The organism is Cryobacterium sp. SO1, assembly GCF_004210215.2.
Lineage (GTDB): Bacteria > Actinomycetota > Actinomycetes > Actinomycetales > Microbacteriaceae > Cryobacterium.
This window is the reverse complement of record NZ_CP067394.1, coordinates 1,137,940-1,251,855: the sequence shown is the minus strand read 5'-3', so window position 1 is coordinate 1,251,855 and position 113,916 is coordinate 1,137,940. Positions and strand designations below refer to the sequence as shown.

Below are 113,916 nucleotides of genomic sequence, written 5' to 3'. Positions count from 1 at the left end.
CACCCGTTGCAGGCCGCTGGCCACGGACGGCGGCGATTCGACCTGCACCACCAGGTCGACCTCGCCCATGTCGATGCCGAGCTCAAGACTCGAGGTGGCCACCACGCAGCGCAGCCTCCCGGACTTGAGGTCGTCCTCGATCATGGCCCGCTGTTCCTTGCTCACCGAGCCGTGGTGGGCGCGGGCGAGCAGCGCTTCGGCGCCCTCGCTCTGGCCGCTGCCGCCCAGCAGTTCCGCGGGCGGCCGCGGCGGTGGCGTGACGGCAGCCCGGGCAGAGGATGCGCCGGCGCCGCCTGCCGCGCCGGGTCCGGCGCCAGCCGTGCCGCCGGCATCCGTTGCGCTGCCGCTTGGGCCACCCGCGAGCACCAGCTCGGCCTCGTCCGCGGCGGCGAGCCGATCGGAATAGATCTCGTTGAGCCGGGCGGTGAGCCGCTCGGCCAGCCGCCGGGAATTGGCAAAGACTATCGACGAGGAGTGCGCGAGAACGGCATCCACGATGGCGTCTTCGACGTGCGGCCAGATCGACCCGGTCTGCGGGGCGGCGGCGGAGGTGGCGCCCTCCGGGGCGGACACGGCGCCGAGCTGGGTCATGTCGTCGACGGGCACGACCACGCGCAGGTCGAATCGCTTCTCGTTCTTCGGCGCCACGATCTCGACCGGCTCGAGGCCGCCGAGGAACCGGGCGACCTCCGACGCCGGCCGGACCGTGGCGGACAGGCCGATGCGCTGGGCCGGCTTGGCGAGCAGGGCGTCGAGGCGTTCGAGGGACACGGCGAGGTGCGCGCCGCGTTTGCTGGCCGCGACGGCGTGGATCTCGTCGATGATCACGGTGTCGACACCACGCAGCGACTCGCGGGCGGCGGAGGTGAGCATCAGGAAGAGTGATTCCGGGGTGGTGATGAGGATCTCGGGTGGCGTCTTCACGAGCGCGCGGCGGTCCGCGGCGGGGGTGTCGCCGCTCCGCACGCCGACGGTCACCCGCACCGGTGCCAGGCCGAGCCGTTCGGCGGCCTGGCCGATGCCCACCAGTGGCGCGCGAAGGTTGCGTTCCACGTCCACGCCGAGGGCCTTCAGCGGCGAGATGTAGAGCACCCGGGTGCCGGTGGGCGCGGCGGTGGCAGCTGGGGAGGACGTAGGCGCGGCGGCGGCAGCTGGGGAGGACGCAGGCATGGCGGCGGCAGCTGAGGAAGACGCAGGCATGGCGGCGGTATCAGTGGCGGCGGCATCCGTCACCGTCGGCGTGCCTGCGGAGGCCGAGTAGAGCCGGTCGAGCGCCCAGAGAAACGCGGCCAGGGTCTTGCCCGACCCGGTGGGGGCGACGACGAGGGTATGCGAGCCGCGGGAGATGGCGTCCCAAGCGCCGAGCTGAGCCTCGGTGGGAGCGTCGAACGCGCCGGAGAACCAGGTTCGGGTGGCCGGCGACAGTCGCTGCAGAATCTCCGTCATCCTCCCATCCTCCCCGATCCCACCGACATCGGCCCGGATGCCGCCCCCACTGTTCCCGATGCGGACAATTGTGCCCGGCACACCGGGTGCAATTGTCCGGAGTGGTAATAGTTAGTGCTGCCGGGGCGGATGCCGCGCGCGGGACGGGCGGATGCGGCGGGACGGGTCAGGCGGAGGCGACGAGCTGCACGCGCAGGGAATCGACGCCGGTGGCGATGACGTCGTCGGCGGCCCAGCGGGCGGCCAGGCGGGCCAGGGTGGCGTCGAGGTCCGCGCGGCTGAGCCCGTCGACGAGCTCAAGGCGCACGATCAGCTCGGGTCCGGCCAGCCGGGCCTCGGGGTCTCCGGCGGTGAGGCGAACCGACAGTGCGGCGAGTTCGGTCGTGATGGACTCCTCGAACGCGGCGGCGACCTGACGGCTGGCGTAGCTCGGGGTCCACGGCGCGGACTGCGCGATGGCCCAGAGCGCCGGCCGGCGCACGACGAATTCGGTCTCGGCGGTGGGGTCGAGCACCACCAGGTCGGTGTTCTCCTGCGCGGCCGCCAGGGCCACCCGGGCCGCGTCGGCGGGCACCGGCCTGGCCTCGGTGTTCCATTGGCGCATCGTGGCGGAAGACGAGAACACCGGCAGCACCGCCCGGCCGTCCGGCCCGGCGACGGTGATGATGGACAGTTCCTGGGTCTTGTCGACCCGCAGGCCGTGCGGGCTATGTTCGGCGGACCCGGTGGCGCCGTCACCGCCGTCCGCATCCGCGCCGAGCGCGGCAACCAGCGGGATCAGCAGACGCGCCGAGCGGAGGGCGTCGATCACGCCCTCCTCGCCCAGCTCTCTGGCACGGAAACGGCCGAGCGCGGCGATCAGCGCCGGCGGCGCCAGGCCGTCATCGTCGGCGAACGCGGTGTCGTCCAGGGACCGGCCCGCCCAGGGCTGGCCGGCGGAGTCGGCGCCCGGGTCCGGCCGGCCGGTGGAGCCGAGGTTATGCGCCGGAGACATCCAGCGCCTCGGCGAGGGTGAACGCGCCGGCGTACAGCGCCTTGCCCACGATCGCGCCCTCAAGGCCCAGCGGCACGAGCTCGCGCAGCGCCGCGATGTCGTCGAGGCTGGCGATGCCACCGGAGGCGATCACCGGGCGGTGGGTGCGCTCCATGACCTCGCGCAGCAGTTCGAGGTTCGGGCCCTTGAGGGTGCCGTCCTTGGTGACGTCGGTGACGACGTACCGGGTGCAGCCGGCTTCTTCGAGACGTTCGAGCACCTGCCACAGGTCGCCGCCGTCCTTGGTCCAGCCTCGGGCGGCGAGGGTGGTGCCGCGCACGTCCAGGCCCACCGCGATGGCGTCGCCGTACTGCGCGATCACACTCGCGGCCCACTCCGGGTTCTCCAGTGCGGCGGTACCGAGGTTGATCCGCTTCACGCCGGTGTTCAGTGCCGCTTCCAGCGATGCGTCGTCGCGGATGCCGCCGGAGAGCTCGACGTTGACGCCGCGGAGCTGCTTGATGACCTTCTTGAGCACGCTGGTGTTGTTGCCACGGCCGAACGCCGCGTCGAGGTCGACGAGGTGGATCCACTCGGCGCCCTGGTTCGCCCAGTCGAGGGCGGCATCCATCGGGTCGCCGTAGTTGGTCTCGGTGCCGGCTTCACCCTGGGTGAGGCGCACGGCCTTGCCGTCGGCGACGTCGACGGCGGGCAGGAGGACCAGCTTCGGGGTCTTGTTGAACTCGCTCATGATGTGCTGTGGTGACCTTTTCGTGTTCGTGCGGCAGCGTGTGAGCGGCCGACTGGGGATGTCTAGTCGCGGAGCGTGCCGAGCCAGTTCTTCAGCAGGCGGATGCCCGCGTCCCCGCTCTTCTCCGGGTGGAACTGGGTGGCCGTCAACGGGCCGTTCTCGACCGCGGCCAGGAACGGTGCTCCGTGTTCGGCCCAGGTGAGCCGGGGAACCGGGAACGGCGGCATGACGTCGAGGGTCCATTCCTGGGCGGCGTAAGAGTGCACGAAGTAGAACCGCTCCTCCTCCAGCCCGCGGAACAGCACCGACTCGGGGTCGGCGGTGACGGTGTTCCAGCCCATGTGCGGCAGCACCGGTGCCGGCAGCGCGGTGACGGTACCCGGCCACTCGCCGAGGCCCTCGGTGTCGACGCCGCGTTCGACGCCGTGTTCGAACATGACCTGCATGCCCACGCAGATCCCCATCACCGGGCGCCCGCCGGAGAGGCGTTTGTCGATGATGTCCCCACCGTGGGCGTCGTTCAGTGCCGCCATCACGGCGCTGAACGCGCCGACGCCGGGAACGAGGAGGCCGTCGGCTTCGAGGGCGAGCTTGCGGTCACCGGTGAGGGTGACGTCGGCGCCGGCCAGCTCGAGCGCCTTGACGGCCGAGTGCACGTTGCCGGTGCCGTAGTCCAGGACGACGACCGAGGTCACAGGGCACCCTTGGTGGACGGGATCCCGGACACGAGCGCGTCGTAGGTCTTGGCCTGGCGGAAGGCGCGGGCGAAGGCCTTGAACTCGGCCTCCGCGATGTGGTGCGGGTCGCGGCCGCCGACCACGGTGACGTGCACCGTGAGCGCGGCGTTGAAGGCGATGGCTTCGAAGACGTGCCGCACCATGGAGCCGGTGAAGTGGCCGCCGATGAGGTGGAATTCGAACCCGGCCGGCTCCCCGGTGTGCACCAGGTAGGGCCGCCCGGAGATGTCCACCACGGCCTGCACCAGGGCTTCGTCCAACGGCACCAGCGCGTCGCCGTAGCGGGAGATGCCGGACTTGTCGCCCAGGGCCTGCTTGATGGCCTGACCCAGGACGATGCCGATGTCTTCGACGGTGTGGTGCACGTCGATCTCGATGTCGCCCTTGGCGTGCACGGTGAGGTCGGTCAGCGAGTGCTTCGCGAAGGCCGTGAGCAGGTGGTCGTAGAACGGCACACTGGTGTGGATGTCGCTCACCCCGGTGCCGTCGAGGTCGATCGACAGGTCGATGCTCGATTCGCTCGTTTCGCGCTGCAGGTGGGCACGGCGAGGCGAGGGCGTGACATTGCTCATGGCGTTAGTTTATTCGGCTATCGGAGCGAGCCGTGCGATGGCGTCCAGGAACGCGGTCGTCTCGGCGGCGGTGCCGGCCGAGACCCGCAGGTGGCCGGGGATTCCGACGTCGCGGATCAGGATGCCGTCGAGAAGGAGCGCCTCGAAGGTGGCGCGCGGGTCGGCGACCCCGCCGAAGAGCACAAAGTTGCTGCTGCTGCGGAGTGGGCTGAAGCCTAGAGCCCTCAGCTCGGTGACCAGCCGGTCGCGTTGCACCCGGATGTCGTCGACCATGGCGAGCATCTCGCCGGTGTGGGCCAGCGCCGCGACGGCGGCCGCCTGGGTGAGCGCGGACAGGTGATAAGGCAGCCGCACCAAGCGCAGCGCATCCGTGACCGCCGGGTCGGCGGCGAGGTAGCCGAGCCGTACGCCGGCGAACGCGAACGCCTTGCTCATGGTGCGCGACACCAGTAGGCGTTCCCGGCCCGGCAACAGGGTCAGGGCGGTGTCGGTGCCGTCGGGTGCGAACTCGGCGTAGGCCTCGTCGACCACGACGATGCCCGGGGTGGCGTTGTAGACGGCTGCGATAGTCGCCAGGGACAGCGGTGTGCCGGTGGGGTTGTTCGGCGAGCAGAGGAAGACGATGTCCGGCGCGCTCTCCCGCACCCACCGGGCGGCGGTCTCCGGCGAGAGCTCGTAGTCGGCGTCGCGGTCGCCGGGGATCCAGCGGGTATCGGTGCCGGACGCGAGAATGGAGTACATCGAGTAGGTCGGGGCGAAGCCGAGCAGGGACCGGCCCGGGCCGCCGAAGGCCTGCAGCACCTGCTGCAGAACCTCGTTGGAGCCGTTGGCCGCCCACATGTTGTCGCGGGTGAGACCGTGGCCGAGGTAGCCGGCGAGATCGTCCCGCAGCTGGCTGAATTCCCGGTCGGGGTACCGGTTGACGGTAAGGATGGCGTCGGCCAGGGCGGCCGCGATGTCGGAGGCGACGGCGGGCGGGATCGGGTGGGTGTTCTCGTTGACGTTCAACGCCACCGGCACGTGCAGCTGGGGTGCACCGTACGGGATTTGTCCACGGAGGTTGGCACGCAGGGGCAGGTCGTCGAGGCTGGTCACCCGAACAAGCTTAGTTGCGCCGCGCCGGGCCTCATTCAACGGGCCTGTGCGGTGGCCGGATCACGCGGGCGCCGGATCATGCGGCGGCCGGATCAGTTGTCGGCCGGATCAGTTGTCGGCCGGATCAGTAGTCGGCCGGATCAGTAGTCGGCGGGTAGCGCGAGGCGCTGGCCGGGCTGCACGGCCTCGGAGGCGAGCTGGTTGAGGTTGACGATGTCGGCGATCACGTCGCGCGGGTCCTGCGACGGGGCAATCGTCTCGGCCAGCTGCCAGAGGGACTGGCCGGCTTCGATGGTGACGTAGTCGAAAGCGGCCGCGCCGATGCCTGCGGTGCCCTCGGCCGCGGCCATGCCGCCGTTGAGGGCGACGCCGATGGCGCCGAGCACCAGGGGCACCGCGGCGAGGGTGGTGAACACGGCGCGCCCGCGACGGGTCAGTCGCAGGTGCGTGGTGGGCGTGCTGGCCTGGGCGGGGCTGATTCGGGTGTGGCTGGCCGCGGCGTGGGTGATGGAGCCGGGCTTCACTGCGTATGCGCTCATGTCAAACCTCCTGGTAACGCATCTGGCCCTCGGCCGGGAGGGCCAGATGCGAATCTATGTTCCGAATATATCTTCGAGTGTTCGAACAATCAACCCTGTTTCCGGATATTGTGGAGAGATATTCCGCAACACACTCGAATGCATGTCTACGACATCGTCGCTCGGTGGCTACAGTTTTGATCGGGTAGCAGTACTCAAACAGACACCACCGACATTGCCGCCGACGGTTCTCAGACGCACTTCGGTGGCACCATGTGCCGGCACGGTCCGTGCCGCACAGCTAGCAACACCAGCCCCAGACCGAGCACCAGCCCAACCGACTAACCAGAGGAGCGACACCGTGGCACAACAGAGCACACCTCGGGACAAGGGCGGCACGCGACGCCGCAAGAGCCTGAGCGATAAACAGCGCGCCGTGATGGACGTCATCCAGCGTTCGGTCCGCGACCGCGGCTATCCGCCGAGCATGCGCGAGATCGGTGACGCGGTGGGCCTGTCCTCGCTGTCAAGCGTGACCCACCAGCTGCACCAGCTCGAGTTGAGCGGGTACCTGCGTCGCGACCCGCACCGGCCACGCGCGCTGGAGGTGCTCATCGAGCTGCCCCAGTCCTCCGAGGAGGTCACGCCAGGCGCCGCAGACGACTACCAGTCCGGCATCCAGGTGGGCGACGCGGCGATGGTGCCGCTCGTCGGACGCATCGCCGCCGGTATCCCGATCATGGCCGACCAGCAGATCGACGAGATCTTCCCGCTCCCCCGCCAGTTGGTCGGCAAGGGCGAGCTGTTCATGCTCAAGGTTGTCGGTGAGTCGATGATCGACGCCGCCATCTGCGACGGTGACTGGGTGGTCATCCGTCAGCAGAAGACCGCGGAGAACGGTGAGATCGTCGCCGCCATGCTCGACGGCGAGGCCACCGTGAAGGTGCTGCGGCAGCGTGACGGCCACACCTGGCTGCTGCCACGCAACACCAACTTCGAGCCGATCCTGGGCGACTACGCCGAGGTCCTCGGCAAGGTCGTCGCGGTGTTGCGTTCGGTCTAGCCCCGGTTCCCACGAAACAGGCCCGACCCCGCGTGGGGTCGGGCCTGTTCTGTTACCGGCGGAACTCAAGAAAACGGATCAGACCAGGGTCGCCCGCACGGCGCGCGTCGCGTCGACGATGTTGCGCAGCGACTCCACGGTCTCCGCGTAGCCGCGGGTCTTCAGCCCGCAGTCCGGGTTGACCCAGACCTGGCGGGCGGGGATCGATTCAAGCGCCCGCTCGAGCAGCTCGGTGATCTCCGCCACCCCGGGCACGCGGGGCGAGTGGATGTCGTAGACGCCCGGGCCGATACCGTGGTCGAAGCCGCTGGCCTGCAGATCGGCCACGACCTCCATCTTCGACCTGGCGGCCTCGATGCTGGTGACGTCGGCGTCGAGGTTGCGGATCGCGTCGATGACGACCCCGAACTCGGAGTAACAGAGGTGCGTGTGGATCTGGGTCGCATCGGCCACGCCGGCGGTGGCCAGTCTGAACGATCCGACGGACCAGTCGAGGTAGTCCGCGTGGTCCTTCTTCTTCAGCGGCAGCAGCTCCCGCAGCGCCGGCTCGTCGACCTGCACGACCTGGATGCCCGCAACCTCGAGGTCTCGGATCTCGTCGCGGAGGGCGAGCGCGACCTGACGGGCGGTCTCGCCCAGCGGCTGGTCGTCACGCACGAACGACCAGGCCAGGATGGTGACCGGTCCGGTGAGCATGCCCTTGACCGGCTTCTCGGTGCGGCTCTGGGTGTAGCTGGACCATTCCACTGTGATCGGCGCCGGCCGGGACACATCACCCCAGAGGATGGACGGTCGGGTGCACCGGCTGCCGTAGGACTGCACCCAGCCGTTCTCGGTCACGGTGAAGCCGTCCAGGTTCTCGGCGAAGTACTGCACCATGTCGTTGCGTTCGGGTTCGCCGTGCACCAGCACGTCCAGGCCCAGGTCTTCCTGGAGTTGCACGACCCGGTCGATCTCGGCGCGCATGAGGTCCTGGTAGGCGGCGGGGTCCAGCTCGCCGGAGACCAAGCGGGCACGGGCGCGGCGGATGTCGCCGGTCTGCGGGAAGGAGCCGATGGTGGTGGTCGGCAACGGCGGCAGGTTGAGCACGGCCGTCTGCGCGGCGAGCCGTGTCTCGTAGTCGCCGCGGCTGAAGTCCGCCGGGCTGAGCCTGTCGAGCCGGGCGCGCACGGCACCGTCGCGCACGCCGGGTGCGACCCGGCGCTCGGCGAGGGATGCTGTGGCCGCAGCGAGCTCGGCCTGGATGGCGTCCCGGCCCGCGGTCAGACCGCGAGAGAGGGTGGCGACCTGCCCGATCTTCTGATCGGCGAAGGCCAGCCAGCCGGTGAGGTCCGCACCGAGCTTGGTCTCGTCGGTGACGTCGTGCGGCAGGTGCAACAGGGAGGTGGAGGTGGACACCGTGACCCGGTCGGTCAGGGCGCGCAGCCGGCCGATTGTGTCGAATGCCGCCGCGAGGTCCCCCCGCCAGATGTTGTGGCCGTCGATGACACCGGCAACGAGGGTCGTGTCGTCCAGCCCGGGGATGCCGGCCGGCACCGTGCCGCGCACCAGGTCCAGGCCGATCGCCTCGACCGGGGTGCCGGCCAGCACGGGAAGGGCGTCGTCGAGGCTGCCGTAGGGGGCTGCGACGAACAGGGCCGGGCGGGAGTCGAGCCCGCCGAGGGTCTTGTAGGCCTGGGCGAGGGCGGCCAGGGCGCGATCTCGCGGGATGCCGATGCTCTCGCTCACGAGACCGGGTTCGTCCAGCTGCACCCACTCGGCGCCGGCCGCGGCGAGGCGTTCGATCAGGGTCGCGTAGACGGGCAGCAGGTCGTCGAGGCGGTCGAGGGGGTGGAAGCCGGCCGGGGCCACTTCGCTCGGCTTGGCCAGCAGCAGGAAGGTGACCGGGCCGACGATGACCGGCCGGGTGAGGAAACCGTCGGCGACGGCTTCCTCGAATTCCCGCACGATGCGGTCGCTGGCGAGGTGGAACCGGGTCTCGGGGCCGATCTCCGGCACCAGGTAGTGGTAGTTGGAGTCGAACCACTTGGTCATCTCGAGGGGCAGGTTCTGGCCCGCGCCCCGAGCAAGGGTGAAGTAGCCGGCCAGGTCGAGGCGACCGTCGGCGTCAACGAGGTCCGCGAACCTGTCGGGCACGGCGCCCACCGTGACGGCGGCATCCAGCACCTGGTCGTAGAACGAGAAGCTCTCGGGGATCGACGAGTCGGCGCGGCCGAGGCCGAGTCCGGCGAGGCGCTCCCTGGTGGTGCGACGCAGCGCCCACGCGACCGCCTCCAGCTCGGCGGTGTCGATGCGGCCGGCCCAGAAGGCTTCGACGGCCTTTTTCAGTTCGCGCCGGCGTCCGATTCTGGGGTAGCCGAGGATCGTTCCGGTGGGGAATGCGGGGACGGTGGTGGTCATCAATAGTCCTTCGTGGAGTTAATGCCGGTGTGGACGCCGAGAGAGGCGCTGGGCGAGGTCGGGGGTGCGGGTTGGGACCGGCCGGGCGCCAGAGCACCGGCGCGGTCGAGGACGGTGAGGACGGTCTCGTGCTGGTTGAAGGCGTAGAGGTGCAGGCCGGGCGCGCCGCCGGCGATGAGCTTTCGCGCCAGGGTCACGGCATGGTCGATGCCGATCTCGCGCTGACCTTCGGCGGTGGGCTCGACCTCCAGCTGGATCGCCAGCTCGGAGGGCAGGTCCTCACCGGAGAGCTCGAGGATGCGCCGCAACCGGCCGGGGCTGGTGACGGGCATGATCCCCGGGAGGATCGGGAACTCCACCCCGGCCTCCCTGGCCCGCTGGATGAAGCTCAGGTAGTGGTCGGCGTGGAAGAAGAGTTGGGTGATGGCAAGGTTGGCTCCGGCGGCCTGCTTGGCCAGCAGGGTGTCGATGTCCTGCGCCGTGGACCGGGAGCGCGGGTGCCCGTTCGGGAACCCGGCCACCGCGATGCGCACGTGTTCGTGTTCGGTCTTGACGGCGCGGGCACGGGGCAGTCCGGGGATCGGCGTCTCCCGGTACGGCACCCGTTCGGCCTGTACCCGGTGGATCAGTTGCACGAGTTCACCGGCGCTCTGCAGGTCGCCCAGAAAGGTGTCGCCTTCCGCGAGCCCCTCGGGCGGGTCTCCGCGCAGGGCCAGGAAGCTCCGCACTCCGGCGTCGAGGAACTCGCGGATCAGGCTGCTCGCCTCGGCGTGCGAGGAGCCGACGCAGGTCAGGTGTGCCATCGGGTCGACCCGGGTGGCCTGGAGGATGTAGCGAAGCACGTCCAGGGACGAGGTGCGGGAGGAGCCGCTGGCCCCGTAGGTCACCGAGATGAAGTCGGGTGCGGCCGCGGCGAGGGCGTCGATGGTGGTGTGCAGTGCGGTTGCGGCGGCATCCGATTTGGGCGGGTACAGCTCGAACGAGAATGGCGTGGTGGGCGGACAGGCCGGGTCCGTTGATGCTGATTCTGGGCTCGCGGTCATGGTTCCTCATTCGGCATGGTGGGTTCAGATCGGTGGGCCTGGCGGCCGCGGACCGCCGGGCAAACCGGCAGGTGCTCGCGGGCGGGTGCCGGGCTCGGCTGTCGCTCCATGCCGGGCAGGATATCCCTGCCGGCAACGAATGAGATGACTCTAACAATGCGCGTTCGGGCCGCGCTGGTGCATGGCCGAATGTTACGTGCCGCATTCACACGGCTTAACGAGCCGAAGGCGGCACTCGCTCCTGGTTCAGGATGAGGGTGCCGCCTTCGGGCGGGATGCGTCTTAGCCGGCGATGGCCGGGATCACCACGTACGGGGTGAACTGGGCCTCGATACCGGGCGAGACCAGTGCGGTGACCTGGGTGCCGGTCTCCGAGTAGTCCAGTGCCAGCACCTTGCCCTGCTCGTGCAGGATCGGAATGAGGTCGCCTCGGTCGTACGGAATCAGCAGGTCCAACCGGATCTCCGGTCGGGGCAGCATGGTTTCCAGGACCTGCAGCACCTCCTGGATGCCTTCACCGGTGCGTGCCGACACGAAGATCGCCTTGGGGGCCAGTCCGCGCAGCACCAGACGGTCGTCGTCGCCGACCAGGTCGCTCTTGTTGAACAGCACCAGCTCGTGGATGTCGCTGGCGCCGACCTCGCCGATCACCTCACGCACCGTGGCCAGCTGGCTGGCTGGGTCGGGGTGGGATGCGTCGACGACGTGGATGATGACGTCGGAGTCCGCGACCTCTTCGAGGGTGGACCTGAACGCTTCGACCAACTGGTGCGGCAGGTTGCGCACAAAACCGACGGTGTCGGTGAAGGTGTACAGCCGGCCGTCGGCCGTCGTGGACTTGCGCACGGTGGCGTCGAGGGTGGCGAAGAGAGAGTTCTCCACGAGCACCCCGGCCTTGGTGATGCGGTTGAGCAGGCTGGACTTGCCGGCGTTGGTGTAGCCGACGATGGCGACGGAGGGCACCGCGTTGCGCTTGCGATTGGCGCGCTTGGCCTCGCGGGCCGGCTTCATCTCGATCATCTGCTTCCGCAGCCGCGACATGCGGGTGTGGATGCGGCGGCGGTCGAGTTCGATCTTCGTCTCACCGGGTCCACGCGAGCCCATGCCGGCCCCGGCGCCACCCACCTGGCCACCGGCCTGGCGGGACATCGAGTCACCCCAACCGCGCAGGCGGGGAAGCAGGTAGGCGAGCTGGGCGAGTTCGACCTGCGCCTTGCCCTCCCGGCTCTTGGCGTGCTGGCTGAAGATGTCCAGGATCACGGCGGTGCGGTCGATGACCTTCACCTTGACCACGTCCTCCAGGGCACGCCGCTGGCTGGGCGCCAGTTCGGAGTCGGCGATCACGGTGTCGGCGCCAAGCGCCGCCACGATAGACGCGAGTTCAAGGGCCTTGCCCTTGCCGAGATACGTGCTCGGGTCCGGCGTGGCCCGGCGCTGCAGCAGACCGTCGAGCACGGTGGCGCCGGCGGTTTCGGCCAGGGCGGCGAGCTCGCGCATGGAGTTCTCGGCGTCGAGCAGGCTACGGGCGGAGTACACGCCGATCAGCACGACGTTCTCCAGGCGCAGCTGGCGGTATTCGACCTCGGTGACGTCCTGCAGTTCGGTGGAGAGCCCACCGACGCGGCGCAGGGCATTGCGGTCTTCACGCTCGGTCTGTTCACCGTCGTGATCGCCGCCGTCGAATCCGCCGTCGGCAGGTCGGGCCTGCAGGGCCTGTGCGGACCCGCTAGCGAATAAGGAGTAGCCGGACGAACGGCTCTCGGCGCTCGCCAGCACGCGCGCAACTACATCGTCATCGTCGTGTGGAGCGGTTGATTCATCCATTGCTTTAACTGTAGTTCCTCTTCTTTCGATAAGTTCGTTGTATGGCATCCGAACACTATTTCTCGTCGGCTCCGGGCAGCGACCTGAAATTGCGGCAGATCACCGTGAAGATCGCCGGCGCGATCCGCGAGGTCACCACCGCGAACGCGATTTTCTCTCCCGAGCACATCGACACCGGCACCAAGGTTCTGATGCGTGAGGCTCCGCTGCCCTCCGGCGGCGGGGATGTGCTGGACCTCGGCTGCGGCTGGGGACCGATCAGCCTGCACCTGGCTCTGGCCGATCCGTCCGCCACGGTTTGGGCCGTCGACGTCAACGAGCGAGCCCTCGAGCTGGTGCGGATGAACGCCGCCAACCTCGGACTCACCAACATCAACGCGGTTCTGCCGGCGGATGTTCCCGAAACCCTGTCTTTCGCGGGCATCTGGTCGAACCCGCCCATCCGCGTGGGCAAGGCCGAGCTGCACTCGATGCTCGAGCACTGGTTGCCGTGGCTGACGCCCGGCACGGATGCCTGGCTCGTTGTGCAGCGCAACCTCGGGTCCGATTCGCTGCAGCGCTGGCTGGCCGAGGAGTTCCCGGACCAGCCCGGTGCCCTGGCGGTCTCCCGGTACGCCACCGACAAGGGCTTCCGCATCCTGCGCACCCACCGCCTCCCCTAGACCCAGCCCCTTTCCCTGCCGCGAACTGTGAGTTAAGCACCCAAAAACGCGCGAACTTGGGGCTTAACTCGCAGTTCGCGGAATGGGACGGGCGGCTCAGGCGACGGTGAGGGTTCCGGTGAAGACCAGGGTCGCGGGACCGGAGAGCGAAACGTGCTCGCCGTCTTCGGTGGGGAACATCCGCACGCCCAGCACACCGCCGGGGACCTCGACGCGCCACTGGTTGGGCGCGCCCTGGCCGGCCCAGTGCCGAGTGGCCAGCGCGGCCGCGACAGCGCCGGTGCCGCAGGAGAGGGTTTCGCCGCTGCCGCGCTCGTGCACGCGCATCCGGATACGGCCGACGCCGTCGACCACCAGCGGGTCGTGCGGCAGCACGAATTCCACATTGGCTCCCTCGGCCGGCTCCGGTTCGAGCTGCGGGATGAAGGTGAGGTCGGCGCTGTCGAGCTCGCCCTCGTCGGCGAGGGCGACGACGACGTGCGGGTTGCCCACATTGATGCCGAGGCCCGGGCGGGCCACAGCGAGGTTCTTGGCGCGCACGAGGGTCTCCCCCGGCTCCAGACGCCAGCGGCCCAGGTCCACCTGGTAGCCGGTGGCGTTCCGCTGCACGTCGCGCACCCCGCTGCGGGTGCCGATGGCCAGGGTCTCGCCAGGGCCGAGCTCGACCAGCCCTTGCTCGAGCAGGAACCGGGTGTAGACGCGGATGCCATTGCCGCACATCTCCGACACCGTGCCGTCGGCGTTCCAGTAGTCCATGAACCACTCAGCACCGTCGTCTTCGGCGAGGGCGGCCGCGCCGGCGTCGAGGTGGGCGGAGCGCACGGCGCGGATGATGCCGTCGGCTCCGACGCCGAACTGGCGGTCGCAGATGTCCTGAATCTGCTCGGGCGTGAGCGTCAGCAGACCGTCGGGGTCGGCGAAGAGCACGAAGTCGTTGCCGGTGCCGTGGCCTTTGGAGAAGTGCAGATCGATGCCCATGTGCCCAGTTTAGGGACTCGGGCCCGCGTGCTTCTCGCGTCAGGGCAGCTGAGCGGCCGCCTGCTCGACACGGTCGGGGGCGTCGGCGTCGATCCAGTGTGTGTGCGGGTCGCGTTTGAACCAGCTCACCTGGCGGCGGGCATAACGCCGGGTGAGTTGCTGGGTCGCTTCGACGGCGTCGGCCTGTGCGAGGGTGCCGCGCACCTGGCCGAGGGCCTGCGCGTAGCCGATCGCCCGGCTGGCGGTCACGCCGCCCTCCAGCCCCGCGGGGAGCAGCCCGCGCACCTCCTCGACGAGTCCGGCCGCCCACATCCGGTCCACCCGGGCATCCAGCCGCGGGGTGAGAACCTCGCGGGGCAGGCGCAGACCGAGTGTCACGGCGGGCATCCAGTAGACCGGATCTCCCGGTAGCACTGCGGTGTGCGGGGCGCCGGTGAGCTCGACGACCTCGAGGGCACGCACAATCCGGCGACCGTTGCTGGCGCCGATGCGCACGGCGGAGTCCGGGTCGACGGTCTTCAGTCGTTCATAGAGCAGGCCGGGACCCTGCTCGACCAGTTCGGCCTCGAGCCGGGCGCGCAGCACGGGGTCGGTGCCGGGAAACTGGAAGTCGTAGACCACCGAGGAGACGTACAGGCCGGACCCACCGACCAGGATCGGCACGGCGCCACGCTCGAGGATGCCGGTGATGGCGGTACGAGCCTCGACCTGGTAGCGGGCGACGGTGGCCTCGTCGGTCACGTCGAGCACGTCCAGCAGGTGGTGCGGCACTCCGCGGCGTTCGGCCACCGGCAGTTTGGCGGTGCCGATGTTCATGCCGCGGTACAGCTGCATGGCGTCGGCGTTCACGATCTCGGCCGGGCGGCCGGCCGTGATCAACCGTTCGGCGAGGTCCAGCGACAGCTCGGATTTGCCGGTACCGGTCGGCCCGACGATGACAACGAGCACCGCGGTCTAGCGTTCTTGGTCGTCGACGGGGTAGATCGGGATGGTCGTGGCGCCGCCGTGCTGGTTGAGGTTCGTGAGGTTCAGCGCGGCCGGGCCGCCCACCCGCAGGGTCGGTAGGCCCAGCGAGACGGCGCTGCTGGTGCCGGCCGGGGTGGGCACTCCGCAGGACTCGGCCTGCTCCCGGTCCCAGGCGTCGCCGGCGATGGTGCGGCGGATGCGCAAGGGCGCGCCGTCGAGGGAATCGGCGATGAGGTGGAACGGCGCGGCCTGGGTGACCGTGACGGTGACCATGTCGCCGGGGCGGGGCAGGTCGGAACCGGCCGGCACGTCGAAGTGCACCAGGCGGCTGTCGGGTGCGCGGCCGCTGAGCCGGTGGGTCGCCCCGTCCTTGCGGCCTTCGCCGTTGGCGACGAGCAGTTCGACCTCACGATTGACGACCTTGCTGTTCTCTTCCCAAGAGATCCGTTCCTGCAGGGCGATGAGCCGCTCGTAGCGGTCCTGCACGATGGCCTTGGGCACCTGGTCGGCCATGGTGGCGGCGGGAGTGCCCGGCCGGATCGAGTACTGGAAGGTGAAGGCCGTGGCGAACCGGGACTCCTCGACGACCCGTATGGTCTCGAGGAAGTCCTCCTCGGTCTCGCCGGGGAAGCCGACGATGATGTCGGTGCTGATCGCCGCGTCGGGCATCTGCGCGCGCACCCGCTCGAGGATGCCGAGGAACTTGGTGGAACGGTAGGAGCGGCGCATGGCCTTGAGCACACGGTCGGATCCGGACTGCAGCGGCATGTGCAGCTGCGGCATCACGGCGGGGGTCTCGGCCATGGCGTCGATGACGTCGTCGGTGAAGGCGGCGGGGTGCGGGCTGGTGAAGCGGATGCGTTCGAGCCCCTCGATCTGGCCGGCCGCGCGCAGCAGCTTACCGAACGCGAGCCGGTCGCCGAATTCCACGCCGTAGGAGTTCACGTTCTGGCCGAGCAGGGTCACCTCGATCGCTCCGTCGTCGACGAGGGCCTGGATCTCGGCGAGGATCTCACCGGGACGACGGTCCTTCTCCTTGCCGCGGAGCGCCGGCACGATGCAGAACGTGCAGGTGTTGTTGCAGCCGACCGAGATCGACACCCAGCCGCTGTAACTGGAGTCGCGCTTGGTGGGCAGGGTGGAGGGGAACGTCTCGAGGGACTCGAGGATCTCGAGCTGGGCCTCGCCGTTGTGCCGGGCACGTTCGAGCAGGCTGGGCAGGGAGCCCATGTTGTGGGTGCCGAACACCACGTCCACCCAGGGGGCCTTGGCGAGGATGGTGGCCTTGTCCTTCTGGGCGAGGCAGCCGCCCACGGCGATCTGCATGCCGGCGTGCTTGCGCTTGACCGAGGCCAAGTAGCCGAGGTTGCCGTAGAGCTTGTTGTCGGCGTTCTCGCGCACCGCGCAGGTGTTGATCACGACGATGTCGGCCTCGGCGCCCGCGGCCGACACGTAGCCGGCGGCCTCGAGCGAGCCGCTGAGCCGTTCGGAGTCGTGCACGTTCATCTGGCAGCCGAAGGTGCGCACCTCGTAGGTGCGGGGCCGACCCTCGTCGTCTCGCGCCGCCGACGACGGGGCGATCACGGTCGTCGTGTGCGACGGGTCGACGGACGGCGGGGTGGCGAGGGGTGGTGCGGTGACGCTGCTCATAGTTCCCTCAGCTTACGCGTGCGCGGGCCCGCTGTTCCCAGCGAGCCCGCGAAGCGGTCAACGGACCGTTCTAGCGGAACGGACCGTTCTAGCGGAACCGGACCGTGGAGACCCGGCCGGAGCCCCGCCGGGACGCCAGGGCCGCCTTGACGGCGTCACGCACCACCGCGGAGGCGTAGCCCTTGCGCATCAGGAACCCGGTGAGCCGGCGGTCGATGGTGGCATCGTCGAACCGGTCCAGCTGCTGCACGCGCTTGAGCGCCAGTTCGGTGGCACGCTCAGCCTCGTCGTCGGGCATCTCGTCGATTTTCTCGGCGATCAGTTCGGCATCCAGCCCGCGCTGGCGCATTTCGGCGGCGACACCGCTGCGGCCCAGGCCCTTGCGCTCGTGGTGGCTGTGCATGATCTGGTCGGCGAGTTTCTCTTCGTCCAGATAGTGCAGTTCGGCGAAGCGTTCGAGGATCTCCTGCACCGCCTCCTCGTCGATGTCGGTGGAGCGCAGCAGCTTCTGGGCTTCGATGACCGAGAGGGAACGGCAGCGCAGGCGCTGCAGGAGCATCTTCTCTGCCTGTTCGCGTTCTTCGGCCGCGTCCTCCACGGCGTCGTCCGCCTGTTCGGCGGGACTCGCTCCCGGCAGGTAGGTCACCGGGGCGAGACCGGCGCCGTCCGCCGCCGAACCGGCAGTACCCTTACCCGGCGAGGGTTCGAAGTGCACCATGACCGCTAGGCGCCCTTGCGTGCGGCGGCCTTGGCCGCGATCGATGGCACCTTGGCGCCGTCGGTGCCGGTGGCCGCGCCCGTTGCCGCGGCCTCGGCGGCGGCCGCTGCGGTGGCGGCGTCATCCGTGGCCTTCTTCGCGGCCTTGCCCTCTGCGCCCACGCCGAGTTTGCCCAGGATCTTGGTCTCGATCTCGTTGGCCATGTCGGGGTTGCGCAGCAGGAAGTTCCTCGAGTTCTCCTTGCCCTGGCCGAGCTGATCGCCGTCGTAGGTGTACCAGGCGCCGGACTTCTTGACGATGCCCTGGTCGACGCCGAAGTCGATCAGGCTGCCCTCGCGGGAGATGCCCACGCCGTAGATGATGTCGAACTCGGCCTGCTTGAAGGGCGGCGCCATCTTGTTCTTGACGACCTTGACCCTGGTGCGGTTACCGACGGCTTCGGTGCCGTCCTTGAGGGTTTCGATGCGGCGGATGTCCAGCCGCACCGAGGCGTAGAACTTGAGCGCCTTACCGCCGGCGGTGGTCTCCGGGCTGCCGAACATGACGCCGATCTTTTCGCGCAGCTGGTTGATGAAGATCATGGTGGTGTTGGTCTGGCTGAGGCCACCGGTGAGCTTGCGCAGCGCCTGGGACATCAGGCGGGCCTGCAGGCCCACGTGGGAGTCACCCATCTCGCCTTCGATTTCGGCGCGCGGCACGAGAGCGGCGACGGAGTCGATGACAATCAGGTCGATCGAGCCGCTTCGCACCAGCATGTCGGCGATTTCGAGCGCCTGCTCACCGGTGTCAGGCTGGGAGACCAGGAGGGCGTCGATGTCGACGCCGAGCTTCTTGGCGTATTCGGGATCTAGGGCGTGCTCCGCGTCGATGAACGCGGCGATGCCGCCGTTCTTTTGCGCGTTCGCGATGGCGTGCAGGGTGAGGGTGGTCTTACCCGAGGACTCCGGGCCGTAGATCTCCACGATCCGGCCGCGGGGCAGTCCGCCTATACCGAGGGCGACGTCCAACGCGATCGACCCGGTGGAGATGGTCTCAACGGGGGCGCGGTCGTCGCTGCCGAGGCGCATGACCGAGCCCTTGCCGAACTGGCGGTCAATCTGGGCGAGGGCGGTGTCGAGTGCCTTCTCGCGGTCTGCTGCTGATGCCATGGTGTGCTCCTTCTGGTCGTGCGCGTGGCGCCTATAGGCTGTCGTTTCGATCGGCGGGAGGACCCCGGTGACCGCCCTCGACAAGGCAAGTGCGCGGTTGTCGTTGACGAATCCGACTGTACGCAGCCCCACCGACACTGGCCGGTGGACATTGCAACGGTGGACAATCCGTCTTCGACTTCTACTGTGGAGGAGCCTACCAAGAACCGAACACGCATTCGACACTGCTTCGGTGTGTCGGAAACTTCTCCCGAAACGACCAACGGCCCGGCTGGAGGGCCGGGCCGTTGCTGGGTCATGATGCGCTGTCGTCTGTGTGGCTGCCGGACGGGTGGCTGCCGGCGTGCCGGTCAGCCTCGGGCCGGCGGAAGCCCGGCCCCGTGTCGGCGCCCGTGCGGGACATCAGTCTCGGCGCACAGCGCCAGCCAGACGTCGCGGGCGGGCACCCCGCCCGCGAGAGCCTGATCGGCGGTGCGCCCGAGCGGTCCGAGAACGAGGTCCCGGGTGAGCACCCGACCGTAGCTTTCGCCGAACTCGTCTTTCAGAGCCTGACGGAACTCGCTCAGTCGCATGCGGTGCTCACTCGGCTTTCGTTCATTCGGCTGTCGTTCATTCGTGCAGTGCGAGTGCTGTGGGGATGGCCGATCAGCGCATCATCATGCTGGCGTCGAACTTGGCAACCAGCTCGTCGGGCACGGTGTCGGGGAAACGATCGATTCCCTCGATGACGGCCAGACGATCGCCGACCTCGCGCATGATCACCGAGATGGGTGTGTCAAGCGCGTCCGCGACCGAGGCAAGAATCTCGGATGAGGCTTCTTTCTGGCCGCGTTCCACTTCAGACAGGTAGCCGAGGGCCACACTTGCCTTGCTCGCAACCTGACGCAGGGTGCGACCCTTCTGCAGGCGGAAGTCCCTGAGCACATCGCCGATTTCCTGACGAACAAGAATCATCGGAACCTCCTTCTTCGTGCTGTCTTGACTGCTGGGGCCCACTCAACCGGTCAGTTTCGTGTAGCGGATGGCCAACAGTACTCTATCCATCCGACACCTCGAGATTACCGAGGATGACTGGACTTTTCTTGTGAATATGTGTTCTGTAACCCACCGGTAATACGAACTATTCCGTGATCTCCAGCTTTGTGGATTCCATCAGCGCACTCACAGCTTCAATCGCGTGCGCAACGGTCTGCGCCCGGATCTCGGCCCGGTCTCCCGCGAGGGAGATCGGTATGGCGCGCACTTTATCCTCGAATGCGAGTCCCAGGTAGACCGTGCCGACGCTTTGGCCGTCTTGTTCGTCTGGGCCGGCCACTCCGGTGGTCGAGATGCCGATGTCGGCCGGGCGTCCGTCCACCGCCAGGGCGGTGCACACCCCGGCGGCCATCTGCCTGGCGACCTCGGGGTGCACGGCCCCGTGCTCGGCCAGCAGGGTCTCGTCCACACCCAGCAGCGTGTGCTTGAGCGGCGTCTGGTAGGCCACCACTCCCCCGGCCACCACGACGGATGCGCCGGGGATGCGGACGAGTTCGGCCACGAGCAATCCGCCGGTCAGGGACTCCGCCACGGCGATGGTGAGGTGCCGGGCGGTGAGGACGGCGACCAGGGCGGCGGCGGCATCCGGGTGGGCCGTCATGTCAGGACGGGGTCGGTTTGGCGTGCTGGTTCTCCCGGCGGGCGGCGACGAGGTATTCGATGCCGGTGTACACCGTCAGCAGCAGGGCGATGGTCATCGTGATGGTGTTGACCCAGTTGATCCAGTCGCCCAGGACCAGCCAGAGCGGCAGCAGGGCCAGCGAGATCGCCACGGACTGGGCAAGGGTCTTGAGCTTGCCGCCGCGGGACGCCGGGATGACCCGGTCGCGCAGCATGGCGAACCGGAAGACCGTGATGCCGACCTCCCGGACCAGGATCACGATGGTGACCCACCACGGCAGCTCCAACAGGATGGACAGGCCGATCAGCGCGGCGCCGGTGAGGATCTTGTCGGCGATCGGGTCCAGCAGCTTGCCCAGGTCGGTGACCAGGTTGTAGCGCCGGGCGATGGCCCCGTCGACGCCGTCGGTGGCGATGGCCACGATGAAGAGCACGGCGGCCCACCAGCGGAGGGCGCCGTCGGCGCCGTTGTCGGCCAGCAGCATCCAGAAGAACACCGGTGCGAGCAGGATCCGCACGATGGTGATGATGTTCGGCAGGTTCCAGTTGGACGGCTTGGCCGGGGTGCTCGGTGTAACCATGGGGTCATTCCCTGTCGGTGAGTTGCCAGGCGTCTTCGTCCGAGTCGCCGTCTTCCTCAGCGTACCCTTCGCTCATCTTCGCCACCGGGTCGTCGGCGTAGCGAGGATCGGGCGCGGTCTGCTCGTGCGCCTGCTGCCGCTGGGACTCTTCGAACTGCGTGCGGGCGGTGGCGGCGTGGTGCTCGGCGTCGGAGCCGCGCAGCTTGGCCAGGACGCTGGGCAGCTGCTCGGCGGTCACCAGCACGTCGCGGGCCTTGGAGCCCTCGGACGGGCCGACGATCTCCCGGGATTCAAGCAGGTCCATCATGCGGCCGGCCTTGGCGAAGCCCACTCGGAGCTTGCGCTGCAGCATCGAGGTGGAGCCGAACTGGGTGGACACGACGAGTTCGGCGGCGGCGAGCAGAACCTCGAGATCGTCGCCGATATCGGAGTCGATCTCCTTGCGCGGCGCCTCGGCGGACACGTCGGGCCGGTAGTCGGGCCTGGCCTGCTGGGTGACGTGCTTGACGACCTTCTCGATCTCGGCCTCGTTGACCCAGGCGCCCTGCACGCGCAGGGCTTTGGAGGCGCCCATCGGCAGGAACAGGGCGTCGCCCTGGCCGATCAGCTTGTCGGCGCCGGGCTGGTCGAGGATGACCCTGGAGTCGGTGACACTGGTGACGGCGAAGGCCAGGCGGGACGGCACATTGGCCTTGATCAGGCCGGTGACCACGTCGACGCTGGGGCGCTGGGTGGCCAGCACCAGGTGAATTCCCGAGGCTCGGGCGAGCTGGGTGATCCGCACGATCGAGTCTTCGACGTCACGCGGGGCGACCATCATGAGGTCGGCGAGCTCGTCCACCACCACGAGCAGGTAGGGGTAGGGCTTGAGCTTGCGGGCGCTGCCTGCCGGCAGCACGATCTCGTTGTTGACCACGGCCTTGTTGAAGTCGTCGATGTGGCGGAAGCCGAAGCTGGCCAGGTCGTCGTAGCGCATGTCCATCTCCTTCACGACCCACTGCAGCGCTTCGGCGGCCTTCTTGGGGTTCGTGATGATGGGAGTGATCAGGTGCGGAACTCCGGCGTACGCGGCCAACTCGACCCGCTTCGGGTCGATCAACACCATGCGCACGTCGCTGGGCTTGGCCCGCATGAGCAGGCTCGTGATCATCGAGTTGACGAAGCTGGACTTTCCGGAGCCGGTGGACCCGGCCACGAGCAGGTGGGGCATCTTGGCGAGGTTGGCGATGACGAATCCGCCGCCGACGTCCTTGCCCACACCGATGGTCATCGGGTGGGTGCTGTTGGTGGCGGTCGTGGACCGCAGCACGTCACCGAGGGTGACGATCTCGCGGTCGGTGTTGGGGATCTCGATGCCGATGGCGCTCTTGCCGGGGATGGGCGAGAGGATGCGCACTTCATTGGAGGCGACAGCATAGGACAGGTTCTTGCTCAGCGCGGTGACGCGCTCCACCTTGACGCCCGGACCGAGTTCGATCTCGTACTGGGTGACCGTGGGGCCGCGGGAGAAGCCGGTGACCCTGGCGTCCACCGAGAACTGGCTGAGCACCTCGGTGATGGACTTGACGATCTCGTCGTTGGCGGCCGACCGGGCCTTGGCCGGCGGGCCGGCGGTGAGGGTCGTGGCGGAGGGCAGCACGTAGGGCAGGTTCGGCTTCTCGCCGAACTCGTATCCGGCCACTCCGCGGTCGACCGAGGCGGCGGCCTGATCGAGTTCGTCCAGAGCCGGGATTGCCTCGGTGAGTCCTTCTGGATCGTCTGAGGACAGTCCCGTGACGTGTGGCAGCGCATCCACTTCACCCGTGTAGCGCTTGATGGCTTCTTCGGCCTTGAGCAGGTCTTCGAGCACCTCGGTGCCGTAGTGGTCGTTGTGCACGGGGGGAACGTGGGCCTGGGCCGACTCCAGGGCCGTGTCGAAGCCGCCCTTGGCCGCATCCGCGCTGTGGTTGAGCAGTGTGCTGAGCGGGTCCGCGGCGGGCGGCTGGGCCTCGTCGGACTCGCTCGACATGGCGCTGCTGAAGTCGGGGTCCTCTTCGCGCTTGCTGGTGTTGCGCCGCCACCAGGGCAGGGCGCCCTCGTCGGTGTCGTCGTCGTTGCCGGCCTCGAGTCCGTCGAGTTCGATCTGCTTGGTCTTGAGCGCCTGGATGCGTTCCTGGCGGATCTCCTTGGCGGCCGCGCGCTCCTCAGGGGCGGGCAACGGGGCGCCGAAGAGCCAGGCGTAGAGTTCCCGGCTGCGTTCGCCGATCTTGTTCGGCGGGGTCTTCGTGATGATGAAGAGGCTGAGGATCAGCAGCAGGATCACGACGATGGCCGCGCCCACGGTGGTGATCAGGAAGATCAGCGGGGTCGCGATCATCCAACCGAGCACACCGCCGGAGAGGGCGAGCACCTCCACGCCCTGCTCGGGGTCCGGCTGCCCGCCGAAGATGTGGCAGAGGCCGGAGACCGTGACCAGAAGCAGGGAGAGGCCGATGCCGATGCGACCGTTGTCGTGCACGGAGCTCGGATTGCGGAACAGCCAGATCGCGAAGAGCATGATGATCACCGGCAGGGCGAAGGCGACCCGGCCGAAGAGACCACCGAAGGTCCAGGCATCCAGGGTCTGGGCCACCGGGTCGTTGATCAGGAACCACTCGATCACGGCGCCGGCGACGGCCAGCAGCACCAGGAAGAAGGGCAGTCCATCGCGGCGCTCCTCCTTGGAGAGCTGTTCGGGGCCGAGTGCGCGGGCCGCGCCGCCGGCGACGTGGGCCAGGCCCATCCAGATGCGCACGGCGATGCCCGGCTTGGACTCGGCCGCGGGGAATTTGACGGTCTTCTGGGTCGCGGTGCTGCCGGCCTTGGTGCGCGCGGTCGTTCCGGTGCCGCGCGCAGGCGTGCTGCGGGCACGCCCGGTCGACTTAGTGCTCGTAGCCATGTGTTCCACGGTACCGCCGACACCCGACATCGGCGCGATCCCACGCCCAATTGCCCGGGCGAGACCCGTCCCCGAGCTCACGAAAGCGGCCGTGTGGCTGCTCCGGCAGTGCCGTGGCGACCACACGGCCGCTTTCGCGAGTGATCAATATCGGATGGCGTCGATGACCTTGACCCGCACCGCCACCAGGGCGGGCAGCAGACCGGCGAGGGCGCCGACGACGGTGGCGCAGACGAGGCCGAGAATGGCCGCGTCCACCGGGAACGGCGGGAAATCGGCGACAGTGCCCTGGCTGATGAAACCCTGCAGCAGGGGGTTGGTCACGATGAGCACGGCGCCGATCACGCCGACCACACCGGCCACCAGGGTGGCGACGATGCTCTCCATCATCACCGAGAAGAACACCCTCCCCGCCGTGGCGCCGAAGCTGCGTCGCACCCCGATCTCGCGGATGCGTTGTTTGAGGGTCACCAGGGCGATGTTGACCAGGCCGAGGGCGCCGAGCAGCAGCACCAGGACGGCCACTCCCCCGACGAGCAGCTTGATCGATCCGAACGGGTCCTCGTTGTACGCGGCGTAGTCCTGCCGGTTCACCGACACGTCGGTTCCCGATCCGATCGCCGCGGTGAAGTCCCGCTGAATGGCGGTCGTCAGGTCCTCGCTGACCGCGGTCGGCACCCACATCTCGTAGTTGGGCACCACACCGTTCGCCGCCTGCTGTTCCGGCGAGCTCAGAGCCGTGAGGGTGTCGGCCAGCATGTACATCGCGGGCTCGGTCTCGTAGACGCTCACCGGGTAGACCCCGGTGATGACGGCGGTCGTCCTCTTGTCGCCGAGCAGGGTGGTGGTGGGATGCGTCGCCAGGTCAGGCTGGCCGAGCCTGTCGTAGTAGACCTGGTTCACCAGTACGTTGGGGGCGAGACGTTCGGCGTCGTCGGCGCTGAACCAGATGCCCTCGGTGAGCTTCACGCGGTGCATCGTGCCGTAGGCCTGGTCGACGGCCATGACACTCACCGGCACCGCGCCATCCGCGAACTGCACGGTCTGGCTGGAGTTCATGATCCGGCTAGCGTAGTCGATGCCGTACCGGTCGAGCGTGGTGGTCCAGAGCTCCTGCATGAGCTCGGTCTCCACCGGCGTGCCGTCGTTCTTCGACACGTACACGGAAAGGGTCGCCGCTCGGCCGCCCTGTCGTTCGTTCTGCTCCAGCAGGGCCTGCTCCGCCACGGCGCCGAGTCCCACGACGGTGGTGATCGCGCAGACCGCGACGGCCACGCCGATCAGCGAGAGCATCACCCGGGTCTTGTGGATGCGCAGTTCCTGCCAGGCCTCGACGAAGGAGCCGACGACGTTGCTGAGCAGGCGGTTCATGCGGGCACCGCCGCCAGGTCGTCGTCGCGCAGGTCGTCGGGCAGGCCGTCGTGCACGGCGCCGTCGGGCAGGGCCGGGTCGTCGGGAGCGCCGACGACGGTGAGCACGCCGTGGTCCAGGCGCAGGTGCCGGGTGGCCAGCGCCGCGATGGCCGGGTCGTGGGTGATGGTGATGAGGGCGGCGCCGGAGGCGGTGGCGACCTCGTCGAGCAGCGCCATCACGTCGGCGCCGGTTTCGAGGTCGAGGGCCCCGGTGGGTTCGTCGGCCAGGATCAGCCGCGGGCCGCGCACCAGCGACCTGGCGATGGCCACGCGCTGCTGTTCACCGCCGGAGAGCTTGTCGGGCATCGCGCCCAACCGGTGGCCGAGGCCGACACGGTCGAGCATCTCGGTGGCGATGCGCGCGCGCTTCCAGAACTGTTTACCCTGGGCGTAGAGCAGCGGGGTCATCACATTCTCGAGCGCCGTGCGGCCCTGCAGCAGGTTGAACTGCTGGAAGATGAAGCCCACATCGCGTCCGCGCACCCGGTCACGCTCGGCCGAGGAGAACGATTTCACCGGCCGACCGTCGAACTCGAGGTCACCCGTGGTGGGGTTGTCGAGCAGGCCCAGCAGGTTGAGCAGGGTGGACTTGCCCGAACCGCTGCGGCCCACGATGGATACCCGGTCCCCCACCGCCACGTCGAGGTCGACGCCGGAGAGGATCGTCAGCGGCGGAGCGTCAATGAGCTGGACGGTGCGGGTGACACCGGCCAGGTGCAGGAGCGTCACCGGAGCGTCATCCCGGGTTCGGAGCAGACCTCGCTGCCGTCGGGCGCGGTGATGCAGCCGTCGGCCGGTACCGCGACGGCACCGGGCACGAACTGGTTGATCAGGTCGCCCTCGGCCAGGCCCTCGATCACCTGCACGGAGGTGCCGTCATTCATTCCGAGCGTGACCGGGCGTTCTTCGGTGCTGCCGTCGGGCAGAACGAACCAGACGACGCCGGTCTCGGCGGAGCCCTTCACGGCCGTGGTGGGCACGACGAGCACGTTCTCCACCTTGCCGCCGGCGAGGGTGATCTGGGCGGCAAGGCCCGGGAACACCGTGACCCCGGCGGGGATGGCGCAGCTGACGGTGGTGCCGGAGGCGCCGCCGGTGCCGCCGGTGTCGATGCCCGACGTCGGGTCGCTGCCGGCGCCGCCGGCATCCGCCCCGGCCAGCGGGGTGGTGATGCGCAGGCCCGTGCAGGTGAACGGGGCCGGGCCGTTGGTGATGGCGATAGAGGCCTCGGTGGGCTGGGTGACCAGCCGGTACTGCTGTTCGGGGCTGAGCGATCCGCTCACGGAGTGGCTGGGCGGGGCGACCTGGCCGGTGGTGTCGCCGATGGTGACAGCCTGGCCGTGGATGACGGTGAGCGCGCTGAGTACGCCGTCCGCCGGGGCGAAGACCTTCTCAAACGTGATCGCCGGCTTCGGCTGGCTGATCGAGACCATCCCGGTGGCCGGGTCGGTTGTCTCGACGGGGTCGACAACGGTCTCTACCTTGATGTCGTAGATCTTGTCGCCCGCCACGACGGTCTGGCCGGCGGTGAAGAAGATCTCATCGACGGTTCCGGCGGCCACGGCCTTGACGGGCACTGCGGCATCCGCCGACACGGTACCGGGCAGCGTGACGTCGTTGGTGATCGTGCCCAGGGCCACGGGCACCTGCGGTTCGACGATCTGGCCGGTCGGCTGGGCCGGGTCCTGTGCCTCTGCGGTGTCGGCGAAGAAGGCCAGTTTCACCAGGGCCACGGCGATCGCCGCAATCACCAGCAGCCGGAGGATCGGAAAGACCCATTTGCGCATCACATTCACTGATTCCCCCATACTCGCACCGCACCCCCACGGTGTCGGCTGGCTCGAGCCTACGGCCAGCCCCGAGCCGTCAGGGCGACTTTCGGGCAAAGTCCTCCTGAAGGATGACGTCCTGGTCGGGCTGGAAAAAAGACGACAACCCCCGGCGCCGAGGGGCGGCCAGGGGTTGTCGGATGCTGCGGGTAGAGCGGGTGCCTACGCCTCGATGATCATCGGAACGATCATCGGGCGGCGGCGGAACGACGCCTGCACCCAGCGGCCGACGGTACGGCGCACGACCTGCGTGAGCGCGTAGGTGTCGTGGCTTCCGCTCTGGGCGGCCTCGGCCAGGGCGGCCTCGATCTTGGGCCGCACGGAGTCGAAGACCGAGTCGTCCTCGGCGAACCCCTTGGCGTGGATCTCCGGCCCGGTGATGATCTTGCCAGTGGACTTGTCGACCACGACGATGATGGAGATGAAGCCCTCTTCGGCCAGCGTGCGCCGGTCGGTGAGGTCGGCTTCGGTGATCTCGCCGACCGTGGAACCATCCACGTACACGTAACCGAGGTCGAGCTGGCCGACCTTCTTCACGTCGCCGTTGCGCAGGTCGAGCACGGTGCCGTCCTCGGCGAGGATGGCGCGTTCGACGGGAACCCCGCTCTGCACGGCGAGCTTGGCGTTGGCCACCAGGTGGCGGTATTCGCCGTGCACGGGCAGCACGTTCTTGGGCCGGAGCACGTTGTACACGTAGAGCAGCTCTCCGGCGGCGGCGTGTCCGGAGACGTGCACCTTGGCGTTGCCCTTGTGCACGACGTTGGCGCCGAGCTTGGTGAGGCCGTCGATGATGCGGTAGACCGCGTTCTCGTTGCCGGGGATCAGGCTGGAGGCCAGGATCACGGTGTCGCCGGGGCCGACCTCGATCTGGTGTTCGCTGTTCACGATGCGGCTGAGGACGGCCATCGGCTCGCCCTGCGACCCCGTGGACATGTAGACGATCTTGTTGTCCGGGATGTTCCCGGCCTTCTTGAAGTCGATCAGCACACCATCCGGCACCTTGAGGTAGCCGAGGTCGGCGGCGATGGTCATGTTGCGCACCATCGAGCGGCCCAGCAGCGCCACGCGGCGCCCGTTGGCGTGGGCGGCGTCGAGCACCTGCTGCACGCGGTGCACGTGGCTGGAGAAACTGGCGATGACCACCCGGCGCGGGGCACGGGCGATGACGTCTTCAAGCACCGGTCCGATGGCGCGCTCGCTCGGCGTGAAGCCGGGGACGTCGGCGTTGGTGGAGTCGACCAGGAACAGGTCGATGCCCTCCTCGCCGAGGCGGGCGAAGTCCCGCAGGTCCGTGATGCGGTTGTCCAGCGGCAGCTGGTCCATCTTGAAGTCACCGGTGTGCAGCACGCTGCCACCCTCGGTCTTAATCGCGACAGCGAGGGCGTCGGGGATCGAGTGGTTCACGGCGACGAACTCGAGGTTGAACGGGCCGAGGCGTTCCTTCTGGCCCTCTTTCACCTGCAGGGTGTACGGGGTGATGCGGTGTTCTTTGAGCTTGGCTTCGATGAACGCCAGCGTCAGGCCGGAGCCGATCAGCGGGATGTCCTGGCGGAGCTTGAGCAGGTAGGGCACTGCGCCGATGTGGTCTTCATGGCCGTGCGTGAGCACGATACCGACGATGTCCTTGAGGCGGTCCTTGATCGGGGTGAAGTCCGGCAGGATCAGGTCGACACCGGGCTGGTGCTCTTCGGGGAACAGCACCCCGCAGTCGACGATCAGGATTTTGCCGTTGATCTCGAAGGTGGTCATGTTCCGGCCGATTTCGCCGAGTCCGCCGATGGGCGTGACGCGAAGGGTTCCCTTGGGAAGCGCGGGCGGTGCGTATACGTCGTTGGGCATAAGCCCTCCTATTGTGGAGTTGGTGGTACGTGAAGTTGGTGCTGCTGGAGTCTGTGGTGGTGCGGTCTAGCTTCTAGCGTGTGGTCTCTAGCGTGTGGTTCCGGCGATCTTGGGCAGCGCGCCACCTGCGGCGGCGTTGCGGTCGGGGCGGAAGTTGGTGAAGTCGACGCCGGGGATGTTGCGGACCAGGTCGATCTCGTCTTCGATCATGGCGGCCTCGGATTCCTCCGGGCCGACGAGGGGCAGGCGCACGCGGGGGCTGCCGATGCGGCCCAGCCCGTGCAGGATGTACTTGGCCGCAACGGTGCCGGGCACGTGGGTCATCACGGCGCGCACGAGCGGTTCGAGCTGCTGATGAGCCAGCGTCGCCGCCTTGAGGTCGCCCGCGTTGACGGCATCCACCATCTGGCGGTACGGGGTGGCCGCGATGTTCGCGGTGACGCCGATCAGGCCGGTGGCGCCGATCGAGAGGTGCGGCAGCACGTTGGGGTCGTCGCCGGAGAAGTAGAGCAGGTCGGTCTGGTTGAGCACCCGGCTGACCTGAGCCAGGTCGCCCTTGGCGTCCTTGACGGCGAGGATGTTCGGGTGCTTCGCGGCGCGCAGGATGGTCTCGTAGGTGATCGGGATGCCCGTGCGGCCGGGGATGTCGTAGAGGATCACCGGCAGGTCGGTGGCATCCGCGATCATACGGAAGTGCGTGAGCACGCCAGCCTGGGTGGGCTTGTTGTAGTACGGGGTGACGATCATGTTGCCGTCGGCGCCGGCCTTTTCACTCTGCTTGGCGAGCTGCATGGCGTGCGCGGTCTCGTTGGAGCCGCCACCGGTGATGATCTTGGCGCGGCCGGCCGCGACATCCTTGCCGACCTCGACGAGCCGGATCTTCTCGGGGTCGGTGAGGGTGGAGGTTTCACCGGTGGTGCCGGTGACCACGATGCCGTCGGCCCCTGCGGTGATGACGTCGTCGATGTGCTTCTCGACGTCTGCCCAGGCCACCTCACCGTCAGCGGTGAATGGTGTCACCAGGGCGACGAGGACCTGCCCGAAAGGGTTGAAAGGAGTAGACACGTTTTACAGGTTATCGTCTAGCGCGCCCTCCCGCGCCTTCGCGTGTGCTCTCGCGCGCGTCATCCGCCGTCATACGGGCCGTTCGGGGCCCGCCGCGGCGTAGCCTCTCCTGCATGAACCCAGCCGCCGCCCTGCTTGTTCTGGTGCTGTTGGTCGCGCTGACCTGCGCGCTGGGGTTTCTCTGGCGTCGCCGGCAGGGCCGGGTGTCAAGCGCGAGCGCTGATCTGGTCACGGCAGCCGAGCTCGGGCTGCCCTCGTCTGATTCCGCGCCGGTCTTCGGTGCGGAGGCGACCCTGCTGCAATTCTCCACCGAGTTCTGCTCCCGCTGCCCCGGCACCAGCACCCTGCTGCGCCAGGTGGCGGATGGGCGTTCCGGCGTGCGGCACGTGGACGTGGACATCACCTGCCGGGCGGACCTCGCCCGGCGGTTCAACGTGCTGCAGACGCCGACCACGCTTGTGCTGGACGGGGCCGGCCAGGTGCGCGCCCGGGTGGGCGGTGTGCCGAACCGGGCCGCCCTGCATGCCCACCTCGACGACCTCGCCCGTGACGTTCAGGAGTTCCGATGACCCAGCCCACTCCCGCTTCCGCCACGAAACGGCCAGGGGTCGACCCGCGCGGACCCCGGTTCGGGGCCGCCGTCACCGCCGTGCTGCTGCTGCTGGCGATCTTCCTCGCGCTGGTCGGCGCATCCGTCGCCGCGCTGACCCTGCTCGCCGCGCAGACCGCGGTGTTCGCCTGGGGCACCGTGGCCGGTGTCGCGCGGCATCCGTACGGGCTGCTCTTCAAGACCTTGGTGCGCCCGCGGCTCGGCCCGGCTGCGGCACTCGAAGACCCGGCGCCGCCCACCTTCGCCCAGGGGGTCGGCCTACTGGTCGCCCTGATCGGAGTGGTACTCGGCCTCGCCGGGGTGTCGGCGGCGGTGCCCATCGCCGCAGCGGCCGCGTTCGTGGCGGCGTTCCTGAACGCGGTCTTCGACTACTGCCTGGGCTGCCAGCTCCACCTCCTACTGGTGCGAAGCGGGATTCTCGGTCGGAGCCCGGCGGCGCCCTGACCGGAGGGAGGGCCTGGTACGAGGCGGGGCTGGGCTGGGCCGGGCCGGGCTGGGCTGGGCTGGGCCGGGCTGGGCTGGGCCGGGCCGGGCTGGGCTGGGCTGGGACGGCGGGGCCGGGCTGCGCTGCGCGGGGCTGGGCTGGGCGGGGCTGGGAACCTGCCCGTTGCCCGTGGATTGACCGTGCCTGATCCGGGGCCGGCGGATAGGCTGGTGATCCACTTCCAGGAGGTAACACCATGGCCCTGACCAGCGAAGCAACCACCGTATGGACCGGCGACCTGATGACGGGTTCCGGAACCGTCACCCTCGATTCCTCGCACGGCGGATCGTTCCCGGTGAACTGGAAGGCCCGCGCAGAGGGCACCGCCAATACGACCAACCCCGAGGAACTGCTCGGTGCCGCGCACGCATCCTGCTTCTCGATGGCGCTGGCCAACATCCTCACCTCCGCCGGGCACCCGCCGACCAGCATTCAGGCCACCGCCGCGGTGACCTTCGTCGCGGGAACCGGCGTCACCGGCAGTCACCTGCTCGTGAGCGCCAGCGTTCCCGGCGTCACCGAGGAGCAGTTCGAGGCGTTCGCGCAGGACGCGAAGGTGAACTGCCCGATTTCGCAGGCGCTGACGGGCATCCCGATCACCATTGAAGCCGAGCTGGCCTGAGCGGCCGTCGGTAACTCCCATGCGCGTACTCATCTCCGGAGCCTCCGGACTCATCGGCTCCGAATTGACCCGTCAGCTGGAGGCCGCGGGGCACACCGTGCTCCGGCTCGTGCGACGCCCCCCGCAAACCCGAGCGGAGTTCCGCTGGGACCCGGCGACGTTGACCCTTGACCCTGCCGCACTCGACGGTGTGGATGCGGTGATCAACCTGTCCGGCGCCTCGATCGGGCGGCTGCCCTGGACCAAGTCCTACCGACGCCAGATCATGGAATCCCGGGTGCAGGCCACGCGCACCCTCACCGACGCCATGCGCCGCTCCGCCACGCCGCCGTCGGCGCTACTGAACGCATCCGCCGTGGGGATCTACGGCAACCGGCCCGGTGAGGAGCTCACCGAGGACTCCCAGCCCGGCTCCGACTTTCTCGCCACGGTCGTCACAACCTGGGAGGCGGAGGCCCGCCTGGCCCCTCAGGCCACCCGGGTGGTGATGCTGCGCACCGGCCTGGTGCTCGCCAAGGGTGGCGCGTTGAAGCCGTTGATGCCGATCGTGCGGCTCGGCCTCGGCGGTCCGCTCGGCCGCGGCAGCCAGGTGTGGCCGTGGGTGAGCCTGCACGATGAGGCCGCCGCGATCGTGCACCTGCTCACCTCGGAGCTCAGTGGCCCGGTGAACCTCGCCGGCCCCACCCCGGCGACCGCCAACGACGTGATCCGGGCCGTGGCCACGGCGCTGCGCCGGCCGTTCTTTGTTCCGGTGCCCGAGGTGGTGCTCACCCTCGCCCTGCAGGACGCCGCCAGGCAACTGCTACTCGCCGACCAGCGGGTGAGCTCGGCGAAGCTGGAGGCCGACGGTTTCCGCTTCACCCACCGCACGGCCGCCGAAGCGGTCAGCTGGATGCTGCGCTAGCGGGTCCGGTGCGCGGGGTAGCCGCAGCCGGGCCCGATCTCGTTGCGCCGGCGGGCCGCAGCCGGGCCCGATCTCGTTGCGCCGGCGGGCCGCAGCCGGGCCCGATCTCGTTGTGCGGGGTAGGCGCCGCTAGGCGGGTGGCGCGCCCATAGCCCAGCGGCGCCTACCCCGCACAGCTCGAGATTCCCCTCGGGTTCACCTCATCCTCACCTTCGCGGGCTGAGCCTCGCCCTCCCCGCACGCTGCTGCGCGCGGCAGGCCGGTCCTCCACAAGCTTCCCCCACCCGGAGTTTTTAACATCCGCTGTTCGGCGGCCGTGGCCGTGGCGCCTGGCGCACAGACTCGCCCAATGACCAATCACCCAGACCAACCATCCGTCCCACCCGAGGTGATCCTGGCCGCCGAGTACCGGCGCGCCCTCGGTGCCGACCTGCGCCTGCGGCGCGCTGCCGAGCGGGGCTACCTGCACCGCATCGGCTGGGGCCAGTATTGCCCCGCCGCGGTCTGGGCAGGCCTCGACCGAGACCAACGGTATGCGCTGAAGGTCCGGGCCGCGTCGCTGGCACGCGGGAGCGCGCTGCCCCTTTCGCACCAGTCTGCGGCGGCGTTGTGGCAGCTACCGCTCCTGACACCGTGGCCCGATGAGATCCATTTCCTCGGTGAACGGTCAACCGGAGGTCGCTCGGAGTCCGGCATCCGCCGGCATACGGTGGGCTTCGACGAGCGAGATGTCACTACGCGGGATGGGGTGTTGGTCACGTCGGTCGCTCGCACGGTGATCGAACTTGCGACGGTCGTGGATCTCCGGTCGGCGGTCGCCGCGGCCGACCGGGCCCTGGCTGTGGACCGGTCTGGGCGGATTCCGCCCCTCACCGAGCGGGCGACCCTGCTCGAGACGTGGCATCGGATGCTGCCGTTCCGCGGTTCGGTGCGGGCGCGCACGGTGATCGACTTCGCCACGCCGCTCTCGGGCTCCCCCGACGAGTCGGGTAGTCGAGTGACGATCGCGCTGGCCGGCCTGCCCGAGCCAGAGTTGCAGCATCCGTTCGTGATCGAGGACCGCACGGTCTTCTCCGATTTCTTCTGGCTCTACGTGCGAGGTGTGGGCGAGAGCGACGGCCGGGTGAAGTACTTCGACCCCGTGATGCTCGCCGGGCGAACTCCGGCGGAGGTGGTGTACGAAGAGAAACTCCGTGAGGATGCCATTCGGCTGCAGGTGCGCGGCTTCGTGCGCTGGGACCACGCCACCGGAATGAGCGTGCCGCGATTGACGGCGCGACTGGCGCACCTGGGCCTCACCCGGGGTCGCCCTCGACTGGCCGAGCACTGAGGGCTGCGGCATCGAAAGGGGAAGCAGCACCTGCGGATGGGGCAACTGAGGTATGCGGGGCAGGCGCCGCTGGGCCATGGGCGCGCCACCCGCTTAGCGGCGCGGCACCCGCACAACGGCCGAGGGGTGCTCAGTGGCCGAAGACCCCGGAGTGAGATCCCGGCCCGAAGACCCCGGCGCGAAAACCCCGGCGCGAGACCGCGCAGCTATGCAGCATCCGCGTAGTGGCCGCTGGCTACCCTGCGGATGGGGCGCCTCGAGGTATGCGGGGCAGGCGCCGCTGGGCTATAGGCGCGCCACCCGCATAGCGGCGCGGCACCCGCGCAGCGCACAGTGTGGACGCTCAGCGGCCGAAGACCGCGGCCGAAGACCCCGGCGCGAGACCGCGCAGCTATGCAGCATCCGCGTAGTGGCCGCTGGCTACCCTGCGGATGGGGCGCCTCGAGGTATGCGGGGCAGGCGCCGCTGGGCTATAGGCGCGCCACCCGCATAGCGGCGCGGCACCCGCGCAGCGCCCCTCCACGGCCGCGGCCGGCAGGCGCCGACGGCGGGCGCCGACGGCGGGCGCCGACGGCGGGCGCGGACGGTGGGCGCCTACGGCGGGCGCCGACGGCGGGCGCGGACGGCGGTTCAGGCCGCGGACTTCTCCAGGCTCATCGCGGTGCGGAGGGCTGAGCGGGCGCGGCGGCGATCGCCCGACGCGTCGTAGGCCAGGCCCAGGCGGAACCAGGCTCGCCAATCCTCGGGCGCGGCATCCACCGCCTCGCGGTACTGCGGGAACTGCGCGTCGGCCGCCTCGCGGAAAGGACGGCCGCTCGGGCGACTGGGCAGGTCGTTGACGGGCAAGGCGCCCTCGGCGTCGAGCTGATTGACCAGGCGTTCGCAGCGGATGCCGAAGTTGATTTCGCGCACCAGCGCCCAGGCGCCGATGAACGGGAGCACAATGAGCGCGATACCGATGAGGATGCCGACGGGCTCGCCGCTCTGCACGAAGAGCACAGCGCGCCAGCCGACGAGCACCAAGTAGAAAACCAGAAGGACGGCCATCACGATGACGGCGATGCGACCTTTCATTCGCCGGGCTCCATCTCGGCGTCTTCCGGCCCGGCAGCCGGCCCGGCAGCCGGCCCGGCAGCCGGCCCAGCGGCCGGCCCAGCGGGCTCCGCAGCGAGCACCTCGCCGGAGAGCCCGAGGTCGATCAGCTGGTCGAGGCCGACTGTCACCCCGACGCAGTCCCCGGTGGCGGCCAACGCCACCATGATGCCGCGCTCATAGGCGTCGGCGGAAAGCGTGTTGTGGGTGATCGTGAGGGTCTCCCCCGAGCCACCGAAGATCACGTCCTGCCGGGCCAGCACTCCGGCCAGACGCAGGCTGTGCACCGGGACCGTGGCAACCAGCTGGCCGCGGGCGCGCTGGTCGACGTGCGGGGCGGCGACCGGGCCGAGGCCGGCGCGGGAGGCGGCCATCAGCTCCGCGGTGCGCACGGCGGTTCCCGACGGCGAGTCGACCTTGCCCGCCTGATGCGCCTCGACGATCTCGACGGAGTCGAAGAACCGGGCCGCGAGGGCGGCGAAGGCCGTGCCGAGCACCGAGCCGAGCGAGAAATTGGGGATGATCACGGCGCCGACATCCGTGCGGCCCTTGAGTTTGTGGCCGAGCGCGTCGATCCGGGCCTGCGACCAGCCGGAGGTGCCCACGAGCACCCGGAGGCCGTTGGACACGGCGAAGTCCACGACGCTCTGGCTGACCGCCGGTGCGGTGAGGTCGATCGCCACATCAGCGCCCAGCATCTCGCTGAGCTCGCTGGTCGAGTCCAGCCGGGCCACCAGCTCGTACTCCGCCGAATTCTCCACCAGGTCGCAGACCAGGCGCCCCATCTTGCCCGTTGCGCCGATGACGGCCACCCGTGTTGTCATGCTGCCAATCTACCAAGCGCGACGGTTGCCACCGGCGCCCGGACACGTAGCCTAGGGGCATGCCTGAATTCACTGCGGTCTCTGTCACGGATGCGGGGTCCATCGCCCTGCTCACCCAGTACTTCAGCGATCGAGCCTCAACGTTTCCGGCCGCGGGCGGATACCGCACGACCTTCCCGACCCCCGCGCAGTTCGTGGAGCCGAACGGCCAGTTCCTGCTTGTCAGCGAAGAGCCTGGGTCGCGCACGTTCGTGGGCTGCGGCGGCGTGCGGCGTATCGAAGACGGGGCGGATGGTGCGGTGCGGTTCGAGGCCAAACACCTCTGGCTGCAGCCGCAGGTGCGCGGCCGCGGCTGGGGCAGCCTGCTGCTGGCGGAACTGGAAAAGCGGGCCAGCGCATTCGGTGCCACGGAAATCGTGCTCGACACCAACTCGAGTCTTGAGGCGGCCGGGGCGCTCTACCGGCGCTCCGGCTATGTGGATGTGCCGCCGTACAACGACAACCCGAACGCCACGAACTGGTACCTCAAGGCGCTCGCCTAGTCCGCAGGTCCCGGCCCGAGCGTTAGAACAGCAGCGGGTCCGGCAGGCCGGTGCGCAGTTCCACCGGCAGGTGGCCGAGGTCGTTGTGGGTGACCAGGGACCACGGCCGGCCGGGCTTCTGCTGCAGCACGGTGAGGCCGCAGTTGGCCTGGTTGATGCTGATCCAGCGCCAGTCCGGGGCGCCGAGCACTTCACGCACAAACCAGGCGATGACAAAATTGTGGGTGATCAGCAGGTCGTGCCGGGGTCCCCGGTGCGGATGCAGGAACTCCGCGACGGCGTCCTCCATCTGGGCGCGGCCGGCCGCGATTGCTTCGTCGCTGACGGAGTTGAAGAACGGCGCGTACGACTTGGGCATCTCCGGCGCCCGGCCGGAGGGAACACAGTCGAACAACAACGGGGACGGCTCCGACGTGAGCGACGGGAGCCGGTCGGCGATGATGGCGGCCGTCTCCGCGGCGCGTTGCAACGGCGAGTGCCAGGCGCCGGTGAACGGTACCCCGCCGAGACGCTCGGCGATGAGGTGCGCCTGCCGCTTTCCGCGCGGCGACAGAGGGCCGTCCGGCAGGCCGTACTCGGCATCCTGCTGTTCGCCGTGCCGCACAAGGTAGAGGTACTGGGGCATCATCGCCCTTTCGGTTGATGTCGGTAAAGCGTCGCATCGGGTCTGGGATCCACCGCGAAGGCTGGTCAGTTGGGCGCGCCGGGCACCGTTCGGGACGACAGCACGGCGTCGAAGACGTCCTCCTCGAGGGCACCGACGGCGGCTACCGAGAACGCTCGGGACACCATCTCCGCCGCCAACTCCTGCACGTCGTCCGCGGTGACCAGCGCGAGCCTGCGCAGCGCCTCATCGAGGTCGACGAACTCGCCCAGAGTGATCTCGGAGCGGCCGAGCCTGGACATCCGGGTGTCGGAGTCTTCGAGGGCCAGGGCGGATGCGCCGGAGAGCTGCCCGGAGGCCCGCTTCATCTCGTCGGCGCTCACGCCGTGCTCGGCGAGGCGGTGCAACTCGTCGAGCATGATCTCGGCGACCTGGCCGGCCTTGGCAGGCGTGCAGCCGGCGTACATGCCGAAGATGCCGGCATCCGAGTAGCCGGGCGCGAAGGAGTAGACGGAATAGGCCAGGCCACGCTTCTCGCGTACCTCCTGGAACAACCGTGACGACATGCCGCCGCCGAAGATTGAGGTCAGCACGTTCATCGCCACCCGGCGCTCGTCGGCGGCGACGAGCCCCGGCACGCCGATGAGAAGGTTCGCCTGTTCGAGAGGGCGGTGCACCACGCTGACGGGCCGGCCCTGGTTGATCACCGCGGCGGCGCCGGAGCGGCGGCCCACCGGTGCGGCGCGCTCGCCCAGGTCCCAGCCCGCCTGCAGGAGCGACCGGGTCACCGCGGCCACGAGCACGTCATGGTCGATGGCACCGGCCACCGTGACGACGAGGTCTTGCGGCCGGTAGTTGGCCCGGTAGTGCTCCCAGACCGCATCGCGGGTCGCCGCGCGGATGGTGTCGGGGGTGCCGCCGATCGGGCGACCCAACGGATGCGCACCCATGACCGCCTGGAAGAATCTTTCGTTGGCGACGTCGGCCGGGTCGTCGTCGGCCATCGCGAGTTCCTCGAGGATGACGCCGCGTTCGGTTTCGAATTCGCCGGGGTCCAGCAGCGAGGAGGTGATCATGTCGGTGAGCACCTCAACCGCCATCTGCAGGTCGCGGTCCTGCACCTTGGCGTAGTAGCAGGTGTATTCCTTGGCCGTCATGGCGTTGTGCTCCCCGCCGACGGCGTCGAACGCGATGGCGATGTCCAACGCCGAGCGCTGGGCGGTGCCCTTGAACAGCAGGTGCTCGAGAAAGTGCGTGGAGCCGAAGTGGCCGGGGTCTTCATCGCGGGAGCCGACGGCCACCCAATAGCCGATGGTGAGGCTGCGGCTACCGGGCACCTGTTCGGTGACGATGCGCACCCCGCTGGGGAGCACGGTGCGCCTGACGAGGGACTCACCGGCGGCCCGAAACGAGAGTTCGGTCAGGTCAAGGGGAAATTCAACGGCACCGTTCATATCGGTTCAACCTTACGACACCGCACCCGCCACGACGCAGCAGGACGCCGCCGGACGCCGCCGGCGGCAGCGCCGACGAGAGTGCCAACGAGAGCGCCGACGGTCAGGTCGACACCTTGTCGAGGTCGACCATGTCCGCCCGGCCCAGCCGCACGGCGGCCGCGGCCACGAGCGCATCCACCTGGTCGGGCCGGCTGGCGCTGGCGACCGGCGCCACCACGCCGTCCCTGGCCAGCAGCCAGGCCAGTGCGATCGTCGACGGGGCCACGCCGTGGTCCTCGGCGATACGTTCGAGCACCGCGAGCACCTTGAGGCCGGTGCGGTTGAGGTAGACCGACGCGCGCCCGGCGCGGATGCTGTCGGTGAGGTCGGACTTGGCGTGGTACTTGCCGGTGAGGAAACCGTGAGCCAGGGCGAAGTAAGGCATCACGGCAATCCCCTGCGCGCGGGTGACCAGGGCCAGCGAGGATTCGAACGAGACCCGGTTCATCAGGTTGTACGGGGTCTCCAGAGCCACGAACCTGGGCAGGCCGTTGGCGGCGAGCACCCGAGCCTCCATCAGGCGCTCCGCCGTGAAGTTGGAGGCCGCCAGATAGCGCACGGTGCCGGCGGCGATGAGCATCTCCATGGCGCCGAGGCTCTCTTCCAGCGGCACGTCGAGGTCGTCGAAGTGGAAGTGCAGCAGGTCGATGTGATCGGTACCGAGCCGTTCGAGGGAGGCGTGCACCGCGCCGACGATGCTGCGCGGTGAGAGTCCGGGGTTGTCGCGGTTGCGGCCGATCTTGGTGGAGATGACCATGTCGTCCCGCAACCCGCGGGTGCGCATCCAGGACCCGATCAGCACCTCGCTGCGGCCGGCCGCGTAGCTGTCCGCGGTGTCGAGGAAGTTGCCGCCGAGTTCCCAGTGCCGGTCCAGGATCTGCATCGCGGTGTCGCCGTCGGTGGTCCAGCCGAAGACGCTGCAGCCCAGCGCCAGCGGGTGCACGGTGAGATCGGTATCGCCGATGGTCCGACGGATGCCCGGGGCGGGGTGGATCGAGCGTTCCGGCAGCCGCACCGGCGCGGTGTGCTGCACCTGCACCGGACGGGTCTGTAGGGCGAGATCATCGAGCAGGAGGGCGCTCTGAGCGGCGGTAGCCGTGTCGGGCAGGGTGTCGGGCGTCGCGGCATCCGCTCCGCTCTGGCCGGTGACCTCGTCGGTGCTGGTTGTGTCGACACGTCCGGTATCCACACGTCCCGTCACCACACGCCCGGTTGCCACGCTGCCTCTCATGCCTCCACCGCCCCTCGGACGGGTGTGTGCGGCTGCCGCACCAACCCGTATATAGCCGAGAATAACCCGATCCGCACATTCCGCTGGGGGCGCGCGGCAAGCGTTACACAAATGTGTGGCTTGACCCCCCGTTTAGCCGGAATTTTGCCCCGCCGAGCTTGTTCGAAGGGTCGGGGAGTAGTCTTTCCGGCATGTCCGAATCCTCTCTCTACGCCGTGCCGCTCACCATGATCGACGGCACCTCCACCACGTTCGGTCAGTTCGCCGGCAAGACCGTGCTTGTGGTCAACGTGGCGTCCAGGTGCGGCTTCACGCCCCAGTACGCGGGTCTCGAGGCGCTCTACCGCCGTTTCGCCGACGACGGCCTGGTGGTGCTGGGGTTGCCGTGCAACCAGTTCATGGGCGAGGAACCCGGCAGCGAAGAGGAGATCCAGCAGTTCTGCGAGGTCAACTTCGGTGTCACCTTCCCGCTCACGGCCAAGGTGGATGTGCGCGGCAAGCACCAGCATCCGCTCTACAGCCAGCTCACCGCGTTCAAGAAGGGCGTGCTGCCGGGGCTGATCAAGTGGAACTTCGAGAAGTTCCTGGTGAACGCGAACGGCGTCATCGTGGACAGGTTCGCGTCGACGGTGGAGCCCGAATCAGCCCAGCTCGTGGGGGCGATCGAGAAGGCACTGGCGCGAGCCGCCGCCTGATCCGTTCCCCGTCACACCGCCCGGCGCCCGGCCCCTGCGTCGATCAGGCGTCCCAGCTGCACACACAGAGCTCGTTGCCCTCGGGGTCGGCCAGCACCCACCAGTCCGGGGCATGCTCGTCGGTGAGCAGCACTCCGCCGACCTCGATGATGTCCGCCACCCGCTCCTCGCAGTCGGCCACCGGCACGTACACGTCCAGGTGGATGCGATTGCGCTCGGTGCGCTGGATCTCCATGTGCTGGAACCACAGCTTGGGGCCGACGCCCCGGGGATCGTGCAGTTCGATGTCGTCCGCCGGTCCCGACTCCAGGTAGCCCAGTCCCACCCGCCAGAACGGGCGCACGGCCGCGGCGTCGGAGCAGTCGATGGCGATGTCGGTGCGACTGGGCACCAGGCGGGTCGGGTGGGCGTCCTGCTCGGCGGCCAGCTCCTGGATCCGCAGCGCGAGCCGCAGGTCCCGCTCGGTGACGCCGCCGGCGTCGTGGCTGGTCAGCTCGAACTCCACCGTGCCGTAGCAGAGCTTCACGTCGGGGTGGTGGCCCTGGGCCTCGGCGTCGGTGGCGACGGCATCGACCAGGCGCACCGCGGCGGCGAAGTCCGAGGTGCGGTAGGTGGCATACAGGGTTCCCTCCAGGTGCAGGAAATCGCCCCCGGAGAGCACCGATCGGGTTTGGCTGGGAGTCAGGGTCTGACGGGGGGCATCCATCCGACCACTCTTCCGCGCGGCGCCGAGCCGGTCAACCCTGGGCGGTGCATCGCTCTGCCACCCGGTGGGGCGGCGGATTTCCCGTCGGCGCAGCCGATTTGGGTAACGGTGTGCACTGTGCCCTGTTCAGGGGTCATTGCGCATGCTACGGTTTGGCAGTATGCACCACCTGGACAAAGTCGATCTCGAGTTGCTTCGCGCGTTGTGCGCCGACCCGGACAGCACCTTTGTGGGGCTCGCCCACACCCTGGGGCTCTCCCGGAATACGGTGCAGGCCCGGATGAGCCGGCTGGAGGAGTCGCAGGCATTCCTGGCCTTCGATCGCCGCGTCAGCGCGGCCGCGCTCGGGTATCCGCTCACGGCGTTCATCGAGGTGTACATCGTGCAGAAGCGCGCCGCGGAGATCATCGCCGAGCTCAGCCGCATCCCCGAGATCGTGCAGGCGCACGGTATGAGCGGTGCGGCCGACCTGCTGGTGCGGGTGGCCTGCGCCGACGCCGAAGACCTGTTCCGGATCGACCGCACCATCCTCGCCTGCGAGGGCGTTGAACGCACCGAGACGTCCCTGGCAATGGGCGAGCTGATTCCGTACCGGGTCGTTCCGCTGCTCGAGCGCGGCGTCCAGCCCAAACCTTCCTGAACCCCGTCGGCGCTCCGATCAGCCCGCGCCGGGCGCGCGAAAAGGCCCGCCCTGCCGAAGCAGGACGGGCCTTCCGTCTGACCGGCACACCTGGCGAGAGGTGACCGGCAGAACTAGTGACTAACCCTCGGCCGGAGCTTCGGGTCCCTCGGATGCAGCGTCACGACCGTGCGTGTCGGCTTCATCGGCGAGGACCGGGGCGAGTGAAAGCTTGCCACGGTCGTCAATCTTGGTGATCTCAACGAGGACCTTCTGGCCCACGCCGAGAACGTCTTCGACGTTCTCCACGCGCTTGCCGCCGGCGAGCTTGCGCACCTCAGAGATGTGCAGCAGGCCGTCCTTGCCCGGGAGGAGCGAGACGAAGGCGCCGAAAGCGGCGATCTTCACGACAGTTCCGAGGAACTGCTCGCCAACCTCGGGGTTGGTGGGGTTCGCGACGGAGTTGACCATGATGCGCGCGGCCTCGGCCGAGGGACCATCGACAGCGCCGATGTACACGGTGCCGTCTTCCTCGATCGAGATGTCGGCGCCGGTCTCGTCCTGGATCGAGTTGATCATCTTGCCCTTCGGGCCGATGAGCTCGCCGATCTTGTCGACGGGGATCTGCACGCTGATCACGCGGGGCGCGGTCGGTGCCATCTCGTCGGGCTTGTCGATCGCGGCGTTCAGCACGGCGAGGATCGTCGTGCGAGCATCCTTCGCCTGCGTCAGCGCGCCGGCCAGGACCGACGCGGGAATGCCGTCGAGCTTGGTGTCGAGCTGGATCGCGGTGACGAATTCGCTCGTGCCGGCAACCTTGAAGTCCATGTCGCCGAGGGCGTCTTCGGCACCGAGGATGTCGGTCAGAGCCGCGTAGCGGGTCTTGCCGTCGACGGTGTCGGAGATCAGGCCCATCGCGATGCCGGCGACCGGGGCACGCAGCGGCACTCCGGCGTTCAGCAGCGACAGGGTGGAGGCGCAGACGGAACCCATCGAGGTGGAACCGTTGGAACTGAGCGCCTCGGAGACCTGACGGATGGCGTACGGGAATTCCTCACGCGTGGGCAGCACGGGAACCAGGGCACGCTCAGCGAGCGCTCCGTGGCCGATCTCGCGACGCTTGGGCGTGCCGACCCGACCGGTTTCACCGGTGGAGTAGGGCGGGAAGTTGTAGTTGTGCATGTAACGCTTCTTGGTGACCGGGCTCAGGGAGTCGATGGTCTGCTCGAGCTTGAGCATGTTCAGCGTGGTGACACCCAGGATCTGGGTCTCGCCGCGCTGGAAGATAGCGGAACCGTGCACGCGCGGGATGACCGCAACCTCGGCGTCGAGCGGGCGGATGTCGGCCAGGCCGCGTCCGTCCATACGAACACCCTCGTTGAGCACGCGCGAGCGCACCACGAGCTTGGTGACGGACTTGTAGGCCGCGCCGACCTGGTTGTTGGCGGTGGTGGGCAGTTCGCCGGCTTCGACCTTGGCCGCGATGACGGTCTTGACGGATGCCTTGAGCACGTCGTCGGCATCCTGACGCGCGATCTTGTCGGCGATGACGTAGACGTCCTTGAGGCCGTCGTACGCCAGGGCTGCGACGGCGTCGTAGACCTCGGTGGTGTACGGCGGGAACAGCGGGTAGTTGCCGGTGGGCTTGGATGCCGCGGAGGCAACCTGCTGCTGAGCGACGATGAGCTGCTTGATGAACGGCTTGGACGCCTCGATACCCTCGGCGATGACCTCTTCGTTCGGCTTGATGGCGCCGCCCTGGATCAGGGTCCAGGCGTTGTCGGTCGCTTCGGCCTCGATCATCATGATCGCGACGTCTTCGCTGCCATCGGCATCCGTCACAACGCGGCCGGCGACGACCATGCTGAACACGGCCTCTTCAACCTGCGAGTGCTTCGGGAAGGCGACCCACTGGCCGGAGCCGTTGTTGTCGGGGATGAGGGCGACGCGGACGCCACCGATCGGGCCGGAGAACGGCAATCCGGCGATCTGGGTCGACATGGACGCGGCGTTGATGGCCAGGACGTCGTAGTACTCGTCGGGCGCGATGGCCAGAACGGTCACGACAACCTGGATCTCGTTGCGCAGGCCGTCGACGAACGACGGGCGGAGCGGCCGGTCGATCAGACGGCAGGTGAGGATCGCCTCGGTCGACGGGCGACCTTCGCGGCGGAAGAAGCTGCCCGGGATGCGGCCGGCGGCGTACATGCGCTCTTCGACATCGATGGTCAGCGGGAAGAAGTCGAAGTTGTCCTTCGGCTGCTTGCTGGCGCTCGTGGCGGAGAGAAGCATGGTCTCTTCGTCGATGTAGGCGGCGGCTGAGCCCTGCGCCTGCTGGGCGAGACGCCCGGTTTCGAAACGGATGGTGCGCTTGCCGTACTTGCCGTTGTCGATAACGGTCTCGGCGAACGTGATTTCTGGACCCTCCATATGGGGGTTCTCTCCTTTGTTTAGACTCGTTTGCCCGTGTGGCGCGCGAGTGGGACATCGGAGCAGGAACAGGCAGAATTTGGCTGCCGAACATGAGTTGGGCGCCGACGTTGCTGGCCACCAGTAGAAATTCACCAACGAGGCAGCGTTGAGCACGTTGGGAAACCACCACCGAGGACCAGCGTCCTGCCGGTCTGCTCCGGGTAAAGCGTGTAGATCCGAAGAACTACCTGCACAAGCGTAGCAGAACAGGGGTTAATCGACAGGGATGCGGGCGTCGAAGACCGGTCCGTCGGCGCAGACCAGCGGGCCTTCCACGCTCGGGTCGGTCTGCACGGGAGCGGCGCAACCGTGGCAGTAGCCCAGGCCGCAGGCCATGTGCGCCTCCAGGGAGGCCTGCACGGGAACGCCCCAGTACGCGCCGAGCTCGGCGGCGAGCCGGGCGAGCACACCGGCGCCGCAGACCATGACCACCTCGGGCGGGGTTCGCTCGGCTGTGCTGCCATCGAAGTCGGCGAGCAGCCGGGTTTTGAGGGTGGCCAGGTCGCTGGAGCCGTTGTCATCGGTGGCTTCGATCACGCGCGTGCCCAGTTCGGCGCAGTCGCTGCGGCCGAGCAGCTGGTCGCGGCGTTGGCCGCTGAGCACCATGGTGGTGCGGATGCCCAGGGCCGCGGCATCCTCCGCGGCGCCCATCACGCCGCAAATGCCGACGCCCCTGCCGATGAGCAGGGCTGATCGGGTGCCGGGGGCGAGGTCGAAGCCGCGGCCGAGCGGGCCGGTGACCTGCAGCCGGCTGCCGACCGCAACCGCAGCCAGGGCGCGGGTACCGCGGCCGACCACGCCGTAGATCAGCTCGATCGTGCCCGCGGTGTGCGGGCCGGCCGGTCGGTCGCTGGTTGCCGGGCGTGCGGGAGTCGCCAGGCGGCGACGGTGGATGGCCATGGGCCGGGGCAGCAGGATCGTGTCGCCGCCGTTCGGCGGCACCGTGATCATCAGGAACTGGCCGGCCTGGGCGGTGTGCGCGATGGTGTCGCTGGCTAGGACCAGGCGTCGGTAGCGCTCCCCCACCGGCTCGTGCACGAGCACCTCGGCGTCGTCCCAGACCGGTTGCGGCCGCGGCACGGCCGAGGGCGGGCGCACCGAGATGAGTCCGGCCAGGGCCGCGGCATCCGCCTCGGCGAATGCGCGTTGCCGTGCGGCGGCGGCCCTGCGAGCCGCAGCGGCCGCCTTCCGCTGGTCGAGCTTGTCGACGCCGTGCTGAGCCTGTCGAAGTAGACCCGGTGAGCCGACCTGCGGGGACAGGTTCGGGTTCACAGTGCGGCCTCCAGCTCGAGCAGCTCGCGGATACTGCCGGTGCCGGCATCCAGGCACCGTTGCCGCAGCCCGCGCACGATCTCGACCGCGGCGAACGGCCGGCCGAAGCTCGCGGTGCCCACTTGCACGGCGGTGGCCCCGACCGAGAAGTAGTCGAGGGCGTCCTCGACAGAGCCGATTCCCCCGCAGGCGATCACGGGAATCTGCACCGCCCGCGAGGCGAGCCAGACCAGCCGCAGCACGATCGGTTTGATCGAGGGCCCCGACAGGCCGCCGATGACGTTGCCGAGAATCGGCCGGCGGGTGAGCGCATCCAACGGCATCGCCGGGATCGAGTTGGCCACGCAGACGGCGTCGGCGCCGGCCTCCTCGGCGGCGAGGGCGCAGGCGGCGATCGAGGCGACCAGCACCGGCAGTTTCACGATGATCGGCTTGTCGGTCACCAGCCGCACGGCGGCCACCACGGCGCGGATCGCGGCGGGGTCCGAGCCGATATCGGTGCCGTCGCGGTCGAGGTTGGGGCAGGACACATTCAGCTCGAAGGCGGCGCCGTGCTCGCCGAGCGCCTCGACCACCGGGGCGTATTCGCGGGTGCGGTGCCCGCCGACGCTGATGATGGTCGGCACGTCCAGCGCCGCGTAGCGCGGATGCAGCGTGGCCAGGTAGCCGGCCGGGCCGCGGCTGGGGATGCCGACGCTGTTGACCATTCCGGCCGGGATCTCGGTGAGCCGGTGCACGGGGTTGCCGCCACGGGCGGAGCCGAACACGGTCTTGGTGACGGTGGCGCCGAGTTCGGCGACCGGGATGAGCGTGCCGAGTTCCGGGCCGAAGCAGCCGGAGGCCGGCATCACCGGGGTGCGCAAGGTGAGGGTGCCGATCCGCACGGTCAGGTCGACGGTGGCGGCGCCCGGAGTGTCGGGGCGCACCGGGGCGGCGGCGAAGAACGCGGCGCGGGCATCCGGGTGGCCGGCGCGAGCATCCGGGTGGCCGGCGCGAGCATCCGGGTGGGCGGCGCGACCATCCGGGTGGGCGGCGCGAGCATCCGGGTGGGCGGCGCGGGCATCCGCGACCGCAGTGTCGTCGAGAACGGGGACCATGCGACGACCTGTCTGCGCGGTTGTCACGGCCTCCGTCTCTCGCGGAAGCACTCTCTCCGGCGCACCGCTCTCGAGTCTGCCGCCCGCAGCCGAGCTCCCAGAAGTGCCAAAAGTCCCCGACCCATCCCGCGAACCGTGAGCACAGCACCGAAAACTCGCGTTTTTTGGGGCTTAACTCACAGTTCGCGGGGAGGGGGGGCGGGGTTTAGCGGGACGGGAAGGTGCCGGCGGGGTTGAAGCCGGCGGGGAGCTCGAAGGGGTCTCGCACCCGGGCGGAGCGGTCGGAGCGGGCGACCAGCGCCGCGAGCTCCCCCGCCGCGCGCTCGATGCGGGCCGGCAGGGTGGCCACGCGGCTGTCGATCCGGCCGCCGCTGTCTCCGGTGCCCCAGTCCTCCGAGGCGGCGAACACCGAGGTGGGCACCACCACGGCGTGCAGATAGGTGAACATCGGCCGCAGTGCGTAGTCCAGGGCCAGCGAGTGCCGCGGCGTTCCTGCGGTCGCACCGATCAGCACCGGCTGGTCGGTGAGACTGCGGTTGTCGATCACGTCGAAGAAGGTTTTGAAGAGGCCGCTGTAGCTGGTGGTGAAGATCGGGGTGACGGCGATCAGGCCGTCGGCCGAGGTGACGGCCTCGATCATCTCTTCCAACCGCGGGTTGGCGAACCCGGTGAGCATGTTGTTCACGATGTCCTGCGCGTAGTCGCGCAGTTCGTAGGTCACGACCGCCGTGGTGACGCCCTCGTCAGCCAGGCGCGCCACGGTGGCCGTGGCGAGCTTGTCGGCAAGCAGCCGGGTGGAGGAGGGCTGGCTGAGCCCGGCTGAGACGACCGCCAGGGTGCGCTCGGTCATCGCTACGCTCCGGCCTGGCCGGCGCTGGCCAGGCCGAATGCGGCTCCGCTGGCGCGGCGGTGCGGTGCGATCGCGGCGGTGGTGTCGAGGTCGTCGCGGTGCGCGGATGCCACGGCAGGCGGCGCCGCGGCGGCCTCGGCCGCGCGAACCAGGGATTCGTGGGTGGGACCATCCGGCACGTCGGCCGGGCGGTTCTTCGCGAACTCCTTCCGCAGCACCGGTACGACCTCCTCGCCGAGGATGTCGAGCTGCTCGAGCACGGTCTTCAGCGGGAGGCCGGCGTGGTCCATCAGCCAGAGCTGGCGCTGGTAGTCGCCCACGTAGTCGCGGAAGCCCAGGGTACGGTCGATGACTTGCTGCGGGCTGCCCACGGTGAGCGGGGTCTGCGAGGTGAAGTCCTCCATGCTCGGGCCGTTGCCGTACACCGGTGCGTTGTCGAAGTAGGGCCGGAAGTCGCGCTTGGCGTCCTGCGAGTTCTTGCTCATGAAGACTTGGCCGCCAAGGCCCACGATCGCCTGCGCGGCGGTGCCGTGGCCGTAGTGCTCGAAACGGTTGCGGTAGTACTTGACCATTTTCGCGGTGTGCGAGGCGGGCCAGAAGATGTGGTTCGAGAAGAAGCCGTCGCCGTAATACGCCGCCTGCTCGGCAATTTCGGGGCTGCGGATGCTGCCGTGCCAGACGAACGGCGCCACACCGTCGAGCGGGCGCGGGGTGGACTGGAAGCTCTGCAGCGGGGTGCGGAACTGACCTTCCCAGTCGACGAAGTCCTCACGCCAGAGCCGGCGGAGCAGAGCGTAGTTCTCCAGGGCCAGGGGGATGCCCTGGCGGATGTCCTGGCCGAACCACGGGTACACCGGGCCGGTGTTGCCGCGGCCCAGGGTGAGGTCCACCCGGCCGTCGGCCACGTGCTGCAGCATCGCGAAGTCCTCGGCGATCTTCACCGGGTCGCTCGTGGTGATCAGCGTGGTGGCGGTGGAGAGGATGATCCGCTCGGTCTTGGCCGCGATGTAGCCGAGCATCGTGGTCGGGCTCGACGGCACGAACGGCGGGTTGTGGTGCTCGCCGGCGGCGAAGACGTCGAGGCCGACCTCTTCGACCTTCTGGGCGATGGTGAGCATGGCCTTGATGCGCTCGTGCTCGGTGGGGGTGTTCCCCGTGGTGGGGTCTGTGGTGAGGTCCCCGACAGTGAAGATTCCGAACTGCATTTCCAGCCTCCAAGACTCAATGCGTCTGCATGTATGTGGGTGTCAACGGCGGATGGTTCGATCCTATTCCCGGCTCCTGCTCGCTGGCCGCAGATCGCAGGTTTGGGTTCGGCGGGGCCGTGCCGCATGGATCAGGGTACGGGCGTGAGCCGGGCCAGAGTGCGCTGGATGGCCACGGCCGCCGGAGCCGCAGACCGGCCCGTCGGAATCGTGTGGCACGTGCCCGCCCTGTCCCTGGCGGCGATGCCCCGGTCGTCGATCCCGAGTGCGGAGCCCCCGCCGATGCCCACGGGATCACGGCGAAGGTGCATGTGCCGCGCCGGGCAGGGTCTCAGTACTCCCAGCGGCAGGAATCCCGAACATGGAGGTCGCCTCTCTTGGCCCCCGAAGCGGGCTCAGTCTCATTTTGACGTAGGCGCCCCCACCGCCGCACGGGCAGCCAGCCGGCCCCGGTGGCACCCCCGCAGTGGTGCCCCTCGGGCGCCGGACGCTAGATTGGAGCGACGTTTTATTCTGTAGCCAAACCAATTCGTCTGCTGCTGGATGGCCCGCGCCCGCCCGCGCCCGCTTCCGGCCAGGGAGGACCCACGTGACCAGTCTCGACAGCGGCACCGCCAACGATCCCGCCGCGGCCCAGCCGGACGGCACTCCCACGCCGGCCGCGGCCGCGCCGTGGTGGACCACGGCCGTGGTCTACCAGGTCTACCCGCGCAGCTTCGCGGACTCGAACGGCGACGGCATCGGCGACCTCGGCGGGGTGCGCGGCAAGCTCGACTATCTCGCCGAGCTCGGCGTCGATGCGATCTGGCTCTCGCCGGTGTACCCGTCCCCGCAGCACGACAACGGCTACGACATCCGCGACTACCAGGACATCGACCCGGTGTTCGGGAGCCTGGCCGAATTCGACCTGCTGCTGGCCGAGGCCCACGAGCGCGGCATCAAGATCGTGATGGACCTGGTGGTGAACCACACCAGCGACGAGCATCCGTGGTTCGTCGAGTCGCGCTCGTCGATCGACAACCCCAAGCGGGACTGGTACTGGTGGCGGCAGCCCGGCGCGACCGGCGCCGAGCCGAACGGCTGGGGCAGCGCGTTCAGCGGCCCCGCCTGGACCCTGGACGAGACGACGGGTGAGTACTACCTGCACCTGTTCGCCACCCAGCAGCCCGACCTCAACTGGGAGAACCCCGAGGTGCGAGGCGCCGTCTACACGATGATGAACTGGTGGCTGGACCGCGGCGTCGACGGGTTCCGGATGGATGTGATCAACTTCATCGCCAAGCAGGTCGAGCTGGTCAGCGGGCCGGCCGCGGCCACCGATGGCGGCTCCCCGATGGGCGCGCAGATCCACGATTACCTGCAGGAGATGCACGCGGCCGTGTTCGCCGGCCGCACCGGCGAGCACCTCACCGTGGGCGAGATGCCGGGCGTCAGCATCGACGACGCCGTGCTGTTCACGGATGCCGCGCGCGCCGAGGTCGACATGATCTTCCAGTTCGAGCACGTCTCCCTCGACCAGGGCACCCACAAGTTCGACCCGCTGCCGCGCAGTTTGGTACTTCTCAAGCGCAGCCTCGCGCGCTGGCAGGATGGCCTGGCCGCCACCGGCTGGAACAGCCTGTACCTGAACAACCACGACCAACCCCGGCTCGTGTCGAGGTTCGGCAACGACGCCTCGTGGCGCTACGAGTCGGCCACGCTCTGGGCGCTGGTGCTGCACCTGCACCGCGGCACGCCCTACATCTACCAGGGCGAAGAGATCGGTATGACGAACGTGACGTTCGACAGCATCGAGCACTACCGCGATATCGAGTCGCTCAACCACTACCGCGAGGCCGTGGAGCAGTTCGACCGGTCGCCGGCGAGCGTGCTGGCCGGCGTGCACGCCATGGGCAGGGACAACGCCCGCACGCCCATGCAGTGGGACGGTTCGACCAACGCCGGCTTCAGCACCGGCACCCCCTGGCTGGCGGTGAACCCGAACTATCCCGTCATCAACGCGGCGGCCGACCGGGCATCCGCGCGGAGTGTGTTCGCCTTCTACCAGCGCTTGATCGCGCTGCGGCACAGCGACGAGGTGGTGGCCCTCGGCGCGTTCGCGCTGATCGAACCCGATCACGAGCAGCTGTACGCGTTCACCCGCAGCCTGAACTCCCAGACGCTGCTGGTGCTGGCCAATGTCTCGGATGAGCCGCTGACGGTTCAGGGTGCCTGGTTGCCCGACGACATCTCCGGCGCCGAGCTGTTGCTGGGCAACTACCCCGGCGACGGTGCCGCGGCCCTCCGCCCCTGGGAGGCCCGGCTCTACCGCCTCTAGCCGGCAACTGGTCCCCGAACGGACAAATGCACCCGGTGTGCCGGGTGCATTTGTCCATTGCGTACGGGACCAGTTGTGGGGTTGCGCGGCGCTTCGGGGCTACTCGCTGCGGAGGGCGCGTTCCTCGCGTTCGATCTCCTCGCGACGGGTGGCGTCCACGATGAGCTTGGCGTTGATGCCCACCAGGGAGTGCCGGCGACCGTAGGCGAAGTACACGATGAAGCCGAGCGCCAACCAGATCGCGAACCGCGCCCAGGTGAGGGTGGTGAGGTTCAGCATCAGCCAGAAGCAGAGCACGGCCGAGAGGATCGGCAGGAACGGCGAGAGCGGCACCTTGAACGCACGCTTGAGGTCGGGGCGCTTCTTGCGCAGCACGACCACGGCGATGCTCACGAGCACGAACGCCGACAGCGTGCCGATGTTGATCATTTCTTCGAGCACGCCCACGTCGGTGAGGCCGGCGATCAGCGCGACCGTTGCACCGGTGATGATCTGGATGCGCACCGGCGTGCGGCGCTTCTCCGAGGTGACGCTGAGCCAGCGGGGCAGCAGGCCGTCCCGGCTCATGGCGAACAGCACCCGGGAGAGGCCGAGCAGCAGCACCATGATCACCGTGGTGAGGCCGGCGAGGATGCCGATGGAGATGACCTGGGCGGCCCATCCGGCGCCAACGGCGACGAACGCCGTGGCCAGCGAGGCGTCGGGGTCGTCGGCGAGCACGGTGTACGGCACCATGCCGGTGAGCACCAGGCTGACACCCACGTAGAGCACCGTCACGATGGCCAGGCCGGCGAAGATGCCGCGCGGCAGGGTCTTCTGCGGGTTCTTGACCTCTTCGGCGCTGGTGGCCACCACGTCGAAGCCGATGAAGGCGAAGAACACCAGCGAGGCACCGGCGAGCAGGCCGAAGATTCCGTACTGGGCGGGTGCGGCACCGGTCATGAAGGAGAACAGCGACTGGGTCCAGACGTCGCTGCCCACACCATCCGTGGTGGGCACGGACTCGGGGATGAAGGGCGAGTAGTTGGCCGGGTTGATGAAGAACGCGCCCACGACGATCACGAAGAGCACGATCGCCACCTTGACGATGGTGAACACGCTGGCGACCCGGGCGGAGAGCTGGGTGCCCAGCACCAACAAGGTGGTGAAGATGGCGACGATCACGAAGGCGCCCCAGCTCACGTTGAGGCCGAGCACGTTGATGGTGTCCGGGATGTCCCAGTCCCAGAGTTCGAAGACGTCGCTGAGGTAAATGCCCCAGTACTTGGCGATCACGGCCGCAGCGGTGAGCATTTCCAGGATCAGGTCCCAGCCGATGATCCAGGCCAGCAGCTCGCCCAGCGTGGCGTAGGTGAAGGTGTAGGCGGAGCCGGCGACGGGAACCGCGGAGGCGAACTCGGCGTAACACATGATCGCGAGGGCGCAGGTGACGGCGGCAAGCACAAAGGCGAGCGTCACGGATGGGCCGGCGTAGCTGCCGGCGGCCTTGGCACCCACCGAGAAGATGCCGGCGCCCACGGCGACCGCCACGCCCATGACCATCAGGTCCCAGGTTCCGAGGGTGCGTTTGAGGCTGTGCCCCTTTTCCAGGGAATCAGCTATCGACGATTCGATGCTCTTGGTGCGCCAGAGACTCATGGTGTATCCGATCGTGTAAAGCTCAAGTTTAGCCAGTCCCGTTCGCCGGCGGCACACCGAAAGTTCGTACTCGGTGTCGACCCCCGGCCTGCCTCCTGCCGGAAGGAACCTCAAAGTTTCGTGGGTATCCGCGGCTGAAGCCGCGACCGTGGCTACCGTGGAACGGAGGCGGAACATCCTGGCCGCCCGGCACCATCCGTACCGACTGACAAGAAGGAGAACCATATGACGACCACCGAACTCACCGGCAAGCGCATCGCGTTCCTGCTCACCGACGGCTACGAGGACAGCGAGCTGAGCAGCCCCTGGCAGGCCGTGACGGATGTCGGCGCCACCGCCGTGCTCGTCTCCCCCGCTACCGAGAGCGTCACCGGCAAGAAGGGGCACTCGCAGTACGTGGACCTGGCGGTGGCCGACGCCAAGGCCGCGGACTTCGACGCCCTGGTGCTGCCCGGCGGCGTGGTGAACGCCGACCACCTGCGGATGGACGTGGACGCAATCGCCTTCACCCGGGACTTCTTCGCCGCGCACAAGCCGGTCTCGGCCATTTGCCATGCCGCCTGGATCCTTATCGAGGCCGGTGTGATCGAGGGGCGCACCCTCACGTCGTATCCGAGCCTGAAGACCGATCTGCAGAACGCCGGCGCCCACTGGGTCGACGAGGAGGTCGTGGTGGACCAGGGCCTGGTCTCCAGTCGAACCCCGGCCGATCTGCCGGCCTTCAACGCCAAGGTGATCGAAGAGGTGCAGGAAGGCGCCCACGCCGGGCAGACTACCTAACCGCTTGCGGTTACCGGGCGCTGGGCAGTTCGAGCACCGCCTCGGCGGCCTGCTCGAGCGCCCGGCCGTAGGCGGCGCCGTGCCCGGCCGCGTGCACGGCGAGCGGATGCAGCTGGTGCAGCGGCGTCCGCGCCCGCCAGCCGGCCCGCAGCGGCGTCGCCGACTCGTAGCCGGCGGTGATCTCCTCGAGGTACGGGCAGCCGAACAGAGCCAGCATCGCCAGGTCGGTTTCGCGGTGGCCGCCGTGCGCGGCCGGGTCGATGAGTACCACCCCGTCGGCGGACCAGAGCACATTGCCGGTCCAGAGGTCGCCGTGCAGCCGGGCGGGCGGCGCGCCGTCGTCGAAGTCGCCCGCCTCGATGCGGCCGCAGGCCGCGTGCACGGCCTCGGCCTGCCTGGCCGTGATACCGCCAGCGTCGAGGGCGATGTCCAGGTACGGCAGCACCCGGTACCGGGCGTAGAAGGCGCCCCAGGTATCTTCGTAGGCGGAGGGCAGGCTGCGGTTACCGATGAACAGCGGGCCGCTCCAGTTGTTCGGCGGGGCACCGAACGCTGCGGCACCGGCGGAGTGGGTCACCGATAGTTCGGCGCCGAAGGCGCGGGCGGCAGCCCGGCTGGGCGGCACCTCGTCGACGGTTTCGAGCACGATGTGTCCAGGCTCGAGGTCGATCACCTGTGCCGTGCGCACTCCGCCGGTCACCGCGAGCCAGACCAGGCCGGCCGCCTCGGCCTCGAAGAACCCGGACGGTGCGCCGTGCCGCCTCTTGTCGAACCCCCGAGGGTCGCCGGCGAAGTCGTTCATCCCTCCACTCTGGTCGGTTGCCCGTCCGAGCGCTACGGGCTCCGCTCGCGAACCGTGAGTTAAGCACGCATCCGGGCCCCGGAAAGGTGCTTTACTCACGGTTCGCGAGAGGGTGGCCGGGCACACAGAACGGGCCGCCACCTCAAAGGTGACGGCCCGTTTCGAAGAAGATCGCGTTATCAGCGAACCATTCGGCTACTACCTAGCGGCGCAGGCCGAGACGCTCGATGAGCGAGCGGTAACGGTTGATGTCCACGTCGGACAGGTAGCCGAGCAGACGGCGACGCTGACCAACCAGGAGGAGCAGGCCACGACGCGAGTGGTGGTCGTGCTTGTGCTCTTTGAGGTGCTCCGTGAGGTCGAGAATGCGCTGCGTGAGCATTGCAATCTGGACTTCGGGGGAACCCGTGTCGCCTGGGTGGGTAGCGTACTTTTCGATGATCGCCTTCTTAGCATTAGCTTCGAGTGCCATAGATGGGATCCCCTTTCTCTCACTGCGCGGTGCTCGGGGCAGAATGCCTGAGCTCTCTTTATCCGCGGCCGTTGAACGGCAACCTCAAGATCCTAGCAGAGTCGAGCCGAGCCTGGCGGGTCGTGGTCTCCGCTGCCGTCGCCGATGATTGACTTAGGCACCCCGAACGAGGGGGCCCAGCAGCACCCGCACGGCACGATTGAGGAGCACCCGATGGAATCGACCGAACTGGATTCGACACTCACAGAGTCAGCCATCCGCGAATCCGGTCTCATCACGCTGTCGCTGACCGTGACGCCGGTGCTCAGCTACGCCCTGGCGCACAACCGCATCAACGTGGTCGGCCGGGTGGGCGTCGACAACCGCGGGCCCGCCGTGCGGGAGGCCGTGCTGCGGCTCGAGGTGATCAGCGCGGGCGACACCCTCGGTACCGCCCGCGATCTGCTCGTCGACCTCGCCGCCGAACGCACCGCGACGTTCACGGATGTCTCCCTCACCGTCGACCCCGCCGCCATGCTGCTCATCAACGAGCAGCGTCCGGCCGAGATCCGGGCCAGACTGCTCGTCGACGGCGCCGTCGTGGCCGCGACCGGCGAGCCCATCCTGCTGCTCGCCGCCCAGCAGTGGATCGCCCAGCCGGTGGACCTGGCACTGGAAATGCTCTCGGCGCAGGTGCTGCCCAACCACCCCGAGATCGCCGTCCTGCTGGGCGAGGCCGCCGCCGCACTGGCGGCCCGCACCGGCTCGGCGGCGATGCCCGGCTACCAGTCCGGCCCCGACCGCGTCGACCAGGTGGTCGAGGCGGTGTTCGTGGCCATGCGTGCCCGCGGCATCCGTTATGCCACCCCGCCGGCCAGCTGGGCCGACGACGGCCAGACGGTGCGCACCCCCGGCGAGGTGCTGGGCACCGCGGCGGACGGGGTCAGATCGGACGGGGTCGCCTCCGGCGGGGTCGCCTCCGGCGGGGTCGGCACCTGCCTAGACACCGTTATCGTGATGGCCGCCGCGCTTGAGCAGGCCGGCCTGCATCCGCTGCTCTGGGTGGTCGCCGGGCACGCGTTCCTCGGTTACTGGCGCGAGGAGGAGACCCTCGGCGCTCCCGCGCTCACCGACGTGGCCGAGGTGATCAACCTGATCGACCTCGACCTGATCCGGCTCGTCGAGACCACCCAGGTCACCGACCGCGGGGCCGGCACCCCGGTCACCTTCGCGCATGCCCAGCGCTCCCCCTACCTGGAGTGGCTCGCTAACCTCGAGACCGTGATCGGCGTCGTCGACGTGGTGCAGGCGCGGCGCACCCACATCCTGCCGCTGCCGGCGCGCACCGTGACCGGCGACGGCACCGTGATCGTCACCGAGTACCGGCCGGATGCCGGCACCGCGGATGCGCCGGCGGGCGTCGTTCCCGCTGCTGCCGACACCGGCGCGCATCCCGCCCCTGGCACGCACTCGCCGACCGCGGAGACCGAGAGCACCGACCCCCCGAGCACGGCCCGGGCCACCCCGCCGCGGATCAGCCAGTGGAAGAACGCCCTGCTCGATCTGAGCCTGCGCAACCGGCTGATCAACTTCACCGAGCGCGGCGCCCTGGCCCTGACCGTGCCCGACCGGCGACTGGCCGAGGTGGAGGACCTCGTCACCGGCGGCACCGGACTGACCCTGCTGCCCGCCGACCGCATGTCGACGACCGACAAGGAACGCGGCATCCGGTTCGGCCGGGACCTGCCCGTGGACCAGCTCGCGGCCGTGCTGGCCGACAAGAAGGCCGTCTACGCCGATGTGACCGACACCGCCTATGCCACCAAGTTGCGCGCCCTGGCCTACAAGGCCCGCACCGTGGTGCAGGAGACCGGCGCCAACAACCTCTACTTGGCCTTCGGCTCGCTGGTCTGGACCGTGAACGACCGGGAGCTCCGCAGCCCCCTGGTGCTGGTTCCGGTGCTGCTGGAGCCGGCCGGCCGCGGCGGCGACTACCGGGTGCGGCTCGACGAGTCCGGTGCCTCCACCCCCAACTACTGCCTTCTCGAAAAGCTGCGGCAGCAGCACGGGCTCACGATCGAGGGGCTGGCCAACCCGGCCGGCGACGCCGCGGGAGTCAACGCCGCGGGCGCCGACGCGGCCGGCATCGACCTGGCCGCCGCGTTCCGCGCCACCCGCGAGGCACTCCTGGCGGCCGGGTTGCCGTACCGGGTCGAGGAGACCCTGGACCTGTCGATCCTGCAGTTCGCGAAGTTCCGGCTCTGGAAGGACCTCGACGAGAACTGGCAGACCCTGGCCGGGAACTCCCTGGTGAACCACCTCGTGCACACCCCGACGCAACCGTTCGTGGACCCGGTGGCCCTGCCGGAGTCGGCCGACCTCGACGCGCTCGGCGCCGAGTGCCCGGTGCCCGGCGACTCCTCTCAGCTGGCCGCCGTGGCCGAGGCGATCGCCGAGCGCACCTTCGTGCTCGAGGGCCCGCCAGGCACCGGCAAGTCCCAGACCATCACCAATCTGCTCACCCGCGCCGTCTACGAGGGCAAGAAGGTGCTCTTCGTCGCGGAGAAACGCGCGGCACTGCAGGTGGTGCAGGCCCGGCTGAACGAGGTGGGCATGGGCCCGTTCGCCCTCGACCTGCACGACAAGGCCAGCAAGCCCGCCGCCGTGCGGGCGCAGATCCGGCAGGCCCTCGAACACGAGGTGTCCGTGGACGGCCAGGGCCTGAAGAACGACCTCGACGTGCTCGGCACCGCCCGGCGCGGCCTGGCCCGGTACACCGACCGGCTGCACGAACAGAACAGCGCGGGCCTGTCGTTCTACTCCGCCCGCACCGCACAACTCGCCGCCGACGACGACGTGCGCCCCCTGCCGGTGCCGGCCGGCCTGCCCGCGCGCCTCACGGCCGACGAGCTGGCCGAGCTGCGGCGGATGCTGCGGGACCTGCCCGACGTGACCGATCCGGCCCGGCCGCGGCCGCAGCATCCGTGGGCGTTCATCACCACACCGCCGGCCGCACCGCTCGACCTCGCCACGGTCACCCGCGCCGCGCTGGAGCTGGACGACGCGCTGGCCGCGCTGCCCCGCGCCGACGAGACGGCCGGACCGGACGCCGCTCCCGCACACGTCGTGGCCGCCGGGGTCGTGGCCGCGGCGGCGAGCCCCACCGAGCTCGTCACGCTGAGCAGCCTCGCCGCCGCGGACCGGGTCCCGTTGGCCACCCTCGACGGCACCCGCTCCCCCGGCTGGGTGGCGGCCGCCCTGGCGGCCGAACAGGTCACGGCCGCCTTCGCACAGGCCGAGCACCCGGCGTTGAGAGTACTCGAGCCCGGTGCGCTGCGCCTCGAGGCCGCGTCGCTGCACCGTGACGCCCAGGCGGCGGATGCCTCCGGCTTCTTCGGCCGTCGCAGCCGCCGGAAGGCGGTGCTCGCCCGCCTGGCCGCCGAGCTGCGGCCGGGGGCCAAGCTGCCGCTGGGCTCGCTCGCCACCGTCACCGGTCAGCTCGCCGACAGCCAGGCGCAGCTGCAGGCCCTGCGCGACCGGGTACGCGCCGTCGACGGCGTGAGCATCGCGGATGACTGGAACCCCCTGCTCGTCGCAGCCGGCGCGGTCACCGGGCAGAGCGGCCGCGATGAGCTCGCCGCCCGCCTTGCCTGGCTGCGCTGGGCCGGCGGCGTCGTCGCCGCCGAGCACCGCGACCTCGGCAACGACTTCGTGGCCGCCCTGCGCGACTACCTCCACGCCGGCACCGAACCGGATGCCGCTCTCTCCGCCGCGCTCGGCCGCGCCCTGCTGGCCCTGCAGGCCGTGATGACGGCCACCGGTGCCGGGCCGGCCGCCGTCGCCGGCTGGGCCGCGGACGGCGGCCTGGTCGCGGTGTGGTCCCGCGGCCGCGACGAACGTGACGTGCAGGCGCCCGGCCTGCCCACCCTCACCCGGTGGGTCGCCCTGCTCGACCACCTCGAGCCGCTGACCCGGCTCGGGCTCACGGCCGCGCACACGGCGGTGCTCCGCGGCGAGGTCGACGCCGACGACGCCGGTCTGGCGTTCGAGAAGGGCCTCGCCATCGCATCCGTCGCCGAACGCGGCGCGGCCACCACGCTGGACCAGTTCGACGCCGCCGCCCAGAACCGGTCGATCACCCGCTTCACCACCGCGTCCGGTGCGGTGCGCCGGCACCTGCCCACCTTCATCCCGTACAGCGTGCTGCGCCGGCGCACCATCGGAGCCGGCGACGGAGCAACCGGGAACGCCGATGCGACGGCCCGCCTCGGCCTGCTCAAGCGTCAGGTCGACCGGCAGCGCGGCGGCCTGGGGGTGCGCGAGCTCATGCACGAGTTCGGCGACCTGATCACCGACATCCTGCCGTGCATGCTGATGAGCCCAGAGTCGGTGGCCAGGTTCTTCCCTGCCCAGGCCGACCTGTTCGACATCGTGGTCTTCGACGAGGCCTCCCAGGTGCGGGTGTCCGACGCCGTCGGCGCGATGGGGCGGGCCCGTTCGGTGGTGGTCGTCGGCGACAGCAAGCAGATGCCGCCCACCTCGTTCGCGGAATCCACCATCGGCTCGGGCGAGGAGCACGGCGACTCCCTCGAGTTCGTGCGCGACGAGGAGTCGATCCTGTCCGAGTGCGTGCAGGCCCAGGTGCCGAGCAAGTGGCTGTCGTGGCACTACCGCAGCCAGGACGAGTCGTTGATCGCGTTCAGCAACCGGGCGTACTACCGCGACCGGTTGTCGTCGTTCCCGGCCCCGCACCACGGCGTCGATGGCTCCGCCGCGGACGCCGCGTCCGCCGGCTCATCGGGCTACGGCGTCAGCCTCCGCCGGGTCGACGGCCAGTTCCTCCGCAGCGGCACGGGCAAGACCCTGCGCACCAATCCGGTCGAGGCCCAGGCCATCGTGGCCGAGATCGTCGCCAGGTTCGCCGCCGACCCCGAGGGGGTGCCGTCGATCGGTGTGATCACCTTCAACGTGCAGCAGCGGGCGCTCATCGAGGGGAGCCTGCGCGACAGCGGCGACGACCGCATCGTGCACGCGCTGGAGAGCGAGACCGACGGCCTGTTCGTGAAGAACCTCGAGAACGTGCAGGGCGACGAACGCGACACCATTCTGTTCTCCACGGCGTTCAGCGCGGATGCGTCCGGCCGGCTGCCGTTGAACTTCGGCCCGCTCAACCTGCCCGGCGGCGAGCGCCGCCTGAACGTGGCGATCACCCGGGCCCGGCGCCAGGTGATCGTGTTCAGCAGCTTCGACCCCGCGGACCTGCGCGCCGAGGAGACCATCTCCGCCGGGGTGAAGGACCTGCGCGCCTACCTGGACCTCGCAGCGGGCGGCGCCGCCGGGCTCGCCAGCCCGCTGCGCCAGTCGGGGTCGCTGGACCGGCACCGGGAGCAGATCGCCGAGGCGCTGCGCGAACGCGGCTACGCGGTGCAGACGGATGTGGGCCTGTCCGACTTCCGGGTGGAGCTCAGCGTGGCGACGGCCGGGGCGCCCGGGCATCCGGTGATGGCGGTGCTGCTGGACGGCCCCACCTGGGCCGCCCGCCGCACCGTCTCGGACCGGGACGGCCTGCCCGTCGAGGTGCTGTCCAGGCTGATGGGCTGGCCGGCGGTGGAGCGGGTGTGGCTGCCCGAGTGGCTCGGTGACCAGGTCGCTGTACTGGATCGACTCGCCGAACGACTCGACGCCCTCGACGCCGCCCGCCAGGCGCACGAGGCGGCCGCCCTCCCCTGACTCGCCCGTTTTTGCTGGTTGGGCCGGCCTCGCACCAGCAGAATTGGGCGAGTCACCGCACAGCGCACCCAGACTCGCCCGGTTTTGCTGGTTGGGCCGGCCGCCCACTAGCAAAAACGGGCGAGTCGTGTTGGGGGATGGGCGGCGACTGAGGTTAGAGCACGGTGAAGCCGGCGGGCAGCGGCGCCCGGCCGGTGGCAGCGCGGAGCAACGGGGCGGCGACGCCCTTGTGGGCGGCCAGGTCGGCGAGCACGTGCAGGGTCGCGGCGGCGGCGGGCTCCGGCACGGTCTGCTCGGCGGCCGGCACCCCCTGGCTCTGCAGCAGATCGCTGGTATGCACGGTGAGTTCCACGGTGCGCGACGGCAGGTACTCGGCGATCCGGATGCGCCCGGCCGGCGTATCGCACGGTTCGGACCCGTCGAGGGTGGCCACCCTGGCCAGCACCCGGGCGGCGAGCGCGGCAACCGCCACGGCGGGCTCGGCGCCGAGGGTGGCGGCCGTGTCACGGCCCCGCTGTGCGATCACCTCGGGGGTTCCCGCGGCGAGCGCCCGCTCGTAGTAGGCCGCCGGCGAGGTCACTTCGATGGGCGCGGCGACGCCGGCGGCATCCTCCTCCGCCGCGAGGTCGAGGTAGGCCTCGATCGTGGACAGTGCCCGACTGGTGTGACCGACGAGGTCGCGCACACTCCACTCCCCCACGCCCAGCTGCGCCCAGGTCTCGGCATCACCCGCTGCACGCTCGGCAATGCCCGCGGTGACGGCGACGAACCACCTGGCGGCGGTGTCGAAGGCGAAAAGCGTGTCTGACCAGTCCCTCGAAGTCTCACTCATGCCCACAGAGTAGCGGGACCGGACCCGCCGGCGGGCAGAACCGGGGCCGGATGACGAGCCGGCCCCGGTTCACTCGCGTCTAGAACACCCGCGCGGCGATCTCCGCCGGCGCCTCCAGCAGCGCTTCGATCTCGTCGTCCAGCCGCACCAGGGTCAGCGACGCCCCGGCCATGTCCAACGAGGTGCAGTACTCGCCCACGTAGCTGCGCCCCACGGTGATCCCGAGCTCGGTGAGCCGTTCGTGCGCCCGACCGAACAGGATGTAGAGCTCGCTGATCGGGGTGCCGCCGAGGCCGTTGATCATCAACGCCACCCGGTCGCCGGCCACATAGGGCAAGTCCTTGACGACGGCATCCAGCATTTCGTCGGTCATCTCGTTCGCTGTGGTGAGTTTCGCACGGCGCCGGCCGGGCTCGCCGTGGATGCCCACACCCACCTCGATCTCGTCGTCACCGAGTTCGAACAGCGGCGACCCCTTCGCCGGCGGCGTGCAGGACGTGAGGGCGATCCCCATGGTGCGGGTGACGCTGTCGACCTTCTCGCCGATGCGCACGAGCTCGTCCAGGTCAGCGCCCTGCTCGGCGGCAGCGCCGACGGCCTTCATCACGAAGAAGTTGCCGGCCACCCCCCGGCGACCCACCGTGTAGGTGGAATCCTGCACGGCGACGTCATCGTCTATGAACAGGGTTTTCACGTTCACGCCGTCAGCGGCGCTGAGCTCCTGCGCCATCTCGAAGGCCATCCGGTCGCCGGTGTAGTTGTTCACCAGCAGCAGCACGCCCTTGGGCGAGGCCAGCAGCTTGGTGGTCTCGTAGACGTAGTCCATCGGTGGCGCCGCGAACACGTCGCCGGGACACGCGGCGTCGAGCATGCCGCGGCCCACCGTCATCACGTGGGCCGGCTCGTGCCCGGAGCCCGAGCCCTGGATGATCGAGACCCGGTCCGGGCTGGGGCTGTCGGCGCGCATGATCAGGTTGTAGGCGGGCACGTACTTCAACGTGTCCGGGTTGGCCAGGGCGATGCCCTTGAGCATCTCCGGAACGTACTGCTTCGGATCATTGACGAATTTCTTCATGGCTCCCTCTCTTGGTGTGCTCGCTTCGGCGGTGCTGGCTTCGGTAATGCCGGATGGTTCGTCGATATTCAGTCGGTGGCGTCAGTGGGCGCAGGAAATCGGCGCGGTCAGTCGGTGTGGCTGGAGGGCCGCTCAGCGCCCACCCGCGCGTCCCACTCGGTGCTGAGCCGCTCCAGGATCACGGCCACCGCCACCGCGCCGGGGTCCGGCGAGCCGATGCTGCGCTCGCCGGTGTAGCTGGCGCGACCGCGTCTGGCCTGCATCATGGCGGTCTGGTCGGAGCTCTGCCGGGCGACCGCGGCCATGCGGTGCAGGGCGGTGGGCGTGTCGGCGCCGGCCGCGAGCTCCTCCTCGAGCGCATCCGTCATCGGCACCAGGGCATCGAGCAGGGTCTTGTCGCCCACATCGGAGTGGCCGCGCGACTTGATGCCGTCGATGGCATTGCGGAGCATGGCGACGGCGTCGCTGCCGGTCACCTCGTCCTTGCCCTTCACGGCCATGGAGGAGCGGAGGAAGGCGGTGCCCCAGAGCGGCCCCGAGGTGCCGCCGATGCGCCCGGAGATGACCATGCCCACCTTCTGCAGGAACGCGCTCGGGCTGCTGCGGTCGTAGTCGTCCCAGTCGGCCAGGACGATTTCGAACCCCCTGGCCAGTGAGTAGCCGAAGTCACCGTCACCGACGACGGCGTCCAGGTCACCGAACTCCTTCTCGTTGTCGACCGCCGTCTGGGCGATGCTGTGCACGACGAATTCGGTGTCGGCCAGGCTGGTCATGGCGTCTCGCTTCCTGTTCGGGCGGTACCGGGAGGTGCTGGGCTGGTCCCGCCCAGGATGGTGCTGAGATCCGCCAGACGCAGGTACGGGCCCGGGTGGATGCCCGCCGGGTCGCTGAGCGTCCGGGCGGCGGGCCCGGCCGGGTCACCGAGCGAGGACACCACGAGAGCGGCCCCGTCGAAGTTCTCGTCGGTTGTGTAGCTGCTCACCGTCACGACGGTCGGGAGCCCGGCGGCGAGCGCCGCCTGCAGCCCGTTCGCGCTGTCCTCGATCACGAGAGTCTCGCTCGGTTCGACGCCGAGCTCACGCAGGGCGTGCAGGTAGATGTCGGGGGCAGGTTTTTTGGCCGGCACGATGTCGCCCGCGAAGACGTGGAACGTCGCCGCCAGGTCCGGTCCGACGGCGTGGGTGAGCACCGCCCGCACCGACGCCTCCGCCGAGGTCGACGCCACGGCGAGGGTCCAGCCGGCCGCGGCGGCTTCCTGGATGAGCCGACGGATGCCGGGCCGGGCGGGCATGTCGCCCGCGGCCACCCGCTCCGTGTAGATCGCGGTCTTGCGGCGGTGCCAGGCGAGGATCGTCTCGCCCCAGGCCGCCGGGTCGTCGGGCAGGCCCAGCCGACGGGCCACCTCCGGGGTGAGGATGCTCCGCATCCGCTCCTTGCCGCCGCCGATCTTCACTTTCTCGGCGTAGTCGGTGTCACTCCAGTGCACGGGCACCCCGAACTCGTCGAATGTCTGGTTGAACGCCGGCAGGTGGCCGTCCCGTTCGGTATCGGCGAGCACCCCATCGCAGTCGAAGATCAGTGCCGGCATCTCAGGCCTTGCCCGCGCTGCCGAACTGCTCGGCCAGACCCCGGGTGAGGTTGACGATGTCGGTGCGGACCTTGGCGAACAACGACGGTGGATCCCACTTGTCACGGGCCTGGGCATCCGTGAGGAAGGACAGGTTGGATTTCATGTAGGTGATCTTCAACGCCGTGGAGATGTTCACCTTGGCGCAGCCGCGACTGATGAGGTCGGTGAACTGCGCGTCGGTCATGCCGCTGCCGCCGTGCAGGGCGATCGGGATGGGGTGGGCGGCCACGAGGTCACTGACCCGCTGGAAATCCAGCACGGGCTCGCGCTTGTAGACGCCGTGGGCGTTGCCGATCGACGGCGCGAACACGTCGACGCCAGTGGCTTCGAGGAACCTGAGCGACACCGCGAGGCTCTGCCTGGCCGCTTCGGTATCGCTGCCCACGCCGTCTTCGACGCCGGTGATCGACTCGATCTCGCCCTCCACGTGGGCGCCGAAGCTGCGGGCCTGCCGCACCACCTCGATGGTCTGCCGTTGGTTCTCCTCCACAGGCAGGGTGGATGCGTCGAACAACACCGAGTTCCACCCGCGCTCGAGACACTCGGTGATGACGTCCCGGTCCGGGCAATGGTCCAGGTGCAGTGCCACGGGCACCTCGATCCCTGCGGTCATCGCGGACCACATGGCGAAGAGCACGCCCGACCCGATCGACATGACGGTTTTCACCGAGGTCTGCACGATCACCGGCGAACGGGCTTCGACCGCCCCGGCGAGCACCGCCTCCATGGTGAGGTCGTTCACGATGTTGATCGCTGGCACCCCGTACTTCTCGGCGAACGCACGATCGACGATCTCCTTGAGAGTGCTCACGGCCATGTGCGCCTCGCTTCCTTGCGTGTTGCTGGGGATCGTAGGCGGGAACACGGGAACCGGCAATGGCCGCGCCGGGCGGTGCAGCGGCGGGCGGGCCGCCCGTTTGCGGATAATGGTCGCTATGGACCCTGTCAGCACCATCGTCTGGATTGTCGCGTTCGTCGTGGTCACGGTCACCGTAACCGGGTTCTCCCGGCGGATCGGTTGGTCGGCGCCATTCGTGCTGGTCGTGGTCGGCGCGGCCGCGTCCTTCCTGCCGACGGTGCCGCGGATCGAGCTCGAGCCGGAACTGGTGCTCTACGGGCTGCTGCCCCCGTTGCTGTTCGCCGCCGCCATCCGCACGTCGATCGTCGACGTGCGCGCCCGGCGCGACGGCATCCTGCTGCTGTCGGTGGGCCTGGTGGTCTTCACCGTGGTGACCGTGGGGTTGACCGCCTGGCTGGTGGTGCCGGCGATCTCGATCGCGGCCGCGTTCGCGTTCGGCGCGGTCGTGGCGCCGACGGATGCCGTGGCGATCACGGCCATCGCCGGTCGGCTGGGCCTGCCCCGCCGGGTGGTGACCGTGCTCGAGGGTGAGAGCCTGCTCAACGACGCGACTGCCCTGGTGGCGCTGAACGCGGCGATCGCGGCCATCCTCAGCTCGGTGAGCCCGCTCTCGGTGACCGGCGACTTCGTCGTGGCCGTTGTCGGTGGGGTGGGGGTGGGACTCGCGGTCGGGTTCGTGCTCGCGGTCATCCGCCGGCAGTTGCACGCCCCGGTCCTCGACACCAGCCTGTCGTTGGTGACGCCGTACCTGGCGTTCATCCTCGGTGAGCTCGTGCACGGCTCCGGTGTTCTGGCGGTGGTGATCGCCGGCCTGTTCCTGGGCTACCGTGCCCCGGTCATCCAGTCGGCCGAGGCGCGTATCGCCGAATCGATCAACTGGCGCACCATCCAGTTCCTGCTGGAGAACGCCGTGTTCCTGTTCATCGGGCTCAACCTGGAGGCGATTCTCGAGGGGGTCAGGCTCACGGGCACGGGGTTCTGGGACACCGTGTGGATCTCTCTGGTGATCCTCGCCGCGCTGCTCGTGTCGCGGTTCGTGTGGATGGCGATCACCACCTCGCTCTACCGGTACGGGCCCCGGCGGCTGCGGGAGCGCGGCTGGAGCTGGCGCACCGGGGTGGCCGTGTCGTTCGCCGGGATGCGCGGGGTGGTGACCCTCGCCGCCGTGTTCCTGTTGCCGCCGGAGACGCCGCAGCGCGAGCTGTTGCAGCTGTTGGCGTTCGTCGTGGTGGTCGGCACCCTGTTGCAGGGGCTCGCCCTGCCGTGGATCATCCGCCGGTTGCGGTTGCCGCCGCCGGACCGGTCGCAGGAGCGGACCGAGGCGCAGATGCTCCTCGCCGAGGCGCAGACCGCCGGCCTGGCCCGGCTGGACGCCGAGGTGACCGACGCCGACGAGGCCAGAGTGATCGGGCGGCTGCGCACCAACGCGGTGTTCCTCGCCGACGCGCTGGACAACCCCGCTCCGGATGACGCGGAGCCGCTGCCGGCCGCATACAACCGTTTGCGGCGGGCCATGATCGAGGCCGAGCGCCAGGCCGTACTGGCCGCCCGCGTGGAGGGCCGCTACCAGGAACCGGCCATCCGCTCGGCGTTGGCCTTCATCGACGTGGAGGAGTCGGCGCTCAAGGCCGGCTCGCCCAAGCGCCTCGAGGGGTGAGCGAGCGCGGCCGACCCCCTAGTCGAGTTGAGGTTTCCGGGTCAGTCCCGGCTCATTCCAGGTTTTCGCGATCGCCCAGGCGACGGCGGCGATCGGCACGGCGAGCACAGCGCCGATGATGTTGGCTACGATCGTACCCGCGGTCAGGGCGACAAGGATGACCAGCGGGTGCAGCTTCAGCGACTGCGCCATGACAACGGGCTGCAGGAAGTTACCCTCGAGCTGGTTGACCAGGATCACGATGCCCACGACGATCAGGGCGGTGACCCAGTCGGTCGCGACCAGCGCCACCAGGGCGGCCAGGATGCCGGCCACCGTCGCACCGATCAGGGGGATGAATGCCGTGAGGAAGACGATGACGGCCAGCGGGAGGGCGAGGGGCACCCCGAGGATGGCGAGGCCGGTGCCGATCGCCGCCGCGTCGACGAAGGCCACGATGGCCGTGCCGCGGATGTAGCCGCCGAGTACCCGCACCGTGGTGGTGCCGATGCGACGGCCGCGCTGCAGGCGCTCACCCCGGAACGGCTTGAGGAAGAACGCCCAGATGACGTCGCCGTCCTTGAGGAAGAAGAACAGGATCACCAGGACCAGCACCAGGCCGGTGAAGAACTCACCCGCGGCCGCCGCGCCGGCGAGGGCCCCCGAACCGAACTGGCTGCTGGTGAGGAAGGCGACACCCTGGTCGCGGAAATCCTCGAGCTGGGCGGCGTCCACGGCCAACGGACCCTCGGTGAGGAAGGTGATCAGCTGGTCGACGCCGTCGGAGGCGCTTGCCGCCAGCTCGGTCCACTGGTTCTCGACGGCGACGACGATGAGGGTCACGATGCCGCCGAACACGATGATGGCGGTCAGCAGGGTGACCCAGGTGGCGAGTATGGGCGACAGCCCGCGGCGGCGCAACCACTGGATGACCGGGCTCAGCGCTGACGCGAGAATGATCGCGATCAGCACCGGGATCACCACGAGCTTCACCTGCACGAGGATGAAGACGATCACGCCGACCAGCGCGAGCGACAGGAGGATCTGCGCGCTGCGCAGGCCGAGCCAACCCAGCTTGTCGGTCAGCAGGGTACGCAACGTTGTGGGTCCGACGGATTGCGCGTCGGACACGCGGGCACCGGATTTGTCTGGGGTTCGCATGGGATAACCCTAGACAACCCGTCGCGACATGGCTCGAAAACCCGCCGGGCGGCATCCGGAATCGCACGCTGCTCACAGAGAGCGCTCACAGCGTCGACACACTTACGATACACACGTTTTAACGCCTGTACACCCTTGAAATTCCCAGTCTCCTGTAGTGCAGTGGACAGTGTCCCAGAGTGCTCGGCGGCTTGCCGTCGGCGGTTGGGCGTACCACCGAGAAACACCATTGAGGATGCCGCGCGCCACAAGCGCGAACCGACCGGTTCAGGTGTCACGAAGAGGTATCAAGGAGGATACAAAATGGCAGGAAACAGAGCAGTTGCCTACGAAGGGCCGGGCAAGGTCGACGTTATCGACATCGACTACCCCACCTTCGAGCTGAAGGACGGACCCGGCGTGAACCCGGCGAATGTCGGACGGCAGGTTCAACACGGCGTCATCCTGAGAACCATCACCACGAATATCTGTGGCTCCGACCAGCACATGGTTCGCGGTCGCACCACGGCTCCGGCGGGCCTGGTGCTCGGACACGAGATCACCGGCGAGGTGGTCGAAGTGGGCCGCGACGTCGAGTTCATCAAGGTCGGCGACATCGTCTCGGTCCCGTTCAACATCTCTTGCGGTCGCTGTCGCAACTGCAAGGAGCGCAAGACCGGTGTCTGCCTGAACGTGAACCCGGACCGTCCGGGTAGCGCGTACGGCTACGTCGACATGGGCGGCTGGGTCGGGGGGCAGTCACAGTACGTGCTGGTGCCGTACGCCGACTGGAACCTGCTGAAGTTCCCCGACCGGGAGCAGGCCCTCGAGAAGATCCTCGACCTCACCATGCTGTCGGACATCTTCCCGACGGGGTTCCACGGGGCGTTCACCGCGGGGATCGGCGTGGGCTCAACGGCCTACATCGCCGGTGCCGGCCCGGTCGGTCTCGCCGCTGCCGTCTCGGCTCAGCTCCTCGGAGCGGCGGTCGTGATCGTCGGCGACCTCAACCCCGAGCGTCTGGCGCAGGCCCGCAGCTTCGGCTGCGAGACCGTCGACCTCACCAAGGGCGAGCCGCAGGATCAGATCGAACAGATCCTCGGTGTGCCAGAGGTGGATGCGGCGGTCGACGCCGTCGGATTCGAGGCGCATGGCCACGGCAAGGACTCCGGCAAGGAGAAGCCGGCCACCGTGCTCAACTCGCTGATGAAGGTCACGGCCGCCGGCGGCGCGCTCGGCATCCCCGGGCTCTACGTCACGGGTGACCCGGGCGCCGCCACCGAGGAGGCCAAGGTGGGTTCGCTCTCGATCAGCCTGGGCACCGGCTGGGCCAAGTCACTGTCGTTCACCACCGGGCAGTGCCCGGTGATGAAGTACAACCGGCAGCTGATGATGGCGATCCTGCACGACAAGGTGCAGATCGCCAAGGCCGTGCACGCCCAGCCGATCAGCCTCGAGGATGCCCCGCGCGGGTACGCCGAATTCGATGCCGGTGCGGCGACGAAGTACGTGCTCAACCCGAACGGCTACCTCAAGGACTGAGTACTCCAAGGACTGAGTACTTCAAGGACTGGGCGAGCTCAGGCCGAGATAGCCAGCGACAGGACCGGGATCGGGCGAAGGCCCGGTCCCGGTTTGTCGCGCCGGCGCGAGTAGCCTGATCTGGTCGCACGTTGTGCGACTCCAGCGCAAGGACCTCACCGGAATGCCCCGCCACGAGAGCTCTCCCCCACCGGCCGCCGCCGGGCTGCGCTGGAGTGCGATCATCGTCGCGGGCGGCAGGGCCACGCGGTTGGGCGGCATCGACAAGACCGCGCTGGTCTGGCAGGGGCACAGCCTGCTCGACGGCGTCGTGGCCGCAGCATCCGGTGCAGCCCGGATCTGCGTGGTCGGATCCGACGCCGACCTTGCCGGTGAGGTGCTGCGCGCCGTCGAGAGACCGCGCTGGGGCGGCCCGGCCGCTGCGATTGTGGCGGGCCTGGAGACCCTGGCCGGCGACGCCGAGGCTGACTGGGTCCTGGTCCTCGCCGGTGACCTGGTGCACGCCGACGCCGCCGTGACGCTCCTGCTCGCCGAGCTCGACCGGATCAACGCCTCCGAGATGGCCGACACCGCGTCTTCATCAATCAGCACAGGATCAATCAGCACAGGATCAATCGGCAGCGGGGCCGACCGGCCCATCGACGGCCTGATCAGCGTGGACTCCGACGGTCGGCGCCAACCGCTGCTCGCCGTCTACCGGCGGGCGGCGCTGCTGGCATCCGCACGACGCCATCCGGCAGACAACCTGCCGGTGAAGAACCTGATCGGCAGCCTGAACCTGATTCAGTTGCGCCTTCCCGACGCGCTGGCCGACGATGTCGACACCCCCGCCGACGCCGCCAGACTCGGGATCGTCGTTCCCGCCGCCGCCGCCGCGTCGAGTAGACCGCGGCCGGCGCGGTGACTGGCTAGCCTTGACCCAGGCGCACCGACGTCGATGATCCTCGAGGAGTCCGCTATGCCCGTGCCCCACACCGGCCGTTCGGCCCGTTTCGGCTCACCGGGCACCGGCGGCGTGGTGCTCTGATGGAGTGGCTGGAGGCCAGGGACACCGTGCACCGGTTGGGCAGGGGCATGCCCGGAGGCACCGAGATCGTGGCCCTGTCCGAGGCCGTCGGACGCACTCTCGCCGCCGAGGTGCGCTCGCTGACGGCGTTGCCGAGCTTCGCGTCCTCAGCCATGGACGGCTGGGCCGTCAACGGCGCCGAGCCGTGGATCGTGGGCGAGGCGATTCTGGCGGGCGACCCGCCGACAACGACCGCCCTCGCGCCGGGGACCGCGCGGCCGATCGCCACCGGCGCCTGTGTGCCGGCCGGCACCCACGGCATCCTGCGCTCGGAAAAGGGTCAGCTCGCCAGTGCCGGGGGCACCGGGCCCGTGCTGATCCGTTCGGCGGGCACGGATTCCACCGAACCTGCCCTCGGCGAGCACGTGCGGGCGCGCGGCGAGGAGTGCGGACTCGACGAGAGGATGTTGGAGCCCGGCTGCCTGCTCACGGTGCCGCGGGTGGCGCTGGCGGCGGTGACCGGCCACGACGCGCTCATCGTGACGACGCCACCGACGGTGGAGCTGCTGCTGCTCGGCACCGAGGTGATCCAGTCCGGCATCCCCGGTCCCGGCCAGGTGCGGGATGCCTACTCCCCCGAGTTCCCGGCTTTTCTGACCGGCCTGGGTGTGCGGCTGAGCGCGCTGCGGCGGCTGCCGGACGACCTCGGTCAGACCATCGACGCCATCCGTACGAGCACGGCGGCGCTGGTGATCAGCACCGGCGGCAGCGCCCGCGGCCCGGCCGACCATGTGCGCACGGCCCTGGCCGCTCTCGGTGCGAGCGTGCTCATCGACGGGGTGCGGATGCGGCCCGGCCACCCCGTCATGGTGGCCCGCCTGGCCGACGGCCGACTGATGCTCTGCCTGCCCGGCAACCCGTTGGCCGCGATGCTGGTCCTGGCCAGCCTGGGCATGCCGCTGATCGACGGGATGCTCGGCCGCCCGCTGCGGCCCCTGGGCCGGGTGACCCTCGCGCACGACATCGCGAACCGCAGCGGATCGACCCGCCTGGTGGCGTACCGGCTCACCGACGACGGCGCGGTGCCCACGGCACGACAGGGCTCCGGCATGCTGCGCGGACTCGCGGAGGCCGACGGCGTGGCCGTGGTGCCGCCCGGCGGCGCGTGCGCCCCCGACCCGGTCGCCACGCTTCCGCTGCCGTGGTAGCCGCTCGAGTCTGGCGTCGTATCGGCGTGGTCCCGGCGCTGCCGCCCAGCCGGCCGCTCGGAGCGCCGCTCAGCCGGCCAGGGCCGTGAGGGTCTTCGTCTCGCCGTTCCAGAACCGCGCCGCGACGCAGGACCCGGCCGGCGGCGGCTCACCGAGAACCGCGAGCGCCTGCCCGACCTGATCGGCGCCGAGCCGGCGGGCGAGGGTGACGTGCGGCGTCCACCGATCGGGCTGGGTGAGTTCCACGGCCCCTGGCGACACTCCGAGCACGGTCCGGTGCAACTCCAGCAGGGCCCGGGTCATCACCACGGGGCGGGCGAGCACGAACCGGCCGGGCCCAGCCCGGAAGAGCACCAGTCCGGAGACCCTGAGCTCAACGGGCAGAACGGCGGCCGCCCGGTCGAACGCGGCCCGAACGGAATCCGTGAGCTGGAGTGCCGGTCCGGCCGCCAGGGTGAGGTGCGGCCGGTTGCTCGCGCCCTGATGCCGGCCCAGGTTGGGCAGCCCGGCTTCCTCCAGTGCCGTCCACTCCGCACGGAAGGTGGCCTCTGTGGGCAGGTCGAAGTTCAACTCGATGCTTCGCATGGTTTCATCCTGCCCGGCTCTGGCGCCCGGGACTGCACCTCGATATCAGGACAAAGTGCGATTACAAGGACGGAATCGAACACCGGATCCTTTTTTCCGGCCTTTGTCCTCATAAACGTTCGTCGCAGGACGGTCCGAGACCGACGACGTGCGGCGCCTATACGGTCAGCACCGCTTCGACGTTGTGCGCCGGTTCCAACCGCACGATCACCGCCTTGGACACCGGGGTGTTGCTGCCCTCGGCCACCAGGTCGAGCGGAACGAGCACATTCGCCTCCGGGTAGTACGCCGCGGCACATCCTCTGGCGGTGGGGTACGACACGGCACGGAAGCTGCGGAGGACCCGCTCGACCCCGTCGTCGTGCACACCATAGACATCCACCAGCTGCTCGTCGGCCAAGCCCAGCTCGACCAGGTCGTTGGGGTTGACGAACACCACGTGCCGGCCCTTCTTGATGCCGCGGTACCTGTCGTCGTGGCCGTAGATGGTGGTGTTGAACTGGTCGTGTGAGCGCAGTGTCTGCAGGATGAGTGTGCCGTCGGGCCGCTCCAGGCGCTCGAGGTCGTTGACCGTGAGCATCGCCTTGCCGGTGGGGGTGGGGAAGGTGCGGGAGTCGCGCGGCCCGTTCGGCAGCAGGAAGCCGCCGTCCTGGCGGATCTTGGTGTTGTAGTCCTCGCAGCCGGCGACGACGTGCGAGATGTGCTCCCGGATCAGGTCGTAATCGCGCTCGAAGCCCGTCCAGTCCACGTTCACCTTCGTGCCCAGCACGGCGCGGGCGAGGCGGCTGACGATGGCGACTTCGGAGAGCAGGGTCGGCGCGACCGGGCGGACCTTGCCCCAGGACGGATGCACGGCGCAGACGGTGTCCTCCACCGACACGAACTGTTCCCCCGTGGCCTGCCGGTCGATCTCGGTGCGTCCCATGGTCGGCAGGATCAGGGCCTCATCGCCCACCACGGCGTGCGAACGGTTGAGTTTGGTGGAGACCTGCACCGTCATTTCGGCGCCGTGCATGGCGGCCTCGGCGGCCTGGGTGTCGCTGATCGCACTGACCAGGTTGCCGCCGAGGGCCATGAAGACCTTGATCTGGCCATCCCGCAGCCCCCGGATGGTGGCGACGGCATCCACACCGTGCTCGCGGGGCGGGTCGAAGCCGAACTCCCGCTCCAGGCTGTCGAGGAACGCCGGCGGCATCTGCTCCCAGATGCCCATGGTGCGGTCGCCCTGCACGTTGCTGTGCCCGCGGATCGGCGAGGCGCCGGCGCCGGGTTTGCCGATGTTGCCGCGCAGCAGCAGCAGGTTGATGATCTCCTTGATGGTGGCGACACCCTTCTTGTGCTGGGTGAGTCCCATCGCCCAGGTGATGATCACCTTCTCGGCGCGGAGGTACCGGGCGGCCAGTTCGTCGATCTCGGCGGCGCGGAGGCCGGTGGCTTCGAGTACGGCCTTCTCGTCGACCCGGGCGAGGTGCGCGGTGAGTTCCTCAAGGCCCTGGCAGTGCTCGGTCAGGAACTCGTGGTCGAGAACGGTGCCCGGGTTCGCGGCCTCCGCGGCGAGCACCCGCTTGGACACCGCCTGCAGCAGCGCCATGTCGCCGCCGAGCCGCACCTGCACGAACTGGTCGGCCATGTCGGTGCCGTGCCCGATGATGCCCTTCACCCGCTGCGGGTTCTTGTAACGTTTGAGGCCGGCCTCCGGCAGGGGATTGACCGCGACGATCTCGGCGCCGTTCTCCTTCGCCTCTTCCAGGGCGGTGAGCATCCGGGGGTGATTGGTGCCCGGGTTCTGGCCCATCACGATGATGAGGTCGGCCTGGCCGAAGTCGTCGTAGGTGATGGTGGCCTTACCGATGCCGATGGTCTGGCCCATCGCCCAGCCGGACGATTCGTGGCACATGTTGGAGCAGTCCGGCAGGTTGTTGGTGCCGAAGGCGCGCACGAAGAGCTGGTAGGCGAAGGCGGCCTCATTGGAGGTGCGGCCGCTCGTGTAGAAGGCGGCCTGGTCGGGCGAGTCAAGGCTGTTGAGCTTGTCGGCGATCACCCTGAACGCCTCCGCCCAGCCGATCGGCCGGTAGTGGTCGTCGCCGGCGGCCTTGTACACGGGTTCGGTCAGCCGCCCTTGCATGCCCAGCCAGTAGTCGGTGCGGCCGAGCAGGTCGCTGACCGGATGCTCGGCCCACCATTCCGTACCGATCGTGACGGGCGTGGCCTCCCAGGTGACGGCCTTGGCGCCGTTCTCGCAGAATTCGAACGTCTTGCGGTGGGTGGGGTCCGGCCAGGCACAGCTCATGCAGTCGAAGCCGTCCTTCTGGTTCATCGCCAGGAGGGTCTTGCGGGTGCGGGTGATGCCCATGCCTTCCAGCGCCGGGATGGTGGAGTGCAACACGCCCGGCACCCCCGCCGCCCAGGACTTGGGTGAGCCGACTTCCAGAGTGGACTCACCGGCCTCGTCGGTGTCGTCCAGGTGCACGGGGCTCTTCTGGTGCGCCGGGTTGCTCTCGTGCACCGGATTGGTGGTCACTTTCTTGGGCGTCATCCTGGGCATCCCTTTCACCGGCCGGGATCCACCGGCACCTGTGCGCCGTCGCCCCGGAAAACATTGGAGTTACCCTTTCAGAGCTATCAGCATCCGCGGCTCACGGCAAGGACCCGGGATCGTTCAGGGCACACTCTGGGCGAGGGGCTTTGCCGCAAGTGTGCGGGTCGGGCGGCTGCGGCGCGGGGTGGTGGATGCCCGTGCGGATGCCCGGGGGCGCTCAGGCGAGGCGGGCGGCGACCTCGTCGAGCACCGACTCCGAGCCGGCGTAGATGCCGTCGGGGCGAGGCCAGTGGCTGATCACGTCGGTGAAGCCGAGCTCGGCCGCGCGCCCGACCGCGTCGTCGAAGGCACCGATGCTATGCAGCGAATAGGCGCCGCCGCTGTCGAGCGAAAGGTAGCGGTCCAGCGTGCCGGGCTCCCGGCCCGCTGCGGCGAGGGTGTCCTCCAGCCGGCGCACCAGGGCCGACACGGCGCTCCACCACTCGTCGCCCACGGCGCCGTCGGCACCCGTGGTCACCCAGCCGGCCGCGTGCTCGGCCGCCAGCTTCAGGCCGTTCGGACCATTGGCGGCGATCACGAACGGCACCCGGGGGGTCTGGGCCGGCCGGCCCACCATGCGCGCATTCACCGCCCTGAACCAGTCCCCGGCGAAGCTGATCCCGCCGACGCCGGGCTGCTCGTGGCGCAGCAGCAGGTCGAGGTCGGTCACGAACTCGGCGAACCTCTCGTGCCGCTGACGCGGCGTATAGGCAGGTTGGCCGAGCACAATCGCGTCGAAGCCCGTTCCGCCCGAGCCCACACCCAGCAGCATCCGCCCGCCGGATATGTCATCGACGGTGGCGATCTCCTTGGCGAAGGGCACCGGATGCCGAAAATTCGGCGACGCGACGAAGGTACCCAGCCGGATCCGGTCGGTGACCGCGGCGGCGGCGGACAACGTGGGGATGGTGGCGTGCCACGGCTGGTCGGCCAGGCTGCGCCAAGACAGGTGATCGTAGGTCCAGGCGTGGTCGAAACCGAACTCTTCGGCGGCCTGCCATCTGCGGCGGGCCTCTGGCCACTCGAACTGGGGCAGGATCACGATTCCATGGCGCATACCCTGAAGTCTACAAACCGGTTCGGCCGGCATTCCTGAGCGCTCCACACCGTTCTTCCCGTCGCTCCCGCCCACTGCCGCCCACAGCCGCCGCGCCCAGACGGTGCTATGAATGGTGCGTTCGCAGGTTCACGCCCGCGGCACACCCGCACCACCCGCGTCAGGACTGCAAGGGAGCACCCGATGGACACCGCCGTGACCCCGGGCCGGTTCGCCGGCCAGACCGCCATCGTCACCGGAGCCGGCTCCGGGATCGGCAGGGCCAGCGCCGTGCGCCTGGCGCAGGAGGGCGCCAGGGTGATCGCCGGCGACGTGGTTCCCGCCCGTCTGCAGGAGCTCGTCGACCAGTACGGCGACCTCGACATCGTCACGATCGACGGCGACATCAGCCACGAGGACACCTCCACCCGGCTGGTCGCCGCGGCGAACGGCCGCATCGACGTGGTCGCCAACGTCGCGGGCATCATGGACGGTTTCCTGCCCGTCGCGGAGGTCGACGACGACACCTGGGAGCGGGTCTTCGGCGTCAACGTGACCGGGATGATGCGCCTGATCCGCGCCGCCCTGCCCGTCATGGTCGCTGGCGGCGGCGGCTCGATCGTGAACGTCACCTCGGAAGCGGGCCTCCGCGGCGGCGCGGCCGGAGTGGCCTACACGGCGTCCAAGCACGCCGTGATCGGCCTGACCCGCAACACCTCCGTCATGTACTCGGCCCAAGGCATCCGTTGCAACGCCGTTGCGCCCGGCGGGGTGCAGACCAACATCGAGGCACCGATGCTCTCCCCGCTGGCCGGGTCGGTCCTCGGGCCCGTGTTCCAGCACGTGTTACCGCCGGTGGCCACCTCCGAGCAGCTCGCCGCCGCCATCACCTGGCTCGCCAGCGCAGACTCCGCGAACGTGACCGGCATCATCCTGGCGTCAGACGGCGGCTGGTCGGCGATGTGAGCCTGATGTGAACGGGGTGCGGATGTCGGACGGTACTGGCAGACTCACCGCATGACAGGCACAGACCACACTCAGAGCCCCGTCCCTCCCGTGGGATGCGGAGTCGTTCCGCCCTACCTCCTCGAACGCCTGGCCACGGTCGAGGACCCGCGATTCGAGGCGGCGGCCGAGGCCGCGCGGAGGTCCCTGCGTCTCGACGAGCCCATCCGCAACCTGCGGGTCGAACGCCGCACCAGCGCTCCGCCCAGCCCGAGAGTCTGGGCCGTGCCCGGCCACCCCAGCCGCACCATCAGCGATGCCGGTCAACTGCAGCGGCTCCCCGGCCGCACCGTGAGAACCGAGGGGCAGGGTCCGGTCGCCGACGTGGCGGTCAACGAGGCCTACAGCGGGCTCGGCGACACCCACGGGCTGTACTGGAGCCGGTACCAGCGCGACTCCATCGACGGCCGCGGCCTGCCGTTGGACGCCACGGTGCACTACGGCCGGAACTACGACAACGCCTTCTGGGACGGCGAACGCATGGTGTTCGGCGACGGCGACGGCGAGGTCTTCAACAGGTTCACCGTCTCGTTGAGCGTGATCGCGCACGAGCTCACCCACGGCGTTACCCAGTACAGCGCCAACCTCGCCTACCAGGGCCAGTCCGGCGCCCTCAATGAATCGGTGTCTGATGTGTTCGGTGCACTCGTCGAACAGTACGCCGCCGGTCAAGACGCCCGATCGGCGAGCTGGCTGATCGGCGCGGGCCTCTTCACCGAGCAGGTGCAGGGCCAGGCGCTGCGGTCGATGAAAGCTCCGGGTACCGCCTACGACGACGACGTGCTCGGCACCGACCCGCAGCCGGCCTCGATGGCCGGCTACATCGAAACCGACGACGACCATGGCGGGGTACACCTGAATTCGGGGATCCCGAACCGGGCGTTCTACCTGGTCGCCGAGGCCATCGGCGGTAATGCCTGGGAGGCAGCCGGGCAGATCTGGTACGACACGCTGACCGGGCCGAACCTCTCCCCCACCGCCGATTTCGCGGCCTTCGCCGCGGCCACGGCGACGGCCGCGTCCATTCGCTACGGCACCGGCTCCGCGGAGCACGACGCCGTTCTCGCCGGCTGGGACGGCGTGGGCCTGGGCTTGGACCCGCTACAGGCGGCCTCCTGACGGGCCGGGCATCACCCGGCGTTCACTGGGAAGCCACCTCCGATCGTCTCGGCATCCCCGATCGTTCCTCGGCCGGACGTACCATGGGGCCATGAAGGTCGTCGTCTCACGCAGCGGAGGGTTCGCTGGGCTCCGGGTCACCTGGGATCTGCAGGTCGACGAACAACCGGATGCGGCGGCCTGGATGAAGTTCCTCGAGGAGCTGCCCTGGGATGAGGCCGAAGACACCACACCGGCGCCGGACCGTTACGTGTACCGCATCCGGTGCGCACCGCACGAGGTCGTGCTCGCCGAGCCACAGGTGCAGGGTGCCTGGAAAGACCTGATCGACAGGGTCCGCGCCGCCAGCGAACGCTGACCGAGGTCCGCGCCGCACCCACGCGCGACACATTCCGGCGGCAGGAGTGCTCCACAGTGGCGGAGTCGCCGAGCGGAGCGCAAAGTGGGACTATGAGGTATGGACATCATCGACCCGAATCCGGTTCGCATTCTCAGCGAGGACGAGTGCTGGGAGTTTCTGCTCTCCTCGAGCTTCGGCCGTCTCGCGGCTGCCGTCGCGGACGACATTGAGATCTTCCCGCTCAACTTCGTCGCGGCCGACAAGCGCCTCTTGTTTCGCACCGCAGAGGGAACCAAGCTCCTGGCCCTCACCGTGAACAACAAGGTCGCCCTGGAGACCGACGACATCGGTCGCGCCGACGCCTGGAGTGTCGTCGTGAAGGGCATCGCCCGGGTCCTCGACACGCAGGCCGAGATCGAGGCCGCCAACGCGCTCCCGTTGCGACCGCTCGTTCCCACCCTCAAGTACATCTGGGTGGAGATCACCCCGACCGAGCTGAGCGGGCGCCGGTTCGCCCTGGAACCGGAACCGGAACGGTACTAGTCGCTGGCCGCGGCCGGAGCAACCCGGCCCTCGCCGGCGAGCCCGATGAGCATCAGCACCGCCAGGCCGTAGGCATCCGCCGCCGTGGCCGCCTCGAAGACCTCGTCGACCCCGTTCACGTGCACGCTCACTCGGTAGCGGTCGTCGCCGAGCCGCTGCAGAGCGCGGAACGTGCCGCGCAGGAGCGCCCGCAACTGGTCCTCGCGCGGTAACCACAGGGCATCCTCCAGCGCAAGCGAATCGAGCGCCCACTCCGTCGTTCCGTTGAAACCGAGGATGGTGCCGGTGTCGAACTCGTGCGCCTCGATGGTCATCTCGCTGACCGTGAAGACCTCGGAGTCGAAGCCCTGCCGCTCGATGCGGAAGGCGTCACCGGATGCCGGATGCCACGGCAAGCCGGCCTGCTGCAGAGCACGGGCACAATCGATTGTGATCATGCCCCATTATCGGTGCGCGGCACCGGTGAAAGCGAGGGCCCGGTCGCCGCAAGAGGCCCCGGAGAGCCGTGGGCATTCTCCGGGGCCACCGTTCACGAATCAAGCGGAATGGATCGAACGATTTAGCTGACGCCGAGCAGGTCGATGACGAAGATCAGGGTCTTGCCGGACAGACGGTGGCCGGAGCCGGCCGGGCCGTAGGCCAGGTGCGCCGGCACGGTGAGCTTGCGTCGGCCGCCCACCTTCATGCCGGGGATGCCCTGCTGCCAGCCGGCAATGAGGGAGCCCAGCGGGAAGTTGATCGACTGGCCCCGATTCCAGGACGAGTCGAACTCTTCGCCGGTGTCGTATTCGACACCAAGGTAGTGCACGTCGACGGTGGCGCCGGCGGTGGCCTCGGCGCCGTCACCCACCACGATGTCGACAATGTCGAGCTGTTCGGGCGCGGGGCCCTCCGGGAAGTCGAGTTCGGGCTTGGCATTCAAATCAGTCATGAGACTATCCAATCGGATTCCGGGCCCGGACGCACACCTGGAAATTCCCCCTTGCGCGAACGCCGCCGCAAGGTGCATCCTTATCTCACAAACTCGTCGCACCGGGAGAGTTGTCGGCAGTGCCACACCACCGGGCGACGAGTTTTTTCTGGTCTCTCCGGCAGCGCTCCCGACCGGCCGCGCTCTGACGGGTCAGCTGCCGCTCGGATCAGCCGAGCACCGCGGCACGGTCGGTCATCAGCAGCCCCAACAGCCGGGCCTCCTCAATCTGGTCGGGGCTCCCATCTGGGCGTGCCGGCCCGCGCCGGGACGGGTGCAGCTGGGCGCTGACCAGACGTTGCCGCACCGACGCCAACCGGGTGGCATCCGTGATGAATCGGTTCATGGCCTGGCGGCGCGCCGGCGGTTGACCGTGGGCCCACGCCCGCGCCTGGCGCCGGCCGAGGGGCGTGGCCAGCATGGCCACCTCGGCCGGGGTGAACCAGCCCACCGCGGCATAGTCGCCGAGCCGCTGCACCGTCAGTTTCTCCTCCTTGCGCCGCAGCATGAGCATGACCAGGATCACGACGATGAACAGCGGCACCTGCACCAGGAAGTAGTAGCCCACCAGGGAGGCGTCGTCGGTGAGAAAGAAGAACGCCCCGTTCCACAGCGCGTGCAACAGCACCGCGGCGAGAAGTCCCATAAGCACCGCGCCGAGGTAGCTCGACCCGCTCGCGCGGCGGGCGGCGAGGCCGATCGCCAAGCCGGTGCAGGCCGTGAACAGCACGTGCGCGAACGGGGAGATCACCCCGCGCAGTAGGAACGTCACACCGAGATCGGCGATACCGCCGTCGAGCATCGCCACGCTGAAGTACTGGATGTTCTCCGAGAACGCGAAACCGGCGGCGATCATGGCCCCATAGACGACCCCGTCGATCGGGCCGTTGAATTGGCCGCGGATCACCCAGAACAGCAGCAGGATGCCGAAGCCCTTCGCCGACTCCTCCACGAGCGGCGCCTGGATCACGGCGGCCGTGAAGTCGCCCGCCGGGCGGGCCACCCCGCTGGTCGCGACGACGATCTGCACACCGAGGTCGAACACCAGCGCCGTCACAATCGAGACACCGGCTCCCCACAGGAACGCGAACCAGAGGGCCGGCCGGGGCTCCGGCTCCCACCGGTCGAGCCAGCGCACCGCGAGCATCACCAGGGTCAGCGGCACGAGCGCGAGCAGCAGGCACACCACGAGCGCGCCCGGGCCGAGGAATGTCGACAGATACACCAGCACCAACAGCAGCGCGAGCGCGGCGACCACGATGCCGATGCTCGCCCACACCACCGTGCTCAGCCTCGTGCGCCGCACCGGCGCGCTCCACACGGGCGTCTGGATGGGTGCGTCCTGCGGGGGCATGGGCAGAGGTCGGCCGGTCGGGTCGAGGGTCATGCCCGCCAGTTTACGGGGACGGGCATGGCTGGAGCCGGCGGTTTCCGCCTCCAGTCCGACCCCAGACGGCGGTGTCCGATTCCCGCTACCGGTCCGGCAGGCGGCGTGTCAGTCTTGATCTGTGATACCCACAACCAACTCCCCCGACCCAGCGCTCCCCCCGGCCCGCTCCCGGCGCCCCGGCCGGGTCGGCTCGTCGGCGCGGGGCAGCGTCGACGACCCGGTGTTCGCCGAGCGCTACCGGGCCATGTCCTCCCGCGACGCCCGCTTCGACGGCCAGTTCATCACCGGCGTGCACTCCACCGGCATCTACTGCCGGCCCAGTTGCCCGGCCATGACGCCCAAACCCGGCAATGTGTCGTTCTACCTCACGGCCGCCGCCGCCCATGAGGCGGGCCTACGAGCTTGCAAGCGCTGCCTGCCCGATGCCGTGCCCGGGTCGCCGGCGTGGAACATCCGTGACGACCTGGCCGCCCGGGCGATGCGGCTGATCGGCGACGGCACCGTGGAACGCGAGGGTGTGCCAGGGCTGGCGCACCGGCTCGGATACACGCCACGACACCTCACTCGGGTGCTGGTCGCCGAGGTCGGCGCCGGGCCGCTCGCGCTGGCTCGCGCCCACCGCGCCCAAACCGCCCGGGTGCTGCTGACCAGCACCGATCTGCCGGTCACCGACGTCGCGTTCGCCGCCGGTTTCGGCAGTGTGCGCCAATTCAACGACACCATCGCCGCCGTGTACGAGCGCACCCCGTCGGCCCTCCGCGCCGGCGCCGGGGTCCACCCCGGCGGCGATCCCATCGTGCGCACCGGCTCGAGGATCAGCCTGCTGCTGCCCGCCCGGGCGCCGTTCGACGGGCAGGGCCTGCTCGATTTCCTCGGGGCGCGGGCCGTCACCGGCGTCGAACGCTCCACGCCGACCGGGTACGAACGCACCCTGCGGCTTCCGCACGGCTGGGCGCGACTGCACCTGGCCCTCGCCGGCACCATCGAGGCTCCCGCGATCGAGTGCACCGCCCGGTTGCACAGCCTCGCCGACCTCGCCCCGCTGGTCAGCCGGGTGCGCCGGCTGTGCGACCTCGACGCGGATGCCCAGGCCATCGATCTGGTCTTGGCCGGCGACCCGGCGCTGGCCGGGTCCGTGCACCGCACCCCAGGTGTCCGGGTGCCGGGCAGCCTTGACCCGGAGGAAACCCTGTTCAGGGCGCTGCTCGGCCAGCAGGTGTCGGTGGCCGCCGCCCGCACCTCCCTCGGCCGGCTCAGCGCCGCGCTCAGCACGTCGGTGGACGATGCCCAGCCGGGCAACGACCAGGAGCACACCGACAGCCCGCACCTGCTGTTCCCCCCCGCCGCCGACATCGCCGACAACGGCAGAAAAGTGCTGCGCGGCCCGGCCGCCCGCATCGAGACGATCATCCGCGTCGCCCGGGCCCTGGCCTCCGGCGATCTCGTGCTCGACGTCGGCGACAGCCGCGACGACCTCCAGGCCCGCCTGACCGCCCTACCGGGCATCGGCCCGTGGACGGCCGGCTACGTGGCGATGCGGGTGCTCGGCAGTCCCGACATCCTGCTCACCAGCGACCTCGCCCTGCGTCAGGGGGCGGGTCGGCTCGGGCTGCCCGACACGGCGAGGGACCTCGCCGTTCACGGCAGCGTGTGGGCGCCGTGGCGCAGTTACGCCGGCATGCACCTCTGGCGGGCGGCGGGCGGCCCGCGACCGGCCGGGCCGGAACTTACCGGCGGGAACGGTGCCGCCCCGTTACGCTGAAGAAGTGAAGTTTGCGCATCTCAGAGTCGAAGGCCAGTCCACCCCCCGTCTAGCCCTCGTGGTAGACGACGAGGCGCTCTTCCTCGACGAGGTGATCGACGACGCCCCGCGCGATCTCCAGGACCTCATCGAGAAGGGCGCCCCGGAGTACGACAGGGTGCGGGCGCTCACCGCGAACGCGCTGGCCCACGGCGCCAGCCTGACCCCCATCGACGACCTGCGGCACTCCTCCGCGGTACTGCGGCCGCCGCAGATCATCGCCATCGGCGCCAACTACGCCGCGCACTCGTCCGAGCTCAAACTGCGCAGCGAAACCGCCGCGACGGTGTTCTCGCTCTGGCCGAACTCGCTCACCGGGCACGAGTCGATCATCACGTGGCCCACCGACCTGACCACGCAGGTGGACTACGAGGCCGAACTCGGCGTGATCATCGGCCGGCCCGCCCGCAACGTCTCGGTGCGCGACGCCCTCGACTACGTCTTCGGCTACACGGTCGTGAACGACATCACCGCCCGCGACCTGCAGTTCTCCGAGGCGCAGTGGTCCAGGTGCAAGTCGTTCGACGGCTTCACGCCCACCGGCCCCCTGGTGGTCACCGCCGACGAGATCGCCGATCCGCAGAACCTGTGGCTGACCACCCACGTCGACGGGCGGGTGCTGCAGGATGCGTCGAGCGGTGACATGGTGCGCACCGTCGCCGAGATCATCGCCTACCTGTCGCTGACCTCCACGCTGATGCCCGGCACGCTGATCTCCACCGGCAGCCCCGGCGGTGCAGGCTACAGCCGCAAGCCGCAGGTGTTCCTCAAGGACGGGTCGACGGTCACGGTCTCCATTGACCGGATCGGACTGCTCACGACCCACTGCCGTGAGATCTGACCCGGGCCGGTCACACCCCCCGATCACCCTCTCGGTGGTCATTCCGGTCTACAACGACGCGGACTTCCTGCGCACCTGCCTCCGCGCCCTGTCCCAGCAACGCCGGCCGGCGGACGAGATCATCGTGGTCGACAACGCGAGCACGGATGCCAGCGCGGCAATCGCGCGGACAGCCGGCGTACGTGTGATCACCGAACCCCTGCGGGGCATCTGGCCGGCGTCGGCGGCCGGCTACGACGCGGCCACCGGCGACGTGATCGCCCGGCTGGATTCCGACTCCGTGCCTCCGGTGGACTGGCTGGAGCGGATCGAGGCCCAGTTCACGGCCGAACCCGGCACCGCCGTGTACACCGGCCCCGGCGACTTCTACAACTGCGGCCCCATAACGGCCTGGCTGGGTGGCCACCTCTACATCGGCGGGTATTTCCGCTGGATGGGCCTGTGGCTGGGCCACCCGCCGCTGTTCGGGTCGAACTTCGCGATGTGCCGGCAGGTCTGGGCCGCCAACCGCGACCTGGTGCGGCGCACGCGCACCGACGTGCACGACGACCTCGACTTCAGCATGCACCTGGGCCCGGACGAACCTGTCACCCTCGACCCGAACCTGCGGGTGCTGATCTCCGCCCGGCCGTTCGACACCCCTCGCGGGCTCGGCCGGCGGGTGGCCTGGGCCGGCCGCACGCTGTTCTTCGACTGGCCGGACTACTCGCCCTGGCGGCTCCGGCTGCGCTCAGTGAGTCGCCGCAAGAACCTCTCTCGCGCGCTCTGACGCTAGCTCGGCCACACCGAGGTGACGGTGTGGATCGCAAGGCGCAGCGTTTCCGTTTCGGTCTCCAGTCGCACCGCCTCGGCGGGTAGAGCGCGCTCCATCATGAGGCCGTTGATCACCGTCGCGAGAAATCGTGCCCGTGACTCGACCGCCCCCGCCGGAATCACGCCCTCCTCGATGAGCGCGGTCAACCATCGCTCGATACGGTGCCGACCCATCCGCTCGAGCGCGAGGTAGGTCGCCACCTCATCGCCGGACGGAGTGGATCCCACGTAGGCCTCGTAGAGTGCCCCCCAATGCTGCCGGGCGCGATCGCCGACGCCCACGTGCGCGAGCATCAGTCGCAAGCAGGCGATCAGGCGCTCGGTCGGGGTCAGCGTGTGATCGTTGATCGGGTCGTCGGGGATGTCGAGGTCGTAGATCCCGGCAACGACGGTGTCGATGAGATCGCGCTGGGTCGGGAAGAAGTGTCGTAGCGAGCCCGTGCTCACCTCGGCGCGAGCGGCTACCGCGCGGACGCTCAAGCGCGCGGTCGGGTTCTCGCCGAGCATCGTCGCCGCAGCGATGAGGATCTTGGCGCGCGTGCCTGGTTTGTTGGATTCCGCGTCCATGACTCTCCTTCGTGTGACCTCTGTTTATTACAGTGTGCTAGCTTAGCTCCTCGTTGGCTATCACACTGTACTAATTTGGCGGGGAGTGAGTGGTGTCCCGTGTTGGACGAACAATGGTCGAACGATGAAAAGGAGAACCAGATGCGTAACCGATTGAAAGACGGGCGAGGCCCCTGGACGAAGCCGGGGCCGGCGGTGGTGGCCGTTGCCTCGCTACTGCTGATCGCTGGGTGCACCAACGCGACACCGGACACAGGCGAAAGCGCGAACGCGGCGGGTCTTGACCAGTACCTGGAGCAGTCGCTCGAATTCGGGGCCTGCGACCCCACCATCGTGGGCTCGCAGCCGCCCGTTCCCGAGATCATCGAGGTGGCGGAGAAAACCGAGTGCGCCACACTCACGGTGCCGATCGACTATGAGAACCTCGACGGCGAGACCCTCGGCATCGCCGTGACGCGCAACGCCGCCACGGGCACGGACCGCATCGGTTCAGTTGTACTGAATCCGGGCGGACCCGGTGTGCAGGCGACTACCTTCGCCCCGCTCGTCACCGCGCTGTGGACGGGGGGACCCATCACCGAGCACTTCGACCTCGTCGGCTTCGACCCGCGCGGAGTTGGGCTGACCGACCCAGCGGTCGACTGTTACACGGACGAAGAACGTGACGCCGACGTGCCGCTGTCGGCCCTGGACGAGTGGACGGAAGAGTCGGCGCGCGCGATCGTCGAGAAGTGTGCAGCCGGATCGGGAGGCGAGGAGACGCTCGCCCACCTCGGCACAAGAGATGTCGCTCGCGACATGGACGTGCTCCGCTCAGCGCTCGGCGACGACAAGCTCACCTACGCGGGTGCAAGCTACGGCACTCGGCTCGGCGCGGTGTATGCCGAGATGTTCCCCCAGAACGTCCGGGCCCTCGTTCTCGACGGCGCTGTAGACCCACGCAAGGACACCGGTGATCGCCGGATCCAGCTCAGCCAGGGGCTCCAAGCCTCGTTCCAGCGCTTCGCCGACTTCTGCGTAGCGCAGGGACAGTGCCCCCTCGGTACCGACCCCGCACTAGCGACCACCGCGGCGCAGGAGCTCCTCCGTCCGCTTGTGGACGAGCCGCTGGTGGCCGCTGACGGCCGAGAGGTCACCTTCCTCGCCGCAGCCGAGGGAATCATTTCCGGGCTGTACGCCGAAGCCAGCTGGCCAGCCACCATCGCGGGGCTGTCGGAGCTGCGAGCGGGTCGGCCAGAGCCACTGCTCGCGCTTCGCGACGGCTACTACGGCCGATCCGACAGCGGGGAATACAAGAACGACTACGAAGCCACGTTCGCCATCAATTGCATCGATGAAGAACGACTCACGGCAGACGAGATGACCGAGCTCGGCAATCAGCTCAACGACGCAGTGCCGTTCCTCGACTCCGGAAAAAGCCCGGCAACGCGGGACGGGTGCGAGTTCTGGCCGTCCGAGCCGACGTTGGGCTTCCCCTACGCCACCGACATCAAGGGGCTTCCCGAGGTGCTCGTGACCTCGACCACCGGCGACCCGGTGACGCCACACGGTGGTGGTATCAGCCTGGCCGAGACCCTCGGCGCCCGGTTGCTCACGGTTGACGGCAACCAGCACGGGTCGATCATCTCGCGCAATGAGTGCGTCGACGGCGTGGTGGCCGACTACCTGGTCAACCTCGAGCTGCCAGAAGAAGGAGCACGCTGCGCTCTGTGAATCTGCTCCTGACCCGCTATCGCTGCGCCGTTCCGCGTGCCTCCGGTTCGCGCCTCGGACTCGGGGAGCTCTGGATGGCTGCCACACGTCAGCGGCCGCGCGCGTAGAGCGCCAGCAGGTCCCGGGCTAGCTGGTGCGGGGTGGTCTCGCACGGGCTGTGCCCGGCCGGATAGACGCGGAGGTCCGCGCCGATACGGTCGGCGAACCGGCGGTGCTGGCGCAGCGTCCACAGGTCCCGGTCCCCCACGGCGATGAGCATCGGCACCGGGCTCCTGGCCAGCTCGCTCAGCACATCCGGGGTGTGCTTCATCAGGCCCATGATCTCGTCGAGGCTCGCCCGGCTGGTGTCCTCGAATCGCATCCGCGCGAGAGCGAGCCGGCCCGGCCGGGTGTGGTTGCGGTTGGTGACGATGCCCCAGATCAGCAGGGAGGCGATGGTGTGCGGCGGCATCAGGCCGCTGACCGGGCCGAGCCAGCGCACGCCGCGGAAGGTCTGGCCCGGCCGCGGTGGCGTGGTCAGCAACACCAGCGAGGCGAAAAGCTCCGGCCGCCTCGCGAAGGCCAGCTCGGCCACCAGGCCCGCGAACGAGTAGCCGAGCACGTGCACCGGGGTGTCCCCGGATTCGAGGACCCCGACCAGGTCAGCCACGAACAGGTTGTAGTCGAAATGCCGGCCCGTCGGCGGTCCGGCCGCCGCTGACTCGTACTGGCCCGCGAGGTCGAAGCTCTCCACCCGGTAGCCGGCCTCGGCGAGGAGCGGTGCGAGCAGCACGAAGTCCTCTTTCGACCCGGTGGCGCCCGGCACCAGCAGCACCCGCGGGTCGCCCGGCCGGCCCAGGGCGATCGCGGCGAGCCGGCCGCTCGGCGCGAGGAAGGACAACCGTTCGGTTCCCGGCGGCAGAATCGTCCAGTCGAGGTCCGGCAGGGCGGCGTCGAGCCTCGCGAGCCGATCGGGCCGGGTCGGTTCGTGCCGGTGGAGCTGCTGCCTCACACGCAGGGACACGGCACCAGAGTAGCGCCGTGTCCCGTCTCGTGCGGCCTATTCGAGGCCGGCCCTACTCGATGATGGGGATCGACGAGGTGCCGGTGTCCGGCAGCATGCCGGAGAGCCGGGCCGGTTCGAGCTCACGCATCACGTCGTCGCGGGTCATCAGGTTCGCCTCCACCACGAGGTCGGCCACGTTCCGCCCGGTGAGCAGCGCAGTCTGAGCGAGCGCCGCAGCGGCAGCGTAGCCGATGTGCGGGATCAGCGCGGTGATCACCCCGACGCTGGACCCCACCATGGCCGCCAGCCGGTCCTCGTTCGCGGTGATGCCGTCGATGCAATTCACCCGTAGCGTCCACATCGCCTGGGTCATCCAGGTGAGGCTCTGGAACAGGTAGTGCGCGATGACGGGCTCGAACGCGTTCAACTGCAGCTGCCCGCCCTCCGCGGCCATCGTCACCGTCACATCCGCCCCGGCGACGGCGAACGCCACCTGGTTGACAACCTCGGGGATGACCGGGTTGACCTTGCCGGGCATGATGCTCGACCCGGCCTGGCGGGGCGGCAGGTTGATCTCCCCGAAACCGGCCTGCGGGCCGGAGGAGAGCAGGCGCAGGTCGTTGCAGATCTTGGAGAGCTTGATGGCGCTGCGCTTGAGGTTGCCGCTGAACGACATGAAGCTGCCGGCATCGCTGGTCGACTCGATCAGGTCCGGTGCGGCCTCGAGGTTGAGCCCGGTGATCCCGTTGAGGTGGCGGATGGCGGCAGCGGCGTAGCCGGGATCGGCCGTGATTCCGGTGCCGATCGCGGTGGCGCCCAGGTTGATCTCGGCGAGCAACCAGATCGTCTCCGTGAGTCTGTCGTAGTCCTCGCCGAGGGTGGTGGCGAAGCCGTGGAACTCCTGGCCGAGGGTCATCGGCACAGCGTCCTGCATCTGGGTGCGGCCCACCTTGAGGATCTGCTCGAATTCGTCGGCCTTGACCGAGAAGGAGCCCTGCAGCGCCTTGAGTTCGCGCAGTAGGTGCTTGAGGAAGAAGGCCAGCGCGATCTTGATCGCGGTGGGGTAGGTGTCGTTGGTGGACTGGCTGCGGTTGACGTGGTCGATCGGGCTGAGGATGTCATACCGGGCACGGCCGTAACCGGCGTTTTCCAGGGCGAGGTTGCAGATGACCTCGTTGGCGTTCATGTTGGTGGAGGTGCCGGCGCCGCCCTGCATGACCCCGACGACGAACTGGTCGTGGTGCTTGCCCTCGATGATCTCCTGGCAGGCCGCGTCGATCCAGTCAGCCCGTTCCTGGCTGAGCGCACCCACCTCGGCGTTCGCGCGGGCGCAAGCCTGCTTCACCGACGCCAACGCCACCACGAAGTCGGGGTACACCGAGATCGGCCGTTTGGCGATGGGGAAGTTCTCCAGCGCCCGCTTGGTGTGCACACCCCAGTACGCGTCGGCGGGGACCTCGACCCGGCCGAGCGAGTCGCGCTCGATGCGGAAACCCGGGGCCGCGGGGACATCGGCGCCCACATCCCCTGGTGCGATCGGGCCTGGTCCGGAGGTGTCTGTCGTCACGTCTGTGGTCATCGTTTCCGTGTCTTCTGCGGACATGCTGGGTGTGGTGTGCACGCTGGCTCCATTGCCGTCGGGGACGAGCTTGTGGCTCATAACCGATTCACTCTATCGCGGGCGCAGACCCTGGCACCGGAGCCGCACATTTCGACAGCGCCACGCAGCGAACCGTCGCCCTCAGGCCAGATGGTGCAAGAAAACGCAGACCGGGCCGGCGGTGGCCGGCCCGGCATCCGTTAGACGCCGAACAGGACCTCGATGGGTCCGCGCACGAAGAAGACCAGGAACCCGGCGGCGACGACCCAGAGCAGCGGGCTGATCTCGCGGGCCTTGCCCGAGAGGGAGCGCACGATGACCCAGCTGATGAAGCCGGCACCGATGCCGTTGGCGATGGAGTAGCTCAACGGCATCACGATGATGGTCAGGAACACCGGCAGCACGGTGGAGAAGTCGCTGAAGTCGATGAACCGGATCTGAGACACCATCATGGCGCCCACGATGACCAGCGCGGCGGCGGCCACCTCGAGCGGCACGATCTGGGTGAGCGGGGTGAAGAACATCGCCGCGAGGAAGAGCAGCCCGGTGACGATGTTGGCGAAGCCGGTGCGGGCACCCTCGCCGATGCCGGCGCCGGACTCGATGAAGACCGTGTTCGACGATGAGGAGGTGGCGCCACCGACGACGGCGCCGACACCCTCGACGATCAGGGCCGACTTGAGCCGGGGGAAGTTGCCGTTCTTGTCGGCCACGCCGGCCTCGTTGGAGAGCCCGGTCATGGTGCCCATGGCGTCGAAGAAATTCGTGAAGACCAGTGTGAAGACCAGCATCACGGCCGCGAGGATGCCGATGCGCTCGAACGCGCCGAAGCTGACCTGGCCGACGAGGGAGAGATCGGGCAGTGCGACGAAACTGGTCGGCAGCACCGGGGCGTTCAGGTTCCAGCCGGCCGGGTTGGTGCCGAGCGACGGGCCCACCTTGAAGATGGCCTCGAGGATGACGGCGAGCACGGTGGTGCCGACGATGCCGATGAGCAGGGCGCCCTTGACTTTGCGGGCCACGAGCACGCCGATGACGAGCAGCCCGATCACGAACACTGCTGTGGGCAGGCTGGCGACCGAACCGGACTCGCCGAGCTGCACGGGCGGGGAGGGGACGCCGCTGGCGCGTACGAACCCGGAGTCGACCAGTCCGATGAACGCGATGAACAGGCCGATGCCCACGGTGATGGCGATCTTGAGCTGGCGGGGCACGGCGGTGAAGATCATCGCGCGGAGGCCGGTGGAGGCCAGCAGCACGATGATGAGGCCGTTGATGACGACCAGGCCCATCGCCTCTGGCCAGGTGACCTGGCCCACGACGCTGACGGCCAGGAACGAGTTGATGCCGAGGCCGGCGGCGAAGCCGAACGGCAAGCGGGCGATGACACCGAACAGGATCGTCATGACGCCGGCGGTCAACGCGGTGACGGCGGCGACCTGGCCGTTGGGCAGCCAGTTCCCGGCGACATCCACTGCGGCCTGGTCGGCGCTGAAGCCACCGAGGATGAGCGGGTTGAGGATGACGATGTAGGCCATGGTGACGAAGGTCACCAGACCGCCGCGCACCTCCCGGCCCCAGGTGGACCCGCGTCGGGTGATCTCGAAGTAGCGGTCAAGCACCGACTTCGTGCCGCGCCCGGTCGGTTCGGGCCTGGCGGCCGGCTCGGGAGCGGGTGACTCGGTGGCTGCGGTGGTGGCGCCTGCGATGGTGGCAGACTCGTGCTCTGATGCGGAAATGATGCTCTCCCAGTCGACGTTCGGCGGCGCGCCAAACGCCTTAGTCTACGACTCGCAGCGCGGTCCTGGAAATCAGGCCAACCGCTCTGGTCAAACGTGCGGGACGAAGGCGCCCCAGGCGATGCGGCGTTCGGCCTGCGGATCCGGCACCACCTTGTCGACGGTGTCGATCACGAGCGTCAGCCTGTCGGCCTCGGTGTATGCCGGCCACGCGGCATCCGGAACGCCGGTGCGGGCGAAACTCAACCACCAGCCCTGCATGCGCAGACCGATGGCCTTGAAGGCGCGGCGCCCGCCGAGGACCGTCATGCCGCGCCCGAACCAGCCGTCGAGCCTGTCGAAGAGCGGGAACAGTTCGAGACCGTGGGTGGCATCCAGTCCCATCCGGCGCAGCAGCCGGGGTGCCGCGTCGAACCGGTAGAAGTGCACCGGAGCGTACCTGGAGTGCCGCTCCCCCACCTTCACGCTCGGGTACCAGAACGAGTAGTCGCCGCCGAAGTCCAGCGCGGCCCGCGGCGCCGGCATGCCGGGGTACTGCGCCTTGAGCGCCTTCTTGGCCTTCTTCTTGGTGTTGGCGAAGACGGCGCGCATGCGCGGCGGTGTCGACGCGAGAATGTCGATCCGGCCGCTGAACAGCGATCCCTCGCGCTCGTTTGTGCCGATGATCAGCGGGATGCGGTGCGCCCGGCCGTCGCGGAACGCGTCCAGGGGACGTTCGGGCAGGAAGTCACCGTCGATGACCGGGCTGAGCGGGATGGTGCCCGGGTACTGGTCGGGCGAGCGCACGGTGAGGGTGGTGGTCGCCCCGGCGAGGCGGGCCGGGTCGGCGTCCAGCAGCAACCGCACGGCCTCGGCGTCGGTGAGGCCCGAGCGCGCCGGCGGCTCGGCCGGCCGGCTCGCGAGCCGCGCGGCCGGATGCACGAGGTCGCCTCCGGCGGCCGGGGCGCCCAGCGTCTGCTCGGCCAGGATGCCGACGAACGTCGCCGCCCACTCGGCGGTCAACGCCGGTGGGTACACGGCGTTCGGCGGAGAGCTCTGGGCGATCGCCCGCTGGAACAGGCCCGCGGCCGCCGGAACGGTCATCAGGGTGGTCACGGCGTTACCGCCGGCCGATTCGCCGAACAGCGTCACGGCATCCGGGTCGCCGCCGAAGGCCCGGATGTTGGCACGCACCCAGGCGAGAGCTGCGACCTGATCGCGCAGCCCCAGATTGCTCTCGAACGGCCGCTCCGGCGTGGAGTACCGGCTGAAGTCGAGGTAGCCCAACGCGCCCAGCCGGTAGTTGATGCCCACGTAGAGGATGCCGCCGCGCCGCACGAGACCCTCGCCCTGCCGGGGGTTCTCGCGTGAGGACCCCACGCTGTAGGCGCCGCCGTGCACGAAGACCATCACGGGGCGGAGCGCGCCGTCGTCTATCGGGGCATCCGGGGCGACCACGTTCAGGGACAGGCAGTCCTCGCTCTGCGGGATGCGCGGGTGGGCGCCGATGAACTGGCCACGGTGGCTCTGGGTGGCGACCGGGCCGAACTGGGCCGCGTCGCGCACGCCCGGCCAGGGCAGGGCGGGTGCCGGGGCGCGGAAGCGCAACGGTCCCACCGGGGCGGCCGCGTACGGGATGCCGCGCCAGGCGCGGATGCCTCGTTCGCTGACGCCGCGCACCAGGCCGCCCGACACCCGAACCTCGAGCGGATCGAGGGGGCGGGCGCGAGTGGGCGAAGTCATGGGCTGATCCTAATCCGGTCGGCTGACCCCGAGGCAAACTCGATGGCCCTGTCGGCGGAGCACTACGCTCAGCTAGGGCCGAGTGTTGTATCCGGCCGCGCGGCTTCCACAGAAACGAGACACCGATGGCACTGCCCTGGACCCTGCACGGCGACGGCAAGACCGTCGGCCCGACCGATGTCGTGGCCCCGGGGGAACGCCTCAACTGGCCCCTCACGATCGGCATCGGCGCCCAGCACGTCGTCGCGATGTTCGGTGCCACCTTCCTGGTACCACTGATCACGGGCTTCCCGCCGAGCACCACCATCCTGTTCTCCGGTATCGGCACGATCCTGTTCCTGCTGATCACCCGCAACAAGCTGCCCTCGTACCTGGGGTCGTCGTTCGCGTTCATCGCACCGATCACCGCCGCGACCGCCACGGCGGGCATGGGTAGCGCCCTGTTCGGCATCCTGGCCGTCGGTCTGCTGCTGGCCATTGTGGGCGCCGTCGTGCAGGTCACCGGGGCCGGCTGGATCGACGCGCTGATGCCGCCCGTCGTGTCCGGCGCGATTGTCGCGCTGATCGGCTTCAACCTGGCGCCGGTGGCCAAGAACAACTTCACCGAAGCGCCGCTGACCGCCGTGATCACCCTCGCCGCCGTGATCCTCTCCACCGTGCTGTTCCGCGGCATCCTCGGCCGGCTCTCGATCTTCCTGGGCGTCATCGTCGGCTACATCGCCGCGGTCATCCAGGGTGAGGTCACATTCGACGCCGTCGCCGACGCCGCCTGGGTCGGGCTGCCGCCGCTCACCCTGCCGACGAACCCGTTCGAGAACCCCGCCGTGTGGGCGATCCTGCCGGCCTTCCTGCCCGTGGTGCTGGTCCTGATCGCCGAGAACGTCGGCCACATCCGCGGTGTCGCGCAAATGACCGACAGCTCGGTCAACCGGCTCACCGGGCGGGCGCTGCTCGCCGACGGCCTCGCCACGGTGCTGGCCGGCTTCGGCGGCGGCTCGGGCACCACCACCTACGGCGAGAACATCGGCGTGATGGCCGCCACCCGCATCTACTCGACAGCCGCATACTGGGTGGCCGGCATCACCGCGGTACTGCTGGGCCTCTCCCCCAAAATCGGCGCCGTGATCAGCACCATCCCGGCGGGCGTGCTCGGCGGCGTCACGACGGCCCTGTACGGGCTGATCGGCATCATCGGCGTGAAGATCTGGCTCGACAACAAGGTCGACTTCAGCAAGCCGGTCAACCAGTTCACCGCCGCGACCGCGCTGATCATCGGCATCGCCGACTACACCTTCAGCGCCGGCACCCTCACGTTCAACGGCATCGCACTGGGCACCGTGGCCGCCATCGTGATCTACCACCTGATGACCTGGGTCACCCGCCTCCGCCGCACCGCCTAACCACCCCCGCGAACTGTGAGCTAAGCACCTTCGCGAGGCGTTTTTAGGTGCTTAAGTCACAGTTCGCGGAAGGGGGTGGGGCTACTTGTGGAGGGCGGGCACGATCAGGTAGACGCCGTAGAGCACGATCAGGACAGTCTCAGGCGAGCAGGTCAATTCGGGCGATGTTCACGCGGCGTTTACCCGCCGTTGAGGTGCCCAGCCGGGATCAGCCGCGGGCCACGACGGTGGCGAGGTCGGCGCCGAACGTGAAGGTGGCCTCGACACTCCGGCCGGCCAGCACGCCGGGCAACCAGTGCCTGGCGTCATCCCACATATCGTCGACGGGCAACTCGGCGATCGTGAACCACTGCGGGTTCAACTCATCCGACTCGCGCGGGATGCCGCTGAACCGGGCGGTGACGAAGACGTTCGACCGTTGACTCCAGCCCGGTTTGTGCGGGAACAGGTAGGTGAGCACGCCCATCGGGGTGAGCGCATCGGCGGTGACGGTGAGGCCGGACTCCTCCTCGACTTCGCGCACGGCGGCATCAAGGGCGGACTCCCCCGGCTCCAGCTTGCCGCCGAGCCCGACAATGTTGCCCAGGCCCAGGCCCTTCTTCTTGCGGCCGAGCAGAACCTGGGGTTCGCCGGTCTCGGACAGGCGGGTGAGGTAGCACACGCACACCTGGGGCAGGTCGGTCATGGTGTCATCGTAGCGAGCGGGCGAGCACTCCCACCGAACCGGCCGTTTCCTCGGTTACGCTGTACGCATGGATTTTGTGCCTGAAACCGGAACTATCACGATGTTCACCACGACCTGGTGCGGCTACTGCTCGCGCCTGAAGAGCCAGCTCGACAAGGTCGGCATCGGTTACACCGAGGTGAACGTCGAAGAGGTCGAGGGTACCTCTGAGCTCGTCATGAGCCTGAACGGCGGCAACCGCACCGTGCCCACGGTGCTGTTCCCGGATGGTTCGGCCGCGACGAACCCGTCGCTCGCGCAGGTGCAGGCCAAGCTCGCCCCCGCAGCCTGACCTCTTCCGCTTCGCAGTTCAACCGCGCACCGTCGTTGAACCGCACACTGCCCGGCCGACCTCAGTCGTCCGGGCAGTCCTGTCTGCGGATTAGCGGTTTAGCCGAACAGCACGGCCGCTTCGTCATAACGCTCCTGGGTGACCCGGTTGAGGTCCATGGTGGCGTCGGCGATGCTGACGTTGCGGATGTCGGTGCCCTTGAGGGACACCATCGAACCCCACTTGCCCTCGATGACGGCGTCCACCGCTGCCATGCCGAGGCGGGTGGCGAGGACCCGGTCGTAGGCCGACGGGGCGCCACCACGCTGGGTGTGGCCGAGCACGGTCGCCCGGGCCTCGATGCCGGTGCGCTCTTCGACCATGGGGGCGATGAGTTCGCTGATGCCGCCGAGACGCGGACGGTTGAACGCGTCCAGGCCCTTGTGCGAGTGGGCCTCGCCCATTTCGGCGAGCAGGAAGCCCTCGGAGACGACGAGGACCGGCGCGCGGCCGCGGTCGCGGACGCTTTCGACCCAGGCGCAGATCTGCTCGATGGTCTGCGGCTGCTCGGGGATGAGGATGGCGTGGGCACCGCCGGCCATGCCGGAGTGCAGGGCGATCCAACCCACGTGGCGGCCCATGACCTCGACGATCATGCACCGGCCGTGCGAGTCGGCGGTGGTGCGGAGCCGGTCGATGGCCTCGGTGGCGATCTCGACGGCGGTGTTGAAGCCGAAGGAGTAATCGGTGGCGGCGAGGTCGTTGTCGATGGTCTTCGGCACGCCGACGATCTTGATGCCGGCGTCGGTGAGACGGCGGGCAGCGGTGAGGGTACCCTCGCCGCCGATCGCGATGATGGCGTCGATGCCCTCGGCGTCCATGGTCTTCTGAATGTTCTCAGGTCCCGCGTTCTCACCCTCGAACGGGTTGGTGCGCGAGCTGCCTAGGATGGTGCCGCCCTGGCGGGAGAGGCCACGAACGCTGTGCCGGTCGAGTTTCATGAACTCGCCCTGCACCAGCCCGCGCCAGCCGTTGCGGATGCCCACGAACTCGGAGTCGTACGCGCGCCCTCCCTTGAGAACAGCACCCCGAATCACTGCGTTGAGGCCCGGGCAGTCTCCACCGCTGGTGAGGATACCGATCTTCATATCTGGCTGCTCCTTAGTGCATACATATTTGTTGCGGCAGATTGCCCGTCCACCATCATGGTGGCGCGCTCTGGCCTGGATCAAGTCAACACCGGCGGCGCTGCTTTCGGCTAGGGTCTTCCGGCCCGGTTACAGCTCTCCGTCGAGCGCCTGCGTGAGCACGTAGACCAACGCGCTGGCCTGCACGGAATCGGCCGGCGAGACGTCCTCGTCTGCCCCGTCGAGCGCGCGGGCCGCGAGGCCCTGCTTGCTGCCGATGAGTTCGGCGATGCGCGCGTCGATGGTGTGCGCGGCGATGATCCGCCACGCGGTGACCGGTTCGGCCTGGCCGATCCGGTGCACCCGGTCGATGGCCTGGGTCTGCTCCGCCGCCGTCCAGCTCAGTTCCGCCAGCACCACGTTGGATGCGGCCTGGAGGTTCACTCCGACACCGGCCGCGGTGAGCGAACACACCACGACGGCGACCTCCGGATCGGTGTTGAACGAGTCGATCGCCGCCTGGCGGGCCAGTGCGCTCTGATCGCCGCGCAACGACACCGTGCGGAGTCCGCGCTTAGCGAAGATCTCCTCGGCGGCATCCATCACGTCGATGTGCTTGGCGAAGAACACCACCTTGCCCACCGAGTGGGCCAGCTGGGCCGCGTAGTCCGCGGCCAGCCCGGCCTTGGCCTGGCCGATCTTGCGCACCATGGTGAACACGTTCTCGCCGGTCGTGGTGCCCTTGGACTCCTCGAGGTCGGCGTGGGCGACGGCGCGGATGTACGCGGCGCGCTCCTCGTCGGTGAGCGCGGGCGCCTTGACGCCGGGGTGGCGGGCGGCCACGAGGGCGTTGTAGCGCTTGACCAGGCGGGCGCCGAGTTCGCGTTCGGCCTTCTGGATGGACCGGCCGAGTTCGTTGTCCAGCTCCACCGGCAGGTCGGCGATGCGCTTGGCGGGCAGGTCGGCGGCGACGTCGACCTTGCGGCGGCGCACGATGCCCATGTCGATGACCGCGGCCCGGGCGGCGGTGTAGAAGCCGGCGTCGGCGGGGGTGAGCCCGGTTTCCTCCAGGCGGGCCATCAGCTTGGCGGTGGGTTTGTCGCCGTCGATCCAACCGAGGAACTGCCAGATGGCCCGGAAGTCGTCGACGTCGTTGATCAGCGGGGTGCCGGTGAGCGCCATCAGCAACGGGTTGTTGCCCGGTGTGCGGCGGCGGATCTGCTCGGCGAGGCTGAGCACGTGCTTGGAGCGCTGCGACTGCAGATTCTTGATGAAGTGGGCCTCGTCGACGACCATGCCTTTGAAACCCAGCGTGCCGAGCCAGGCCAGGTGCCGGTCGAGCACGTCGTAGTTGACCACGACGACGTCGGCGAAGGCGTCCAGGGTGTCGCCGTCGCCGTGGATGACGGTAGCACGGCGGTGCGGGGTCCACAGCTCCACCTCGCGCACCCAGTTCATCTTCACGACGTTGGGCACGATCGCCAGCAACGGGTAGGCGCCGGCGACGGATGCGGCGAGCAGACTCTGCGCGGTCTTGCCCAGGCCGGGCTCGTCGGCGAGGAGGTAGCTGCGCTGGCCGAGGCGGGCGCTCTCGATGAAACGGGCCTGGTGGCGCATGAGTTCCATGCCGGGCGGGGACAGCCGGTCCACTATCGGTGCCTCGGGCAGGTCCATGCTGGCGGCCTGGCCGCCGGAGCCGAATTCGAAGGACTTGAACAGCGGGCCGAGCAGTTCCCAGTTGGCCAGGCGGCGGGCGGAGGAGACCGGTTGCGTCTTCACGGCGCTGAAGTCGGGGGCGAGGAACGGGTTGGCCAGTTGCCGGGCGCGCACCGACTGCGGGATGACCTGATTCTGCGGGACCTCGGGCTTGGCCTCGGGTTCGCGGGTGATGATGAGCTCGTCCGGGCTGAGTTCGGCGCCGGATTCCAGGAGCCAGTCGCGGCGGAAGCGCTGCGCGACGGTGGAGACACCGGCATCCGGTTCGAGCAGGGTGATCAGGCTGGTGTCCCTGGCGGCGGTCTTCGCGAGGATCTGGGCGATGCCGTCGAGGCGCTTGAGCAGTTCGGCGCGGTTGGCGTCGGTGAGCTCGCCGTCGGCCTTGACCCTGGCGCGTTCCTCACGCATCAGCAGCGCGATGACCTGGTACTTCGTTCGGTTGGTGGGGCCGAGCTTGGTACCGCTCTGGGCCTTGGCTTCGACTTCGCGCACCTTGCGGGCGAGGATCGGGATGATCGGGGCGTCGTCATCTCGCGAGCGCGGGCGTTGACGTGTTCGACCACTACCGGCTCCAGCGCGGCCCGCTGGGTTGGGGCGGGTGTATGCCATTTTTCTCCACTTCACACCAGCGCAGCACTCAATGCGCGCTCGTCGTGTTGCGCATCCGCAGGATGCCTGTGCGATCGATACGCCGAACCCCATGAACGAACAGCGGGACGCCGCAACTTTCAGTCACTTGTGCACTGATGGCCGCGGGGCCACGGTCGAGCCCGGCTCCAGACGCATGCCTAGTCTATGCCCGCCCCCGGAATTAGCGGTGCAACGGCACCGGGACCTTGGTGCGGATCCCGACGATGATGAAGATCAGGGCCGCGATGAACTGCGCGGACACCCACCCCTGGCCGTGCCACTCGATCACGACGATCGGATTCCACAGCACCGCGATGGGCACCAGGCCGATCAGCCACCACCACGCCTTGGCCTGGATGACGAAGACACAGATGATGAGGGCGAGGATGCTGACGATGTAGCGGATGATCACGAAGCTGTCGACATCGAGCAGGGCCAGTCCGGCCAGGAGGGCGATCGCGGCGAGCAGTCCGGGCGCCAGGGCCGAGCGGGTGTGGGTCGGTTCTGCCGGGGTGCCCATCAGACGCCGCCTCCGCCGCCGCCGCCGCCGCCGCCTCCGACCGAGCCGCCGCCGCCCGAGCCGGAGCTTGACGAGCTTGATGCGATGCCCGACGACGCGGAGGTGGCGAATGCCGAGACGCCGGTTGCGAAGTACGCGGCGCTGAACGGCGCGGTGCCGACGTACCAGTCCGGCTGCTGGTGGGCCCCGGCGTAATAGTCGCCGAGCACGGCGGACCATTCCTTCTCCTGCCCAGTGAGCACGGCGAACGGCAGCAGCCGCTCGTAGAGCTTGAGCACCTGAACGGGTTCGGTCGCCACCGCTGTGGCCGCGTCGGGCCGGTCGGGCGTGCGCAGGGCGCCGCGGGGACTTTGCAGCACCCGCAATCGGTCCGCTTCGGCAAGCGAGATGTACACGGAGACGCCCTTCAGGTAGTCGCGCAGTTCGGCACCGCGAATGGTGAGCGGTCGCACATCGACGGTCACGGCAATCGTAACAATCGTCGCGGCCAGGCTCACGATCAGCAACAACGCCGGCCACGCGCCGGCGACCTCGGTGGCGAACGAGATGATGCTCGCGATCATCGCGACCAAACCGGTGACGACGGCCACGCCGACCAGCCAGCCGCGCAACGGGCCGCCCTTCTTCTCGCGGAGACCGTCGGTGAGCAGCTGCGTGCGGGCCGCGCTCCGCGCGGCGGTGAGAGCGGGGCCCAGTTTCGCATCCGTCTTCGTGAAGTCGCGGATCGTGCCGATGGGTTGGCCGGCGGGGAACAGGGCGTCGAGTACGGCGTGTTCGGTGGGGTCAAGACCCTCCCGGGTGCGAAGCTCCAGAAGGTAGTGGCTTTTGGCCTCGCCCTCGAGGACTCGCACGTTGCCGTTCACGGCGAACTGCAGGAACTGGGCGGTGAGGGACTTGCCGCCGGCCTTGGCGCCGAGCACACCGCCGGCCTGCAGCAGGTTCACCCCCGCCGGCGGCAGGTATTCGGCGATGATGGTGGGCCGACCGGGCTGGTCACGCCACCGGGTGGTGCGGGCGGCGACGCCGATCACGGCCGTGACCAACGCCGCGAGCGCCGTGAGGAGCGCGATCGACGGGAACACGTTGGCCGTGAAGGAATTGTCCCGTGGCACGAATGTTCCCTCGTCGAAACCCGCGGCCAGCGCCAGGCCTTCGCGCGGGGCCAGATCGCGGGCGGTGGCCTGGACGACCCATTCGTCACCGTCTGCGGCGCTCTCAAGTGCGTCGCAGGCGGCCCCGGATGTCGAGGTGCCCTGGTAGCAGGCGGCCTCCCCGGTGAGAGCGGGCACCAGGTCGGCCGCCACCTGCAGGGTCGCCGAGACGGTGCCGAACGGTTGGGCCCATCCGGTGCCGTTCACCTCCCAGAAGAACTCCTCGTCCGGGGTGTCGTCCGGGTAGTGGGCGATGTTCTTCTGGGTGTAACTGATCACGTAGGTCTGGTCGCCGTGCACGAAGCCGTCCTCGGCGATGGTGACGACGAGGTACTCGTTGTTGTCGTCGTCGCTGTCGGTGTCGGTCTCGAAGTCCCGCTCCCGGCCGGTCTCGTCGGTGACACCGACGACGGAGAGCTCGGTGGGTTCACCCCGGTAGTGGGTGGGGATCAGCCGCCGGATGCCGTGGTTCTGGTCGGTCTCGGGGAACCGGGCCACGAGGGTCTCGGTGGTGGCCAGGGTGGAATGGCCCTCGTCGTCGCGGTCGAGCTTATAGTCGGCGTGCATGGAGGCGAAGCTGAAATCGTCGACACCGGCGGCCACTGCGGCGGGGGCGGGCAGCGCCGCCGCTGAGCTGGCGGCGAGCACTGGGAGTCCGGCGAGAATCGTGATGGCCGATAGCACTCGCAAGCTGAATCGTCCGGGTCGGCGCATGCTCTCATGGTAGCGAGAGCGTCAGACTCCGGGTCACCGGTGGCGTGCACGTCCATCCGGGCGGCCGGGGAGGGTCGGGTCAGGCTGGGTGCCGGCTGACCGACATCGTCTGTGGCGGGCTTTCGAGCAGGTCCGCGAGCGCCGGGCGGAGTTCGGCGAGCCAGACGACGTAGCCGGCCTCGGTGAGGTGCAGGTGGTCGGCTGACCACTCGGTGCTGAGGGTGCCGTCCTCGGCGGCCAACGCCGGCCACAGGTCCAGGTAGCGTGCCTTCACGGTGGGAGCGAACTGGCGCAGGTGCCGGTTGACCGAGCGGATCAGGCGCACGAACTCCTTCTCCCGCGGCGGCACCGACTGTACGAGCACCCGCGCGCCGGGAAGCCGTTTGCGAAGCGTCCAGAGGATGGTTTCGATGTTGCGCACGATGTACTCGTCCGAGCGGTTCCAGCCGACGTCGTTGGTGCCCACCTGCAGGACGACGGCATCTGGGGCGCTCTCAACGACCTGATCGAGCCGTCCGAGGACCTCGTCGGTGGTGTCCCCGTTCACGCCGAGGTTGTGCACCTCGAGTTCGGGAAATCGTTCCTCCCATCGAGCACCCCCGCTGAGGCCATCGCCGACGAACACCACCACTGACGACATTTCGACTCCTCAACACTCGCTACCATGATGCGCTCCCGGCCGGACCGTGGCTAGGGCCAAAGCTGGCAAGGTTCCGTCAGCTGCCTACCCAACGGTGGGCGTCGAACCACAGACCGGGACGCGACCAACCCCGCTGGTCGAGCCGGTCGAGACCACGCAAGACGATCCCACGACCATCATCACTGACAAGCTCGACCAACAAAACGGGGGCGAACCACAGACCGGGTCACCGGGTCACCGGGTCCACCTCAACTGGCTCAGCACCGCGACAACACTCTCGACCATCGGAGGGGTGCGTTCCGCGGGGCGGGTCAGGAGTTGAGGGCGACCTCCGCGGGCGCGACGGTCTCCTGGGTCGCAGCGGTACCAGCGGGATCGCCGGGTTCTGTGGTCACGACAGCGGCCTCCTTCTCAGCGGCGGCGGTGATGCGGTTGGCCATGCCGCTGAAGATCACCCCGTGGAACGGCAGGATCGAGAACCAGTAGAGCCGGCCGCCCAGTCCGCGGGGGAAGAACACCGCGCGCTGGCGGTAGATCGAGCCGCCGTCATCCGTGGGCTCTGCCCGCATTTCGAGCCAGGCCCGGCCGGGCACCCGCATCTCGGCGCGCAACCGCAGGAAGCTGCCCCGATCGATGCGTTCAACACGCCAGAAGTCGAGCACGTCGCCGGTCTGCAGGCGGTCCGGGTGCCGGCGGCCGCGCCGCAGGCCCACTCCCCCGACGATCTTGTCCATCCAGCCGCGTACCGCCCAGGCCAGCGGGAAGGAGTACCAGCCGTTGTCCCCGCCGATGCTCTCGATGACCCGCCACAGGTCGGCGGGCTTGGCCGTGGTGCGCTTCTCCTTGAGGTCGGTGTACACGAGGTGGCCGGCCCAATCGGGGTCGCTGGGCAGCGGGTTGCTGGAGGCCCCCTCCGTCGCGGCGTTCTGCCAACTGGTCTCCACGTCGCCGTCGCGCATCCGGCCCAGCGCCAACCGCACCGCCCTGCGGTAGGTGGTGAGGCCGCCGGCCGGTGGTGGGATCACGGCGTCGATGTCGTGCTCGTGCATGACACAGTCGTATTGCAGCGACGCGATGATCGGCACGGCGAGGCTGCGCGGGATGGGCGTGACGAGGTTGACCCACTGCGACGCGAGCCAGGGGGTCAGCACCGGCAGTGGTGCGATGGGCCGCTGGTTCAGCCCGGCTTCGACGGCGTAACCGTTCATCATCTGGCCGTACCTCAGCACATCCGGGCCGCCGATGTCGAAGGTGCGGTTGACCTCCGCGGGCACGTCGGCGGCGGCGACGAGGTAGTACAGCACGTCGCGCACCGCGATGGGCTGGATGAAGTTGCGCACCCAGCGCGGCGCCGGCATGTACGGCAGCACCTCGGTGAGGTGCCGGATCATCTCGAACGACGTCGACCCCGACCCGATCACGACCCCGGCCTGGAACGCCACCGTCGGCACACCGGAGTCCAGCAGGATACGGCCGACCTCGGCGCGGGAACGCAGGTGGGGAGACAGGGTCTGGCTGTCGGGGTGCAAACCGCCGAGGTACACGATGCGGGAAACCCGGGCGTCGGCAGCGGCACCGGCCACGTTCCGCGCCGCGACACGTTCGGTCTGCTCGAAGTCGCCCTTGGCGCCCATCGAGTGCACCAGGTAGTAGAACACGTCGATGCCGGCGCTCGCCCTGGCCACCGAGTCCCGGTCGCCGAGGTCGCCTTCGACGATCTCAACGTCACCGGCCCAGGGCACATCGGTGAGTTTCTGGGGCGAACGAACCAGCACCCGCACCGTGTGTCCGGCCTCGAGGAGCTTGGGAACCAAGCGTCCCCCGATGTAGCCGGTGGCTCCGGTGACCAGTACGCGGCGAGCAGTCTTCTCAGTCATTGCGTCAGCCTAGAGCCGGAGTCTGGGCTGGACCTGCACATTCTCGCAGCCATCAGCCGGCGCCTGTGGATGGATCCCGCGGCGCCGGCAGGTCTGGGGGAAAATCGCCGGATGATCCTTCGACTCGACCCGCGGTATCCGCTCGTCTGGCGCACCCCGGACACCATCCAGTTGGGCATCGACCGGCCGGTGGCCATCGTTCCGGGGGTCACGGCGCCGCTCGAGAGCGTCATCGCGGCTCTGCGGGTGGGGGTCCCCCGGTCGGGTGCGCTGATGCTCGGCCGGCAGGCCGGCGCGACGGATGCGGCCACCACCGCCCTGCTCGGCGCGCTGGCCCCTGCGCTGGTGGGCCTGGATCCTCAACCGGAGCTGCCGGGCGCCGACGCGGCGTCCCTCGCCGGGACCTGGTTCGTCAGCAGGCCGGCGACCGCGGTCCGTCGGGACACCGCTCCGGTTGTTCACGTCGACGGCGACGGTGACACGGCCGTACGCATCCGGCAGCTGCTGGCCGACCTGGGCATCACGGCCGCCCTCCCGCCAGGCACCCCCACACCCGAACGCCCCGACCTCGCCGTGATCGTGGACCACTACGTGTTCGCACCTGAGCGGCACGGGCACTGGTTGCGCCGCGACGTGCCGCACCTGCCGGTGCTGTTCAGCGACACCGAGGCGCGCATCGGCCCGCTCGTGGAGCCGGGCGCCGGCCCGTGCCTGACCTGCCTGGAGCTCGAGCACGTCGACGATGACCCGGCCTGGCCGGCGATCGCCAGCCAGCTGCTGACGCGCACGGCGCCTACCGAAACGCCCCGGTTGAGCATCGAGGTGGCCGCAACGGCGGCCGGCATCGTGCACGAGAGGGTGTTCGCGTCCTCCAACGAGTTCGCGGCCGCGTCGCTGGCGATCGACGCGGCGTCCCTGGCGGTCAGGCGCCGCGCGCACCGGCCGCACGAGCGGTGCGGGTGCCGATTTCTGCCAGAAAGCGTGATCGTTCTCGCGGGGAACGCTGCTGGTTTCCGGCCGCGGACCAGCTGAGGGAGAGGCGTTTGCGCGCCCGGGTGACACCGACGTAGAGCAGCCGGCGTTCCTCGTCGACCTGCTCGAAGGTGACGGCGTAGCTGATCGGCACGAGCCCCTCGGAGAGGCCCACCACGAACACGGCATCCCATTCCAGGCCCTTGGCGGAGTGCAGGGTGGCCAGGGTGACCGCCGCGACGGTGGGTTCGTGCTGCCCGGCCTGGCGTTCCATCAGTTCGTCGGTGAACTGGCGGAAGGTGGTGCCGGGGGCGGCCTGGTCGACGAGTCCCATGATCGCGTTCAGCGCTTCCCAGCGGTCGCGCACCGCACCGCGGGTGTCCGGCGCGGTCTGGCTCCAGCCCAGGCCGCGCAGCACGTCGCTGACCGACTTGAACAGCGGTTCGCCCATGATCGAGACGGATGCCGCGCGCAGCGACATCACCGCCTGCTTCACCTCCGGCAGGTCGAAGAACCGCTTCGACCCCCGGATCTGGTAACTCACGCCGACGTCGCCGAGCGCGGTCTCCAGCAGGGCGGCCTGCACGTTGACCCGGTACAGCACGGCGATGTTCTCCGGCGCCACCCCGGACTCGATGAGTTCGAAGATGTTCTGGGCCACGCCTCGGGCCTCGGCCATGTCGTTGGGGTACTCCCGCACCGCCGGTTCCACCCCGGTGTCGGCGACGGCGGCGTGCAGCGACAGCGCGCCTGGACGGCCGCGCATCAGCTGGTTGGCGGTGGCGACGATCGCGGCCGTCGACCGGTAGTTCTGCTCCAGGCGCACCACGGTGGCGTCTTCGTAGTGTTTGGGGAAGTCGAGCAGGTAGTCGCTGCGGGCGCCGGCGAACGAGTAGATGGTCTGGCTGGCGTCGCCGACCACGCAGAGGTCGCGCCGGTCACCGAGCCAGAGCTTGAGCAGGTCGTACTGCAGCGGGGAGACGTCCTGGAATTCGTCGACGACGAAGAACCGGTACTGTTCGCGCACCTGCAGCGCCACCGAGGGCTCAGCCTCGATCATGCCGGCCATGGCCAGCAGCACGTCTTCGAAGTCGATCTGCTTGCGGTCGTCTTTGAGCCGTTCGTAGCCGGCCTGCATGTCCAGGGTCTGGTCGATGTCGAGCCGGCCGGGCAGGGCGCGGCCGGCGGTGGCGTACTGGTCGAGGGAGAGCCCGCTGGTCTTCCGCCATTCGATCTCACCGGCCAGATCACGCAGGGTGGCGGTGTCGAGCTTCAGCTTCAGGACCTCGGCGGCATGGCCGAGCAGCCGGCCCTTGCCCTCGAGGATGCGCGGGGCCTGGCCGCCGACGACGTGCGGCCAGAAGTAGTTCAGTTGGCTCAGCGCGGCCGCGTGGAAGGTGCGCGCGGCGACACCGCCGGCGCCGAGCTGCCGGAGCCGGCCGCGCAGCTCGGCGGCGGAGCGGGCGGTGAAGGTGAGCGCCATCACCCGGGTGGGCGAGTACGCGCCGCTCATCACGCCGTAGGCGATGCGGTGCGTGATGGCGCGGGTCTTGCCGGTGCCGGCTCCGGCGAGCATGCAGACCGGCCCGATCAGTGCCTCCGCGGCCACCCGCTGCTGCTCGTCGAGTCCGGTGAGCAGGGATTCGGCGGAGGGTGTCAGGCGGTCAGACACCCGGCAGCTCCGGCTGGGCCAGCCAGTCGTCGATGAGGGCGCGGGCGATCGACGACGGTCCGGGCAGCATGATGCCGTTGTCGGGATCGGCGAGCTCGGCGCGGCTGAACCAGCGCAGGTCGAGGATCTCGGTGCCGTCGGGCACCAGGGAGCCTGCGTGCTGGCCGTCGGCCAGTCTGGCGGTGAAACCGACCATGATCGACGCCGGGAACGGCCACGGCTGCGACCCGCGGTAGACGGCGTCGGCGACCCGGATACCGGATTCCTCGAAGACCTCGCGCACCACGGCGGATTCGAACGATTCGCCGGGTTCGACGAAACCGGCCAGCAGGGAATACCGGTTGGCCTCCCACATGGCGTTGGAGCCGAGTAACACCCGGTCCCGGTCGTCGGTGATCAGCACGATCACGGCCGCGTCGGTGCGCGGGAACACCTGGCTGCCGTCGACGGGGCAGTGCCGCACCCAGCCGCCGGTGGTCACGTCGGTCGCGGCGCCGCAGCGCGGGCAGTGCGGGTGCGAGTCGTGCCAGTGCAGGATGCCGAGGGACTCGGTGAGGATGCCCGTGTCGCGGTCGGAGAGCAGGGTGGCGTAGTCGCGGAGGCCCACCCAGGCGGTTTCGTCGGGTTCGAGCCTGGCGGCCTGGTCGTCGTCCAGCTGCACGACCACGAGCGGGGTGCCCACGGGTTCGGCGGCGTCGGCGTCCAGCGACCGGCCGAGGTAGACCCGCGGGGTGGTTGTCGCCGGGTCGGCGAGATCGGCCGGCGCCAGCAGCAGCAGCCGGGGCGCGGCGTTCCCGGCGACGGCGGGTGCGAGGGCAGCGGCGGGTGCGAGGGCAGGGGCGAGCAGCACCTTGCCGTGCCAGAGCGGCAGAACCCGGGTGCCGGCATCCGCCCAGAGCCTCTCGAACAGGTCGGGTTCGGAGCGGGCGTCGTGGTCGCGATCGACGGCGTGCCGGGACAGCGGCAGCCTGGCCGTGAACCTGAACGACATGTGACCCCTCAAAGATCGGGCAACACGTGCCGAAGTTGTCTGCAGGCGTGGCGAATGGCCTCACCGGGAGGAACTCGACCTAACCTAGAAGGCATGGCCAGATCCCATCTCACTCTAGCCGCGTTGGCCACCAATGCAGTGCCTGAGCTCGACGTCGCACACGCCCGAAACCACAGTCACGCCGGCGACGGGTTGTTCGACTCTGCCCTGCTGATCACCCGCGACGAGAGGGAGCTGATCATCAGGGTTCCCACGTCGCAGGCGGCCGAAACCGAGCAGTCCGCCGACCTCGTGGCGCTCCGCGCGCTCACCACAGGCAACCGCAGCCGGCTGCCGTTCGACGTGCCCGTTTTTGTGGGTCAGGCACCGTTCGAGGGCACCAGGGCCGTGGTCTATGAGCGCCTGCCCGGCGCCTCCTATGACGCGGATGCCCTCACCGGCCATGAGGGTGTGTCGGGTTCGATCGGGCGAGCGATCGCCGCCATCCACGGTCTACCCTCGGCGTTCATCGGTGACGCCGGTCTGGTGCAGCAGAGCGCCCAGGACTGCCGCACCTCCACCATCGACCTGATCGACCGGGCCGCGAACACGGGCAAGCTGCCCGCGGCGCTGCTGCGGCGCTGGGAACTCGCCACCGACGATGACGCTCTCTGGCAGTTCGCGCCGACCGTGATCCACGGGGCGCTGACCGCGGATTCGTTCCTGATCAGCGACGACGCCGTCTGCGGTGTGCTCGGCTGGTCGGGGCTTTGTGTGGGCGACCCGGCCCGCGACCTCAACTGGCTACTGGCCGCCCGCGGCAACGCCGCGGAGACCGCCGTGGCCACCTACACCGCCGCCCGGCAGGGCAACGACCCTCTGATCACCCAGCGGGCGATGCTCTACGCCGAGCTGGAACTGGCCCGTTGGCTGTTGCACGGCGTCGACACGCACGACGACGCCATCGTGGAGGACGCCGTGTCGATGCTCGACGGGCTGGTGGACAACGTGCACAGCCACACCATGAACTCGCTCTCCCCCGACACCGGGCCGATCCTCAGCGTCTCCGACGTCGAGTCGATGCTCAAGGACACCCCGCGCACCCAGGCGGCCGGGTCCGGCGGCCGGAACAGCGACGAGAGTTCGGAGTACGGCACCAGCGATTTCGCCGACACCGGCTCATTCGCCAGGGTCACCAGCTTCGACGGCACCGGCTTCGACACCGACTACACCGACGACGCGACGGGACCGATCTCCACTGCCGGAGACACTGCCGGAGACACAACCGGCGGCACGACCGGCGCCACGGCGGATGCCCCGGCCACCGACGCCCAGGCCGCCAAGAGGTCAGCCTCGGAGTAGAGCCGTTCGGGGGCGACGATGCGGTCGTCGGCCACGAAGTAGAAGACCGCGTCCACGATGGCCGGGTCGATGCCCTTCCACCGGGCGTAGGCGAGCCTGTACAGGGCCAGCTGGGTCTGCTTGAGCTCGAGGTCGGCGGCGTCCTTGGGTGCCTTGCCGGTCTTCCAGTCCACCACCTGATAGCCGGTCGGGGTCTTGTAGACCGCGTCGAGCTTGCAGATGAAGACCTGGTCGCCCAGCACGTGGTGGATCTCGATCTCCACCTCTTCCGGCGCCAGGGCGGCCCACGGCGACCTCTCGAAGGTGGCCTTGTAGCGCTCCAGCTGCTCAAGCTCGAGCGGCATCCCGTCGGTGTCGCCGTCGAGGTCGAGCTCGCCCGGCCCGACGTCGATGAGGTCGCCGGACGACGCCTGAGTGGAGCGCTGCTCCACCCAGGAGTGGAACAGGGTGCCCAGGCGCGTGGCCCGGTACGGCCGCTCGGGCATCGGCCGGCGCAGCTTGGCGAGCACCGCGGCGGGATCGTCGACGTAGTCCTTGAACCTGGATGCGGGGATGCGGGTGGGCACGTCGAGGGTGTCGGGGCCGGCCAGGCGCTTCGCGCGTTCGGCCAGCAGCAGGGTCACTTCCCGCGACCAGGGCGTCTCGGCGCCGGCGCCGGTCTCCGGGTCGTCGTGCGCGCGTACCAGGGCGGCGGCGGCCTCGACGACCGGGCGGCGCGTGCCGAGCGGGTCGAACGGCCAGACTTCGGTGGCGTCCTCGTCGGTGGCGGGCTTCTCCTCGTGCTCGCTGCCCTCCGGCAGCGAGGCGATCAGCCCGGCTTCGGCCAGTTCGAGCAGGTACCGGCTGGGCCTGCGCACAGTGGTGCCGCCGCCCCAGAACGCCCCGGTGAGCAGCAGCTGCTGCTGGGCGCGGGTGGTGGCCACATAGATCAGCCGGCGCTCCTCGGCGTCGTGCCGGTCGGCGAGCTCCTGCTTGTAGAGCTCGAACTCGATGTCGAACGACATCTGGGTCTCGTGGCCGAGGCGTTTGAGCTCGGGCAGCTCGGCCCGGTCGCCGCGGCAGGGGTAGGGCAGCTCGCCGAAGCGCAACCAGCCGGAGACCTCGCGGGACGGCGCGGGCAGGTTCTTCTCGGTCAGTCCGGGGATGGCGACGTAGTCCCATTCCAAACCCTTGGAGCCGTGGATGGTGAGCAGCTGCACGGTGCCGGGTTCGGCGGCTTCGCCGCGCGGACCGAGGTCGTCCTGGCGTTCGGCGCGGGCCAGCCAGCGCAGGAAGCTTGCCAGGGTGCCGACCTCGTCACTGTCGAGGAACGCGGAGACGGCGTCGTGGAAGGCGTAGAGGTTGGCCAGGGCCCGGCCGTGGCTCTCGTTGGCGACGAGTTCCAGGTCGAGCAGGGTTTCCTGTTCGATCAGCCGCACGAAGTCGAGCAGGCCCAGGCCCGAGCGGCTCCGCAGCCAGGCCAGCTGCCTGCCAGCCTGCCGCAACCGCTGGCGGCCGTCGTCGCTGAACGCGGCGAGTTGGCCGTGCGATTCGGGGGCCGAGGCGACGAAGTCGAGCGCGTCCACGAGGGACCGGCTCTCCTCGGCGGCGACGGAGGCCCGGAGTTTGGCCTTGAGCTCGTCGGGTACGGCCTTCTGCGCCCAGTCGTGGGTGGCCAGCCAGCCGGCCACCCCGGACAGGGCCTGCAGGTCCCGCACGCCGATCCGCCAGCGGCCGCCGGTGAGCAGCCGGATCAGGTCGCTGCCGGCGGCCGGGTCGTGCACCACCCGCAGCACGGCGAGCACATCGGCCACCTCGGGGGTGGAGAGCAGCCCACCGAGCCCGAGCACGTGCGCGGACACGCCGTGTTCGCGCAGGACCTCGGCGTAGAACTCCATGTCGCGCCGGGCGCGGAATAGCATCGCGCCGGACTCCGGTTCGGTCTCGGGTGCGCCGGGTCTGCTGCCGAGCCGGGCGGCGAACCACCGGGCGATGGCGGCAGCCTCGTCTGCGATGCTCTCGTGCATGGCCGCCTGCACCTGCCCGGCGGCCTTGCCGCTGGGCACCTTCAGGGTCTCCACCTGGATGCCGTTGGGCCGCGCGCGCAGCTCGGCGCTCAGCGGGGCGACGAGGGCGTTCGCGGTCTCGAGCACGGTCACCGGGTTGCGCCAGGTGAAGGAGAGCGACATCGACGGCGCCTCCGTGTTGGCCAGGCCGGCGAAGTCGGTGGAGAAACCGAGCAGGTTCGCGGAGCTGGCGCCGCGCCAGCCGTAGATGGACTGGTGCGGGTCGCCGACGGACATCACCGGGTGGTGCGCGAACAGAGTGCGCAACAGCTCGGTCTGCAGCACCGAGGTGTCCTGGTATTCGTCGAGCAGCACGATGCGGTACTGGTCCCGGTAGCGGGACACCACGGCCGGCACCTTGCGGCAGACCTGCAGGGCCAGGGCCACCTGGTCGGAGAATTCGATCAGGCCCTGCCGGCGTTTCTCGGCCCCGTAGGCATCCGCCAGCTCGGCCAGCACCGGCAGCGGCGCCACGGCGGAAATCGCCTCGAGCACCGAGTCGTACGGCTTTTTCTTGCGCGGGTTGCCGTAGGGCAGGTCGGCGAGGTAGCCGAAGCTGTTCGCCAGCCGGGCGAGGTCGTGCGGCACGGGTTCCACGCCGGGCACGAACGGGGGCGGGTTCTCGGCCAGGGCGCGGCTGAGCGAGAGCACCGCCTCGGTGACGGCGTCCACGCCCTTGCCGTACTGCACCAGCCGGCCGTCGCCGTGGGCCACGACCACCCGGCGGGCGAGCAGCCAGGCGCTGGTCTCGCTGAGCAGCACCGACTCGGGTTCGCGGCCGAGCAGCAGGGCGTTGTCGGTGAACAGCCGGCTGGCGAAGGAGTTGTAGGTGGAGACCGCCGGGGCGTTGAACAGGTCGGCGGAGTCGAGGGGCCGCACGGAGGCGGTTTCGCCCGTGCCGGCATCCGCCGCACCATCAGCCCCGCCATCGGCCCCGCTCGCAGAGGGCATCAGCCCGGCTTCGCTGAGTTGCCGGATGCGCCCGTTGATGCGTTCGGCGAGCTCGCCGGCGGCCTTGCGGGTGAAGGTGAGGCCGAGGATCTGGTCGGGCCTGGCGTGGGCGTTGGCCAGCAGCCAGAGCACCCGGTTGGCCATGGTCTCGGTCTTGCCGCTGCCGGCGCCGGCCACCACGAGGGTGGGGCGAAGCGGTGCCTCGATCACGGCCTGTTGTTCAGTGGTGGGCGGGAACATGCCCAGCGCGGCGGCGATGTCGAGGGCGGACACCGGCCGGGCCGGCGTGGTTTCTGGGTTCATGAGCTGACCTGCTTGATGACGTGGATGCGGCACGAGCCGTAGGAACGGGGGTTGAGGCAATGGTCGGCGATCTCCGCCACGAAGGTGGCGCCGCCCATGCCGGCGGCGTCGTCGGTGACCCGGGTGGTGAAGGCCGCGAGTTCGTCGGGGCTGAAGGCCGGCTGCGTGGGATTGCGGTAGTTCTGCTTCTGGGTACCGGAGGACACGATCACCAGACGCGCGCCGGCCAGTTCCATCCCGGGTTCCAGGCCGTCGATCACGTCGGCGGCGAAGGCGAGCTGGTAGGCGCCGAGCTGCGGGTGTTCGGCCACCCCGCTGTCGCTGGTGGGGTCGCCCTTGCCGGTCTTGAGGTCCACGATCACGGCCCGGCCGTCGGGCAGCCGCTCCACCCTGTCGATGGTGCCGGAAAGCACCGCGCCGCCGAGGTCGAGCTCGAACCGGCCCTCGGCGCTGAGCAGCCGGGTGCCGTCGCGGGCGCCGTCGCCGAGGTAGGCGGCGAGCCGGTCGGTGAGTTCACGGGCCTGGGTCTTCTGCACCCTGGACTGCCAGTCGGCGTCGAAGACGAGTTCGCCCCAGCGGGCCTCGACACCCGCCCAGAGCGCGTCGGCGGTGATCCCGACCGGATCGGGGCTCCTGGCCGGGTCGGTGGCGTCTTCCATCACCTTGTGGATGATGGTGCCGAGGTTGGCCGCCGTGCTCGAGTCGCCACCGCCGATCTGGCCGATCAGCCAGTGCAGCGGGCAGGTCTCGAAGGCGCTCATCCGCGACGGTGACACCCGAACGGGCCCGTCGCCGGCCGCGGGGTCGTTGAGGGGGCGCTCGGTGCTGGCGGGGCGCAGTCCGTACCATTCGTCGGGCGACGCGCCGGCAACCTTCTCGGCGGCCAGGCGTGCCAGCGTGGCGGCGGCATCCGTGGCCCGGGCCGGCAGCACGGCGGGCAGCGCGGCAACCGGGTCGAGGTCGGCTCCGACGGGTTGCAGCCGGGGCCGCAGGGTCTGGGTGAGGTCGCGGCGGAGCCGGCCGACCAGCCCGCGCAGCGACAGCGGGTACCGGGCCAGCGGGGCGGGGTCAGGTTCCGGCAGCAGCCGCAGGAACGCGGAGGGCTGATTCTCGTCGTTGTCGACTGCGGTCACCAGCAGTTGGGCGGTGCTGCGGGATGCCGCCTGGGTGAACATGCGTAGCTCGTCGTGCAGCACACCGGTGCGGGCGCCGGCCGGGTCGGGGGTCTCCCCGGCCATGATCAGCGCCAGATCGCCGGCGCCGAGCAGCGACCCGCGGATGCGCAGGTCCGGCCAGACGTTCTCCTGCACGCCGGCCAGGACCACCAGGTCGTAGTCGCGGCCGATGGTGCCGCTGGGGGTGGCCACGAGCACCGATTCGGCCAGGGCGCGCGGGGCGAGGGTGTCCTCGGGCACGTCGGTGTCGACGAGGTGCTCGACGAAGAGCACGGGCGGGGCGGCGGGGGTGCGTTCGACGAAGCGTTGCGCGGCGGAGAACAGGGCCACGACGGCGTCGAGGTTGTGGTTGGCCTCGTCGGCGTCGATGCCGGTGCCGGTGGACTGCTCGGCCCAGGCGGGGGCGAGGCCGCTTTGCTGCCAGAGTCCCCAGAGCAGTTCCTCGATGGTGGCGCCGGTGGTGAAGGCTGTGCGGGTCTGCCGCAGGTTCTTGGCGCAGGACGCGGCTCGCCGGGCGGTGCGGTTGTCGATCGGGTCGAGCAGGGCCGGGTCGGCGAACACCTCGACGAGCAGTTCGTCGGCGGTGCGGGTGTCGTCGGTGCTGAGCTCCGGCCGGCTGAGTTCCTGCTGGCGGAGCGCCGCGCGCAGGCGCCGCAGGGTGATCGGGTCGAGGCCGCCGAGCGGGCCGCGGAGCAGCTCCACGGCGGCGTCGGCGTCGAGCTGTCGGCGGCCGAGGGTGACGTCAAGGGCCAGGATGAAGGCGCGCACCGCTGGTTCGTCACGGAGGGCGGCCTGCGAGGCGGCCACCTGGGTGGGCACCTCGAGCGCGGCGAGGCCCTTGGACAGCGCCGGCACGAGGGCGCCGGTGCGCACGATCACGGCCATCCGCCCCCAGGGCAGACCGTCAAGCACGTGGCGTTCGCGCAGGCGCCGGGCGATCACGGCGAGCTGGTCGGCGGGGCTGGCGGTGACGACGGTTTGCACGGCGGTGGGCTGGGTCGTGGGCGGCTGGGCGGCGGGGGGCGGGGCCGTGGGCGGCTGGGCGGCGGGCGGGGTGACGGGCGTAGCAGCCGGCGCAGCAGCCGGCGGGAGGTCGGCGCTGCCGGCCGAGCGCTGGGTTCCGGCGGCGGCGGCGCCGATCCGGCCGCTGAACTCGCGGATCACGGCGCGCAACTCACTGCCGTGCCGGTGCACCGTGTGCAGGG

Annotated in this window: 96 protein-coding genes and 1 pseudogene (2 of these 97 cut by a window edge); 29 read left to right on the top strand and 68 right to left on the bottom strand. The window is 69.4% G+C overall.

The window, feature by feature from the left end:
* From BJQ95_RS05855 to BJQ95_RS05825, 7 genes are all read right to left on the bottom strand, one after another.
* A protein-coding gene (locus tag BJQ95_RS05855) for a DEAD/DEAH box helicase (protein WP_130175956.1) crosses the window boundary here: on the bottom strand, positions 1-1,446 show its 5' end (the start). 3,603 nt of this gene lie to the left of the window's left edge; 1,446 of the gene's 5,049 nt are visible here — the first part of the coding sequence; its start codon is at positions 1,444-1,446; the stop codon falls past the left edge of the window.
* Between the two features lie 166 nt (positions 1,447-1,612).
* Positions 1,613-2,440: an SseB family protein gene (locus BJQ95_RS05850; RefSeq protein ID WP_130175955.1), complete on the bottom strand. Its 828-nt coding sequence runs from the start codon at positions 2,438-2,440 to the stop codon at positions 1,613-1,615.
* The gene (priA, locus tag BJQ95_RS05845; protein ID WP_130175954.1) at positions 2,424-3,170 is read right to left on the bottom strand and encodes a bifunctional 1-(5-phosphoribosyl)-5-((5-phosphoribosylamino)methylideneamino)imidazole-4-carboxamide isomerase/phosphoribosylanthranilate isomerase PriA; all 747 of its coding nucleotides are present in this window, start codon (positions 3,168-3,170) and stop codon (positions 2,424-2,426) included. Before priA ends, BJQ95_RS05850 begins: the two co-directional genes overlap by 17 nt.
* A 62-nt stretch (positions 3,171-3,232) precedes the next feature.
* Positions 3,233-3,865: an imidazole glycerol phosphate synthase subunit HisH gene (hisH, locus tag BJQ95_RS05840; protein WP_130175953.1), complete on the bottom strand. Its 633-nt coding sequence runs from the start codon at positions 3,863-3,865 to the stop codon at positions 3,233-3,235.
* Positions 3,862-4,479, bottom strand: a complete 618-nt coding sequence (hisB, locus tag BJQ95_RS05835) for an imidazoleglycerol-phosphate dehydratase HisB (RefSeq protein WP_130175952.1) — start codon at positions 4,477-4,479, stop codon at positions 3,862-3,864. Before hisB ends, hisH begins: the two co-directional genes overlap by 4 nt.
* A 9-nt stretch (positions 4,480-4,488) precedes the next feature.
* Positions 4,489-5,574, bottom strand: coding sequence for a histidinol-phosphate transaminase (locus BJQ95_RS05830; protein WP_130175951.1), 1,086 nt, complete (start codon positions 5,572-5,574; stop codon positions 4,489-4,491).
* 140 nt (positions 5,575-5,714) lie between these two features.
* Complete coding sequence (locus tag BJQ95_RS05825; RefSeq protein WP_130175950.1) at positions 5,715-6,113, bottom strand: LysM peptidoglycan-binding domain-containing protein; 399 nt, start codon at positions 6,111-6,113, stop codon at positions 5,715-5,717.
* Positions 6,114-6,531: 418 nt separating this feature from the next.
* On the opposite strand from BJQ95_RS05825, the gene lexA reads away from it, so the two are divergent.
* Entirely contained in the window at positions 6,532-7,155 is a 624-nt protein-coding gene (lexA, locus tag BJQ95_RS05820) for a transcriptional repressor LexA (protein ID WP_240694547.1), read from the top strand.
* A gap of 78 nt (positions 7,156-7,233) precedes the next feature.
* Here the strand turns inward: lexA and metE are convergent, their stop codons facing one another.
* The 3 genes from metE to hflX form a co-directional block, all read right to left on the bottom strand.
* Positions 7,234-9,555, bottom strand: a complete 2,322-nt coding sequence (gene metE, locus BJQ95_RS05815) for a 5-methyltetrahydropteroyltriglutamate--homocysteine S-methyltransferase (protein WP_130175948.1) — start codon at positions 9,553-9,555, stop codon at positions 7,234-7,236.
* Positions 9,555-10,598: a methylenetetrahydrofolate reductase gene (locus BJQ95_RS05810; RefSeq protein ID WP_130175947.1), complete on the bottom strand. Its 1,044-nt coding sequence runs from the start codon at positions 10,596-10,598 to the stop codon at positions 9,555-9,557. Before BJQ95_RS05810 ends, metE begins: the two co-directional genes overlap by 1 nt.
* Before the next feature lie 282 nt (positions 10,599-10,880).
* Complete coding sequence (hflX, locus tag BJQ95_RS05805) at positions 10,881-12,422, bottom strand: GTPase HflX (RefSeq protein ID WP_130175946.1); 1,542 nt, start codon at positions 12,420-12,422, stop codon at positions 10,881-10,883.
* A gap of 41 nt (positions 12,423-12,463) precedes the next feature.
* On the opposite strand from hflX, the gene BJQ95_RS05800 reads away from it, so the two are divergent.
* On the top strand, positions 12,464-13,084 hold the full coding sequence (locus BJQ95_RS05800) for a class I SAM-dependent methyltransferase (protein WP_130175945.1): 621 nt from the start codon (positions 12,464-12,466) through the stop codon (positions 13,082-13,084).
* 96 nt (positions 13,085-13,180) lie between these two features.
* Here the strand turns inward: BJQ95_RS05800 and dapF are convergent, their stop codons facing one another.
* The 15 genes from dapF to dapA form a co-directional block, all read right to left on the bottom strand.
* The gene (gene dapF, locus BJQ95_RS05795) at positions 13,181-14,062 is read right to left on the bottom strand and encodes a diaminopimelate epimerase (protein ID WP_130175944.1); all 882 of its coding nucleotides are present in this window, start codon (positions 14,060-14,062) and stop codon (positions 13,181-13,183) included.
* A 39-nt stretch (positions 14,063-14,101) separates the two neighbouring features.
* Positions 14,102-15,010 carry a tRNA (adenosine(37)-N6)-dimethylallyltransferase MiaA gene (miaA, locus tag BJQ95_RS05790; protein ID WP_130175943.1) on the bottom strand — a complete coding sequence of 303 codons (909 nt, stop codon included), beginning with the start codon at positions 15,008-15,010 and terminating at the stop codon, positions 14,102-14,104.
* Positions 15,011-15,016: 6 nt separating this feature from the next.
* Positions 15,017-16,678: a tRNA (N6-isopentenyl adenosine(37)-C2)-methylthiotransferase MiaB gene (gene miaB, locus BJQ95_RS05785; protein ID WP_130175942.1), complete on the bottom strand. Its 1,662-nt coding sequence runs from the start codon at positions 16,676-16,678 to the stop codon at positions 15,017-15,019.
* A gap of 88 nt (positions 16,679-16,766) precedes the next feature.
* Positions 16,767-17,396, bottom strand: a complete 630-nt coding sequence (locus tag BJQ95_RS05780) for a regulatory protein RecX (protein WP_130175941.1) — start codon at positions 17,394-17,396, stop codon at positions 16,767-16,769.
* Between the two features lie 5 nt (positions 17,397-17,401).
* On the bottom strand, positions 17,402-18,544 hold the full coding sequence (gene recA / locus BJQ95_RS05775) for a recombinase RecA (RefSeq protein WP_130175940.1): 1,143 nt from the start codon (positions 18,542-18,544) through the stop codon (positions 17,402-17,404).
* 350 nt (positions 18,545-18,894) lie between these two features.
* Positions 18,895-19,116 (bottom strand): DUF3046 domain-containing protein, encoded by a 222-nt coding sequence (locus BJQ95_RS05770; RefSeq protein WP_130175939.1) that lies wholly within the window; start codon positions 19,114-19,116, stop codon positions 18,895-18,897.
* 73 nt (positions 19,117-19,189) lie between these two features.
* Positions 19,190-19,498, bottom strand: coding sequence for a helix-turn-helix domain-containing protein (locus BJQ95_RS05765; RefSeq protein WP_088455722.1), 309 nt, complete (start codon positions 19,496-19,498; stop codon positions 19,190-19,192).
* 166 nt (positions 19,499-19,664) lie between these two features.
* Positions 19,665-20,180, bottom strand: a complete 516-nt coding sequence (locus tag BJQ95_RS05760) for a CinA family protein (RefSeq protein ID WP_130175938.1) — start codon at positions 20,178-20,180, stop codon at positions 19,665-19,667.
* A gap of 1 nt (position 20,181) precedes the next feature.
* Positions 20,182-20,781, bottom strand: coding sequence for a CDP-diacylglycerol--glycerol-3-phosphate 3-phosphatidyltransferase (gene pgsA, locus BJQ95_RS05755; RefSeq protein ID WP_130175937.1), 600 nt, complete (start codon positions 20,779-20,781; stop codon positions 20,182-20,184).
* Positions 20,782-20,785: 4 nt separating this feature from the next.
* Complete coding sequence (locus BJQ95_RS05750; protein WP_130175936.1) at positions 20,786-23,698, bottom strand: DNA translocase FtsK; 2,913 nt, start codon at positions 23,696-23,698, stop codon at positions 20,786-20,788.
* A gap of 144 nt (positions 23,699-23,842) precedes the next feature.
* Entirely contained in the window at positions 23,843-25,069 is a 1,227-nt protein-coding gene (locus BJQ95_RS05745) for an ABC transporter permease (RefSeq protein WP_130175935.1), read from the bottom strand.
* Positions 25,066-25,839: an ABC transporter ATP-binding protein gene (locus tag BJQ95_RS05740; RefSeq protein ID WP_130175934.1), complete on the bottom strand. Its 774-nt coding sequence runs from the start codon at positions 25,837-25,839 to the stop codon at positions 25,066-25,068. The genes BJQ95_RS05745 and BJQ95_RS05740 overlap by 4 nt, the downstream gene beginning before the upstream one ends.
* Positions 25,836-26,918 (bottom strand): hypothetical protein, encoded by a 1,083-nt coding sequence (locus BJQ95_RS05735; protein ID WP_240694546.1) that lies wholly within the window; start codon positions 26,916-26,918, stop codon positions 25,836-25,838. The genes BJQ95_RS05740 and BJQ95_RS05735 overlap by 4 nt, the downstream gene beginning before the upstream one ends.
* 183 nt (positions 26,919-27,101) lie before the next feature.
* Positions 27,102-28,778 carry a ribonuclease J gene (locus BJQ95_RS05730; RefSeq protein ID WP_130175933.1) on the bottom strand — a complete coding sequence of 559 codons (1,677 nt, stop codon included), beginning with the start codon at positions 28,776-28,778 and terminating at the stop codon, positions 27,102-27,104.
* Between the two features lie 87 nt (positions 28,779-28,865).
* Positions 28,866-29,843, bottom strand: coding sequence for a 4-hydroxy-tetrahydrodipicolinate synthase (dapA, locus tag BJQ95_RS05725; RefSeq protein WP_130175932.1), 978 nt, complete (start codon positions 29,841-29,843; stop codon positions 28,866-28,868).
* A 113-nt stretch (positions 29,844-29,956) separates the two neighbouring features.
* Between dapA and BJQ95_RS05720 the strand changes: the two genes are divergently transcribed.
* The 5 genes from BJQ95_RS05720 (at position 29,957) to BJQ95_RS05700 (ending at position 33,793) form a co-directional block, all read left to right on the top strand.
* On the top strand, positions 29,957-30,412 hold the full coding sequence (locus BJQ95_RS05720; RefSeq protein WP_130175931.1) for a thioredoxin family protein: 456 nt from the start codon (positions 29,957-29,959) through the stop codon (positions 30,410-30,412).
* Positions 30,409-30,897 carry a DUF4395 domain-containing protein gene (locus BJQ95_RS05715; RefSeq protein WP_130175930.1) on the top strand — a complete coding sequence of 163 codons (489 nt, stop codon included), beginning with the start codon at positions 30,409-30,411 and terminating at the stop codon, positions 30,895-30,897. The genes BJQ95_RS05720 and BJQ95_RS05715 overlap by 4 nt, the downstream gene beginning before the upstream one ends.
* 236 nt (positions 30,898-31,133) lie before the next feature.
* Positions 31,134-31,559 carry an OsmC family peroxiredoxin gene (locus BJQ95_RS05710; RefSeq protein WP_130176921.1) on the top strand — a complete coding sequence of 142 codons (426 nt, stop codon included), beginning with the start codon at positions 31,134-31,136 and terminating at the stop codon, positions 31,557-31,559.
* A 19-nt stretch (positions 31,560-31,578) separates the two neighbouring features.
* Entirely contained in the window at positions 31,579-32,463 is an 885-nt protein-coding gene (locus BJQ95_RS05705; protein ID WP_130176922.1) for a TIGR01777 family oxidoreductase, read from the top strand.
* Between the two features lie 349 nt (positions 32,464-32,812).
* On the top strand, positions 32,813-33,793 hold the full coding sequence (locus tag BJQ95_RS05700) for a hypothetical protein (RefSeq protein WP_130176923.1): 981 nt from the start codon (positions 32,813-32,815) through the stop codon (positions 33,791-33,793).
* A gap of 630 nt (positions 33,794-34,423) precedes the next feature.
* Here the strand turns inward: BJQ95_RS05700 and BJQ95_RS05695 are convergent.
* Together BJQ95_RS05695 and dapB are read right to left on the bottom strand one after the other, a co-directional pair.
* Positions 34,424-34,867 (bottom strand): type IV pilus biogenesis/stability protein PilW, encoded by a 444-nt coding sequence (locus tag BJQ95_RS05695; RefSeq protein WP_130176924.1) that lies wholly within the window; start codon positions 34,865-34,867, stop codon positions 34,424-34,426.
* A complete protein-coding gene (dapB, locus tag BJQ95_RS05690) occupies positions 34,864-35,709 on the bottom strand; it encodes a 4-hydroxy-tetrahydrodipicolinate reductase (RefSeq protein WP_130176925.1) in 846 nt (281 codons plus the stop codon). Before dapB ends, BJQ95_RS05695 begins: the two co-directional genes overlap by 4 nt.
* Positions 35,710-35,768: 59 nt before the next feature.
* Here dapB and BJQ95_RS05685 point away from each other — a divergent pair, with 59 nt between their 5' ends.
* Entirely contained in the window at positions 35,769-36,251 is a 483-nt protein-coding gene (locus tag BJQ95_RS05685; RefSeq protein WP_130176926.1) for a GNAT family N-acetyltransferase, read from the top strand.
* A gap of 22 nt (positions 36,252-36,273) precedes the next feature.
* Here the strand turns inward: BJQ95_RS05685 and BJQ95_RS05680 are convergent, their stop codons facing one another.
* The 3 genes from BJQ95_RS05680 to BJQ95_RS05670 form a co-directional block, all read right to left on the bottom strand.
* The gene (locus BJQ95_RS05680) at positions 36,274-36,876 is read right to left on the bottom strand and encodes a histidine phosphatase family protein (RefSeq protein ID WP_130176933.1); all 603 of its coding nucleotides are present in this window, start codon (positions 36,874-36,876) and stop codon (positions 36,274-36,276) included.
* Between the two features lie 65 nt (positions 36,877-36,941).
* Positions 36,942-38,309, bottom strand: coding sequence for a pitrilysin family protein (locus tag BJQ95_RS05675; RefSeq protein WP_130176927.1), 1,368 nt, complete (start codon positions 38,307-38,309; stop codon positions 36,942-36,944).
* Between the two features lie 103 nt (positions 38,310-38,412).
* Entirely contained in the window at positions 38,413-39,540 is a 1,128-nt protein-coding gene (locus BJQ95_RS05670) for an aldo/keto reductase (RefSeq protein ID WP_240694653.1), read from the bottom strand.
* 233 nt (positions 39,541-39,773) lie between these two features.
* Here BJQ95_RS05670 and BJQ95_RS05665 point away from each other — a divergent pair, with 233 nt between their 5' ends.
* On the top strand, positions 39,774-40,277 hold the full coding sequence (locus tag BJQ95_RS05665; RefSeq protein ID WP_130176929.1) for a glutathione peroxidase: 504 nt from the start codon (positions 39,774-39,776) through the stop codon (positions 40,275-40,277).
* A gap of 43 nt (positions 40,278-40,320) precedes the next feature.
* Here the strand turns inward: BJQ95_RS05665 and BJQ95_RS05660 are convergent, their stop codons facing one another.
* Positions 40,321-40,983, bottom strand: coding sequence for a VOC family protein (locus BJQ95_RS05660; RefSeq protein WP_130176930.1), 663 nt, complete (start codon positions 40,981-40,983; stop codon positions 40,321-40,323).
* Between the two features lie 160 nt (positions 40,984-41,143).
* Here BJQ95_RS05660 and BJQ95_RS05655 point away from each other — a divergent pair, with 160 nt between their 5' ends.
* A complete protein-coding gene (locus BJQ95_RS05655; RefSeq protein WP_130176931.1) occupies positions 41,144-41,623 on the top strand; it encodes an Lrp/AsnC family transcriptional regulator in 480 nt (159 codons plus the stop codon).
* Positions 41,624-41,743: 120 nt separating this feature from the next.
* Here the strand turns inward: BJQ95_RS05655 and BJQ95_RS05650 are convergent, their stop codons facing one another.
* The 6 genes from BJQ95_RS05650 to BJQ95_RS05625 all read right to left on the bottom strand — a co-directional run bounded on the left by BJQ95_RS05650 (position 41,744) and on the right by BJQ95_RS05625 (position 48,809).
* Positions 41,744-44,032, bottom strand: a complete 2,289-nt coding sequence (locus BJQ95_RS05650) for a polyribonucleotide nucleotidyltransferase (RefSeq protein ID WP_130176932.1) — start codon at positions 44,030-44,032, stop codon at positions 41,744-41,746.
* A gap of 255 nt (positions 44,033-44,287) precedes the next feature.
* Positions 44,288-45,346 (bottom strand): dihydroorotate oxidase electron transfer subunit, encoded by a 1,059-nt coding sequence (locus BJQ95_RS05645; protein WP_205750069.1) that lies wholly within the window; start codon positions 45,344-45,346, stop codon positions 44,288-44,290.
* The gene (locus BJQ95_RS05640; RefSeq protein WP_256041542.1) at positions 45,343-46,470 is read right to left on the bottom strand and encodes a dihydroorotate dehydrogenase; all 1,128 of its coding nucleotides are present in this window, start codon (positions 46,468-46,470) and stop codon (positions 45,343-45,345) included. Before BJQ95_RS05640 ends, BJQ95_RS05645 begins: the two co-directional genes overlap by 4 nt.
* A gap of 178 nt (positions 46,471-46,648) precedes the next feature.
* Positions 46,649-47,293, bottom strand: a complete 645-nt coding sequence (locus BJQ95_RS05635) for an FMN reductase (RefSeq protein WP_256041541.1) — start codon at positions 47,291-47,293, stop codon at positions 46,649-46,651.
* Between the two features lie 2 nt (positions 47,294-47,295).
* Positions 47,296-48,498, bottom strand: coding sequence for an LLM class flavin-dependent oxidoreductase (locus tag BJQ95_RS05630; RefSeq protein WP_130178340.1), 1,203 nt, complete (start codon positions 48,496-48,498; stop codon positions 47,296-47,298).
* Between the two features lie 131 nt (positions 48,499-48,629).
* The gene (locus BJQ95_RS05625; RefSeq protein WP_130178339.1) at positions 48,630-48,809 is read right to left on the bottom strand and encodes a hypothetical protein; all 180 of its coding nucleotides are present in this window, start codon (positions 48,807-48,809) and stop codon (positions 48,630-48,632) included.
* Between the two features lie 278 nt (positions 48,810-49,087).
* On the opposite strand from BJQ95_RS05625, the gene BJQ95_RS05620 reads away from it, so the two are divergent.
* Positions 49,088-50,815 (top strand): alpha-glucosidase, encoded by a 1,728-nt coding sequence (locus BJQ95_RS05620; RefSeq protein WP_130178338.1) that lies wholly within the window; start codon positions 49,088-49,090, stop codon positions 50,813-50,815.
* 99 nt (positions 50,816-50,914) lie between these two features.
* Here BJQ95_RS05620 and BJQ95_RS05615 read toward each other — a convergent pair whose 3' ends face one another.
* The gene (locus BJQ95_RS05615) at positions 50,915-52,453 is read right to left on the bottom strand and encodes an amino acid permease (RefSeq protein ID WP_130178337.1); all 1,539 of its coding nucleotides are present in this window, start codon (positions 52,451-52,453) and stop codon (positions 50,915-50,917) included.
* Between the two features lie 225 nt (positions 52,454-52,678).
* Here BJQ95_RS05615 and BJQ95_RS05610 point away from each other — a divergent pair, with 225 nt between their 5' ends.
* Positions 52,679-53,233, top strand: a complete 555-nt coding sequence (locus BJQ95_RS05610; protein WP_130178336.1) for a type 1 glutamine amidotransferase domain-containing protein — start codon at positions 52,679-52,681, stop codon at positions 53,231-53,233.
* A gap of 10 nt (positions 53,234-53,243) precedes the next feature.
* Here BJQ95_RS05610 and BJQ95_RS05605 read toward each other — a convergent pair whose 3' ends face one another.
* The gene (locus BJQ95_RS05605) at positions 53,244-54,035 is read right to left on the bottom strand and encodes a fructosamine kinase family protein (RefSeq protein ID WP_130178335.1); all 792 of its coding nucleotides are present in this window, start codon (positions 54,033-54,035) and stop codon (positions 53,244-53,246) included.
* 202 nt (positions 54,036-54,237) lie between these two features.
* Positions 54,238-54,507, bottom strand: coding sequence for a 30S ribosomal protein S15 (gene rpsO, locus BJQ95_RS05600; RefSeq protein WP_066594293.1), 270 nt, complete (start codon positions 54,505-54,507; stop codon positions 54,238-54,240).
* A 213-nt stretch (positions 54,508-54,720) separates the two neighbouring features.
* Here rpsO and BJQ95_RS05595 point away from each other — a divergent pair, with 213 nt between their 5' ends.
* A complete protein-coding gene (locus BJQ95_RS05595; protein WP_130178334.1) occupies positions 54,721-60,216 on the top strand; it encodes a DUF4011 domain-containing protein in 5,496 nt (1,831 codons plus the stop codon).
* 154 nt (positions 60,217-60,370) lie between these two features.
* Here the strand turns inward: BJQ95_RS05595 and BJQ95_RS05590 are convergent, their stop codons facing one another.
* The 5 genes from BJQ95_RS05590 to BJQ95_RS05570 all read right to left on the bottom strand — a co-directional run bounded on the left by BJQ95_RS05590 (position 60,371) and on the right by BJQ95_RS05570 (position 64,570).
* Positions 60,371-61,048: a maleylpyruvate isomerase N-terminal domain-containing protein gene (locus BJQ95_RS05590; RefSeq protein WP_256041540.1), complete on the bottom strand. Its 678-nt coding sequence runs from the start codon at positions 61,046-61,048 to the stop codon at positions 60,371-60,373.
* A 79-nt stretch (positions 61,049-61,127) separates the two neighbouring features.
* Entirely contained in the window at positions 61,128-62,123 is a 996-nt protein-coding gene (dhaK, locus tag BJQ95_RS05585) for a dihydroxyacetone kinase subunit DhaK (protein WP_256041539.1), read from the bottom strand.
* Positions 62,124-62,230: 107 nt separating this feature from the next.
* Positions 62,231-62,896: a dihydroxyacetone kinase subunit DhaL gene (dhaL, locus tag BJQ95_RS05580; protein ID WP_130178333.1), complete on the bottom strand. Its 666-nt coding sequence runs from the start codon at positions 62,894-62,896 to the stop codon at positions 62,231-62,233.
* Positions 62,893-63,711 carry an HAD-IA family hydrolase gene (locus BJQ95_RS05575; protein WP_130178332.1) on the bottom strand — a complete coding sequence of 273 codons (819 nt, stop codon included), beginning with the start codon at positions 63,709-63,711 and terminating at the stop codon, positions 62,893-62,895. Before BJQ95_RS05575 ends, dhaL begins: the two co-directional genes overlap by 4 nt.
* Before the next feature lies 1 nt (position 63,712).
* The gene (locus BJQ95_RS05570; RefSeq protein ID WP_130178331.1) at positions 63,713-64,570 is read right to left on the bottom strand and encodes a class II fructose-bisphosphate aldolase; all 858 of its coding nucleotides are present in this window, start codon (positions 64,568-64,570) and stop codon (positions 63,713-63,715) included.
* A 118-nt stretch (positions 64,571-64,688) separates the two neighbouring features.
* Here BJQ95_RS05570 and BJQ95_RS05565 point away from each other — a divergent pair, with 118 nt between their 5' ends.
* A complete protein-coding gene (locus BJQ95_RS05565) occupies positions 64,689-66,269 on the top strand; it encodes a Na+/H+ antiporter (protein ID WP_240694824.1) in 1,581 nt (526 codons plus the stop codon).
* Between the two features lie 18 nt (positions 66,270-66,287).
* Here the strand turns inward: BJQ95_RS05565 and BJQ95_RS05560 are convergent, their stop codons facing one another.
* Positions 66,288-67,409 (bottom strand): AI-2E family transporter, encoded by a 1,122-nt coding sequence (locus BJQ95_RS05560; RefSeq protein ID WP_130178329.1) that lies wholly within the window; start codon positions 67,407-67,409, stop codon positions 66,288-66,290.
* Positions 67,410-67,712: 303 nt separating this feature from the next.
* Between BJQ95_RS05560 and fdhA the strand changes: the two genes are divergently transcribed.
* The 3 genes from fdhA (at position 67,713) to BJQ95_RS05545 (ending at position 71,144) form a co-directional block, all read left to right on the top strand.
* The gene (fdhA, locus tag BJQ95_RS05555) at positions 67,713-68,930 is read left to right on the top strand and encodes a formaldehyde dehydrogenase, glutathione-independent (protein WP_130178328.1); all 1,218 of its coding nucleotides are present in this window, start codon (positions 67,713-67,715) and stop codon (positions 68,928-68,930) included.
* 163 nt (positions 68,931-69,093) lie between these two features.
* Entirely contained in the window at positions 69,094-69,834 is a 741-nt protein-coding gene (locus BJQ95_RS05550) for a molybdenum cofactor guanylyltransferase (RefSeq protein ID WP_130178327.1), read from the top strand.
* 122 nt (positions 69,835-69,956) lie between these two features.
* Positions 69,957-71,144 carry a molybdopterin molybdotransferase MoeA gene (locus BJQ95_RS05545; protein ID WP_130178326.1) on the top strand — a complete coding sequence of 396 codons (1,188 nt, stop codon included), beginning with the start codon at positions 69,957-69,959 and terminating at the stop codon, positions 71,142-71,144.
* Positions 71,145-71,213: 69 nt separating this feature from the next.
* Here BJQ95_RS05545 and BJQ95_RS05540 read toward each other — a convergent pair whose 3' ends face one another.
* From BJQ95_RS05540 to BJQ95_RS05530, 3 genes are all read right to left on the bottom strand, one after another.
* Positions 71,214-71,729: a 2'-5' RNA ligase family protein gene (locus BJQ95_RS05540; protein ID WP_130178325.1), complete on the bottom strand. Its 516-nt coding sequence runs from the start codon at positions 71,727-71,729 to the stop codon at positions 71,214-71,216.
* A 157-nt stretch (positions 71,730-71,886) separates the two neighbouring features.
* Positions 71,887-74,265: an FdhF/YdeP family oxidoreductase gene (locus BJQ95_RS05535; RefSeq protein WP_130178324.1), complete on the bottom strand. Its 2,379-nt coding sequence runs from the start codon at positions 74,263-74,265 to the stop codon at positions 71,887-71,889.
* A gap of 220 nt (positions 74,266-74,485) precedes the next feature.
* Positions 74,486-75,364, bottom strand: coding sequence for an LLM class flavin-dependent oxidoreductase (locus tag BJQ95_RS05530; protein WP_130178323.1), 879 nt, complete (start codon positions 75,362-75,364; stop codon positions 74,486-74,488).
* 183 nt (positions 75,365-75,547) lie between these two features.
* On the opposite strand from BJQ95_RS05530, the gene BJQ95_RS05525 reads away from it, so the two are divergent.
* From BJQ95_RS05525 to BJQ95_RS05510, 4 genes are all read left to right on the top strand, one after another.
* Positions 75,548-76,309, top strand: coding sequence for an SDR family NAD(P)-dependent oxidoreductase (locus tag BJQ95_RS05525; RefSeq protein ID WP_130178322.1), 762 nt, complete (start codon positions 75,548-75,550; stop codon positions 76,307-76,309).
* Positions 76,310-76,360: 51 nt separating this feature from the next.
* Entirely contained in the window at positions 76,361-77,467 is a 1,107-nt protein-coding gene (locus tag BJQ95_RS05520; RefSeq protein ID WP_256041538.1) for a M4 family metallopeptidase, read from the top strand.
* A gap of 91 nt (positions 77,468-77,558) precedes the next feature.
* Positions 77,559-77,825 (top strand): protealysin inhibitor emfourin, encoded by a 267-nt coding sequence (locus tag BJQ95_RS05515; protein ID WP_130178321.1) that lies wholly within the window; start codon positions 77,559-77,561, stop codon positions 77,823-77,825.
* A 99-nt stretch (positions 77,826-77,924) separates the two neighbouring features.
* Complete coding sequence (locus tag BJQ95_RS05510) at positions 77,925-78,350, top strand: pyridoxamine 5'-phosphate oxidase family protein (protein ID WP_165384971.1); 426 nt, start codon at positions 77,925-77,927, stop codon at positions 78,348-78,350.
* Here the strand turns inward: BJQ95_RS05510 and BJQ95_RS05505 are convergent.
* The 3 genes from BJQ95_RS05505 to BJQ95_RS05495 all read right to left on the bottom strand — a co-directional run bounded on the left by BJQ95_RS05505 (position 78,347) and on the right by BJQ95_RS05495 (position 80,707).
* Positions 78,347-78,787 (bottom strand): hypothetical protein, encoded by a 441-nt coding sequence (locus tag BJQ95_RS05505; protein ID WP_130178320.1) that lies wholly within the window; start codon positions 78,785-78,787, stop codon positions 78,347-78,349. The genes BJQ95_RS05510 and BJQ95_RS05505 overlap by 4 nt on opposite strands.
* A gap of 122 nt (positions 78,788-78,909) precedes the next feature.
* Positions 78,910-79,281, bottom strand: coding sequence for an FKBP-type peptidyl-prolyl cis-trans isomerase (locus BJQ95_RS05500; protein ID WP_130178319.1), 372 nt, complete (start codon positions 79,279-79,281; stop codon positions 78,910-78,912).
* Between the two features lie 208 nt (positions 79,282-79,489).
* The gene (locus tag BJQ95_RS05495) at positions 79,490-80,707 is read right to left on the bottom strand and encodes a PrsW family intramembrane metalloprotease (protein WP_205750166.1); all 1,218 of its coding nucleotides are present in this window, start codon (positions 80,705-80,707) and stop codon (positions 79,490-79,492) included.
* A gap of 121 nt (positions 80,708-80,828) precedes the next feature.
* On the opposite strand from BJQ95_RS05495, the gene BJQ95_RS05490 reads away from it, so the two are divergent.
* Genes BJQ95_RS05490 through BJQ95_RS05480 form a run of 3 tightly spaced genes read left to right on the top strand, consistent with a single transcriptional unit; the run spans position 80,829 to position 84,121 of the window.
* The gene (locus tag BJQ95_RS05490; RefSeq protein ID WP_305088569.1) at positions 80,829-82,472 is read left to right on the top strand and encodes a DNA-3-methyladenine glycosylase 2 family protein; all 1,644 of its coding nucleotides are present in this window, start codon (positions 80,829-80,831) and stop codon (positions 82,470-82,472) included.
* Between the two features lie 4 nt (positions 82,473-82,476).
* Positions 82,477-83,352, top strand: a complete 876-nt coding sequence (locus BJQ95_RS05485; protein WP_130177257.1) for a fumarylacetoacetate hydrolase family protein — start codon at positions 82,477-82,479, stop codon at positions 83,350-83,352.
* Positions 83,342-84,121: a glycosyltransferase family 2 protein gene (locus BJQ95_RS05480; protein ID WP_256041537.1), complete on the top strand. Its 780-nt coding sequence runs from the start codon at positions 83,342-83,344 to the stop codon at positions 84,119-84,121. Before BJQ95_RS05485 ends, BJQ95_RS05480 begins: the two co-directional genes overlap by 11 nt.
* Positions 84,122-84,123: 2 nt before the next feature.
* Here the strand turns inward: BJQ95_RS05480 and BJQ95_RS05475 are convergent, their stop codons facing one another.
* Positions 84,124-84,732 carry a TetR/AcrR family transcriptional regulator gene (locus BJQ95_RS05475; RefSeq protein WP_130177258.1) on the bottom strand — a complete coding sequence of 203 codons (609 nt, stop codon included), beginning with the start codon at positions 84,730-84,732 and terminating at the stop codon, positions 84,124-84,126.
* 141 nt (positions 84,733-84,873) lie between these two features.
* Between BJQ95_RS05475 and BJQ95_RS05470 the strand changes: the two genes are divergently transcribed.
* Positions 84,874-86,445, top strand: coding sequence for an alpha/beta hydrolase (locus BJQ95_RS05470; protein WP_130177259.1), 1,572 nt, complete (start codon positions 84,874-84,876; stop codon positions 86,443-86,445).
* Between the two features lie 88 nt (positions 86,446-86,533).
* On the opposite strand, the gene BJQ95_RS05465 is transcribed toward BJQ95_RS05470, so the two are convergent.
* The 4 genes from BJQ95_RS05465 to BJQ95_RS05450 all read right to left on the bottom strand — a co-directional run bounded on the left by BJQ95_RS05465 (position 86,534) and on the right by BJQ95_RS05450 (position 92,491).
* Positions 86,534-87,448: an alpha/beta fold hydrolase gene (locus BJQ95_RS05465; protein WP_370688372.1), complete on the bottom strand. Its 915-nt coding sequence runs from the start codon at positions 87,446-87,448 to the stop codon at positions 86,534-86,536.
* A gap of 52 nt (positions 87,449-87,500) precedes the next feature.
* Positions 87,501-89,009: an aspartate ammonia-lyase gene (locus tag BJQ95_RS05460; protein WP_130177265.1), complete on the bottom strand. Its 1,509-nt coding sequence runs from the start codon at positions 89,007-89,009 to the stop codon at positions 87,501-87,503.
* Between the two features lie 221 nt (positions 89,010-89,230).
* Complete coding sequence (locus BJQ95_RS05455; RefSeq protein WP_130177260.1) at positions 89,231-90,739, bottom strand: NCS2 family permease; 1,509 nt, start codon at positions 90,737-90,739, stop codon at positions 89,231-89,233.
* Between the two features lie 120 nt (positions 90,740-90,859).
* On the bottom strand, positions 90,860-92,491 hold the full coding sequence (locus BJQ95_RS05450) for a carboxylesterase/lipase family protein (RefSeq protein WP_130177261.1): 1,632 nt from the start codon (positions 92,489-92,491) through the stop codon (positions 90,860-90,862).
* Between the two features lie 125 nt (positions 92,492-92,616).
* Here BJQ95_RS05450 and BJQ95_RS05445 point away from each other — a divergent pair, with 125 nt between their 5' ends.
* Complete coding sequence (locus tag BJQ95_RS05445) at positions 92,617-93,891, top strand: uracil-xanthine permease family protein (RefSeq protein WP_130177262.1); 1,275 nt, start codon at positions 92,617-92,619, stop codon at positions 93,889-93,891.
* 208 nt (positions 93,892-94,099) lie between these two features.
* Here the strand turns inward: BJQ95_RS05445 and BJQ95_RS05440 are convergent, their stop codons facing one another.
* Positions 94,100-94,576 (bottom strand): 8-oxo-dGTP diphosphatase, encoded by a 477-nt coding sequence (locus tag BJQ95_RS05440; RefSeq protein ID WP_130177596.1) that lies wholly within the window; start codon positions 94,574-94,576, stop codon positions 94,100-94,102.
* A 67-nt stretch (positions 94,577-94,643) separates the two neighbouring features.
* On the opposite strand from BJQ95_RS05440, the gene BJQ95_RS05435 reads away from it, so the two are divergent.
* Positions 94,644-94,907, top strand: a complete 264-nt coding sequence (locus BJQ95_RS05435) for a mycoredoxin (protein WP_130177597.1) — start codon at positions 94,644-94,646, stop codon at positions 94,905-94,907.
* Positions 94,908-95,005: 98 nt separating this feature from the next.
* On the opposite strand, the gene BJQ95_RS05430 is transcribed toward BJQ95_RS05435, so the two are convergent.
* The 6 genes from BJQ95_RS05430 to BJQ95_RS05405 form a co-directional block, all read right to left on the bottom strand.
* A complete protein-coding gene (locus tag BJQ95_RS05430; RefSeq protein ID WP_130177598.1) occupies positions 95,006-96,034 on the bottom strand; it encodes a 6-phosphofructokinase in 1,029 nt (342 codons plus the stop codon).
* 129 nt (positions 96,035-96,163) lie between these two features.
* Complete coding sequence (locus BJQ95_RS05425; protein ID WP_130177599.1) at positions 96,164-98,338, bottom strand: DEAD/DEAH box helicase; 2,175 nt, start codon at positions 98,336-98,338, stop codon at positions 96,164-96,166.
* Positions 98,339-98,540: 202 nt separating this feature from the next.
* Positions 98,541-98,879 carry a DUF6804 family protein gene (locus BJQ95_RS05420; RefSeq protein WP_240694725.1) on the bottom strand — a complete coding sequence of 113 codons (339 nt, stop codon included), beginning with the start codon at positions 98,877-98,879 and terminating at the stop codon, positions 98,541-98,543.
* Positions 98,879-100,744 carry a DUF2207 domain-containing protein gene (locus BJQ95_RS05415; RefSeq protein WP_130177600.1) on the bottom strand — a complete coding sequence of 622 codons (1,866 nt, stop codon included), beginning with the start codon at positions 100,742-100,744 and terminating at the stop codon, positions 98,879-98,881. Before BJQ95_RS05415 ends, BJQ95_RS05420 begins: the two co-directional genes overlap by 1 nt.
* Positions 100,745-100,823: 79 nt before the next feature.
* The gene (locus BJQ95_RS05410; RefSeq protein ID WP_130177601.1) at positions 100,824-101,384 is read right to left on the bottom strand and encodes a GDSL-type esterase/lipase family protein; all 561 of its coding nucleotides are present in this window, start codon (positions 101,382-101,384) and stop codon (positions 100,824-100,826) included.
* Positions 101,385-101,695: 311 nt separating this feature from the next.
* Positions 101,696-103,261 carry an SDR family oxidoreductase gene (locus BJQ95_RS05405; protein ID WP_130177602.1) on the bottom strand — a complete coding sequence of 522 codons (1,566 nt, stop codon included), beginning with the start codon at positions 103,259-103,261 and terminating at the stop codon, positions 101,696-101,698.
* A gap of 111 nt (positions 103,262-103,372) precedes the next feature.
* Between BJQ95_RS05405 and BJQ95_RS05400 the strand changes: the two genes are divergently transcribed.
* On the top strand, positions 103,373-104,293 hold the full coding sequence (locus tag BJQ95_RS05400; RefSeq protein WP_165384917.1) for a TOMM precursor leader peptide-binding protein: 921 nt from the start codon (positions 103,373-103,375) through the stop codon (positions 104,291-104,293).
* On the opposite strand, the gene BJQ95_RS05395 is transcribed toward BJQ95_RS05400, so the two are convergent.
* Together BJQ95_RS05395 and nudC are read right to left on the bottom strand one after the other, a co-directional pair.
* Positions 104,184-105,905, bottom strand: a complete 1,722-nt coding sequence (locus BJQ95_RS05395) for an ATP-dependent helicase (protein WP_240694726.1) — start codon at positions 105,903-105,905, stop codon at positions 104,184-104,186. The two genes, BJQ95_RS05400 and BJQ95_RS05395, sit on opposite strands and share 110 nt — an antisense overlap.
* Positions 105,898-106,896, bottom strand: coding sequence for an NAD(+) diphosphatase (nudC, locus tag BJQ95_RS05390; protein ID WP_130177604.1), 999 nt, complete (start codon positions 106,894-106,896; stop codon positions 105,898-105,900). The genes BJQ95_RS05395 and nudC overlap by 8 nt, the downstream gene beginning before the upstream one ends.
* Before the next feature lie 54 nt (positions 106,897-106,950).
* On the opposite strand from nudC, the pseudogene BJQ95_RS05385 reads away from it, so the two are divergent.
* Positions 106,951-107,682, top strand: a pseudogene (locus tag BJQ95_RS05385) (phosphotransferase); the annotation flags it as partial.
* Between the two features lie 419 nt (positions 107,683-108,101).
* Here the strand turns inward: BJQ95_RS05385 and BJQ95_RS05380 are convergent.
* Positions 108,102-111,536, bottom strand: a complete 3,435-nt coding sequence (locus BJQ95_RS05380; RefSeq protein ID WP_130177606.1) for an ATP-dependent DNA helicase — start codon at positions 111,534-111,536, stop codon at positions 108,102-108,104.
* On the bottom strand, positions 111,533-113,916 hold the 3' portion of the coding sequence (locus tag BJQ95_RS05375; protein WP_256041536.1) for a UrvD/REP family ATP-dependent DNA helicase. 1,078 nt of this gene lie beyond the right edge of the window; 2,384 of the gene's 3,462 nt are visible here — the last part of the coding sequence; the start codon falls outside the window, past its right edge; its stop codon occupies positions 111,533-111,535. Before BJQ95_RS05375 ends, BJQ95_RS05380 begins: the two co-directional genes overlap by 4 nt.

What these genes read in the sequence shown, in the direction of transcription:
- BJQ95_RS05500 (WP_130178319.1), bottom strand. Translation starts at nt 79,281, where the DNA reads ATGACTGATTTGAATGCCAAGCCCGAACTCGACTTCCCGGAGGGCCCC.
- priA (WP_130175954.1), bottom strand. Translation starts at nt 3,170, where the DNA reads ATGAGCGAGTTCAACAAGACCCCGAAGCTGGTCCTCCTGCCCGCCGTC.
- BJQ95_RS05800 (WP_130175945.1), top strand. Translation starts at nt 12,464, where the DNA reads ATGGCATCCGAACACTATTTCTCGTCGGCTCCGGGCAGCGACCTGAAA.
- BJQ95_RS05525 (WP_130178322.1), top strand. Translation starts at nt 75,548, where the DNA reads ATGGACACCGCCGTGACCCCGGGCCGGTTCGCCGGCCAGACCGCCATC.
- hisB (WP_130175952.1), bottom strand. Translation starts at nt 4,479, where the DNA reads ATGAGCAATGTCACGCCCTCGCCTCGCCGTGCCCACCTGCAGCGCGAA.
- BJQ95_RS05405 (WP_130177602.1), bottom strand. Translation starts at nt 103,261, where the DNA reads ATGACTGAGAAGACTGCTCGCCGCGTACTGGTCACCGGAGCCACCGGC.
- dhaK (WP_256041539.1), bottom strand. Translation starts at nt 62,123, where the DNA reads ATGAAGAAATTCGTCAATGATCCGAAGCAGTACGTTCCGGAGATGCTC.
- dapF (WP_130175944.1), bottom strand. Translation starts at nt 14,062, where the DNA reads ATGGGCATCGATCTGCACTTCTCCAAAGGCCACGGCACCGGCAACGAC.
- BJQ95_RS05495 (WP_205750166.1), bottom strand. Translation starts at nt 80,707, where the DNA reads ATGACCCTCGACCCGACCGGCCGACCTCTGCCCATGCCCCCGCAGGAC.
- BJQ95_RS05520 (WP_256041538.1), top strand. Translation starts at nt 76,361, where the DNA reads ATGACAGGCACAGACCACACTCAGAGCCCCGTCCCTCCCGTGGGATGC.
- BJQ95_RS05450 (WP_130177261.1), bottom strand. Translation starts at nt 92,491, where the DNA reads ATGACTTCGCCCACTCGCGCCCGCCCCCTCGATCCGCTCGAGGTTCGG.
- BJQ95_RS05545 (WP_130178326.1), top strand. Translation starts at nt 69,957, where the DNA reads ATGGAGTGGCTGGAGGCCAGGGACACCGTGCACCGGTTGGGCAGGGGC.
- BJQ95_RS05565 (WP_240694824.1), top strand. Translation starts at nt 64,689, where the DNA reads ATGGACCCTGTCAGCACCATCGTCTGGATTGTCGCGTTCGTCGTGGTC.
- BJQ95_RS05445 (WP_130177262.1), top strand. Translation starts at nt 92,617, where the DNA reads ATGGCACTGCCCTGGACCCTGCACGGCGACGGCAAGACCGTCGGCCCG.
- BJQ95_RS05570 (WP_130178331.1), bottom strand. Translation starts at nt 64,570, where the DNA reads ATGGCCGTGAGCACTCTCAAGGAGATCGTCGATCGTGCGTTCGCCGAG.
- dapB (WP_130176925.1), bottom strand. Translation starts at nt 35,709, where the DNA reads ATGACAACACGGGTGGCCGTCATCGGCGCAACGGGCAAGATGGGGCGC.
- BJQ95_RS05550 (WP_130178327.1), top strand. Translation starts at nt 69,094, where the DNA reads ATGCCCCGCCACGAGAGCTCTCCCCCACCGGCCGCCGCCGGGCTGCGC.
- BJQ95_RS05780 (WP_130175941.1), bottom strand. Translation starts at nt 17,396, where the DNA reads ATGGTGCACTTCGAACCCTCGCCGGGTAAGGGTACTGCCGGTTCGGCG.
- BJQ95_RS05400 (WP_165384917.1), top strand. Translation starts at nt 103,373, where the DNA reads ATGATCCTTCGACTCGACCCGCGGTATCCGCTCGTCTGGCGCACCCCG.
- BJQ95_RS05660 (WP_130176930.1), bottom strand. Translation starts at nt 40,983, where the DNA reads ATGGATGCCCCCCGTCAGACCCTGACTCCCAGCCAAACCCGATCGGTG.
- BJQ95_RS05850 (WP_130175955.1), bottom strand. Translation starts at nt 2,440, where the DNA reads ATGTCTCCGGCGCATAACCTCGGCTCCACCGGCCGGCCGGACCCGGGC.
- BJQ95_RS05530 (WP_130178323.1), bottom strand. Translation starts at nt 75,364, where the DNA reads ATGCGCCATGGAATCGTGATCCTGCCCCAGTTCGAGTGGCCAGAGGCC.
- BJQ95_RS05560 (WP_130178329.1), bottom strand. Translation starts at nt 67,409, where the DNA reads ATGCGAACCCCAGACAAATCCGGTGCCCGCGTGTCCGACGCGCAATCC.
- BJQ95_RS05610 (WP_130178336.1), top strand. Translation starts at nt 52,679, where the DNA reads ATGACGACCACCGAACTCACCGGCAAGCGCATCGCGTTCCTGCTCACC.
- BJQ95_RS05625 (WP_130178339.1), bottom strand. Translation starts at nt 48,809, where the DNA reads ATGCACCTTCGCCGTGATCCCGTGGGCATCGGCGGGGGCTCCGCACTC.
- dhaL (WP_130178333.1), bottom strand. Translation starts at nt 62,896, where the DNA reads ATGACCAGCCTGGCCGACACCGAATTCGTCGTGCACAGCATCGCCCAG.
- pgsA (WP_130175937.1), bottom strand. Translation starts at nt 20,781, where the DNA reads ATGGTTACACCGAGCACCCCGGCCAAGCCGTCCAACTGGAACCTGCCG.
- hflX (WP_130175946.1), bottom strand. Translation starts at nt 12,422, where the DNA reads ATGGATGAATCAACCGCTCCACACGACGATGACGATGTAGTTGCGCGC.
- BJQ95_RS05440 (WP_130177596.1), bottom strand. Translation starts at nt 94,576, where the DNA reads ATGACCGACCTGCCCCAGGTGTGCGTGTGCTACCTCACCCGCCTGTCC.
- BJQ95_RS05720 (WP_130175931.1), top strand. Translation starts at nt 29,957, where the DNA reads ATGAACCCAGCCGCCGCCCTGCTTGTTCTGGTGCTGTTGGTCGCGCTG.
- BJQ95_RS05810 (WP_130175947.1), bottom strand. Translation starts at nt 10,598, where the DNA reads ATGACCGCGAGCCCAGAATCAGCATCAACGGACCCGGCCTGTCCGCCC.
- BJQ95_RS05410 (WP_130177601.1), bottom strand. Translation starts at nt 101,384, where the DNA reads ATGTCGTCAGTGGTGGTGTTCGTCGGCGATGGCCTCAGCGGGGGTGCT.
- BJQ95_RS05470 (WP_130177259.1), top strand. Translation starts at nt 84,874, where the DNA reads ATGCGTAACCGATTGAAAGACGGGCGAGGCCCCTGGACGAAGCCGGGG.
- BJQ95_RS05535 (WP_130178324.1), bottom strand. Translation starts at nt 74,265, where the DNA reads ATGACGCCCAAGAAAGTGACCACCAATCCGGTGCACGAGAGCAACCCG.
- BJQ95_RS05420 (WP_240694725.1), bottom strand. Translation starts at nt 98,879, where the DNA reads ATGGGCACCCCGGCAGAACCGACCCACACCCGCTCGGCCCTGGCGCCC.
- BJQ95_RS05730 (WP_130175933.1), bottom strand. Translation starts at nt 28,778, where the DNA reads ATGCCCAACGACGTATACGCACCGCCCGCGCTTCCCAAGGGAACCCTT.
- BJQ95_RS05750 (WP_130175936.1), bottom strand. Translation starts at nt 23,698, where the DNA reads ATGGCTACGAGCACTAAGTCGACCGGGCGTGCCCGCAGCACGCCTGCG.
- BJQ95_RS05515 (WP_130178321.1), top strand. Translation starts at nt 77,559, where the DNA reads ATGAAGGTCGTCGTCTCACGCAGCGGAGGGTTCGCTGGGCTCCGGGTC.
- BJQ95_RS05650 (WP_130176932.1), bottom strand. Translation starts at nt 44,032, where the DNA reads ATGGAGGGTCCAGAAATCACGTTCGCCGAGACCGTTATCGACAACGGC.
- BJQ95_RS05615 (WP_130178337.1), bottom strand. Translation starts at nt 52,453, where the DNA reads ATGAGTCTCTGGCGCACCAAGAGCATCGAATCGTCGATAGCTGATTCC.
- BJQ95_RS05745 (WP_130175935.1), bottom strand. Translation starts at nt 25,069, where the DNA reads ATGAACCGCCTGCTCAGCAACGTCGTCGGCTCCTTCGTCGAGGCCTGG.
- BJQ95_RS05760 (WP_130175938.1), bottom strand. Translation starts at nt 20,180, where the DNA reads ATGACGGCCCACCCGGATGCCGCCGCCGCCCTGGTCGCCGTCCTCACC.
- recA (WP_130175940.1), bottom strand. Translation starts at nt 18,544, where the DNA reads ATGGCATCAGCAGCAGACCGCGAGAAGGCACTCGACACCGCCCTCGCC.
- BJQ95_RS05705 (WP_130176922.1), top strand. Translation starts at nt 31,579, where the DNA reads ATGCGCGTACTCATCTCCGGAGCCTCCGGACTCATCGGCTCCGAATTG.
- rpsO (WP_066594293.1), bottom strand. Translation starts at nt 54,507, where the DNA reads ATGGCACTCGAAGCTAATGCTAAGAAGGCGATCATCGAAAAGTACGCT.
- BJQ95_RS05590 (WP_256041540.1), bottom strand. Translation starts at nt 61,048, where the DNA reads ATGAGTGAGACTTCGAGGGACTGGTCAGACACGCTTTTCGCCTTCGAC.
- BJQ95_RS05575 (WP_130178332.1), bottom strand. Translation starts at nt 63,711, where the DNA reads ATGCCGGCACTGATCTTCGACTGCGATGGGGTGCTCGCCGATACCGAA.
- BJQ95_RS05605 (WP_130178335.1), bottom strand. Translation starts at nt 54,035, where the DNA reads ATGAACGACTTCGCCGGCGACCCTCGGGGGTTCGACAAGAGGCGGCAC.
- nudC (WP_130177604.1), bottom strand. Translation starts at nt 106,896, where the DNA reads ATGTCGTTCAGGTTCACGGCCAGGCTGCCGCTGTCCCGGCACGCCGTC.
- BJQ95_RS05715 (WP_130175930.1), top strand. Translation starts at nt 30,409, where the DNA reads ATGACCCAGCCCACTCCCGCTTCCGCCACGAAACGGCCAGGGGTCGAC.
- lexA (WP_240694547.1), top strand. Translation starts at nt 6,532, where the DNA reads ATGGACGTCATCCAGCGTTCGGTCCGCGACCGCGGCTATCCGCCGAGC.
- BJQ95_RS05630 (WP_130178340.1), bottom strand. Translation starts at nt 48,498, where the DNA reads ATGCAGTTCGGAATCTTCACTGTCGGGGACCTCACCACAGACCCCACC.
- BJQ95_RS05540 (WP_130178325.1), bottom strand. Translation starts at nt 71,729, where the DNA reads ATGCGAAGCATCGAGTTGAACTTCGACCTGCCCACAGAGGCCACCTTC.
- BJQ95_RS05655 (WP_130176931.1), top strand. Translation starts at nt 41,144, where the DNA reads ATGCACCACCTGGACAAAGTCGATCTCGAGTTGCTTCGCGCGTTGTGC.
- miaB (WP_130175942.1), bottom strand. Translation starts at nt 16,678, where the DNA reads ATGAGCAGCGTCACCGCACCACCCCTCGCCACCCCGCCGTCCGTCGAC.
- BJQ95_RS05505 (WP_130178320.1), bottom strand. Translation starts at nt 78,787, where the DNA reads ATGATCACAATCGATTGTGCCCGTGCTCTGCAGCAGGCCGGCTTGCCG.
- metE (WP_130175948.1), bottom strand. Translation starts at nt 9,555, where the DNA reads ATGACCACCACCGTCCCCGCATTCCCCACCGGAACGATCCTCGGCTAC.
- BJQ95_RS05675 (WP_130176927.1), bottom strand. Translation starts at nt 38,309, where the DNA reads ATGAACGGTGCCGTTGAATTTCCCCTTGACCTGACCGAACTCTCGTTT.
- BJQ95_RS05635 (WP_256041541.1), bottom strand. Translation starts at nt 47,293, where the DNA reads ATGACCGAGCGCACCCTGGCGGTCGTCTCAGCCGGGCTCAGCCAGCCC.
- BJQ95_RS05435 (WP_130177597.1), top strand. Translation starts at nt 94,644, where the DNA reads ATGGATTTTGTGCCTGAAACCGGAACTATCACGATGTTCACCACGACC.
- BJQ95_RS05595 (WP_130178334.1), top strand. Translation starts at nt 54,721, where the DNA reads ATGGAATCGACCGAACTGGATTCGACACTCACAGAGTCAGCCATCCGC.
- BJQ95_RS05475 (WP_130177258.1), bottom strand. Translation starts at nt 84,732, where the DNA reads ATGGACGCGGAATCCAACAAACCAGGCACGCGCGCCAAGATCCTCATC.
- BJQ95_RS05735 (WP_240694546.1), bottom strand. Translation starts at nt 26,918, where the DNA reads ATGGGGGAATCAGTGAATGTGATGCGCAAATGGGTCTTTCCGATCCTC.
- fdhA (WP_130178328.1), top strand. Translation starts at nt 67,713, where the DNA reads ATGGCAGGAAACAGAGCAGTTGCCTACGAAGGGCCGGGCAAGGTCGAC.
- BJQ95_RS05695 (WP_130176924.1), bottom strand. Translation starts at nt 34,867, where the DNA reads ATGAAAGGTCGCATCGCCGTCATCGTGATGGCCGTCCTTCTGGTTTTC.
- BJQ95_RS05825 (WP_130175950.1), bottom strand. Translation starts at nt 6,113, where the DNA reads ATGAGCGCATACGCAGTGAAGCCCGGCTCCATCACCCACGCCGCGGCC.
- BJQ95_RS05510 (WP_165384971.1), top strand. Translation starts at nt 77,925, where the DNA reads ATGGACATCATCGACCCGAATCCGGTTCGCATTCTCAGCGAGGACGAG.
- BJQ95_RS05380 (WP_130177606.1), bottom strand. Translation starts at nt 111,536, where the DNA reads ATGAACCCAGAAACCACGCCGGCCCGGCCGGTGTCCGCCCTCGACATC.
- BJQ95_RS05665 (WP_130176929.1), top strand. Translation starts at nt 39,774, where the DNA reads ATGTCCGAATCCTCTCTCTACGCCGTGCCGCTCACCATGATCGACGGC.
- BJQ95_RS05680 (WP_130176933.1), bottom strand. Translation starts at nt 36,876, where the DNA reads ATGCCCCAGTACCTCTACCTTGTGCGGCACGGCGAACAGCAGGATGCC.
- BJQ95_RS05685 (WP_130176926.1), top strand. Translation starts at nt 35,769, where the DNA reads ATGCCTGAATTCACTGCGGTCTCTGTCACGGATGCGGGGTCCATCGCC.
- BJQ95_RS05460 (WP_130177265.1), bottom strand. Translation starts at nt 89,009, where the DNA reads ATGACCACAGACGTGACGACAGACACCTCCGGACCAGGCCCGATCGCA.
- BJQ95_RS05765 (WP_088455722.1), bottom strand. Translation starts at nt 19,498, where the DNA reads ATGATTCTTGTTCGTCAGGAAATCGGCGATGTGCTCAGGGACTTCCGC.
- BJQ95_RS05770 (WP_130175939.1), bottom strand. Translation starts at nt 19,116, where the DNA reads ATGCGACTGAGCGAGTTCCGTCAGGCTCTGAAAGACGAGTTCGGCGAA.
- BJQ95_RS05415 (WP_130177600.1), bottom strand. Translation starts at nt 100,744, where the DNA reads ATGCGCCGACCCGGACGATTCAGCTTGCGAGTGCTATCGGCCATCACG.
- BJQ95_RS05425 (WP_130177599.1), bottom strand. Translation starts at nt 98,338, where the DNA reads ATGGCATACACCCGCCCCAACCCAGCGGGCCGCGCTGGAGCCGGTAGT.
- BJQ95_RS05700 (WP_130176923.1), top strand. Translation starts at nt 32,813, where the DNA reads ATGACCAATCACCCAGACCAACCATCCGTCCCACCCGAGGTGATCCTG.
- BJQ95_RS05710 (WP_130176921.1), top strand. Translation starts at nt 31,134, where the DNA reads ATGGCCCTGACCAGCGAAGCAACCACCGTATGGACCGGCGACCTGATG.
- BJQ95_RS05430 (WP_130177598.1), bottom strand. Translation starts at nt 96,034, where the DNA reads ATGAAGATCGGTATCCTCACCAGCGGTGGAGACTGCCCGGGCCTCAAC.